Here is a 99,121-nt window from a genome sequence, read left to right as displayed (position 1 = left end):
CCTGCTCTGTTGATGATCGAGGTTGCTTACCGGAGCGGATCCATATATGCGCGCTCGGGCGTACGCATACTCATCAAGGCCCGGCACCCAAGGATGTGCCAACACCGAGGCCGAATATACGGACGCCGCCTGCTCTGTTGATTATCGAGGTTGCTTACCGGAGCGGATCCATATATGGCTTAGGCCGCCAGGCCGTAAGCCAACAGGGCACGGCTTCTGTGGCGCGTGCAAAAGACGCGGGTTGAATCGCTAACCCTTATTTGCGCTTTTAGCGTTCATTTGCGGACTTGCGCGCCGGCCGGAGCTCGCCAGCGTCAATAACTGCTCTTGAGCCCAATCACCGCGACCACGATTGCCAGCACGCACCCAAGCCGCGCCGGGCGGGCGGAATCGCCCCAGAACAGGATGCCCAGCAGGGTGCTGCCCACCGCGCCCACGCCGGTGAACACGCCGTAGGCCACGGCCATGGGGATGCTTTGCATGGCGTAATGCAGACAGGTCAGCCCCAGGCCGAAGCCGCCCACGCCCAGCACCAGACCGGAGAGATAGACGCGCCGGGTCAGGCGTTCGAAACCGGCCACGCCCACGATTTCAAAAGCCCCGGCACAGAGTAGGGCCAGCCAGCTCATGACGCGGTCTTCGCGGTCGATGTGGCGGTGAGCTTGAGCCCGCAGACCGCCGCCAGCAGCAGCGTCAGCCAGGCCAGTGCGGCCGGGTCGAAATGCATGCTAAAAGCGAAATGGTCGAGCAGGGCGGTGCCGGCCGTACCCAGGCCGACGAACAGGATATAGACCGTGGTCGCGGCCAGTCGGCGTGCGGCAACCAGCGCCAGGCCGAAACTTGCGATTACGCAAGCACCGGTCGCGAGCCAGTCGACCACGCTATCCGCGGCGTTGAGCCCGGAAATCCAGCCAACTTCCGCGGCGGCGGCCAGGATCAGCCAAATCAGATTCCACATCGTTCGCTCCTGCTAACTAACGGTCGTTAGTATAAGCGAGTGCAGTCGCACTGCAAGGCCGGTTCGGCGAGGCCGCCCGCGCTAGAATGGGCGCGATGAACGACGCTTCCGCATCGACCGCCGAACGTATCGAAACAGTCGCCCTCGCGCTGTTCGCACGCCAGGGCTATGAAGCCACCACCCTGGCGCAGATCGCCGACGGCGTGGGGATTCGCAAGCCCTCGCTCTACAACCATATCGCCAGCAAGGCGGCGCTGTTTCTCGATCTCGTCGCCCAGGTGGAGGCGGCTTTCTTCGTGGTTCAGGACGCAAGCCTCGCGCGGCATGCCCAAGCCGATGTGAAAACCCGGCTGCATGCGCTGGTCGAGGACTTGAGCGTGTTCATCTTCACCGAGTCCCAAGGCGCGTTCTACAAGCGCTGCCTGCTGTTTCCACCGGAGTCGCTCGCCGCGCAGATTCGTGACGTCAATGCCGCCAACGAACGCCGTATCGACAGCGCTCTGCGCGATCTCTACCTGCAGGGCCTGCGCGAAGGCTGTTGGCGAGACATTGGCGAGCGTGCCTTTCTCGACGCCTTCTATTGCTTGATGGACGGGCTCTACAGCCAGCGCTTCATCTACGACGAAAGCGAATATCGGCGCCGCCTGGGGTCGAGCTGGGGCGTGTTCTGGGCCGGACTCGTCCACGCACAGGGCTGAAGCACGGTTGGGTCGGGGTTTACTCGCGTGATATAAATGTAATGTTATTTCATTTTATTTTTGGCTGGGGATGTCATGCGGGGGAACTATCAATACGGGCCGGTCGCGGTACAGCGGCCGTGGCGGCGTTCGGCTGTGTGTCTGGCGCTGCTGTGCGTGCCGGCGTCGGCCTGGGCGGCCGGTAACGATGTCGATACGCTGGCCTTGCCGGGCCAGGGCGCCGAGCAGCAGGAACTGGGCCCGATTTCGGTGACGGGCGCGCCGCTGCCGGGCAGTCCGTTGTCGCAGGCAGCGGATGTCGATGTGGTCGAATCCGACGCTATCGAAGCCAAGGGCGCGAGCAATCTGGGCGAAGCGGTCGAGGATCTGGCCGGCGTGGATTCGATCAGCACCGGCAACAGTGTCGGCAAGCCGGTCATTCGCGGCCTCTCGGGCGAGCGCATCAAGATCCTGTCCGATGGTGTGGGCGTGGATCATCAGCAGTTCGGCGTACGCCATATGCCGACCACCGACACCTTTCTGGTCGATCGGGTGGAAGTCGTACGCGGGGCCTCGAGCGTGCTGTACGGCTCAAGTGCGCTGGGCGGGGCGATCAACCTGCTACCGCCGGAAATCGACTGGGATACGCCGATCGAAGGCGAGGCGCTCACCCGTTATTCGACCAATAACGACCAGTGGGATACCGGCATCAAGGCCACCGGCGGCAATGGCCGTTTCGGTTATGCCGCGGGCCTGATCCGGCGCAGCGCGGGCGATATCGAAACGCCCGACGAGTCGACCTATTTCCCGCCGCCGCCGGCCGAGCGCTACCGCGACGCGCCGGCCTATACCGGCAAGCTCGGTTATACCGATTTCGATCAGGTCAATGGCGATTTCGCGCTGGGCTATCGCGACGACGACGGCGGCGAGTGGACTGCGCGCTACAGCCGCTTCAACGACGAACACAACTTCCTGTTGCCGCCGCCGGCCGGCACGCGCCCGCCGTCCGAGGGCGAAGAGGGCATCGGCCAGTACATCGACAACGAACAGGTCGAGCTGGCCGGTAACAAGCAGGCTGGTGGCATCACCTGGAAGCCGAAACTGGTGTGGCAGAACAACCGGCGTCGCTCCAATGCGGCCGGTACGGCGCGTGCGGCCGGTTTCGATAACGCCATCGATATCGAATTCGATCAGTACACCGCGCGTCTGGAAGGGCAGCACGGGCCCGTGCTCGGCCTGGACGGCGGCACCGTGGGTATCGAATATGTCACCAAGGATCAGGTCTCGCGCGGCACCACCCAGCTCTCGCCGGGCGGTACGGTCGACGACGCCGCCATCTTCGCCTTTGAGGAAAAAGGCATTGGCGATCTGCTGCTCCAGGCCGGGCTGCGCTACGACCATCATGAAGTCGAGGGCAAGGCCTCGAAGACGGCCAATCCCTCGCAGAGCGTGATCGACGCGGAAAAACAGACCTATGACGTGATCACCGGTTCGCTCGGAGGCATTTATAGCCTGACCAGGCAGCTGTCGGTGGCAGCCAATGTGGGTCGCGGCTTTCGCGCGCCGAGCCTGTTCGAGTTGTATGTCGCCGGCCAGCACGGCGGCGTGGCGGCCTTTCAGCAGGGCAATGCCGATCTCGACGAGGAAACCTCGCTGAATACCGATCTGTCGCTACGCTGGGCCTCGGATACGCTACGGGCCAAGGCCACGGTGTATCGCAATGCCATCGACGACTACATCTTTTTGCAGGACACCGGGCGTGCGGTCAACGGCCTGCCCGTGCTCGAAAACGCCCAGGCGGATGCCGTGCTTACCGGCGCCGAGCTGTCGATCGAAAAAGACGTCAACACGTGGATGACACTCAGTCTGGCGGCGGAAACCGTCCACGGCGAACGTCGCGACAATGACGACGAACTGCCGTTGCTGCCGGCCGACAACGTGCGCGTGGGCGCCCAGTTCAAGCCGGCCAGCGAGGGCTGGCTGCGCGATCCGCGGGCATCGGTGAGCGTGCGTTACTACGCCTCGAAGGATGCCGCCCCGGGCGAACCGTTTGCCCAGTTCGACAACGCGCCGTTCGGCTCGGCGTCGACCGACGATTACTATCTCGTCGATCTCGGCGCCGGCTTTTCGCCGCAAATCGGTGGCCAGACGGTGCATCTGGATATGGCCATCCACAATCTGCTGGACGAGGACTATCGCGGCTTTCTGGATACCTATAAGGGCTATGCGCTGTCGCCGGGCCGCGATGTGCGCCTGACCGCGCGCCTGCCGTTCTAGGTGTGATGGGTATCGAAACGCGGTCCGGCATGCGGCGGGTGCGCCCATCGAGCGAGGCCGGCCCGCGCAATCGCGGGCGCGGTCGTAACCCGCGATGACGCGATCGGTGGCGGATGTTCCGGTCGATCGGCTAGGGCGCAGCGCGGGCTATACGATCGCGGCGGTGTTTATCGTCGCGGTCGGCTTTGGGGCGCTGACCGGCTATACGAAGGTCGCTTCGATCGCACTGATTGCCTGCGTGGCCATGCTCGCCGGCGGCGTGCTCGGCTATCGGGCGCAGGGTGCGAGTGTATTCTGGCAAGCCCTGGACGGCGTGGCCGGCGGGGCGATGATCGCGGCGGCCTGTATTCTGCTTTTGCCCAAGGCCGTTTCCCTGGATGCGGGGATGGCGGGCGTGGGCGTGTCGTTCGGCCTGTTGTTCGGTCTGGCCCTGCATCGCGCCTGTCGATTCCAGGCCTGGCGCCCGGGGGCGCTGGGCGAATCCAGCCTGCTGGCGCTGACCGTGCATTCGGCCGGCGCAGGCGTGGTGATCGGCATGCTGTATGCGCAGACGCCGAGCCTTGGGTTGTGGGTAGGCAGTGTCATCGTGGCCCACAAGTTTCCGGCCGGCTATGCGGTGGCACGGCGGCTGCGCGCCAACGACGGCGCGCTGGCCGGGATCATGCTGCCCGCCTGTGCGGTGGGCATCGTCGCCGTACTCGTGGCCGTGGCTACCGGCGTACTGCCGCCCTCGGTCGGCGTGGGCGCGCTCGCTCAGGGCCTGGCTGCCGGAATCTTTCTGCACGTGGGGCTGGAATGTGTCGCCCTTGAAGGCCCGGCCTCCGCTCGTCCGGACACGCCGGGCTGGCATATCTGGCTACCGGTCGCGCTCGGTATTCTTTTGATGCTCGGCGTGAAACTCGTTATGGCTTGAGTGCGAGTGCGCGAGGCCTCCCGAACTTGACAGCTTCTCTATTATTCTAATAGTTATGTTATAACGTTAAAATTTATGACAGAAGATGAACTTCGGGCCATGCCCGACAGCCAGTACATGAGTCCGGATCAGCTCGCGTTCTTTCGAGAACGATTGTTGCGGCTGCGCGAAGAAGTGCTCGTACGCGAACGTGATATTCGCGTACGGCTCAATGAAAACCTCACGTTCGCAGATCCGGGCGACCGCGCCCTGGCCGAAGAGGCGCGCTGGCTCGACCTACGCCTGCGGGATCGCGAAGCCCGGCTGCGCAACAAGATCGACGCCGCGCTAAAGCTGATTCGCGACGGCGATTACGGCTGGTGCGAGGTCTCGGGCGAGCCGATCGGCATCGAGCGCCTGCTGGCGCGGCCGACCGCGACCACCTGTGCCGACATCAAGACCGATGCCGAATTACGTGAGCGCGCCTTTCGCGCGGCTCGCTGACTTTGAATTTCATTTCCAGAGGATTGGATATGCGTGACACACGCCTGCCGGTCACCGTGCTTTCGGGCTTTCTCGGCGCGGGCAAGACCACCGTACTCAACCACGTACTCGCCAACCGCGACGGTCTGCGCGTGGCGGTCATCGTCAACGACATGAGCGAGATCAATATCGACGCCGCCCGTATTCGCGATAGCGGCGCGCTGTCGCGCGTCGACGAGAAGCTGGTCGAATTTTCCAACGGCTGCATCTGCTGCACGCTGCGCGACGATCTGCTCGCCGAGGTCACGCGGCTGGCACGCGAACAGCGCTTCGACTATCTGCTGATCGAATCCACCGGTATCTCCGAGCCCATGCCGGTCGCGGCCACGTTCGCGGTACGCGACGAAGACGGTTTTTCGCTGGCCGACGTCGCGCGTCTGGATACCATGGCCACCGTGGTCGATGCCGCAGCGCTGCTGGCCGATTATGAAAGCGCGGACTTCATCGCCGATCGCGGCGAGTCGCTGGGCGAAGAAGACGAGCGCAGCGTGGTCGATCTACTCGTCGACCAGATCGAGTTTGCCGACGTCATCGTGCTCAACAAGATCGACCTGGCCACGCCGGAACAAAGCCGTGCGGCGCGCGGCGTGATTGCTGCGCTCAACCCGGCCGCCCAGGTGATCGAGGCCGAACACGGCCGCATCGCCACGGGCGATATCGTCGGCACCGGGCGTTTCGATTTCGACCGCGCGGCGATGTCGGCGGGCTGGGTACGCGAACTCCAGGGCGTGCATACACCCGAAACCGAGGAATACGGCATCAGCAGCTTCGTCTATCGGCGCCGCCAGCCGTTTCACCCCCAGCGTCTGCTCGAACTGTTCCATTCGGACTGGCCCGGCGTACTGCGCAGCAAGGGGTGGTTCTGGCTGGCCACGCGGCCCGATTTCGTCGGCGAAATGGCCCAGGCCGGCGGCGCGCTCACCCATCAGGCGATCGGCCTGTGGTGGGCCAGCGAACGCGCCGGGCAAGCGCCCGAAGATCCGGAGGCACGGGCAACGCTCACGGCAATGTGGGACCCGCTCTACGGCGACCGGCGCCAGGAGATCGTCATCATCGGCATGGGCATGGACGAAGCGGCGCTGATCGAGCGTCTGGATGCCTGTCTGCTCACCGAGGCCGAATGCATGGGCGGGCCCGAGATGTGGCGCGAGTTCGACGATCCGTTCCCGCGCTGGCAGCTCGCGGCGCATTAGTCGAAGCCAACAACCGTTCGTCCGTCTGCCCCGGCGCTCGTTTGCTCGCGACGCCGGGGCCTTTTTATCGCGCTGGTCATCCGCCATCGAAACAGCGGACGTGGTCAGGGGTTCTAACGCCGTTCCTGAGCATTTATGAAACTCAGCTGGCTGTTTTCAAGCAGGCAGGTTGTCCGCAAATGAACGCGAAGGAACGCGAATAGGGCGAAAGACAGATCGATCGAGGCCGGGGATTGCTTCCCGGCGCCTGCTTGATTTCTTGGATAGCCAGGACGCCATTAGGCTATGCCGTACTGTCCAGCGCGGCCAGAATGCCCGCCAGCGATTCGCGCGGAATATCGCGGGTAATGAAGACCAGCCGCGAGCGTCGGTCTTCGTCCGGCCAGGCGTCGAGCCACGTCATGGGGTGAAAGATATGCTGCACCCCGTGGATGACGGCGGGTCGGGCTTCGCCGGCAATATGGATCAGGCCCTTGATACGCAGCATGCGCTCGCCCATGAGCGACACCATCAGCTGCAGCCATACCTCGAGACGATCGGCGTCGATGGGCGTATCGAAAGTAAAGCAGTGCGCACGCACGCGATCGTCGTGGCGATTCGGATCGTTGCCGACCGACGTTGGCGCAAGCGTGGGCGCCGGGGTCGCCACGGCCGCGCCCAGGCGCAGGCCGGTAGTAGCCGGCTGGGGTGTCTTTGCGGCCGGGGCGTTGCCCAGCCAGCGTTCGATATCGGCCCCGTGTGCGCTTTGCGGATCGATGCCGAGATCGGTTAGCGCGCTGGCATCGACATGGCCGTGGGTCGCCGTGATCTGGCGTGCGCCGTTGTTGAGCGCGCCGAGACGTGCGCGCAGGTTGGCCAGCGTCGCGGTATCCGCGAGATCGGCTTTGGTCAGTAGCAGCAGGTCGGCAATGGCGGCCTGTTTCATCGCCTCGTCGTGCGCATCGAGGCTGGCCTGCCCGTGGACGGCGTCCACACAGGTCACGACCCCATCCAGCCGGTAGGCGCGGGCGATACGGGCGTCGGTCATCAGGGTATGCAGAATCGGCGCCGGGTCGGCCAGGCCGGTGGTTTCGATCACCAGCCGGTCGAAATAGCGTTCGCCGTCGCGGGCGAAGCGCCAAGTGGCATCCCGCAGGGTACGTACGAGATCGCCGCGTACCGTGCAGCACAGGCAGCCGCTGTCGAGTGCGACGAGTTCGCTTTCGTGGCTGGCACTGAACAACTGATGGTCCAGGCCGATTTCGCCGAATTCGTTAATGACCACCAGGGTGCGGTTCATGCCGGGTTGGCGTACCAGCTGGTTGAGCAGGGTGGTCTTGCCGCTGCCCAAAAAGCCGGTCAGCAGGGTGATGGGAATGGGCGTGTCGGCGGATGCGGGCATTAGCGGTTGAAGGGGTGGGGTGTTTCGGCGCTCGGGCCTGTCAGCGTGCCGGATCGGTGGCGTTCAGCTCGGCGGCCGCGCGTTCGAACCAGCCGATGACGGCACGATGGTGGGCCGCGCCATAGACTTCGATGAATCGCCGGGTAGCGTAATCCGCGTCATCGCGCAGCGCGTGCAGCCGTTGTCCGATATAGGCCGGGGTCAATGCTATACCGCAGTCGACCGTGATGCAGTGACGCCACTGTTCGTAGCGGCGGGGGACGACGTCGTTATGCGCTGTCATGGCGACCTCTTGCAGCAGTTTTGGGATCGGACTGGTCGAAAGCCCGCCGCATGAGCCATGCGGCGGGCCGGTTTGCGACGTGTCGTATCAGGCGGGTTCGACGACCGCGTTTCGGGATGTGACCAGTTCGCCCGGCAGATCCGGGGTGAGGGTCTCGTCGCGATAGTGAATCACCGAACGAATGGCCTGGCCGCTGCGTAACAGTTCGAATGCCGTGTTGAGCTGCTCGTGGTCCATGTTGTGGGTGATGTATGGATCCACGTCGATGGTGCCGTTGAGCCATTCATCGACCATGCCGGGCAGCTCCGAGCGACCCAGCACGCCGCCGAAGGCGGAGCCACGCCATACCCGGCCGGTGACCAGTTGGAACGGCCGGGTCGATATTTCTTCGCCGGCCCCGGCCACGCCGATGATGATGCTTTCGCCCCAGCCCTTGTGGCAGCACTCCAGGGCCGCGCGCATCAATTCCACGCTGCCGACACATTCGAAGGAGAAATCCACGCCGCCGTTGGTCATGTCGATGATGACTTCGTGCAGCGGCTCGGAATAATCACGCGGATTGATGCACTCGGTCGCACCCAGTGATTCGGCCAAGGCGAACTTGTTGGGGTTGATATCGATGCCGATGATGCGGCTCGCACCCTGGAGAACTGCGCCCTGAATCACGGCCATGCCGACCGCGCCCAGGCCGAATACGGCGACCGTGTCCCCCGGCTGGACCTTGGCCGTATTACGTACCGCGCCCACGCCCGTGGGCACGGCACAGCCCATGACACAGGCCTTGGACAACGGCGCGGCCGGGTCGATCTTGGCGACGGCGATCTCGGGCAGCACGGTGTATTCGGCAAACGTCGATGTGCCCATATAGTGGTGCAGCATCTGCCCGCGGTAGGAAAAGCGGCTGCTGCCGTCGGGCATCAGCCCCTGGCCCTGGGTCTTGCGGATGGTCTGGCACAAATTGGTCTTGCCCGACTTGATATAGGGGCAGTTCGGGTCCTCCGGCTGGTAGAGCGGGATCACCACGTCGCCTTCCTTGACCGAGGTTACGCCCTTGCCGACATCTTCGACGATGCCGCAGCCTTCATGGCCGAGAATGCAGGGGAAATTACCCTCGGGGTCGCGCCCCGAAAGGGTGAACATATCGGTATGACACAGGCTGGTGGTGACGATACGCACCAGGACTTCGCCCGCCTTGGGGCCTTGCAGATCGACTTCTTCGATCTCGAGCGGGGTGTTGGGTGCCCAGGCGATGGCAGCACGCGTTTTCATTTGCAAACCCTTGGGTTCTGTTAAGGACGTTATAACATATCAATTTTGTCAAGCATGCCGACCGGTCCGGCTTCGAAAGGATCGGTGCTGGCAAGCGCCGCCGGGCGGTGACCCGCGCCCGGCGATGTCGACCGGTGCTAGCGGTTGACGACCCGGGCGTCGGTCAGGCGATAGAGCAGGCCGTCGTCGGTCTGAGTTTCGGCCTGGAGCGTGCCTTCTACGACCACCGGCTCCCAGGTCATCTCCATGGCGCGCTGGGTATGGACATCCACCACGGTGGCCGGGCCGCCCGGCATATGGAAGAAGCACACCGGCGGATTGGCCGAGAGGATGAATCGGGTCTGGGTCGTGGACATCTGCATGGGCAGCATATAGCCGACCAGGCGCACGCTCTGGCCGAAGCGCTCTTTCAGTGCCGCCGGGTAGGTCGCGGATACGCGAAACTGTTCGTCATAGTCGATCTGGGCCTGCATCAGCGCCGCCCAGCCCAGCACGTTATCGCTGTCGTCGATGCCTTCCAGAGCGCTGGCATAGTCGTCCACCGCATCGGGTTCGCGCACGTCGAGGCCGATCTGGGTAGAAACCGAGCCGGCCGACACCGTGAGCGTATCGCGCCCCAGCGAACGGGCCACCAGGGCCAGATCGGTATAGCCGCCGTCGCGGGTCACCGGCTCGGGGCCGACGAGTGCGTTGTCGCGGGTAGAGCTCAAGCTGATGGGGACATCGTCCAGCAGCTCGCCGTCGGCGTCGCGGACCTCGGCGGCCAGGTAGACAATGTCGTTCTTTATAGCCGGAATCACGGGCGCGCCGTCGCTTGGTGCGAGCTGTTCGTAGATCAGGTCGATGGACGCGGGCTCATTCGCCCAGGCCGAGCTGGCCAACAGCGCGACCGCCAGGCCCAGCAGCAGGCTGCGCCAGTGCGCACGCCGATTCATTCGCCGGCCAGCGTACGGGCGATATCCACCCGATAGGCCTGGATCGCCGGCAGGAGTGCGGCCAGCAGGCCTACGACCACGGCCATGACCAGAAGGCCCCATTCCGCGGGCTGCCAGGCCCAGCCGGTCAGATGAAACAGTTGTGCGTCTTCCAGCCATAACCCCAGTCCCTCGGTCACCAGATGCCCGATCAGCAAGCCCAGTGTGACACCGCCCAGCGCGAGCATCTGGCCTTCGAGCAGGATATGGCGCAGAAGTTGCGCGCGGGAAGCGCCCAGCGAGCGCATCATGGCCAGGTCCACGCGCCGTGCGCGCAGGGCGTTGTAAAGCGCGACGAATACGCTCAGCGCGGCGGCTACGATCATCAGCCCGGCAAAGGCGGCGAGCGTGTCCAAGCCGAAGCCGATCAGCCCCAGCAGGCGGGTGATTTCCGCGACCGGCGCGGCCGCCTGCAGGCTGGAGACACGGTTGATCAGCCGTGGCAGCGTCAGGCCCGCCAGCGGCGAGTCGGAAATCAGCAGCAGCGCGGTGATCTGACGGCCCGTGGCTGGAAAGTCCGGGTCCAGGATCGACGGCAGGGGCGCCTGCTCGGCGGCTGCTTGCCGCTCGTGATTATCGTGATTGTCTTGATAGGGGGCGCCCGGCTGTTCGGCGTGCCCGTGGGTATGCGCTTCGTCGTGCTCGTGCTCATCGGCGGCGTGAGTGTCTTCTTGCGCATGATCGTGGTCATGACCCAGGCCGCCATGCAGTGCCCAGACGCTGCGTACATCGGTGAGCGCCAGCCGGTCGATCACGCTGCGCGTGGGTGCAAGCACCCCGACCACGCGATAGCGGGAATCCTCGTGGGTATGGCCGCGGGCGGCAAAGCCGTGCACGCCGGCAAAGGTGTCGCCCACCGACAGGCCCGTGGCAGCCGCGACCTGCGCACCCAGCACGGCTTGCATGGGCGCGCGCCAGCCGTGGCCGTCCTCGATCTCGGCATCGTAGAGCGGCAGGAAGTCGTTGCTCGTGCCCACGATACGAAAACCCTGCACGCTGTCGCCGAGCGCGACCGGGATCGCGTGGTCGACCAGCCGGTGGCGAGACCAGCGCCGGGCCTCGGCGAGATCGATATTCCCGGTGGGTGCATCGATATGGTAGATGCTCGACAGAATCAGCTGCAGCGGCGAGCCCTTGGCGCCCACCACGAGATTGATCCCGCCCGCATCGCGGACCAGATTGTCCTTGAGCTGGGTGGATGCCAGCAGCAGCACCACGATGATGGCACTGCCGAGCGCGAGCAGGAACACGTTCAACGCCGCCGTGAGTTTCTGATGGCGCAGATAGGCCAGGCTCAGCCGCCATAGATTCATGCGCTGCGTCCGTCTTGGCCCAGCGTGAGCCGGCGCTCGAAGCGATCGGCCAGACGACGATCGTGGGTGGTCACCACCAGCGCCGCACCCGCGGCTCGGGCCCGCTCGATCAACAGCGTGGCTACACGCTCGGCGTTGGCGTCGTCCAGGCTGGAGGTGGGCTCGTCGGCCAGAATCAGCCGCGGCTCGTTGACCAGCGCACGGGCCAGTGCCACGCGCTGGCGCTGCCCCTGGCTGAGCTGGGCCGGGTAGCTGGCCTTGAAGGCGACCAGGCCGACACGCTCGAGCGTTTCATCGATGCGGGCCGCGTCCGGCGCGAGGCCGGCGAGATAGCGCGCCAGGGCCAGATTGTCGGCCACCGAAAGCGCGGCGATCAGGTGCAGGCTTTGATAGACCAGCCCGATATGGCGGCCGCGAAAACGATCGCGGGCGGCTTCGCCCATTGTCGAAAGCGACTGTCCGCAGACATGGATTTCGCCACGCGTCGGCGTGAGTACGCCCGCTAGTAGATGCAACAGTGTGGACTTGCCGCTGCCAGAGGGGCCGAGAATCGCCAGCTGTTCGCCGGCGGCCACATCCAGATGCGCAAGGCGTACAACGGGCACGTCGGTATAGCGGTGCTCCAGATCGCGAATACAGAGCATGAATCAACAGGCAGGACAGGGACGCTATAACGTTACATTTTTTAAGCCAGGATGTCTGCTGATTTCGGTATCCCGCGCCCAAAAAAACCCGGACGCGCCGGCGTCCGGGCATGCGAGGCGGTTACAAGCCCTGCGGATCGACGGCTTAGTTGACGACTTCGATCGGGCCGTGATCGTCGCAGTGATCGCCGTGCGGGTGGTGCAGGTGGCCGTCGACGAGGTAGTCGATATGGTCGCCATGCGGAACCGCCTCGTGGCCGCAGCCGGGGCCATGCGTGTGCGAGGCGTCATGGCCGGCGCAGTCGTGGGCCGGGGTGCACTGGTCAGGGTTCTTGTCCGACACCTCGATCACGTGTTCGTCCACGTGATCACCGTGGGGGTGGTGCAGGTGGCCGTCATGCAGATAGTCCACATGGTCGCCGTGGCGCACGCCGGTGTGCTCGCACTCCGGGCCATGGGTATGCGGATGGGGCTGGTGATGGTCGTGATTGCATTCGGTCATGCTGAACTCCTGGAGTGAATGATTCGAGGCTGCGTTCGCGCATCAGCGCGAGACGGTGTCCTCGGCTGAGTGTTCGAGGGCCGTGATGACGATCTGCAGTACGTGATCGTCGGTGAGTCGGTAATACATATGCTTGGCCTCACGCCGGCGGCTGACCAGGCGTGCGCCAAGCAGCAGCTTGAGTCGCGCCGATACGGTCGTGACCTTCTGGTCTTCCAGCGCGGCCAGCTCGGTAACGCACGTCTCGCCGTCGGCCAGCCGTGCCAGCAGGCGCAGGCGATCGGGGTCGGCGAGTGCCTTGAACATCTCCGCGGCTAGCGACAGGTCAGCGTCCGCCGGTAGTCGCGGCGGCTTTGGATCGGTCGAGTGTTCACATGGGCTGTGCGCTGAAGGCATCGTTTATTCTGTCATTCCATGAAATGAAAGAATGATAGATCCAGCTTGCGCCATGTGCAAGCGCTTCCGATATTCCAGCTGGCTATTCCCCACCCGCGGTGAATAGCCTGCCGGCGCGGCACTCGCCGCATTGCGCTGCGGCGTATCGCGCCGACCGATGCCGCGTGTTCGCAGGGCGCGTTCTACTTGGGCTGAGCTGGCGTTCCGGCCGGGGATGGAGGTTGACCGGCGTCGGCATTGCTATCGAAAGCGCTCAAAAATCGGTCGTAGAAGGTATCCATCCGCCAGACCGGTGTATTGGCATCCGGTGTCATGCCGTGTTTCCAGCCCCAACCCTCGACTGCCTCAAGCACTGCAGGATCCGCCGATACGATATGCATCGGGACGTCGCGTGAGGCGTTGTTGCCGGTGATGATCGGCGCCGGCTGATGATCGCCCAGAATCACCAGCACCAGATTGTCGTCGGCGCGTTCGGCAATGAACGAGGCCAGCGTTGCCAGCGAATAATCGATGGCCTTGCGGTATTGCGTGCGCACCCGGTCGGCGTCTTTCCATACTTCCACCGGCGGATCGCCCGCGCGTGCGTAGTCGTTGAAAACCGCGCCGTTGCCGATACGCGACCACTCCATTAGTGGTGGAATTGGCACCCAGGGCGCATGGCTGGAAATCAGTGCGGCTTCGATCATCACCGGCTGTGTGCCGGCCGGATCGAGTTCGGCGCGCTGCAACGCGGCCAAGGTGTATTGGTCGGGCATAGTCACCCAGTTGAACGGCTCGCCTTCATAGCCCAGATCGTCGCTGGCATAGACGCGGTCGTAGCTGAACCAGGCGGACTCCGGCCAGGCACGGGTAATGGCGGGCATGACCGCGACCGTGCGCCAGCCGGCCTGACGAAAGCGTCGGTTCAGCGAGATGCGATCGCTGGCGATCAGCGCCTCGTAGCGCGGCTGGCTGTCGATCCAGAGACCGGACAACAGCGTGGCATGGGCCAGCCAGCTCTGGCCCCCGACCGTCGGCGAGGTGAGCCAGCCGCTGCGTGCGCGAAATCCGGCGGCGGCAATGGTGTGTTCGAAGGCGCGCAGCCGCGGGCCGATGGTCTCGGCATAGAGTGCGCGCTCGAAGACCGTACGCCCGTAGGACTCCACGAAAACGAACAATACGTTTTTGCCGGCGAGCCGGGCGAGGTCGGTACCGGCGTCTACTGCTGGCGTTTGCAGGCTGCGCTGGAACGCCCGGCGCTCGGTGCGACGCGCAAGGTACTGATGCGCATGCAGGGCGATGCGCTCGTAAACCGGGGCAGCGGTTTGCGAACGCGTCAGGCTGACTGTCAGTGGCGCAATCAGCAATGCCGCGACGAGCGCTGCGTAGCGCAGGCGGTGCGGCCCGGCTGTACGCGTCCAGACCGCGAGGCCGCGAAACAGCAGGTAGAGCAGCAGGCCGATAACAACGATTGCCGCAACGAGCGCCACCACGGCCAGCCCGTAACCCACGACATGGGCGAACACATTCCAGCCGAAGACGGGCAGGCGGTAATCGCGGGCCAGCTCGAACGAACGACCGAAGGCAAGCCCGGTGCCCCAGTCCGCGGCCGTGAGCGCCAGTAACAGGCCATACCCCAGAACGACGAGCACGCGCAGCCCCCGTTCGGCACGGCGCGGCACACATAGCATGGCGGCCAGTACCAGCGCCGGCTCGATGGGCATGCAGGTAACGCTGCCACCCGGGCGCAGCGGCAGGGCGGCCAGCGCATAAAGCAGCAGTGGCGCGACCAGTACGCGGACGGCGGTGGTCAAACGAGAAACAGGCAAAACGATACGTCCCGGTTAATGGCAGTCACTGGACGGTTGCGAGCTTACCCGGGCGGGTAGCTGGTGCGGGGTGATTTCGACAACGGTGCGGTCGCGGCGCGATGCGGTGGTGGCTAAGGCCGGCAACCCGCACTCTCGGCGTGGCCATTGGACAAAGGTCGAATGGGCCAGGGTTTGGCCGGTGCTGCAATGTGCAACTACAACAACGAGCGGTTCGGCCTGTACAAAGCGCAGCGACGAAGCCTATAAAACGAGGAGAGGACCATGACGATATGGCGAAACGCCCTGTTGGGCGTAGCGGCGGCGGGCCTGCTCACGGTCGGTACGGCCCAGGCGGCCGGCAACGACGACGGCCAGGTAACCATCGGCGTGCTCGGCGATATGTCCGGCGTCTATGCCGATGGTTTCAGCGGGCCCGGTGCGACCGCTGCGGTGAAGATGGCGGTCAAGGATTTTGGCGGTAGTGTGCTCGGCAAGGATATCGAGGTGATCTCGGCCGATCATCAGAACAAGGCCGATATCGCCTCGTCCACCGCCCGCGAATGGATCGATCGCGACAAGGTCGATGTCATCATGGATCTGACCAACAGCGCGGTCGGTCTGGCCGTACAGCAGCTGGCCTCGAACAAGGGCATCATCACCATCAATACCGGCAGTGCCACCTCGGCGCTGACCAACGATGCCTGTACGGCCTACGGTATCCATTACGGGTACGATACCCACGCGCTGCCGGTAGGTACGGCCACGGCCATCGTCAAGAACGGCGGCAAGAAATGGTTCTTCATTACCGCCGACTATGCCTTCGGCCAGGCCCTGGAAAGCAATACCTCGGATGTAGTCAAGGAACTGGGTGGCAGCGTCGTCGGTTCGGTACGCGCGCCGCTGAACACCAATGACTTTTCTTCGTATCTGTTGCAGGCCCAGAGCTCCGGCGCGGATGTGATCGGTCTGGCCAATGCCGGCACCGATACCATTAACGCGGTCAAGCAGGCCAACGAGTTCGGCATCGTCTCGCGTGGCCAGTCGCTGGCCGGCATGCTCGTACTCATCAGCGACGTGAAAAGCCTGGGCCTGGATACGGCCAAGGGCCTGCAGTTCACCAGCGGCTGGTACTGGGATCACGACGAAGACTCGCGGCAATGGGCGAAACGCTATCTGGCCAGCGGTGGCACCACGCCTACCTTCCCGCACGCGGCATTGTATTCGGCGACTACGGCCTATCTGAATGCGGTCAAGGCAGCCGGCACGGATGAAAGCGATGCGGTGCGCTCCGCCATCGGCAACAAGCCGATCGACGATTTCTTTGCTCAGGGCGGCACCATCCGCGATGACGGTCTGCTCGAGCACGATATGTATCTGCTCAAGGTCAAAGGGCCCGATGCGTCGAAAGGCGAATGGGATGTCGCCACCGTCGAGCGTACGATTCCAGGAGATCAGGCCTATCCGTCGCTGGCCGAATCGGGTTGCGCGCGCCTGAAGTAGTTCAAGACGGTTGTTGTGCGTAGGCACCGGTACGCGCTTTGTGTGCGTGCCGGTGTTTTTTTTAAAAGTCGGCGCTTAGCCGGCCTGATGCTCGCGCCGATAGTCGCGCGGCGGCACGCCCATGACCTTCTTGAACAGCCGCGAAAAATAATAGGGGTCGTCATAGCCCAGATCGCTGGCGATCTCGCCGACGTTCCAGTCGGTGATATCGAGCAGATAACAGGCCCGGCTGATCTTGAGCCGCTGAAAAGCCTGCATGGGCGTCTGGCCGGTCTGGCGGCGGTATTCGCGGATGAAGTGATAGCGCGAGATCGTGCTGGTCGCGGCTACCAATTCGTCGAGATCGATGCGTTCGTGCAGATGCGCCTGCAACCAGGCCTGGACGCGGTCGATATCCAGCGCCGCGCCGCGATCGCGGTGCTGGTGATGGACCAGCGCCATGAACGACAGAATGCTCTGCAGCAGATTCGCCGCATAGACGAAGTGCTGGCTCTTGAAGCGATCCGCCACGGTCAGCAGCAGGTTCAGATCCTCGGTCAGGCGTGGGTGCAGGCCCACCGGCACCACGAAGTCATCGTGCCCGGCCGCGATCTCGTCGAAGAAACGCGCGACCGCATGGCCGCCCAGATGCGCCCAGTAGATCGACCACGGCTCGTGACGGTCGGCGCAATAACTATGGCGCTCGCCTTCGCGCAGCAGCAGCACGTCGCCGGCCTGTACCGCCTGGCGCCGGCCCTCGCGCCGGGCCACCCCGGCGCCGGACAGGCAATAGATCAGCAGATGATCGCGCGGATTGCGGCGGCCCATGCGATGGCCCGCCGCCCTCGGGTAGTACCCCACGCCATGCGGCAGGCAGTCGCGACACAGCGGGTTGGCGGCCATTTCGTCAACGAGTTTCTGCGGCAGGATCACGCGCCGTCCGGTTTCCGGCAGCGGCCAGCGCGAGGTCTCGATACCGGCATACGCAGGTGTGCGGGGCGCTAAGTTCACGACATGAATTTCGCGTGGGTGTGGCGAATTTGCGTTAGACGACACTTGATCATGCACGAAGCAATTTTGTCCAGCCGGTGGCAATTAAGACTATTTCAGACGCCGGATCGGCGTGATCTGATTGGCAATAAGTTATAAACGCGGCACAAAAAACAAAGCAGGGCCGCGATGAAACAGCAGGCAGTGCAGGGCTGTTTCGATATCGAACAAAAAAACGGCAGCGTGTCCCGCATAACGAACGCTGACCGCCCAATACAACGCCACGGAGGAGATCCAATGCGTACCGCCTGCCTCATTCAGCGCTCGAGTGCTAAGCACGTGTCGGCGTACGCCGACGCTCATGCCGTCGCCTCAACAAACCGTCGTTTTCTCGCCGCGTCGAACACCCTCGGTTAGCGTCGACGGCGGCACAAAGCCGGTGCGTTTTGCCACCGTGTTTCTTTCATGACCTTTTCAACGGCCGGCTCGACCCCTGCGCTGCAGGCTCAGCGGTTCGACGCGAATACGGCCAACCCGTGATCCCATCAGGAACAAGCCCATGTCTTCATCCCGTATCGACACGATTCGACAGAGCCAGAAAGTCCCGCTGTTCATCGACGGCGAATTCGTCGACAGCGCCACTTCGGAGTGGATCGAGCTCAATAACCCGGCCACCCAGGAAGTGATCGCCCAGGTGCCGGTCGCTACCGACGAGGAAATGCAGCGGGCGGTCGAATCTGCCAAGGCGGCCTTCAAGAGCTGGCGCGATGTGCCCACCGTCGAGCGCGTGCGTTATCTGTTCAAGTATCAGACCCTGCTCAAGGAACGCCAGGAAGACATTGCCAAAGTGCTGGCCGAAGAAACCGGCAAAACCTTTGCCGACGCCATGGGCGATGTCTGGCGCGGGATCGAGGTCGTCGAACACGGCTGCGGCATGACCACGCACATGATGGGCGAAACCGCCGAGAACGTGGCCCGCAATATCGATACGCACAGCTATGTGCACCCGATCGGCGTGTGTGCGGGCATCACGCCCTTCAATTTCCCGGCCATGATCCCGCTATGGATGTATCCGTTGGCGGTGGCCTGCGGCAACAGCTTCATCCTCAAGCCCTCGGAGCAGGACCCGCTCACCCCGGTCATGCTCACCGAGCTGTTCGCCGAAGCCGGTTTCCCCAAGGGGCTGTTGCAGCTCATTCACGGCGACAAGCGGCAGGTGGACGCCATTCTCGATCACCCCGATGTAAAGGCGGTGTCGTTCGTGGGCTCGGTACCGGTAGCCGAGCACGTCTACAGAAAAGGTACGCACAACCTCAAGCGTGTACAGGCCATGGCCGGGGCCAAGAATCACATGATCGTCATGCCCGATGCCGACAAGGATCAGGTCGTGTCTTCACTGGTGGGTTCGTCCTGCGGTGCCGCCGGGCAGCGTTGTATGGCCATTTCCGTGGCCGTGCTCGTGGGCGAATCGACCCGTGACTGGGTCGAGGACATCAAGAATGCGCTCGCCGATATTCGTCCCGGCGCGCCGGGCGATGAGGGCGCGGCCTACGGCCCACTTATCAATAAAAAATCGCGCGATCGCGTACGGGATTTGATCAAGGGCGCGGCGGCCGAAGGCGCCGATGTACTGCTCGACGGATCGAATTGCACTGTCGACGGCTATCCCGACGGCAACTGGATCGGCCCCACGCTGTTCGACAACGTCACCACCGATATGAAGATCTACCAGGAAGAGATCTTCGGCCCGGCCCTGTGCGTCATGCATGTCGACACGCTCGAAGAAGCAATCGAACTGGTCAACGCGAACCCCTACGGCAACGGCACGTCGATTTTCACCAAGTCCGGCGCGGCCGCGCGCAAGTACCAGCACGAAACGGAAGTCGGCCAGGTCGGTATCAATCTGCCGATCCCCGTACCGGCGCCGTTCTTCTCCTTTACCGGCTCGAAGAACTCCTTCTTCGGCGATCTGCATGCCTATGGCAAGCAGGCGGTGCGTTTCTATACCGAAACCAAGACCGTGATCTCGCGCTGGCCCGAGGACGATGTGCCCACGGGCCCGAATATGACCATCAGCATGCGGTAAGGGGCGGCCATGGATTTCGAACTCAACGATACCCAGACCGCGTTGCGCGAGGCCGCCGAGGATTTCGCCCGCTCGGCACTCGCGCCCAACGCCGCGCAATGGGACGCCGAGGCCTATTTCCCGCGCGAGGTGATCGCCCAGGCGGGCGAGCTGGGCTTTTGTGGTTTGTATACGCCCGAGGATCAGGGCGGGCTGGGGTTGGCGCGGCTCGATAGCGCCATGATCTTCGAAGCCCTGTCGGCCGGCTGTACCTCGACGGCGGCCTATATCAGCATCCACAACATGGCGACCTGGATGGTTGCGACGTTCGGGGGCGACACCGTGCGCGAGCAGTGGTGTGGCGAACTCACGGCCGGCGAGAAGCTGGCCTCCTATTGCCTGACCGAACCCGGGGCGGGCTCGGACGCGGCCTCGCTCAAGAGCAAGGCCGCGCGCGACGGCGACGACTATGTGCTCAACGGCAGCAAGTGCTTCATTTCCGGCGCGGGCGATACCGATTTGCTGGTGGTGATGGCGCGTACCGGCCAGGCCGGCGCGGGTGGTATCAGTGCATTTGCCGTGCCGGCGGATGCGCCGGGCATCAGCTACGGGCGCAAGGAACCCAAGATGGGCTGGAACAGCCAGGCTACGCGCACCATCACCTTCGAGGATGTGCGCGTGCCGGCGGCCAATCGGCTGGGCGAAGAGGGCCAGGGTTTTTCGATTGCCATGAAAGGCCTCGATGGCGGGCGGATCAATATCGCCTCCTGTTCGCTGGGCACGGCCCAGGCCGCGCTCGATGCGGCGCGCCGCTACATGAGCGAACGCCAGCAGTTCGGGCGCAAGCTGGCGGAATTTCAGGCCCTGCAATTCAAGCTGGCCGATATGGCGACCGAACTGGTCGCGTCGCGCCAGATGGTCTGGCTGGCGGCCAGCCGACTCGATGCCGGACATGGCGAGGCCACGGCGTTTTGTGCCATGGCCAAGCGCTTCGCGACCGACCGCTGTTTCGATATCTGCAACACCGCGCTGCAGATTCACGGCGGCTATGGCTATATCCGCGAGTATCCGCTGGAACGCCATGTGCGCGACGTACGCGTACACCAGATTCTGGAAGGCACCAACGAAATCATGCGTTTGATCATCGCGCGTCGTGTACTGGCCGATCACGACGGGGACAGTCTGCGGTGAGCGACGGCCTGCCGAGGCTCGAACGCCGGGCGCGCGTGGCGATACTCACGTTCGACAATCCGCCGGCGCATGTCTTCACGGCCGCGATTCTGCGTGAACTGGCTGCGCAACTGGATACGCTTGAGGCCGAGCCCGCGATCGATACGCTCGTGATTACCGGCACCGGCGATCGGTTCTTCTGTGCCGGTGACGATCTCAACATGTATGTCGGCATCAGCCCGGCCGCGGCCCGCGAACTCACGCGCCTGCTCGCGGCGGTGGTGACCCGGCTGCACGATTTTTCCGGGCTCACGGTCGCTGCGATCAATGGCTGGTGTCTGGGTGCCGGGCTGGAATGCGCGCTGGCCTGCGATATTCGCATCGCAGAACGCCATGCCCGTTTGGGCTTGCCGGAAGGCCGGGTCGGGCTGCTGCCCTGTGGCGGCGGCACGGCCACGCTGGCGCGCCAGATCGGCCGCGGCTGGGCCAAGCGGCTGATTCTGTGCGGCGAAACCGTGGACGTAGAAACCGCCGAGCGTATCGGGCTGATCGAACAGTCCGTGGCCTGCGGCGAGAGCCTGCCGGCCGCATTGGCGCTCGCCGAACAGGCCGCCCGCCAGAGCCCGACCGCGCTTGTGGCCAGCAAGCGCCTGATCGACGCCAGTCAGGGTGCGGCGCTGACCACGGCGTTGACGAGCGAGCGGGCGGCTTTTGGCACGCTGTTCGAAACCGCCGACGCCGCCGAAGGTGTCGCCGCCTTTCTGGGCAAACGCGAGCCCGTATGGACACACGACAGGAGCCGCAATCGATGAGCGAAGCAACGACCGACAGTAGCGTGGTCTTCGAGGAACGTAGTACGGCCAAAGGCTATTGCGTGGCCTTTGCCCAGCTCAATGCACCCCGTGCGCTGAACTCGCTGTCGCGCACGATGATCGACCGCCTGCAGGCACAGCTCGACGCCTGGGCCGAGCGCGACGATATCGTGTGTGTCGTGCTCCACGGTGCCGGCGAAAAAGCCTTCTGTGCCGGTGGTGACGTCATCGGGTTGTACAAGGCGATGACCGCGACCGGCGATGCCCCCAGCGCCGATGCCGAAGCTTTCTTCGCCCACGAATATCGGCTCGATCATCGTATTCATCGCTATCCCAAACCGGTGTTGTGTTGGGCAACCGGCACGGTCATGGGCGGCGGTCTGGGTGTGATGGCCGGGGCCAGCCATCGTGTGGTCACCGAGTGCAGCAAGATTGCCATGCCTGAAGTCACCATCGGGCTGTTTCCCGATGTGGGCGCGAGCTGGTTTCTGGGGCGCATGCCCCAACGCATTGGCCTGTTTCTGGGGCTGACGACCACGCCCATGCAGCCGGGCGATGCGCTCTGGCTGGGCCTGGGCGACTATCGCATCGACTCGGGCCAGCGCGAGGCGGTGTTCGCTGCGCTTACGCAGCTCGACTGGCAGGGCGAGCGCGAGGCGGACGACACGGTACTCGCGCGTGGTCTGCGCGAATTCGAGGACATCGCCGAAAGCGACAACGCTCGGCGCGAATCCATGCTCTTCGCTAATCAACAGACTATCGCACGGCTGACCGATACGCACAGCGTGGCGGCGTTCACCCAACGCTTGACCGCGCAGGCCGAAGCCGACGACTGGTTCGCCTACGGCGCCAAGGCCATTGCGGGCGCATCGCCGTTATCGCTGGCGGTGGTGCATCGACAGCTCGGCCGCGATCCGAAACTGTCGATCGAACAGGTGTTTCAGCGCGAACTGGCCATGGCCATTGCCTGTACCCGCCGGCCCGATTTCGCCGAGGGCATTCGCGCACTGCTGGTCGACAAGGACAAGAACCCGCAGTGGTCGCCGACCACGCTGGATGCGGTGACGCCCGAACAGATCGCGGCCCATTTCACGCTGCCCGACGATTACGCGCAGCACCCGCTGGCCGATCTTTGATTGGCCGTACGCGGCCGCGCGCGAAACCGATAAACAAGTACGACAAGGAGGAGAGAATGGCCAATAAAATCGCTTTCATCGGCCTCGGCAACATGGGCGCGCCGATGGCCGCCAACCTGATCAAGGCCGGCTATGCGCTGACGGTGTTCGATCTGGTCGAACAGGCCATGGCCGATGCCGTGGCACTGGGCGCCGAGCGCGCCGAGAGTGCAGCCGCCGCAGCGGAGCACGCCGATATCGTCATCTCCATGCTGCCCGCGGGCAAGCACGTCGCCACGCTCTATCAGGGCGAAAACGGCCTGCTGAATGCTGTCGCCGCCGGCACGCTACTGGTCGACTGCTCCACCATCGATGCCGAAACCGCGCGCCAGGTGGCCGCGGCCGCGGGCGAACGCGGGCTGTCCATGCTCGATGCGCCGGTCTCCGGCGGCGTGAACGGGGCCAAGGCGGGCGGGCTGACGTTCATGGTCGGCGGCGAGGCCGAGGCGGTCGAACAGGCGCGTCCGCTGTTCGACGTCATGGGCAAGACCTATTTCCATGCCGGGCCGGCCGGCGCGGGCCAGGTCGCCAAAATGTGCAACAACATGCTGTTGGGCATTCTCATGACCGGCACCTCGGAGGCCATCAATCTGGCCGTGGCCAACGGCCTCGACCCGAGCGTGGTGTCCGACATCATGAAAAACGCCTCCGGCGGCAACTGGGCGCTCAACGTCTACAACCCCTATCCGGGCGTGATGGACAACGCCCCGGCCTCGAACGGCTACAAGCCCGGCTTCGGGGTCGATCTCATGCTCAAGGATCTGGGGCTGGCGATGGATTCCAGTCTGAAGAAAGGCGTGGCCACGCCACTGGGCTCGATGGCCCGCAATCTGTATTCGGTGCACAGCCAGGCCGGCCACGGGGGCGACGATTTCTCGAGCATTCTCAATCTGTTGAAAGGCTATTCCAACGACAACGCAAACGGCTGAATACGAAGCCGCTACGATTAAAACCATAACGACGGCGGGCGTAAAATGGACCCGCCGAACGCGATAAAAGGAGAGGGCGATGCATTCGGCAGACGCATTCAAGGCCGCGCGCCAACAGCTGTTGGACCTGCGCGAGGACTATGCCCGGGCCTACGAGGCTTTCAAGTGGCCACAGCTCGACGAGTTCAACTGGGCACTGGACTGGTTCGACGACTATGCGCACGGCAACGACAAGATCGCCCTGTGGCTCGTCGATGCCGATGGCAGCGAACAGCGCTACAGCTTCGACGCCATGCGCCAACGCTCCAACCAGGTCGCCAACTTCCTGCGCGACCACGGGCTCGGGCGCGGCGATACGTTGCTGGTGATGCTCGATAACGTGGTCGAGCTGTGGGAGACGATGCTGGCGGCGATCAAGCTTGGTGCGGTGGTGATTCCGGCTACCACGCTACTGTCGCAGAAGGACCTGGGCGATCGCCTCGGGCGCGGCGGTGTGAGTCATATCCTGGCCGCCGAAGAACATATCGCCAAGTTCGAAGGCGTGGCCGATGGTTTGACCTGTATCGTCGCCGGCGAACCCGCCGGACAATGGATCGGCTATGAAGCGGCCTACGAATGCGCCACCGCGTTCGAGCCCGTGGGCACCACCCATGCCACCGACCCGATGCTGCTGTATTTCACCTCCGGCACCACGTCCAAGCCCAAGCTGGTGCTGCATACGCACCAGAGCTATCCGGTGGGCTCGTTATCGACCATGTACTGGCTCGGCCTGCAGCCGGACGATATCCATTTCAATATCAGCTCACCCGGCTGGGCCAAGCATGCCTGGTCGAACCTGTTCGCGCCCTGGGATGCCGGTTGCACGGTATTCGTCTATCGCAGCGCGCGGTTCTCGGCCCCGGATGCATTGCAGGTCATCGCCGACAAGGGCGTGACCAGCCTGTGTGCGCCGCCGACCGTCTGGCGCCTGCTCATCCAGGAAGATCTGTCTGCCTACGATATGAAGCTCAAAAGCCTCGTCGGCGCCGGCGAGCCGCTCAATCCGGAAGTCATTGCCCGGGTGGAACGCCTCTGGGGCCTCAAGATTCGCGATGGCTACGGCCAGGCCGAAACCACTGCCCAGATCGGCAACCCGCCCGGTCAGCCGATGAAATCCGGCTCGATGGGTCGGCCGCTGCCGGGATATAAAATCGCGCTGCTCAATGCCTTCGACGAAGAGGGGCACGAAGGCGAAATCGCCATCGACGTACGTACCGATCGCCCGCTCGGGCTCATGCAGGAATACCGCGACGACCCGGAGCGCATGGCCAAGGCCCTGCATGACGGCTATTACCGTACCGGCGATGTCGCCAGCCGCGACGAAGACGGCTACTACTGGTATGTCGGCCGTGCCGATGACGTGTTCAAGTCGTCGGACTATCGCGTATCGCCGTTCGAGTTGGAGTCCATCCTCATCGAACACGAATCCGTGGCCGAGGCGGCCGTGGTGCCGGCGCCGGACGATATGCGCCTGAATATACCCAAGGCGTATGTGGTGCTGCGGCGGGGCCACGAACCCGGCCGCGACGCTGCCAAAGCGTTGTTTGCCTTCAGCCGCGAGCGTATGCCCGCCTATATGCGTATCCGCGAACTGGAATTCGCCGAATTGCCCAAGACCATTTCGGGCAAGATCCGGCGGGTGGAATTGCGGGCGCATGCGGCTGCGGATGAGAAAGGCGAGTTTGCCTATAGCGAAGCGGATTTTCCCGAGCTCAAGGGTTAGCGCACGAGTTGTCGGGGACTCATGCGTGTGTCGAGGCCTGGGTTTCAAGCCGCGAGTTTTTCCGGCACCCATGAGTTCGCGGACCTTTGGTTTCGCGCTGATACGCGGGTTGCGCGTCGGCGCTGCGCGCCGAACCACTGCCAGAGCGATAATCAGTTCTCGGGCCGAAGGCATGCGGCCAGAACTCGGACCGCTTTGGCAGTCCTCAAACAGCCTGAACGCACCAGCGCAATGCGCCGGACACCCTTCTGCCTGTGCTTCCCGTTCGCTTCACATGGGTGCTAGTACAGGCGGCTAACCCGCACCACGGCGTCCAACCAACTATGCGCTTGAGACTGCGGCTGTGGCTACGTTCTTGTCGGCTTACGCTTCGCTAAGCCGACCTACGCGACTTCGGGCGGGCCTTCGAAAGCGCTGCGGCCGCGGTCATTGGCGTGCCCCGAGCCTCGGCGCTACCACCACCATGAAGTCGTCGCGCGATGCAGCACATGCCATACGGCGCCGAGAAAGCGCGTGAAGCGACGCGGAAAGAGAAAAGCAAAGCAGGCCAGGAACACAATGGCTGCGACGAGCCATCCCGTGCCGACGGATGCCTCATGGAATGGAAAGGGGTGGAAAGCCAGATGCTGGTTGAGCGCGAACCAGATCAAGGCCGCGGTCGGTATGCTAAGGAATCTCTGCACAACCTGTCGCGGTCGCGCCGGCGTGCTTTGCGCGTGTCTGGCAAGGAGAGGTAGGCGTAGCGTGCTGGTTGCACGGTGCGCCTGCCTCGACGCCGACCAGGCGCGCGCAAAGCCCCGGCCCCGAAGGGGTTCGGCCTCAAATGCGCTGCGACTGCGTTGCCGAGCTTGACCTGCCAATAAGGCAGGCGCTGCGCTCGGACGCCTTGCCGCAACGCATTTGAGGACTCGAACGCGAACCGCGAGAGGTTGCGCAGAGATTCCTTAAAGAACAGACTGGCGGCAGCGCCAGCCAGCCGCTCGCCCCAGCTATCGCTGTCCTGTCTTACGCGGCGTCGTTGCATGGGCTCGACGTTAACGCGTGCAAGTTTGCGCTGCTAGCTGGACTTAGTCTTGACCAGCCGCGCCAGTTCGCCAACGAAGCCGCGCCTGAACAGCAGTACGCACACCACGAAGATGCCGCCGATGGCGACCTGTACCCAGGAGCCGAAGGAGGCGAGTTCGTCCTGTAGCGTGATTACGGCTGCGGCACCGGCGATGGGGCCGAACAACGTGCCCATGCCGCCGAGCAGGGTCATGAGCACCACTTCGCCCGACATCTGCCAGTGCACGTCGGTGAGCGATGCGAACTGGAAGATCACGGCTTTGGTGGCGCCGGCCGTACCCGCCAGAGTAGCCGATAGCGTAAAGGCGATCAGCTTGAAGCGTTCCACGTTATAGCCCAGCGAGCGGGCCCGCGGTTCGTTTTCGCGGATCGCGGTGAGGATCTGGCCGAAGGGCGAGTGAATGGTGCGATAGATGATCAGAAAACCGATCATGAAAATCGCGAACACGAAGTAATACATCGTGATCGGGTCGTTGAGGTCGAGCACGCCCAGCAGTGTGCCGCGCGGAATCCCCTGCAGTCCGTTCTCGCCGCCGGTAAACGGCAGCTTGAGCGCGAGAAAGAAGATGATCTGCGCCAGGGCGAGCGTGATCATGGCGAAATAGATGCCCTGGCGTCGGATCGCCAGTGCGCCGAAGATCGCGCCCAGCACCAGGGCGAACAGCGTGCCGGTAAGAATGCCGGGCAGCGGGCCGAAGCCCCAGGCGGTGATCACGTGCCCGGTGATATACGCCGCCCCGCCAAAGAATGCGGCATGGCCGAACGACAGCAGGCCGACATAGCCCAGCAGCAGATTGAAGGCGCAGGCGAACAACGCGAAGCACAACAGCTTCATGGCGAATACGGGGTAGGTCAGCCACGGCGCGGCCAGGCCCAGCACGATCAGCAATACCCAGAAGACCTTGTTCATCCTTCCGCCTTCCCGAACAGGCCCGCCGGGCGGATCAGCAATACCACGACCATGATGAAAAAGATCACGGTATTGGCCGCTGGCGGGTAGAGCGCCTGGGTGAGCCCCTGCACCAGGCCGAGCGTGAGCCCGGTGACGATGGCGCCCAGAATCGAGCCCATGCCGCCGATGACCACGACCGCGAACACGGTGATGATCAGATCTGCGCCCATGAGCGGGCTCACCGAATAGATGGGTGCGGCCAGCACGCCGGCCAGCGCAGCCAGGGCCACGCCGAAGCCGAAGGTGAGCGTGACCATCAGCGGTACGTTGATGCCGAAGGCTTCAACCAGCTTCGGATTTTCCTGACCGGCGCGTAGCACGGCGCCGAGGCTGGTGCGCTCGATCATGTACCAGGTGGCAAAACACACCACCACCGACAGCACGATGGCGAACAGCCGGTACTTGGGGAAATACATGAAGCCGAGATTGACGATGCCGCGCAGCGATTCCGGCGTGGCCGGATAGGCGGTGCCGGAGATATTGAAATAGTTCGACAGCAGGCCTTGCAGCACCAGAGCCACACCAAAGGTCAGCAACAGGCCGTAGATATGATCGAACTTGTATAGCCGGCGCAGCATGAAGCGTTCCATGAGCATGCCGAAACAGGCGACCACGAGCGGTGCGACGATCAACGCCCACCAGAAGCTGAGCTGGAAATCCGGATAGCCCAGCCACGGCCCGATATAGGAATAGCCGATCAGCGCCACGAACGCGCCCAGCATGTAGAGTGCGCCGTGGGCGAAGTTGATGACGTTGAGCAGCCCGAAGATGATCGCCAGCCCCAGGCTGAGCATGGCGTAGAACACGCCCTGGCTTAAGCCGAGCATGGTCTGCGCCAGAATGGCGTCGATATTCATCGTGACCGATCCTTGAACCGTACCGGCTTACTGCTTGACCAGTGGGCAGCTGCTTTCGGAAACCGGGATATAGGCCTTGTCGGCCGGGATCGTGCTCACGATATCCAGCAGGTCCCAATCGCTTTTCGACTCGGACGGCGTTTTCACCTTGGCCAGATACATGTCGTGCGACATCAGGCCGTTGGCTTCGATCTTGCCGTTCTTCACGAAGAAATCGTTGAGTTCCATATTGCCGAGTTCGGCGCGAACCGCGTCGGCGTCATCGGTGCCGGCGGCCTTGATCGCTTCCAGATAATGCATCGTGGCCGAATACACGCCGGCCTGCACCATGGTCGGCATCGCCCCGTGTTTATCGAAGAAACGCTGCGACCATTCACGGCTTTCGTCGTTGCGGTCCCAGTAGAAGGCGGTGGTGAACTGCAGCCCCTTGGCGGTATCCAGGCCCAGCGCTTTCACGTCGGTAAGAAATACCAGCATCCCGGCCATCTTCTGGCCACGGGCGACGATGCCGAATTCGTTGGCCTGCTTGATCGAATTGACCGTATCGCCACCGGCATTGGCCAGGCCGATCACATCCGCGCCGGAACTGCTGGCCTGCAACAGGTACGACGAGAAATCGTTGGTGCTCAGCGGCGCGTTGACGCTGCCCACCACTTCGCCGCCCAGTTCCTTGACCACGCGCGCGGTGTTGTCCTGGAGCGAATGGCCGAAAGCATAGTCGGCGGTGATGAAGAACCACTTCTTGCCGCCGTTTTTCACCATGGCGGTTGCCGTGCCGACCGGCAGGGCATAGGTGTCGTAAACGTAATGGATGCCGTAGGGCGAACACTGGCTTTCGGTGAGCTCGACCGTGCCCGCCCCGGTATTGATGGCGATGGTCTTCTTGTCGGAGGCCAGGCCTTGCACCGCCAGGCCGACCGCCGAGTTGTCCATGCCCACGAGCATGTCGACATGGTCGCGATCGATCCAGCGGCGGGCGATCGACGAGGCCACGTCGGCCTTGAGCTGATGATCGGCCGAAACCAGCTCGATATCCTCGCCCAGCACCTTGCCGCCGAAATCGTCGATGGCCATCTGCGCGGCGATCACCGCGCCCGGGCCTTCAATGGCCTTGTAGACGCCGGACATGTCGCTAAGCACGCCGATCTTCACGCTGCCATTCGACAAGCCCTCGGCTGCGAATGCCGTGCTCGATGTCAAAGCGGCCAGGCCCGCGGCGCATATCGCCCCGATGATGGTCTTGTTCATGTTGTCTCCCTCCGGTCGCACCGGTTTTTATGATTCAAACGCTCAGGAATTCGTTGATGCGCGCTTTCTTGGCCTCGGCCTCGTGGCCTTCGACCACCTCGGCGACTTCGCCGTGTTCGATGATGTAATGTCGATCCGCCAAGGGTGCTGCGAAATGAAAGTTCTGCTCGACCAGCACGATGGTCAGCCCGCGTTGCTTCATCTGGCGGATGGTGTTGCCCAGCGCTTCGACGATCACCGGCGCCAGACCTTCAGTGATTTCATCGAGCAGCAGCAGCCGTGCGCCGGTACGCAGTACCCGCGCCATCGCCAGCATCTGTTGCTCGCCGCCGGACAGCTGGGTGCCCATGCTGCGTCGGCGCTCGGCCAGGTTCGGAAACATGTCGTAGATCTCGGCCACGCTCATGCCGCCGTCGCCGAGTTTCGGCGGCAGGGCCAGGTTTTCCTCCACGTTCAGGCGCGCGAAGATGCCGCGTTCTTCCGGGCAATAACCGAGCATGCCCAGACGCGCGATTTTATGCGTGGGCTGTTTGATCACCTCGGTACCGTTGACCGTGATCGAGCCCGTGCGCTTGTCGACCAGCCCGAGGATGGATTTCAGCGTGGTCGTGCGCCCGGCACCGTTGCGCCCGAGCAGGGTGACCACCTCGCCTTCGTTCACGCGCAGGTTCACCCCATGCAGAATGTGCGATTCGCCATACCAGGCGTTGAGATCGTCGATGCGCAGCAGCTCAGTCATGAGCCACCTCGGCGCTGCCCATATAGGCTTCCATCACCGAGGGATTCTTCGATACCTCGGCATACGGGCCTTCGGCCAGGATCTCGCCGCGGTTGAGCACGGTGATCCGGTCGGCCAGCGTCGATACCACCTTCAGGTTGTGCTCCACCATCAGAATGGTGCGATCGGCGGCCACCTGACGGATGAGCGCGGTGACCTTGCCCACGTCCTCGGCGCTCATGCCCTGGGTGGGCTCGTCGAGCAGCATCAGTTTGGGGTCGAGGGCCAGGGTGGTGGCGATCTCCAGCGCGCGCTTGCGGCCGTAGGCCAGTTCCACGGCCGTGGTGTCGGCGAATTCGGCCAGGCCCACTTCATCGAGCAGGGCCATCGCACGATCGTTGGTGCTGTCCAGCACCTTGTGCGAGCGCCAGAAGTGATACGACAGCCCCAGATGGCGCTGTAGGGCGACACGCACGTTATCGAGCACGCTCAGATGGGGAAAAATCGCCGAGATCTGAAACGAACGCACCATGCCGCGATGGGCGATAGTGGTGGGTTTGGTGCGGGTGATATCCACGCCGTCGTAGACGATCGAGCCAGCACTGGGCGCGATAAATCGCGTGAGCAGATTGAACACCGTGGTCTTGCCGGCGCCATTGGGCCCGATCAACGCATGAATGCTGCCGCGCTCGACGTCCAGGTCGATCCCGGAAACCGCCGTGAAGCCGGCAAAGGTCTTGCTCAGACCCCGCGTTTGCAGAATTGCGTCAGCCATGCGCAGCCGTGGCGCAGGGCGTATCCGCGGCGATGGTCGTCGGCCGTCGCGTCATAACCCGTTGTCCCGCGATGAATAGAAACGAACCTGACAGTCAAGTCAGCTCTCGTTGGACTCTACTCACGCGCCCGGCGGCGAGTTATTCGACGTTAGTCGCTTCGACCTAGGTCGAAAGCCGAATCAAGCGTTGCCGGCAGCCGGCTCGCGCTGCGCGCAGGCCGCGCAGGTACCGCCGATTTCGATGGTTTCGTGATCGATGGTAAAGCCGGCGCGCCGGGCTTCGCGCGCCAGCGCATCGTCCACGGCCGGGCTCGGGATCTCGGCCACGCGCTCGCAGGCGCGACAGATCAGGAATTTCGGATGCGCTTCGCCGTGGCCGGCGTCGCAGCCGATGAAGGCATTGAGCGACTCGATCTTGTGAATCAGTCCGGCATCGAGCAGGAAATCCAGCGCCCGATAGACCGTGGGCGGCGCGGCATTGCCACGCTCGGCGTTGATCGTGTTGAGAAGATCGTAGGCCTTGGTGGGGCGATGGTTATCCCAGATCAGCTCGAGCACGCGCCGGCGAATCGCAGTCAGACGCAGGCCTTTCTGCTGGCACAGCGTCTCCGCGCGGGCCAGCGCATCGTGAATACAGGCGCCGTGATCGTGGCCGCCGGCATCGAATACGGAGTTCTGAGCATCAATCATGACAACGAGAGTGCGCTTTCAGCGTGTAAAAGGCCAGCCAGCAACGCGGCCCGAGGCGCGCGTTGTACGTGTCAGACACTCGACACGGGCGCGCGTTCATGGCGATGGTCGTGACTGTTGCGGGTCAGCCGGTAATTCTGGATATGCGCGGCCGCCAGCAGCAAGCCACCGGCCACGGTTACGCCGCGTTCGATGATTTCCGCGCCCAGGGCATGCGCGCCGAAGGCGGCCAGTACCAGTAGAAGAATGCCGGCCAGCCCCAGCGTGGGCAGGGCGATATGGCGGTGGCGCCAATAGCCCATGCCCAGCGCGAATGTCGTGGTCGGCACGACCACCAGCAGAATGAGCTGATGAAAGGTTGCGTGCGACACAAACGAAAAACCGAATACCGGAAACAGCGCGATCAACAACGGAAACGCCAGGCAGTGCACCAGGCATATCCCCGAAAGGATCACTGCGACCTTGTCGAATTTGCCGGTAAAATCGGAAGACGAGCCTCGGCTCACGGCGATGCCCTGATGAAAGAAGATTCAATCGTTAGTATATAACATTTTAAATGGAGCAAGCGATGGCACGAGCATTGATCGGCGCGCGCGTACGGCGCGGCGTTGGAATCGCGCTGATGGGGGCGTTGGCATGGCCGCTGGCGGCCTGCAGCACATCCGAAGCCCCGGATTGCGGATCGCTTCGCGTCGAGCAGCCCTGGGTACGGGCTGCGCCGGCCGGCGCCGATGTCATGGGCGCCTATTTCACCCTGGCCAACGACGGCGAAGACAAGGTGGTGGTCAATGGCGTGAGCAGTACCCAGTTCGATCGCGCCGAAATGCACGAAACCGTGGTCAACGACAATGGTCAGGCCAGCATGCAGCCGATCGAAAAAGTCGTGGTCGGCCCGGGTGAAGAGGTCGTGTTCGAATCCGGCGGCCGTCATGTGATGCTGTTTTCACCCAGCCAGCCGTATGCGGCCGGCGATCAGGTCGAACTGATTCTGGCCTGCGGCAGCGAAAACGCCGAATTGCCGGTGGCCGCGACCGTGCGTGCCGATGGGCCGGGCACGAATGCGGGCCATTCGGGGCATTCGGGTCACGACATGAGCGATATGGATCACGCGGATATGGATCACGGTCAGAAGGCTGACGAGGCAGATCTGCCTGCCGATGCCGATAACACCGGCAATGCCAACGAGGATTCGGCCAGCGCCGAATAGCAGCGGTCATGCGTTTTACCAAGATGCACGGGCTGGGCAACGATTTCGTCGTGCTCGATGCCACCCGCGAGCCAATCGCCCTGGACGCAGCCCGCGCCCGCGCGATTGCCGATCGGCATTTTGGTGTCGGCTGCGATCAGATTCTCATCGTCGATCCGCCGCGCCGCGATAACGCCGATTTCGGCTATCGCATCCTCAACTCTGACGGCAGCGAATCCGGCCAGTGCGGCAACGGCGCGCGCTGTTTCGCCCGCTATGTGCGCGAACAGGGGCTGACCGACAAGGATCGGGTGGTGGTCGACGTACGCGATGGGCAGATGGTGCTGGAAAGCCTGGGCGATCATCACTATCGCGTGGCCCTGGGTGTGCCCGTGTTCGACGCGGCCGATATCCCGCTGCGCGGTTTCGATACCGCCGATGAATACCGCCTCGACGAAGTTGCCGGTCGTACGCTGCGGTTTGCCGCGCTGGCTATCGGCAACCCGCACGCGGTTTTGCGCGTAGAGGATATTGATCGTGCGGATGTGGCCGTCGTCGGCCCCGCGCTGGAAAGCCACCCGGCTTTCCCCGAGCGGGTGAATGTCGGCTTCATGCAGGTGCTCACGCCGGATCAAATCCGCCTGCGCGTGTACGAACGCGGCGCGGGCGAGACGCTGGCCTGTGGTAGTGGCGCGGCGGCGGCAGCGGTTAGCGGTATACGTGCCGGCGTGCTGGATTCGCATGTGGCAGTCGAGTTGCCCGGCGGCACGGCCCATGTGGACTGGGCCGGGCATGGCAAGCAGGTATATTTGAGTGGGCCGGCCGAGCGCGTATTCGACGGCGAACTGGTATTGTCGAATACCAGCGAATAATGCGGATCGCGCCTTGTGTGGCGCGGTTCGTGCGTTATACGGCGGTGGGTGGGTCTTCACCTCTTTAAAAGAGATGCTCCGACATGAACGAAGCCAAAAAACAAAATCCAGCGCCGGCATTGGACGAAGCCGAAGTCGCCGCCTATCTGCAGGCGCATCCCGATCTGGTCAGCCGCTATCCGGCGGTGCTGGAAGCGTTGGACGTGCCGCATGACAGCGGCAACGCGGTATCGCTGATCGAACGCCAGGTCGCCGGCCTGCGCACGACCAACCGCCAGTTACAGGCGCGCTTCAACGAGCTGGTGGAAACCGCGCGTGACAACGAACAGCGCGTGGTTCAGCTCAATCGTCTGGCCAAGGTTCTGGTCAGCGTACAAAGCGCTGCCGAGCTGGTGCCGGAACTGGCGTATTGCCTGCAACAGCATATGGATGTCGACCATATCTATGTGGGGCTGTCAGGCACGGCCGGCGAGGTCGAAGCCCTGGCCAACGGCGAAATCCATGCGATTGTCGACGACACCCCGGCCGGCAAGGCGCTGACCAATGTCTATCGTCGTGGCAAACCGATTTGCGGGCCGTTGTCGGAAGAACAATCGGAAGCCCTGTTCGCCACCCGCAGCAACGATGTGCCGGCGCTGGCGAGTGCAGCGATGATTCCGCTGGGCGCGCGCGGTGTGCACGGTGCGCTGGTGCTGGCCAGCCGCAAGGGCGATCGCTTCGTACCGGATATGGGCACGCTGTTTCTGGAACTCATGGGCGAGCTGGTCACGGCCGCCCTGCAACGCCTGCTCGGCCGCGACGCGTTGCCGTAGCCATGCTCCGGCTGCACGGCACCTCGTGAGCGCGCTGGCCGACCGGGTCGATGCCTTTCTGGCCCATCTGACGCACGAACGCCGCGTGTCGGCCCATACCCAGGCTGGCTATGCGCGCGATCTGACGCGCGCGGCCGACTGGCTGGAAGAACGCGGCATCGCCGACTGGGCGCGCGTGACCACGGCCGACCTGCGCGAATTCGTGGCCGCGCGCCATCGCGCCGGGCTCAAGCCGGCCAGCCTTGCTCGGCTGGTGTCGGCGTTGCGCAGTTTCTATGTCTGGCAGATGCGCGAAGGCCTGGCCGCGCGCAATCCGGCGGTCGATGTGCGGGCGCCCAAGCGCGCCGCCCGGCTGCCGGAAACCGTCGACGTGGACGATCTCGCGGCCCTGCTCGACGCCACGCCGCAAGACGATCTGGAAATCCGCGATCACGCCCTGCTGGAGCTGTTCTATTCCGCGGGCGTGCGTCTGTCCGAAGCCGTGGGCCTGGATATCAACGATATCGACCTGGCGGGCGGCGAAGCACGCGTTCTCGGCAAGGGCTCGCGCCAGCGTAGCGTGCCGATCGGCTCACGTGCGATCGCGGCCCTTCGAAACTGGCTCAAGGTGCGCCCGCAGATGGCGTCGGCCAACGAAGCTGCGTTGTTCGTCTCCCAGCGCGGTACGCGTCTGTCGCGCTCGAGCGTGGCTGCGCGCATGCAGCGCTGGGCTGTGCAACACGGCCTACCCGTGCATCTGCACCCGCACAAGCTGCGTCATTCCTTTGCCACCCATCTGCTCGAATCCAGCGCCGATCTGCGCGCGGTACAGGAGCTGCTCGGCCACGCCAATATCGGTACCACACAGATCTATACCCATCTGGATTTCGCCCACCTGGCCAAGGTCTACGATGCTGCGCATCCGCGGGCCGGCCAGCGTAGCGAAACCGGCGAAAGCTAGCGTTGGCGATATCGGGCGCAAGCGCGCGCAGCCGCGGTTTGACGTCAAGCTGAACGGCGACCGAACAGCCGCAGAAAACGGTTGCTTGAATCGTGTTGTGCATGGCCCCAACTCGAACCAGACCGACGTCAATGAAGGTCGAAGGAGCACCTCTTGAAACAATTCGACGGCACAACAATTCTTGCCGTGCGCCACAACGGCAAGGTGGCCCTGGCCGGCGACGGCCAGGTTTCCATGGGCGACACCATGTTCAAGGGCAATGCGCGCAAGGTGCGCCGGCTCTATAACGACAAGGTGCTCGCCGGCTTTGCAGGCGGCACGGCCGATGCCTTCACGCTGTTCGAGCGTTTCGAAGGCAAGCTGCAGGAACATGGCGGCCAGCTGGTAAAAGCCGCGGTCGAAATGGCCAAGGACTGGCGCACCGATCGCGCCCTGCGGCGTCTGGAAGCGCTGTTGCTGGTGGCCGATGAAACCGCCACGCTGATGATTTCCGGCAATGGCGACGTCATGGAGCCGGAATTCGCCTGCATGGCGATCGGCTCCGGCGGCTCCTATGCCCAGGCGGCCGGGCGCGCGCTGGTGGAAAACACCGATATGGATGCCCCCACCATCGCCGAAAAGGCCATGCATATCGCAGCCGACACCTGCATCTATACCAATCACCACATCACCGTCGAGGTGCTGGACAATGTCTGATACAGCCTCCGAGACCATGGCCGACGACAGCCGCGAACAAACCGCCGTGCTGCCGCGCCACGAAATGACGCCGCGCGAGATCGTGGCCGAACTCGACCGCCACATCATCGGCCAGGGCGAAGCCAAGCGCTCGGTCGCCATCGCGCTGCGCAACCGCTGGCGGCGCATGCAGTTGGATGAATCCATCCGCGGCGAAATCACGCCCAAGAACATCCTCATGATCGGCCCCACGGGTGTGGGCAAGACCGAAATCGCCCGGCGCCTGGCCAAGCTCGCCAATGCGCCGTTCACCAAGATCGAGGCGACCAAGTTCACGGAAGTGGGCTATGTCGGCAAGGAAGTCGATTCCATCATCCGCGATCTGGTGGAAGTGGCCATCAAGATGACCCGCGAAGCCGCCAAGAAGGCGGTGCGCATCAAGGCCGAGGACGCCGCCGAGGAACGCATTCTCGACGCGCTGCTGCCCAAGCCCACTACCTGGGACGAAGCCGGCGAATCCGACCAGAAGGCGGTCGAATCCAGCGCCACCCGGCAGGTGTTTCGCAAGCGCCTGCGTGAAGGCAAGCTCGACGACAAGGAAATCGAGCTGGAGCTGCAGCAGGGCGGCCAGAGCTTCGAGATCATGGCGCCCCCGGGCATGGAGGAGATGACCAACCAGCTCCAGTCCATGTTCCAGAACATGAAGGGCGACAAGACCAAGCGCAAGAAGATCAAGATCGGCGATGCCTATCGCCAGATCGTGGATGAAGAAGCCGCCAAACTCGTCGACGAAGAGCAGATCAAGACCCAGGCCATCGACCAGGTGGAAAACTCGGGCATCGTCTTCATCGACGAGATCGACAAGGTCTGCAAACGCTCCGACGCCGGCGGCGGCTCGGGCGGCGATGTCTCCCGCGAAGGCGTACAGCGCGACCTGCTGCCGCTGGTGGAAGGCTCGACCGTGTCCACGAAGTACGGCATGGTCAAGACCGACCATATCCTGTTCATCGCCTCGGGCGCCTTCCATGTGGCCAAGCCCTCGGACCTGATTCCCGAGCTGCAGGGCCGTCTGCCCATCCGGGTCGAACTCGACGCGCTCAAGGCCGAAGACTTCGTGCGCATCCTTACCGAGCCGCACTGCTCGCTCACCGAACAGTACGGCGCGTTGATGAACACCGAAGGCGTGACCATCGAGTTCACCGACGACGGCGTGCACCGGATCGCCGAAATGGCCTTCAAGGTCAACGAAGGCACGGAAAACATCGGCGCCCGTCGCCTGCATACCGTCATGGAACGGCTGATGGAGGAAATCTCCTTCGAAGGCCCGGACAAGGCCGGTGAAACGCTCAAGGTCGATGCCGAGTACGTCGACTCCAAGCTCAAGGATCTGGCCGCAGACGAAGATCTGTCGCGCTATATTCTGTAGCGGACAGGCTGGCCATCAGACACAATCCGTGTCTGCGAAGCCGGGGCGGGTTTATCCTGTCCCGGCTTTTTTGTTCGTTCGTGAAAAGGATCGTCCGCAAATGAACGCAAATGAGACAGCCAGCGCGGACTCTTGCGGGAGCGACAGCGTCGTCCATTCAACCGCTGCTTGAAATTGGATTAAATGGCGTAGATTCGCGGATAGCGCAGACGAAGGCGCGCCAGCCGCGGTGCGCCGCCGAACGAGATGATGCTGTCACGACGTCTCCCATTCGCGTTAATTTGCGTTCATTCGCGGACCGCCCAAAGAACGCGCCCGAAAGCTTCAACGAAACGAAGGTGACCCATGGACGCCCCGACAGACATTACCCTGCACCAGAAATCCAAGGTGCTCGAAGTCGAATACCCCGACGGCGCCAACTACAAGCTGCCGCTGGAATACCTGCGCGTGTACTCGCCGTCTGCCGAAGTCCGCGGCCACGGCGGCCCCATGCAGCTGGTCACCGGCAAGCGAGACGTGGGCGTGACCTCCATAGAGCCGGTCGGCAACTACGCCATTCAGCTCAACTTCGACGACGGCCACAACACCGGCATTTTCTCCTGGCAAACACTGCGCGAGCTGGGCGACCAGTACGAAGACAACTGGAACGACTACCTCAAGCGCCTGGAAGACGCCGAAGCTTCAAGGGATAAGCTCTGGCACTAGGGCGTTTGGCCCGGCGTTCTAAGAAACGTCTTTACTGCTCGAGCTCGTAATCAGCTTCGGTAGCGCCGGGCATGTCGTCTGTTAGAAATCCCTTGCGGCGAAACAGTGACCGTTCTCGCGGTTCACCATCCGACTTCTAGTTGTGCGGTCAGTAGGCTACCTTGGAAAGCTCCGCGCATAGTCAGGCATAAGCGGTTCACCCACCCGTTTCACGGCCTAGGTTTGCTGCCGGTATGTTCCGACGAAGGAGTCGGCACCAAGATTAGCTAGGGGTGACGGTCGTACGCATAGCGGGCAAGCTGGAAGGGGGGGGGGGTGAAGGCCGTTTGGGCTCGCGAAAGGCCTTTCCGGGGGGTAACCTAAATGGATATCTGAGGTTGAAAGTACCCTCGTAACTCAGTATCGGCTCTCGCTTGGAAGAACTAACCACAGTCTTATGAGCAAATCTGACTCCCATCGCAGCAGCAGGTTAAGTGAAATAGCTTTTTGGGCAGCTCCAGCTCAAGATTCGCCTCAGCGCCCCTACTTTGAAAGACAACTTGAGCGACTGAACAGGGACCCGGCTCACAAGAAAAAGATCAAGAAGCGATTTGAGAAAGCTATCGCTTTATTTGAACTTCAGCAGAGTACCGGTGCCGGGCTGCTAATGGATAGTCTTCTTCGTGAGTATCATGGTGAATACAATTCTAGGGTGCTGCGGTATTCCCTTCGAGATATGCCTGGATCATTTAACGTATTAGAGGCATTTAATAGATTTATACCATCTTTATCCGTATTTAAAATTCTTGAAGAAAAAGATCATATATTTAATTTCGATGATTTTTTAGACTTCGTTACTAAAGAGTCATTTGAATCTAAATGCTCTAATATAAAATCGTCGACAGAAGAGGGTGTCATCTATTCTTATAACGCCCTCGGTGACCCTTGCGAGAATAAGTTTTCATCTAGGTCGGGCAAAGATTATTCTATTATGGGCGCGTCTTTAGTCAGGTACGGTGATGAAATCAGCATAATGATGCTGGCCGGCCAACATTGTGATCTAGCCGCAGAAAGCAGTCGCTTGCGAGAGTTATCGGCCTCGGAAAGAACTTTTTCTCACAGAGCTCATATAATACCAAATCAAGACCTTAAGGTTAGAGCTGAGCCTGTCAGCGAAGAGGTGCAGTTATGGAGGACTATCTTTCTTACGCGGTTTGATTTGTCTACCGCCACAGTCGATGCTCGATATGTTTATCAAGATGCTGGACGGTCATATATTGGTATTACCGACGATGCCGATTGCTATACAAGCTTAAATGGAGAGTTCATCTCGCCGGAGCTTGAGCGTCAATTTGAACGCTCCACTGAGCGTTTGATTGAATTCAGTCCTCTTCTCGAGGTGAGTAAGATACTTCTATATTTGCCGGATTTTTTTTCGGCCCATGACGATGATATATGTCTTGAGCGTCATAAAACAAAATTCGGTGAAAATAGAAATAAGTCAAGTTTTCGAAAGGTCGAAAAATTGTGTTCTCCGCAATTCAAAATAGTAGCCCGCTCAGTTGCCACGATAGCTCTTGACAAGGTATTTCCTCCTAGGTCGCGTTCAATCGCTACGCCGGGATTAGTGCTGCAGAAATCGGGCTATTGGAAAAAACTAGGTATCCATGAAGTTGGCCGGGATAAGGGCGGAAGACCAATACACGGGCGTACATGGGTGGAAAAGGTGTTGAGCTGGGTAGCTGAACCGAGTGGTGGTGTAACGGTAACTCGTAGTGAAGAATTAGCCACTGTTGGTGATGATCCAGGAATCATATATGTGATGAGGTCGGCCGCACACGCGAAGAATATCTTCAAGGTCGGGCTAACTCGACGCAATTCGGAAAAACGTTCATCTGAGTTGTCTAGAACGACGAGTTCACCAGATGTATTCTTGGTGGTGGAGGAGTGGAACGTGCCGGATTGCGCATTAGCCGAATCGCTGTGTCACCAAGAACTTGAGCAGTACCGTATTAACCCAAGGCGCGAGTTTTTTCAGGCGCCTTACAGCACGATATCAATGGTCATTAACAGAATAGTCGGACGTCTAGCAGGCGCTTGATAGAACTTAGCTAGCCTCTCACCGAGAATTGCCCGGTCTGGGGCATCTAAGACTACGAGTTTTAAATTAATTAGCGCAGGTGGGGCGCTTGAATTCCACGTGATATCGCGCTGGCACAAAGCGGTCGTCACCCATCGCGCAGCCACCCTGCGGCGATAGGTTTCGCGGACTTCAATACCGAAGCCATGGCAATATTCTACCCGCCAACCCGATAACCGTTGATTGAAAGGATCGATATGAACGCGCGCGTCACTGTTCAGGGTGAGCGGCAGATCACGGCGAATGAACAGGCATATGCGAAGCAGGTATTGGTGCTCAAAAATCTCCAGCTTCGTGCTTATGTTCTGATTGGCGGCTTTCTCCTGGGCCTGGGGTGTCTACTGATCGCGGCGCTACCGTTCGGGCTGAGTCGCGGAGCAATTCTGGCCATATTGTTTGTGGGCATACCGACCGTTGGTCTGACTCTTTACGCCGGCCGCGGGATTGGTAATCAGGGGCTTCGCAAGCGTGCGGTCCTGGGCAATACGGTGTGCACGGTGAAAGGTCCCGTCACCTACATCACGCATCGCGTCAAGAATTCACGAGCAGAAGAGTTCTTCGTCGGAGACGTCACGCTCTGGTTGCCGCCTTTCACGTCGTTGCTTTCTTTTGTGGCGACCGAGAAAAACGGGTATCGCGAAACCGAGTTGGACGTCATTTTTATCGAAACCCGCTCGAAGCAGAAAGCGGGCGGCGAAAGTGTTGACACGAACAAGGAAGCGGTCGTTCTTTATCTCGCCGATTATATTGATATCGATACCGTGTTTAATCGGCATGGTCGGTACTACTTGATTCGCGAGAGCATAAGCATGTTCGCGGGTACGATTAGCTGCATTGTCATCGGGGCGTTGGGGTATCTATATTTTTTCCCGACCGACAAATGGCTGCAAACGGGTTTCATGGTCCTGTTCCTGGCGATACTCGCCGATTTCGCGATCGTCGCGCTGGGCTGTTACCTCATCAACAAGCTCTACTTGGCCGTGCGTAAGCGACTGGACCCGAACTTCAGGCCCAGCAGCTACGGTGAACGGCTCGCTGGCAAAGCGTAGGCCTTGTTTTCAACGACGCAGGGGCGGGTTGATTGCTGCAAAGCGTGATGAGCTATTTGCCCGTCGCCTGGATAACGCGCCGCCTATCGATGGCGCTTGCTAAGCTTCGGCGATGACGAACAGGTCTACCGCAAGCGCGCCGGCATTCGGGCTTCGCCGGCTCGACGATCACCTGTTGGCGCCCAAGGCATGGCGCGGGTTGTCGGGCGTGGCGCGATTTGTGGTCGAGTTCGTCTATTTCGGCGTCAAGGAAGCGCGTGCCTGTCTATTCGCGGGCCTGTTCTTCGCGGCAATATTCCTGGTGCCGCGGGCTGGTGTGCTCGGTCTACCGCGCTACGATCTGCTGCTATTGATCGCGCTGGCGATTCAGGCCTGGATGCTCTGGGCGCGCCTCGAAACCTGGGACGAATTCAAGGCGATCTTGTTGTTTCACGTACTCGGCTTCGCGCTGGAGGCGTTCAAAACGTCCGAAAGCATCGGCTCCTGGGCCTATCCGGATTTTGGCTATAGCAAGCTGCTCGGCGTGCCGCTGTTTTCCGGTTTCATGTACGCGGCGGTCGGCAGCTACATCATTCAGGCGTGGCGCTTGCTGGAATTACGGGTGGTGCATCATCCGCCGTACTGGATGGCGGCGCTGATCGCACTGGCGATCTATGCCAACTTCTTTACCCACCATTTCATTGGCGATTACCGCTGGTATATCGCCGCCTGTGCGCTGGGTTTGTACGCCCGCGCTGTGGTGATATTTCGGCCGTTTGATCGCGAACGGCGCATGCCGTTGCTAGTGGCCTTCGTATTGATCGGCTTTTTCGTCTGGCTGGCGGAAAATATCAGCACGCTGTTCAGCGTGTGGCAGTACCCCGATCAGCTCGGCGCCTGGTCGGTCGTGCATATCGGCAAATGGAGTTCCTGGTCTTTGCTGATCGTGATGACATTCACGATCGTGGCCAACCTGAAGCACGTCAAAGCGCGTATCTACATACCCGAATAGCGCCCCGCCGCGTCTGTCAAAAGTCAGCTGACCCCGAAGCGGCCGACGCTGAGCGCTCTCGGCGGCGCAATACGGGTAAGCGAAAACGAAAATCTGGGCGTATGGGGGGGCTTCGATACGCTGCGTTTCGATAACAACAACATTGAGAGGAGCGGTCCATGGCCGAACAGCCGGTCGAGATCATCTGGCAGCCGAGCGATGCGCGCATTCAGGCCAGTCGTCTGTACGACTACATGCAGTGGCTGGCGCGCGAGCGCGGTCTGACGTTCGACGACTATGAAAGCCTGTGGCAATGGTCGGTGGACCATCTCGAGGATTTCTGGGCCTCGATCTGGTCGTATTTCGACGTACGCCAGCATGCCCCGTATACGCGGGTGCTCGACCAGTCGGTGATGCCGGGCGCGCGCTGGTTTGACGGGGCGCAGCTGAATTTCGCCGAGCAGGCATTTCGTTTTCATCGCGACGGCGAGGCCGCGCAACGCCCGGCGATCATGTCGCGTTCGGAGCTGCGCGGGCTCGAGACGATGTCGTGGGCCGAACTCGAGCGCCAGGTGGCCTCGTTTGCCCATGCACTTCGCGACATGGGCGTGGTGTCGGGGGATCGGGTGGTGTCCTATCTGCCGAATTTGCCGGAGGCGATCGTGGCCTTTCTGGCCTGTGCGAGCCTGGGCGCGATCTGGTCGAGCTGCTCGCCGGATATGGGCAGCAACAGCGTGCTCGACCGATTCCGTCAGATCGAGCCGAAAGTGCTTATCGCGGTCGACGGCTATCGCTACGGCGGTCGCGATCACGACCGCCGGACCGTCGTGGCCGAACTGCGCGCGTCGCTGCCCACGCTCGAACAGCTGATTATCCAGCCCTATCTCGACCCCGAGGCTCGCTTCGAGAATGCCCACGACTGGCATGCGCTGGTCGCCCACGATGTCGCGCTGAGCTTTACGCCGGTGGCTTTCGATCATCCGTTGTGGGTGGTCTATTCCTCGGGCACGACCGGCATGCCCAAGCCCATCGTGCATGGTCATGGCGGGGCGCTGCTGGAAACCCTCAAGGGCCATGCGCTCCAGCTTGATCTGGGCGAGCACGATCGCTTCATGTGGTTTTCTACCACCGGCTGGATCATGTGGAACTCGCAGATCGGCGGGCTGCTGGTGGGGGCGACGGTATGTATCTACGACGGCAACCCTGGCTATCCGGATCTGGCGACGCTCTGGCGTTTTGCCGAAGAAACGCAGATGACCTTTTTCGGCGCCGGGGCGGCCTATTTCACCGGCTGTCGCAAGGCCGGCCTCGTGCCGCGCGAATGCGTGGATCTGCACCATTTGCGGAGCGTCGGGTCCACCGGATCGCCCCTGCCGGCCGATGCCTATCGCTGGATCATGGACGCCGTGGGCGATGTCATGATCGCGGCCATTAGTGGCGGCACCGATATCGCGGCGGCGTTTGTCGGCAGTTGTCCGATCAAGCCGGTGGTGGTCGGCGAAATGCAGGCCCGTGGGCTTGGCATTGCTGTCTATGCCTTCGACGATGACGGCCAGGCGCTCGACGATGCCGTGGGCGAGCTGGTGGTGACTCAGCCCATGCCCTCGATGCCGCTGTATTTCTGGAACGATACCGACGGCAGCCGCCTACATGGCAGCTATTTCGATACCTATCCCGGCATCTGGCGCCACGGCGACTGGATACGCATCACGCCCCGTGGCGGGGCAGTGATCTACGGCCGCTCGGATACCACCATCAACCGCCACGGTGTCCGCATGGGCTCGGGCGAGATCTATGCGGTGGTGGAAGGGCAGTTCGATGCGATAAGCGACAGCCTGATCGTGGATCTCGAATATCTCGGCCGTGCCTCCTGGCTTGCCCTGTTCGTGGTGATGGCCGAGGGCGTATCGCTGGACGACACGTTGCGCGCCGAGATTCGGGATGCCATCCGCCGCCAGCTGTCACCACGTCACACGCCGGACGAGATCGTGGCGGTCGAGGCCGTGCCGCGCACGCTCACCGGCAAGAAGATGGAACTGCCGATCAAGAAGCTGCTGCTCGGCATGGATGAAGAAAACGCCGTGAGCCGCGACGCCATGGCCAACCCCGACAGCCTGGCGTTTTTCAGAAACTACCGGCCCGCGGTCGCGTAGTGATCCACGCCCCGGACAGTGTTCGGGGCGACTGCCTGATGGCGTTGCGTGCTTTAAGGTAAGCGTCTTATAGCGCTTTTTTGGTCAGTTCGAAGATGCCGCAGCCGTAGTGGCAACCGAAATTCGACTCGACCGCTGCGTGATCGTCCAGCGACTGGAAGGGGTGAAAATCACCCGCGTCGTCCACGAACGAAAAGCTCTGGATATCGTATGTAGGCGTCAGCCATTCCAGCAGATAATTCAGCGAAAACACCCGATGCGCGTTGAACTCGACGCGCTGCGGGCCGATGGGCGTCGACAGGTAGAGCGTACCGCCGGTGCGTAGCAGCCGCGTGAGGTTGCGAAGGCCCGCGCAGTGGCCGTCGTATTGAATACGGTCGCCGTAGCGCCCGAGGCCGAAATGCTCGATGGCATGCAGACAGGACAGCGAATCCGTGCAGCCGACAAAGTGCTCCGGCAGGTCGTGCGCCAAATCGATCTGCTGAAACCGGATGTTGTGGGTGTTCGCGATCAACGGCCGAATGTCGAAGACCTCCACCGGCCGAAAGGCCGCTACGTGGGCGACGAAGCCGTCGATTCTCGAGCCTACGTCGACATGCCGTTCGGGCGCGGCATGAAAGATGCGGTTGGCAACGAAAATATCCTGGTGGAAGTAGTGCCCTTGCGCGGTGCCGCTGGCGGCATCCTTCTCATTCAGGATCGCGAACGTCGGCCCCATGGCGAAGTCGCCGCCGTCGGCCGGCATCTGGGACAGGAATTCCCGGCGGTCGCGGTGAAAATCCAGCTGGCGCGTGACCTGGCGTTTGAGGTTTTTTCTAAGCGTTCTGACGACGTTATTCTTCTTCATGGCAGGGGCGTACGAAAGCCAGTGAACAAGATACAGCCTAACTGCTGTTACAAGGCAGGCGCCGCGCGCCGATCGGGTCGATGGTTGCCCAGTGCTATGGCGCCTGCAGACAGCGGTCTGGCCGGGATACGATGTCTTCATCGACCATCGCGCTTGCCGTGTTCATGAAAGCCATTATTCCTGAAGGATTCGGGCCGAGCGTGCGCCCGACCCTGGGCGAGCGCAAACGGCCGGTGCCGGGCAAGCACGATGTGCTGGTGAAGGTGCATGCCGCATCGGTCAACCCGAAAGACTGGAAGCTCAATCTGACCCTGGCGCGCGCCGCGCCGCCGCTGGGCCGGCGTCTGATCCCGCCATTATTCGGCGACGATCTGGCCGGCGAGATCGTCCAGCTGGGCGCGGGCGTCGAGGGCTTCGAGGTCGGTGATCGGGTCTATGGCATGGATATGCGCCTGCGCACCGCCACCCTGGCCGAATATGCCGTGATCGATACGCGGCGCATCGCGTTGATGCCGGCAAATACCGGTTTCATCGAGGCCGCGGCCGTGCCATTGGCCGGCCAGACCGCATTGCAGGGGCTGCGCAAGGGTCAGGCCGGGCCCGGGCGGTCGGTGCTGATCATTGGGGCGTCGGGCGGTGTGGGCAGTTATGCCGTTCAGATCGCCCGCCAACTGGGCTGTCATGTCACCGGCGTGTGCAGCACGCGCAATATCGAGCTCGTGCAATCACTCGGCGCCGATGCGGTCATCGACTATACCGCGGGCGATTATCGCCAGCCCGCACCCGGCCAGCGGCGAGCGTTCGATCTGGTATTCGATGTCACCGCGTACGAAACGCCGGCCAGCTGCGGCGCATTACTGGCGCCAGCGGGCTATTTCATCTCCACTATGGGCCATGCGCGGCCCGCATTGCGCACGTTGCTTTCGCGCCGGCGCAACGCCTCGCTGCTGCGTGTCGAGTCCTGGACGGCGGACCTTCAAACCATCGGCGAGTGGATGACCGCCGGCGCGGTGCGGTCGGTCATCGACAGCAGGTTTACGCTCGCCGAGGCGCAGCAGGCCTACGAGCGCAGCCGCAGTGGCCGCGCCCGTGGCAAGATCGTGATCGCGGTGACGCCCGGCTGAGCTGCGATTACCCGTTAATGCGCGGTCTGTTTGGCGTAGACGGATTCCGCCGCTTCCACGATTTCATCCAGTTCGGCGAGCAGGTGGGCGTTGTTCTGCTGCCAGGGATGGAAGCTGTATTTGAAGTAGGCAAAGTAGTGCGGCAGGGCCTTGCGCAGCGCGCCGGGGCCGCCGAACAGGTAGTTGGCGAGCTTGAGGTGGCCGCGCCAGCCGGCCTTGCGGCAGGCCGGATCGGCAGCGGCCAGGGCGCGGTAGGTCATGAACACGCGGGGCCAGAAGTTGGTGGTGGTCAACAGCATGTAGCTGGCGCGCATGGCATAGGCCTTGGGCCCGCGGCCTACGCATTTTTCGTAGACATCGAAGGCCACGGCCTTGTGTTCGACTTCCTCGAGCGCATGCCAGCGCCACATACGTTCGTAGTGGGGCTCGGAGCCGGCAATGAGATCCGGGTTGCGGAGCAGGACGTCGCCCAGCAGCGCCGTGTAGTGCTCCAGGCCGATGGTCATCAACAGCGGTACGACACGCGGCGCGCGTTCTTTGATTTCGTCGAGCTTTGCCTTGACCCGGCCTTCGATCTCGCCTGCGGGCAGACCGGCAGCATCCATGACCCGGTTGTATTCGGTGTGCTCGCGGCTATGCATGGCTTCCTGGCCGATGAAGGCCGTGGCCGCCTTGCGCAGATCCGGGTCGGGGATGTCGTCGCGATAGGCGCGCACGGCATCGATGAACAGCCGCTCGCCGGCCGGGAAGAACAGCGACATGGCGTTCATGAACTGGGTGACGTTGGGCCCGGCCTTGTGCCAGTCGCAGACCCGGTCGGCCGGCGGAAGAAAATGCAGGTCGCGGCGTTCCGGCATGACCGGTCCGCTGTAGCCCGAGCCGTGAATATTGACTTGCGCTTGCCGATCGCTCATGACAAATCTCCTGCACCTGTGGCGCGTCGTATCGATCGTTTATCGGGTTGGCCGTATGGGAAAACGTGTATCGTCGGGCGATACGTTCTACCATGTAGCCAATTGGATACTCAATGTATCCAGCTGGATACTTGTTCGTCAAACCCTGTTATGACATCGCAACGCCTGATCTCTGCCGATACGCCGCGCGGTAAACGCCGACTCATCGAAGCCGCGGCCCGGCTGGCCATGCGCAAGGGCAGCACGCGCAGCCTCGTTCTGCGCGAAGTCGCGCGCGAGGCCGGGCTGAATCACAACACCTTCTATCGCCATTTCGACGATGTGCCGGGCATGATGCTGGCAATCGTGGACGACTTTGTCGGCGAGCTGCGCCAGGGCCTGCGGCGTGAGCTCATGCGTGTGCCCGCGGGTGAAGTGCCCTCGCCGTGGGTTGTCGGCTGGTTCTTCGATTTCGCGCTCGAGCACGATGCGGTGTTCACCGTGGCCTTTCGCGAGCGCTACGGCCCGCCGGGGCCGCTGCGTAAGCGGGTCGTCGATACCATGGCCGCGATCCGCGAGGACATGATCGTCGATTTTCAGACGCTCGGCTGGCTCGTCGAAGCGGATATCGACGACGACCTGCGTGCGCTCATCGACATCATGGTCAACGAGGTCTTTTGCATGGGCCTGGACCTGATCGACGACCCCAACCGTCGCGAGCGCATGCTCAAAACCGCGTCCGGGCTGTTTTCGCTGGTGATCGCACGGTTGGGTCACGCGCCTTGAATAGCGCCGCCGGGGCCGGCGGTGGTCGTGCGGTCTGTCCAGGGTTGCGAACGTCTACATTCGTTTGTGGTCAAGTAACTGCGTCGTCAACGATTGCTGCGCTGCAGCGCGTTTGGCTGTCGCGCCTATCGCTTGAGCACCGAGGTCCGCGCCTGTCGCATGATTATTCCGACCGTTCCGGGGTTCCGGCATATTCTGACCGGGATATGGTGGCCGTTGTTGTGGATGTTCGTCTGGGACGTATTGATTACGCTGCTGTATTTCGCCCAGCCCGAGCGCTACCAGGATTTTCAGTCCAGCGCCTTGTCGCGAACCACGCTCACGCTGTTTGGCACGGGCATCGTGTTGTTTCTCGGTTTTCGGTCGAATTCGGCCTACGCACGTTGGTGGGAGGGCCGCGTGCTGTGGGGTCTGATGATCAACGCCTCGCGCAATATCACCCGTTGTGCGCTGGCATTCATCGACAGCGCCGACGCCCGTGCCCGCGAACTGCGTGAAGCGATCGTGACCAACCAGGTGGCCTATGTGCATGTTCTGCGCTGCCAGCTACGCGGTACCGATCGCGCGGTACCGGCGTATCGCATACTCGATGCGAAAGACGCCGAGCGCATGCTGGAGATGAGTAACGCCGCCAACGCCCTGCTCAACGAAAACGCCCGCCTGGCGGGCCAGGCGCGGGCGGAGGGCTATATCGACACCATCCAGCAGTCGCGCCTGGAGGCCGTGAATATAGATATCGCCAATGCCCAGGGCGGCATGGAGCGAATCAAGAATACGCCGTTGCCCATGCAGTATCGGTTGTTTCCGCAGATGTTCGTGCGGCTGTTTTGTATCCTGCTGCCGATCGGCATTGCGCCGTATCTGGGAATCTTTACGCCCATCGGCTCGTCGCTGGTGGCGTTGATGTTTCTGGCCGCGCTGCATATTGGCGATGAACTGGTCGATCCGTTTGCCAACAACGCCCACGATCTGCCGTTAGAGGCCATGTGTACGACCATCGAGATCGATTTGATGGAATCGATTGGCCGACCGGCACCACCCGCGGTCGAACCGGTCAACGGGGTGCTGTGGTAGCCCGTCCGGCGGGCCGGCGAGCGGGCCCATCAATTCGCCGCGGCTGTGGCCGATAAATCGTGCGACGGCGCCGCCCGGATACCCGGCCCGGTATCGCGTGACCCATGTTTCGCGTTGGCCGGCTGACCCGTGGCCGGGCCGACTGCATAACTCAACAACGGCAGGCGAGCGCCTGCATACGCGATGCTGACACGCTGGGCCAAACGCTGCTGGGCACTGGGCGCGCCGGATTCCCCGCCGGCGCTGCGACGCCGCGTGATGCTCGTCAATCAGCTCGCCGCGTTGGGTTTTGTGACCACCGTGCCGTATCAGCTGTTCTACGGGCTGACGTCGTTGTCGTACTACGCGCCCGTGTTCGCCAGCAATATCGTGATCATGGCCGGCTATGCCTGGACGCTCTGGGCGAATTATTGCCGTCGGCACGATTCCGCCCGCGATTTCGTGGTCACCGTGGCCATGCTCCATCTGGTGATGGTGACCTGGTATGTCGGCCGCGATCTGGGCGTGCATCTGTTCTATTTCACGATCGTGAGTATTCTGCCGCTGCTGTTCGAGCGCGCACACACCCGAACGCTCGCCGCGCTGGCACTGATCAACGTCACGCTTTTCTGGCTATGCGATCGCAACTTCGGGTTTGCCGAAGCGCGCCTGGTCGTACCCGATGCGGTACTAACGGTAGCCTTCGGTTTCAGCGCGGTGGCTGCCGTCGCACTCATAAGCGCGTTCATGACGCTGTTTCGCTATCAAATCCGTTTCGCGGAAAAGAAGCTGACCGATTCCAATCTGGAACTGGCCCGCCTGAGTGCGACCGATGCCCTCACCCAACTGCCCAATCGGCGCGCGGTGGACGCGTTTCTGGCCAGCTGGAAGAAAAAGGCCGACGCCGTGGTCGGCGTCGTGCTCTGCGATATCGACTACTTCAAGCTTTACAACGACCACTACGGACATTTGCGTGGCGACGAAGCCCTGGCGTCGATCGGTGCCGCACTGCGGTCGGTCACGCGTCGCGATTTCGATCTGGTTGCACGCTTTGGCGGCGAGGAGTTCATCATCCTGTTGCCCCAGGCCGACCGAGCCTACATCCGCGACACGGTCGAGCGCCTGCGCGCGGCCGTTCAGGCGTTGGCGATTCCGCATGGCTACCGGCCGGATGGGCTGGCCGTGGTCACGGTGAGTATCGGCTATAGCCAGTTCGAAAGCGCCAGCAACGAGGCCGAACCATGCCTGGCCTCGCCAATCGATGCCGCCGACAAGGCGCTCTATCGGGCCAAGGATGAAGGCCGCAACACGGCCACCAGCGGGTTTCTGCAGGCTTGAATCTGGCCAGGGCGCGCGGTCCGGCGCAGCGCTAAGCGGGATCGGCCGACAGGCGGCCCTCGTATTGCGCGCATCAGGCCGGCGGGATGGTCAGCAAGCGTGCGGTAGATGAAAGCGCCCAGCCCGGGTTTGCCGATCGCGTGGCTGCGTATCCCCGTCACAGTCGCAACGGCCTCAGCCTCGGTTCAAATGATTGGTCGCGGACCCGGGCGCGCCGGCATGGTGCATAGAAAAAAGCGCAGCCCGAACTTGGTCGGGCTGCGCTGTGTTTTATCAAAGGCGGTGTCGGATCACGCCATGGCGAGCTGAGCTGCCGCGGCGCCGGACGCACTGTGCTGCGATGGGACAGGCGCTGCCTGCTCGGGCGTTGCGCCAGCCTCGCCAGCGTCGACGGTAAACTGGCCGACTTCGCGCGCCATTTCCATGGCCTGCGCGTCGAGCGACTTGCTTGCTGCGGCCACCTGCTCGACCAGGGCCGAGTTTTGCTGTGTCACCGACTCCAGCTGTGCGATCGCCTGATTGATCTGCTCGATCCCCTGCGACTGTTCGTTCGTCGCGCCGGAAATATCGGTGACAAGACCGGTGACCTCGCGGATGCGCTCCGCGATCGCAGTCAGCGTGCTGTGGGTTTCGCCCACCAGTTTGTTACCGGTATCGATGGTTGCGACATTGCGCTCGATCAACTGGCGTATGCGTTTGGCTTCGCTGGCGCTACGGCTGGCCAGCTGGCGCACTTCCGAGGCGACCACCGCAAAGCCGCGCCCATGCTCGCCGGCACGTGCGGCTTCCACCGAAGCATTCAGCGCCAGCAGGTTGGTCTGGAAGGCGATGCCGTCGATCGCTTCGATAATATCGGTGACTTCCTCGTTGGCATTATGAATATCGCCCATTGCCTGACGCGCATCGTCGGCGATCGACCGCGCCTGGCGGGCCTGCTCGGACATGTCATCCGACAGCTGCTGGGCGCGGCCGGCGTTTTCGGCGGTATGACGTACCGTCGAGGTGATTTCTTCCAGGCTGGCGGCCGTTTCCTCGATCGATGCAGACTGCTGCTCGGTACGTTGTGCCAGGTCCTGATTGCCCTGCGAGATCTCGCCGCTGGCCACTTCCACCGACTGAGCGCTGCGCTGGATATTTCTGACCAGCTGGGCCGTGCTTTCGGTGGCCTGATTGAAGGCCACGTAAAGCTGCGACAGTTCGTCGGTGCCGGGTACCGCCAGGCGTTGACTCAGATCGCCATTGCGATGGGTGATGTCATGCAGCGCCTGTTTGAGCGGGCGTACGATCGCACGCACGATGGCCACGGTGAGTGCCAGCGTCAGCAGCGCCGCGATGACCGCGATGGCGATATAAACCCACAGATCGCGGCGTGCCTCGCTGCGCAGTGCCTGGGCAGTGGTCATGATTTCGGCGGTAACCGCGTCTTCCACGTTCTTGAGCCGGCCGATCTTGACCGTCTGCCATGCGAACCATTGCTGCGGGTCGACGCCGAAACCGCCCTGGGCGGCGCGTTCGATGGCCAGATCCCGCAGGTCGTTCAAACGCTCGATTTCCGGCCCGGAAACAGCCTGCTCGTACTGTTGCCGCATGGTGGGTGAAGCAAGCGTCTTGAAACCTTTAAGAAATGCCGCTTCGGCACCGATCAACTCCAGGAATCGGCGATACAGGGCAGGCGACATCCGGTCGGCTGCAAACGCGTTGGCCAGCAGGGCGCGCTCTATACCGGCCAGATCCTTGGCTTCCAGCAGCTTGTAGTAGGCCGATATAGGCCGCGCCACATGCGCTTCGCTTGTGATATGGCTGAGTTTTCCGGCCACGCCCATGAGCGCCCCGTTGGTGCCGGTGTAGTAGGCAAGCGCGTCGCCAAGGGAGATCGAGAGTGCATCCACCCGATTGCGCATGGCGGACGTCTCATCCAGGCGCTGGCGGGCGGTATCGATCTGGGCGCGCAGGTCGCTGCCGAGTGCGCTGTCATCGAGCGTGGCGAGCTGGTCGATGAACAAATCGGCCGCGCTATCGGTGGCCGGGCGTTGTTCGCGCAGCTTGTCGCCAAAGGTCTGGCCCTGGCTGCCCAGAAAACCGGCGGTCATGCCGCGCTCGAGCTGTAGTTGGTGAACCAGGTTGCCGGCCTGCTGAGCCACGGCGGTCAATGATTGCAGGCGGTCCATGTCACCCACCATCTGCTGGCGTTGCACGATCCCGGTGATCGCGAAGTAAAGCATGGCCAGCGTGGGCAGAGTCAGTGCCAGCATGAACTTGCGACTGATCCCGATACGATGCAGCAGATGTGTCATGTTTGGTGAAAGAGCTGGGGACGCGTGACGAGCGAGCACGGGCATATCTCGCCAGTTGCCGTTGATGCCAAAGGTGCGTTCATCCAAGGCTTCTATCGGCAGCAGTCGGAGGGGGTTTAATCCGGCACGCTTTGCCGCGCCCTTTGGGCTGTGACGCCTTGCCGCGACTTGCCCAGCGTTTTTACGAGGCAACGCGTGGTAAGTGCCTGCCTGCGCGGACGCCGGCGCATGGTGATGGCCCGGCCGGCGCGGTGCATGACTGCGGCAGGTGAGCGTGGCGAGCGGGCAGTCGCGAGCCCGTGGCGCCAACCGCGCCCCCAGCCAATGACTGGCGGCGGTGCGATCAGGGGCGCCTAGCCCGGATCGCGCTCGAATTCACTCGCCGCGTTCATGATGTCGTCGAAATCGTCCTGTTGCTCGGCGGCGCGATCGGCCATGGCATCGAGATCGTCGGTGGCCGGCACGTCCGTGCGTGGCGGCGCCGGCGGAGCGTTGTCGAATGTCGATGCGCCGTCATCTGCAGCGCGCGGTGGTTTAGCCGGCGTCTTGGTGTTTTTGCTCGCGGCGGGCTTGGCGGCGGTATCCGGTTTGGCCGACTTCTGGTTCTCGCTGGCCGTCGCGCAGATACACACCTGGCCGTCGGTCCACACGACCTGGGTGATCTCGGCGCGCCATTGCTTGTTGGCGCGGGTGACGATCTGCACGCTATCGCCGACCTGAACGGGCTCCTGGGTCTTGCAGCCCCAGTCGCCGTTGCGCAGTTTGCAGGGGCTGGCTTCGATCAGATCGTTTTCACTCATGGCGGCGTTTTGCGTATTGGCAGGTTGTCAGGTGAGTCGTGCGCGCAACGCTATGGGGTTTGGCGCGTGATTTCCAGTCTTGCGCTGGAGCGGCCAGCGCCTGTATTCAAGTGCGCGCGCTCGAGTCGCGATCCGCACGGCGCAGCCCGTCGATGAGCACATCGATCATCGGTGCGACACGTTGCTGCCAGTCCGGCTCGGTCTGGATCAGGCACATGCCGACCACGGCATGCAGCAGATCGCGTGCGCCCAGCGCATCCCGTAGCTGATCGTGGGCGATACAGCGTGCAAGCAGGCCGTCGAGCGCCTCGACCAACCGTGCCGAGGTGGCCTGCGATACGGCCGATTTGGTTTCGGCCGAGATCGCCAGCGCCGCGATCATGCCGGTCTTGGTCGCCACCAGCGCGACCAGCGCCTGCAGCCAGTCGCGCAGGGCGGCGGCCGGATCGGGCGCGTCGGCAAGCGCGGCGGCGCGGGCCGCGAGTTGATCGACCTCGCTTTCGTAGACTGCGGTATACAGCGTTTCCCGCGCCGGGAAATGCCGGTACAGCGTGCCGATGCCCACGCCGGCCTCGCGCGCGATCCCTTGCAGACTGGCGTTCGCGCCTTCGGCGGCGAATACGGTACGTGCGGCCGCCAGCAGCCGTTGGCGATTGCGGCGGGCATCGACGCGTTGGGCGCGCGGGCGCGTTGTTCTGTTCACCTCGTTACTGGCCATGGTCAACGTATCTTTACAAAGCGGAGGATGCCTCCGTATATTGCCTTGACGCCCTGAACGCACGCGGTTCGCGTGTCACGGCCCCGTTCCTGCTGCTCATTTTACCGGAGGCTGCGCATGTCGCTGTCCATTCAAATCACTCTCAACGGCGAACGGCGCAATATCGCGCTGGACGATCCGCGTATCACGCTGCTGGATCTGCTGCGCGAGCGCCTGATGCTGACCGGCACCAAGAAAGGCTGCGATCGTGGCCAATGCGGGGCCTGTACCGTGCTCGTCGAGGGGCGGCGCGTGAATGCCTGTCTGACACTGGCCGCCAGTCTGGAAGGCGCGCGCATCGAAACCATCGAAGGCGTGGCCACTGGCGCGGCGCTGCACCCGGTGCAGCAGGCGTTCATCGATCACGACGCCTTTCAGTGCGGTTTCTGTACGCCCGGTCAGATCATGAGTGCGATTGGCCTGCTGCGCGAAGCGCGCGTACACGGGGACCCGGAACGGGTACGCGAACAGATGAGCGGCAACCTGTGTCGCTGTGGTGCCTATGCCGGCATCGTCGAGGCAGTGCTCGATGCCGAGCGCCTCACGGCACGCGAGACGGAACGAGGTGTGGCATGAATCATTTTGACTATGTCCGCCCGGCCACCATCGAAGAAGCCGTCGCCGCGGCCAGCGAGCCGGGTGCCGCCTATCTGGCTGGCGGTACCAACCTGCTCGATCTGATGAAAGGCGGGGCGGTCACGCCGTCGCGGCTGGTCGATATCACCCATTTGCCTGAACTCAACACGATCGAAGGCGACGACAGCGGCGGCGCGCGTATCGGCGCGCTGGTGCGAAACGCCGACCTGGCCTACGACGACAATTTTGCGCACGACTTCCCGGCCGTGGCCGAGGCGCTGCTGGCCGGCGCCTCACCGCAGCTACGCAATGCCGCCACGGTGGGCGGCAATCTGTTGCAGCGCACGCGCTGTGCCTATTTCTACGATCCGGCCAGTGCCTGCAACAAGCGCGTGCCCGGCGCCGGATGCGATGCACGTGGCGGGTTGAACCACAACCATGCCGTGTTCGGCTTCAGCGATGCCTGTATCGCCACGCATCCTTCCGATTTCTGTGTGGCGCTGGCCGCGCTGGATGCGGTCGTCGAGATCGCCGGGCGTGACGGCGTACGCGAGGTCGCGCTGACGGACTTTCATCAACTGCCGGGGGACACGCCGCACGAAGAGACGGTGCTGGCGCCGGGTGAGCTGATCGTCGGCGTGCGCCTTTCGGGCGAGGCGGCTGCGTTCGCCTGGCATTCGCGCTATCTCAAGGTACGCGAGCGCACGTCCTATGCCTTTGCGCTGGTCTCGGCTGCCGCCGCGCTCAAGATCGACGACGACGGCACGATTACGGATGCCCGCATCGCGCTCGGCAGCGTGGCCGCCAAGCCGTGGCGCGCACACGAAGCCGAAGCGGGCCTGATCGGCACGAGCGCTGGTATCGAGGCCTTCGCTGCGGCCGGCCGGGCAGCGCTGGCTGGTGCCGCGCCGTCCGGCGACAACGCCTACAAGATCCAGCTCGGCCAGAACGTGGTGGCCCGCGTGCTCGCGCGTGCGGCTGCCGGTACACCGCGCGAGTTGCCGGCACTGCCCGCCGCGCCTTTTGCCACCGAAGTCGGAGAGCTCGCCCATGTCTGATTTCGCCCCCATTACCGCGCCCGCGCGTCAGCGCCAGCAGGCGAGCATCGGCCAGCCGGTCAAGCGCCGCGACGGCGTGGCCAAGGTCACCGGCAGTGCCACCTATGCGGCCGACAATCATCCGCAAGCCATGCTGCATGCCGTCATGGCGGTGGCCACCATCGCCAATGGTCGTGTCGTCGCGCTGGATGTCGACGCCGCGAAGGCACACCCCGGTGTGGTCGAGGTGATGACGCCTGCAAACCGGCCGCCGCTGGCCAAGAACCCCGACGATCGTGACACCCCGTTCATGTTCCGGCTCGACGTGCTGCAGAACGATCGCGTGCGCTATGCCAACCAGCCGATCGCGGTGGTCATCGCCGACACATTCGAAGCCGCGACCGAGGGCGCGGCCCTGCTCGCGCCCCAGTACGAAATCGAGCCGGCCCAGCTCGACATGCATGCTGATAGCGAGGCGTTCGTGCCCCAGGCCGTCGGCCCCGGCGCGCCGGCCGAAAGCCATGTCGGCGATATCGATGTGGGGCTGGCCGGCGCCACCCGGCGGGTCGAGGCGACCTACGACACGCCCGCGCAGTACCACAACCCGATGGAGCCGCATGCCATCGTCGCGACTTGGGACGGCGACAAGCTCACGGTGGATACGCCCAGCCAGGCGATGACGATCGCGCGCGGGCGTCTCGCCGGGCTGTTCGGTATCGATGCCGACGATGTGTTCATCCGCAGCCCCTATCTGGGCGGCGGTTTCGGCTGCAAGGGCGCACTGATGAGCCCGCAGGTCCTGGGAATCCTGGCGGCGAAGCTGGTCGGGCGACCGGTCAAGCTGGTGCCGACGCGGGCGCAGATGTACGGCCCGCTCGGCCATCGCGCGCCCACCAGCCAGACGCTGCGTCTGGGCATGGATGACGCCGGCAAGCTCACCGCGTTGGCGCACCACGCACGCACCACGTCATCCGTGTTCGACGAGTTCTTCGAGCCGTCCGCGAATATCTCGCATACGCTCTATGCCAGCCCGGCGATCTCGACCACGCACGATGCGGTGCGCGTGCATACCGGCACGCCCATGTTCATGCGCGGCCCCGGCGAGGCCAGTGGCTCCATCGCGCTGGAATCGGCGATCGACGAGGCTGCCCATGCCTGTGGCATGGACCCGCTGGCATTCCGGTTGGCCAACTATGCCGACGTCGAGCCGATCTCCGGCAAGCCGTTTTCGTCCAAGCGTCTGTACGACTGCTATGCGCAGGGCGCCCAGCGCTTCGGCTGGGCCAAACGCGTGCTCGCCCCGCGTTCGATGCGCGACGACAACGGTCTGCTCGTCGGCTGGGGCCTGGGTACGGCCACGTTCCCGGTGATCATGTTCGAGGCCGAGACACGAGCGATAATCCGGGCCGACGGCACCGGCGTCATGGAAACCGGCGCCCAGGACATGGGGCAGGGTGCCTGGACCGCACTCGCCCAGATCGCAGCCGACAGCCTCAAGCTCGAACTCGATCAGACCGTGTTTCGGGCCGGCACCTCCGATTTGCCCGATGGCGGCGTGGCCGGCGGCTCCGGGCATACCGCGACCGTGGGTAACGCCATCGATGCGGCGGGTCGCGATGCCATCGCCCGGCTCATCGAGATGGCCATCGCCGATGTCGAGTCACCCCTGCACGGCGTGGCCGCCGATCAAGTCGAGGCGCGCTGGGGCCGGCTTCAGGCCGGCGATGATGCAGCCCGTAGCGAAAGCTATGCCGATATCCTGCGCCGCGCCGGCCTGCGCGAACTCGTCGGCCACGGCCGCGGGCGTGCGGATGCGGATGTCGGCGAGCGCTATGCCATGCATGCCCACGGCGCGGTGTTCGCCGAGGTCAAGGTCGATCCGGATCTGGGCCAGATGCGCGTCACGCGCATGGTCGGCGCGTTCGCGGCCGGGCGGGTGATCAACCCGCGCATGGTCGAAAGCCAGTTCTTCGGCGGCATGATCTGGGGCCTGGGCTTCGCGCTGCACGAAAAAGCCGACACCGACGCCCGCACGGGCCGGATCATGAACGCCGATCTGGGCGAATATCACGTGCCGGTCAATGCCGATGTGGCGAATATCGAAGCGCTGATCGTCAACGAAGACGACCCCCACGTGAATGTGCTCGGTATCAAGGGCGTGGGCGAGATCGGCGTGACCGGCAGCGCCGGCGCGATCGCCAACGCCATCTGGCATGCCACCGGCAAGCGTATTCGGCGTTTCCCGATCCGGGTAGCCGATATGTTCGCCGACGGCGCGACGGTGGGTTGAACGCCGCCGCGCCGGTTCGATGAGAAGGCCGGCATCCATCACGTGGGTGCCGGCCTTGGCTATCTGTCGACGACGGTAAGGCGACGCCTTTCGAGACGGCTTCAGTCGCTGCAGTTGGGCTCGGCAGCCTCACCGGCGAATCGGGCCGCAATCCAGGCACGCGCATCCTCGAACGAGGCCTCGACCGTGCCGCGATGGCCCTCCGGCGGCGTATCCGCGTTCTCGATCGTGTAGCTGCGATAGTCGACCGGCGCGCCCAGGTTGCAGGCCTTGGCGACCGCCTGATCGGTATACACCTTGGGCACGATGCGATCGTTGGTGGCCTGTAGTACCAGCAACGGCACGCTGGGGTAGACATGTTCGCTGCCGCCGAAGACATCGAGCACATCGTAGAGCGGCTGATAGTTCGCGTCGGCTTTCAGGAACTGCGCGGTGGTGAGATCACCCAGCGCATCGGGTTTGCGCAGACCGTTGAGGCAGCGCTCTCCGGCCAGCTTCAACACCGCCTGGCCGGCGTCCGTGGTCAGTGCCTGTGGGTTCACGGTGTCGGCAGAGGCCGCCGCGCCTTCCAGCACCAGGGGCAGAAACGGCGAGGCCGGCTGGTCTGCGTGGGCCTGGAAATACTGGATGATGGCTTCCAGATGCGAGGCCGGCGCGAGCGCCACCGCGCCGACGAGATGCAGTTCCGGTGCATAGGCTTCGCCGCGCCCGGCCGTGAACCACGCCGCTTGGCCACCCTGCGAATGGCCCATGACCAGCCAGTTCGTGCTCAGGTCGTCGCTGAGTGCGCGGGCGGCGCGCACGATATCCACCGCGTTGCGTGCTTCGGATTCGCCGTTCAGATACGGATGCGGCCCCGGCGTGCCCGAACCCTGGTAGTCGGTCTTGACCACCGCATAGCCCAGCTGCACCCAACGATCGAGCGTTTTGTTGATGCGATCCACATAGTCCTTGTCGCGATAGCCGACATCGTTGAGCGACGGCGCACAGACATCGGCCGTGCCGGTCGTGCCGTGCGTCCAGCTGATCACCGGCCAGCCGCCCGCCGGCGCTTCGCCGCGCGGAATGGCGACTGTGCCCGACACCGCGATCGGGTCGCCGTTGATATCGGTGGAGCGATAGAGCACCAGATGGTTGCTGGCGGCGTGGGGCAACGCGGCATCGTTGGTGAGTGCGCGCGAACGAATCACGTCGCCGGCCTGGGCGCCCGGCAGGGGCGAGGGTGGTGTATAGAACTCCGATACCACCGCTCCGGGCGCCGTATCGGCCGGGGCCGCCAGGGCGGTCTGTGCGATGGCCACGGTCGTACTCACGGCAGCCAGTGCCGCAAGCCATGTCGTAGTTAATGAACTGCCTCGTCGAACCATTGCTGTCTCCTCGTTATCGGCGCTGCGCGCACGCTTGTTGGTTATGAGCGGAGCAAACTTTACCCGAGCGCCGACGCCGAGGTGCAGCCGGTGCGGCAGGCGCGCACAGGATTACGATCGGCAATGGCCGATACGCACGCGGCGCAGGCGCGATCCCAGGCGTTTGCGCGTCATCGCGCGTGGCTCGTGTGCCAGGCCAGTCCGTTCAGAGCGGCTGGCTTTGCAGGCTAGCGAGCCCAGGAGCGGTTGTGCAGATATGTTCTAGCCGGCGCGCTGCGTTTCCAGCACCGACACATAGTTGGCCACGGCCGCGCCGCCCATGTTGAAGATCAGCCCCAGCTCGGCGTCGGGCAGTTGCAGTTCGCCGGCCTGGCCGGTGAGCTGACGATAGGCGATCGCATGCATGGATACGCCGGTGGCGCCCACCGGGTGACCCTTGGCCTTCAAGCCGCCGGACAGATTGACCGGCAGGCGGCCGTCGCGATAGACGCTGCCGTCTTCGAGCGCGCGTGCGCCCTGTCCCTTGGGCGCGAGGCCCATGGCTTCGTAGGTGAGCAGTTCGGCAATGGTGAAACAGTCGTGGACTTCGGCGAAGTCGATATCGTCGAGACGCACGCCGGCCTGTTCGAGGGCCTTGGCGAAGGCACGCTCGGGGCCTTCGAAGGACACGAAATCGCGCCGGCCCATGGGCAGGAAGTCGTTGACGTGAACGGCAGAGCGAAAACGCGCGCCGTGTTCGAAGTTGGCGGCGTTGTCGGCCGCAGTGAGCACGATCGCGGCGGCGCCGTCGGTGACCAGCGAGCAGTCGGTCAGGCGCAGCGGCGGGGCGATTTCCGGATTCTTGTCGCTGACCTGGCTGCAGGCCTCGAACGAGAATGCCTTTTGCATCTGCGCGAGCGGATTGCGTAGCGCGTTTTCGTGATTCTTAACCGCGATATGCGCCATGGCATCGAGCGGGCTGCCATAGCGCTCGTTGTATTGCTGTGCGGCCACGCCGAAGACCTGTGGGAAACTCAGTTGCTTCTCGGCTTCGTCGTTCTGATAACCGGCGCCGGCAAGTGCTGTGGTCACATCCGCTGTCTTGCGATGGGTCATCTTCTCGGCGCCGACCACCAGTACGGTCTTCGCCTGGCCGGCGAGAATGGCGTTCATGCCGGCATGAATGGCCGCGGAACCCGAGGCACAGGCGTTTTCGGCCCGCATGGCCGGTTTGAAGCGCCATTCGGGATAGGCCTGATGGATTAACGACGAGGCAAAACCGTCGGTCACGAGGCCCGAGTTGAAATGGCCGAGATAGAGCGCGTCGATCTGGTCGGGTGCGAGGCCGGATTCTTCCACCGCTTCACGTACGGCCGCCACGATCAGCGCTTCGAGGTTGTCTTCCAGGCGGCCGAATTTCATATGACCGCTGCCCACGATCGCCACTGTCTTGTCCATGTGCGCTCTCTTGGCTTGAAGGGTTGAACGCCGATGTCTGGCGTGTATCGAGTGCGCTCCGTTGTACGAGCGCGGGGCGCTTTACGCAAGCGTTGTGCGTTCGTCTGGTCGCGCCATCCTTTTCGATAAGCTCTTGGCCCCTGTCGAACAATGGACATCTGTCATGACCACGCGCCGTCGTTTGCTCAAACAGTGTGCTTCAGGGGCGGCGTTGTCCGCACTCGGCCTGTCGAAGCTGTTGGCCGCGCCGACTGGCGATTTCGATGCGGCGATACGTGCGCTGGAACAGCGCCACGGCGGGCGTTTGGGCGTGGCCGTGCGCGATACCGCGAATGGCCGTGAGGCCGCGCATCGCGGCGACGAACGCTTTCTGATGTGCAGCACGTTCAAGGTACTGGCTGCCGCCATGATCCTGGCCCGCGTGGACGCCGGCGAAGAATCGCTCGACCGGCACATCGCTTACGGCAGCGACGATCTGGTGACCTATTCGCCGGAAACCGAAAAGCATGTCGGCACCGGCATGACGCTCGGCGCAATCTGCCGTGCCGCGATTACCTTGAGCGACAACACCGCGGGCAATCTCATGCTCGACAGCATCGATGGCCCGGCCGCACTCACGGCCTTTCTGCGCTCGATTGGCGACGAAGTGACCCGTTTGGATCGCTATGAAACCGCGCTCAACGACTACACGCCGGGCAACGATCACGACAGCACCACGCCGCGCGCGATGCTGGCTTCGATGCAGCGGCTGCTGCTGGGGGATCGGTTGAGTCGAGGCGCACGCGAGCAACTCGCGGCGTGGATGCAGGCCAACGAAACCGGCGATGCGCGCCTGCGTGCCGGGCTGCCTGGCCGCTGGTCCGTGGGCGACAAGACCGGTTCCGGCGACAACAACACGGCCAACGATATCGCCATCGTCTGGCCTGATGGCGGTGCGCCGTTGCTCATCGCGACTTATTACACCGGCTCGCAGGCCTCGAATACCCAACGCGATCGCGTATTGGCTGATGTGGGTGCCACAGTCGCGCAATGGCACGCGCAGCCCGACCGATGACACACGTTTTGTAAACCCAGTATTTTAAATTCGAACCGTGGATAATCACGGTTTTCCGGGGTGCGGTGTCGCGCCCTTGCCCGCGAGTTGCCAATGAACGATCAGCCGACCAACGATTCCCCGTGGCATCTGCTGCGGCGGGTGATGCCGATCGCACTCGTGGCGGTGGTGGTGGCCTTGCTGGTGTTCGAGGCCGGTCATATCGATCTGCATGCGATCCAGAAACAGCTGGCCGCGATCGCACCGCCCTGGCTGGCGGCGCTGGCGTTGGGCGGTCTGGCCGCGGTGGCGGCGGCGGCGACGTATGACGTGATCGCGGCGCGGGTGATCGGCTATGCCCGAACGCCGCTGGCGGGGCTGCGGGTCGGCATGCTGGCCACGGGTATCAACAACGTCGTGAGCCTGTCGGGGCTGACCGGTTCGAGTCTGCGCGTGTTGCTGGTGACCGGCGACGGCGTGAGTTCAGCCGCGGCCTTGCGCTATGCCGGCATGGTCGCGACCGCCTCGCCGCTGGGGCTGTCCGTGCTCGCCTGGATCACGCTCATCGTGCGCCCGGCGATTCTCGCGGCCACGCCGGTACCGGAATGGCTGATGCTGGTCGCCCTCGCTGTGATCGCGCTGTATCTGCCGCTCTATCTGACCTTGGCGATGACGTCGCTGTTGCGCATTGGCCGGCTGGCGGCGGTGGAACGGCTGAGCGCGATGCAGGCCGGTGCCTTCGTGGCTGCTTCGGTGCTGGAATGGCTGCTGGCGGCCGCGGTGCTCTGGGGCGCATTGTGGGTTCTGGCCGTGCCGCCACCGCTGGCGGCGGTGCTGGCCGCCTTCGTGCTGGCGGCCACGCTGGGCATGCTGAGTTTTCTGCCCGGCGGTTTTGGCGTGTTCGATGCCACGCTCGCCGGGCTGCTGGTAGCCCACGGCACCGATACCGAGACTGCGGTGGCCGCGCTCGTGCTCTATCGCGTGGCCTATTTTCTCGTGCCGTTGCTCGCCGCACTTTTCCTGGGCGCCAATGTGCTGGCCAGCTCCCGGCTGGCGGCAAACCTGCGGCGTCATCCGATCGTGTCGATTCTTGCCTGGCCGGTCGCCCGGGCAGTGGATCTGGGCATTCGTCTGCTTTCGGGGCTGACCGCGGCGGCCGGTATTCTGCTGCTGGCCGGGGCCGCGTTTCCGAATCTGCTATCGCATAACCGCCTGCTGTCGCAGTGGCTGCCGCTGGCCGCGATCGAGGCCAGCCACCTGGCCAGCGTGGCCATCGGCCTGAGCCTGATTGTGGCCGCGCGCGGCCTGTCGCTGCGCCTGCGGCGTGCGTTGTGGCTGGCGGTGGGTTTGTTGATCGCCGGTGCGGTGTTCGGGCTCACCCGTGGGCTCGACTGGGGCACGAGTCTGTTGTTGGCGGTGATCGCGGTGTTGCTCTATGTCAGCCGCGGCTCGTTCGAACGCCAGGGCAGTCTGTCGCGCCAGATCGGCGCCTGGCCGTGGACGCTCGCGCTGGTGCTGGCCCTGGTCGGCTACCTGGTACTGGGGCAGTCTTTCTATAACGGCGGTTCGCTCAACCCGCTGGTCTTCGGTATCGATGTGCATTCGACGCGGTTTCTGCGCGGTGCCGTCGTCGGCCTGATCAGCGTGATCGTGCTCGCTATCTGGACCTGGCCACGCTGGGCCGCGCCCACGCTGGAGCTGCCCAGCGCCGGCGAGCTCGACGAGCTGGCCGAATGGCTCGAGGCCCACGGCTCGAACGGCTATTCGCATCTCATGCTGCTGGGCGACAAGAGCATTCGCTACAGCGGTGATGAGCGCAGCGCCATGATTGGCTATGCCAGCGTGCGTAACCGGCTGGTGGCCTTGTCGGACCCGGCCGGCGACGCGGCTGCGCGACGCGCCGCGATCGTGGATTTCCGGCGCCTGGCCGATGCTCAGCACTGTACGCCGGTGTTCTATCAGGTGGGCCCGGACGATCTGTCGGCCTATCTCGACAACGGTTTCGCCTTGTTCAAGCTCGGCGAGATCGCGCGTGTGAACCTGCTGGAATTCTCCATGCAGGGCAAACGCAATAGCGACAAGCGCGGCGCGCTCAACCGGGCCGAACGGCTGGGTCTGCGTTTCGAGATCGTCGAGCCGCCATTCGACGATGCATTTCTCGACGCGCTGGCCGGGGTGTCCGACGACTGGCTGGGTGAAAAACCGGCCGAAAAGACCTTTTCGCTGGGCTGTTTCGATCGCGATTATCTGCAGCGTGCGCCGATCGCCATCGTGCGCGACAGTGACGACCGGCTGATCGCCTTTGCCAGCATCCTGCCCAGCTATGGCCATCGCGAGGAATATTCCATCGACCTGATGCGCCATCTCGGCAATGCCCCCGGCGGCACCATGGATTTTCTGTTCGTGCGCCTCATGCAAAGCGCGCAGGCCGACGGCTATCGCTGGTTTTCGCTGGGTATGGCGCCGCTGGCCGGGGTGGGCGATACGCCCTGGGCGCGGCCGGCCGAGCAGCTCGCCCGGCTGGCCTTCGAGCATGGCAATCGCTTTTACAACTACAAGGGCCTGAAAGCGTTCAAGGACAAGTGGCACCCCGAGTGGCAGTCGATGTATCTGGCCTATCCGCCGGACACGCGCCTGTCGACGCTACAGCTGGATATCGCCGCGCTCATCGCCGGCGGTTACCGGCGGATTCTCGGTCACGGCTGAGGCGCTCGCGTGTCGCGGCCGGGCGTCGCGTCAGCGCGGTATTCGCGGCCGCTGTGCAGGTCGATGTAGTAGGTGATGACGGTGTCGTTTTCCGGCCGGCGGACCCGGCCATCGTCGTCGATCGAGATATAGCGCGGCGGCGTGATGCGTGCGCCGGTGTGGGTGTTGAACAGCCCGTAGCGCGTGCAGCAGTCGGTGTTGGTTGGGTCGGTGGGGGCGATGTCCTGGGCATAGGCGGCCACGCCGGGTATCAGCGGGTCGTCGTGCAGACGCACATCCGCCGAGCGCACGACCCAGCGCGCTTGCTGGATATCGTAGAGGCCACTGCGCCCCTCGGCGTCGATGCCGCCATACAGGTGGTCGCCGAACGACCGGCGGGCGACCTCCTGCATGGGCAGTTCGCTGAAGTGCAGATCGGCGTCGAGCACGCCAAACGGCTTGGCATACCGAAACAGAATGTTGCCCGTGTCGGCGATGCTGTAGAGCCCGGGGCGGGGCTGCCAGTCCGGTGCCCAGTGCCCGTCGCTGTCGAAAAAGAAGACGTAGGGTTCGCTCGGTTGTGCGTCGCCGCGCTCGATGCGTAGCACCAGTACAAACCAGGGGCTGTTCGGCAGCGCCTGCAACAGGGGCGCGAACTGGGTCGTGTTGAGCGTATCGGCCGGCATGCGCTGGCCGTCCGCGAACACGAAATCGGCCAGCGTGGTGGGCAGGGGTTTGTCGAGGTCGGGCAGTAGATAGAAACGCCCGTTTTCGTCCTCGAACGTATGTTCGCGCACCAGCGTGAGTGATTGTCCGTGGGCGTCTTCGAGCACGGCGCGACGGCGTTCGGTATAACGATGATCGTTCACGGGCCGGCCCGTGGCATCGACGCGGCGATCGGTATCGGCTTCGGCCCGTTGCAGGAAACTGCCGTCGGCTAGCCGCGTGCGAATACCCTCGGCGATCCGCTCGAAGCGGGCCGTGTCAGCGTGGGTCGCGTAGAGCGTTTCGTCGATGAGCACCGCGCCGTCCGGCCAGTGGCCGATCCACAGATCCTCCGGGCGTTGGCGCTCGGGCTGCCAGCCGTCGCGCCAGTAGCCATCACCGGTGATGCCGCGATCGGCTCGGTCGCGGCGCACGAGTGTCTCGCCGGTCGCCGGATTGATGACCCGCCAGACCGCACGCGGGACATAGGTCACCAGCCACGGCCCGGAATTCGAAGTGCTGATGATGTTGTAATCGGGCAGCACTCGCCAGTCCCAGAAACGCCACCAGGCGTTGTATTCGGTCTTGGTGACCACGAGCGCGGGCGTGCCCGTATCGATGAGGTCGAGCACGGCATGGTCGCGGGCGAGCACGTTGCGACCGTTGGCATCCACCAGGCCCCATTGGCCATCGGCGTTGGCGACCGGCGCATAGCCATGCACACCGGGCCGGGCATCGGCAAAGCGCGGCGCGACGAGCTGGCGCTGGGTGTCGGCGGTGACGAAACCGAATGTCCCGGCGTCGCTACGCCAGGGCATCATCGTGACATCCGACGGCGCGCTCACATCAGCGTTACAGCCAGTCAGTGCGATGGCCACCAGCACGGTCAGCGCCAGCCAGAGCGCGGTGCCGGCCCGCCGGCGCTTGCGATCGGGCGATGGCGTAGCGGCGATCATGGCGTTTGTTCCACGGGCGTTTCGCGCTGGCCGAACAGCCGGCCGCAGCCACCGCCCGCGATCAGGGCGATGGGCAGAAAGAGCACTGCGTTCAACTCGCTGATATCGGTTTTCCACAATGCCGTAGCGCCGATCTGCACGAGCCAGCCAAGCGTGCCGGCGAGCGCGCCGAGCCCCCAGCGGCTGTTATGCCCTGTGGCGTACGTCAGCCAGCCGAACACCGCCCCCGCGATGGCCGCGGCAGGGCCGGCAAAGGCGTAGGCGAAGATCGAGAAGAACAGCCAGCTGCCGATCACCTCGTCGGCACGAATCGATACATCCAGGCTCGACAGCAGCAGCATCGGCAGTATGAACAGCGCGGTGCCGATGGGCGGGCCGGCGAGTGCGAAGCGCCAGGTCGCCGCCCAGATGCGTCGGCAGGCGGGCGCAATACGCGTGGGCGCTACAGGCGGTTTTTTTGTGTCGGGCGGGGTTGGTGCGGTCATGGCGCCACGCATATTGCCGCGTCCGAGCGGCCGGCGCTACGCCGACAGATACAATCGGGAAAAAAGCGAGTGTATGATTGCCCGCGTTCCCGGCGTGCAAATGCCGCTTTCAGGTCAATGGGTTAGTCAATGACATCGGTTTGGGTACGGGGCGTCTCTGCGGCGTGTGTCGTGGTTTCGGTGCTGTTGACCGGCTGTAGCCAGCCCGGCGGCACGGCCGTGCTCGAGTTCGGCGAGCACGATCCGCTCAACGGCGGTATGCGCGCCCTTTCCGATACCCTGCGCGCCTCGCTGGAGGACCAATTCGGCGAGTTCGGTCGCCTGCGTATCGAGTCGATGGAGCCGGTCGAAATACCCCATGAAAGCGAGTCCAACCCGGGGACGACGTTCTATAGCCATCGTTACCGTCTGCGGCTGACGTTCGTTGATGACCTCGACGACAGCCAGCGCCAGGCCATACGCGCGATTTTCGACGGGCTGCACGACGCACGCGAAAACTGGCCGCGTGGCATCACGGTGGACGGCCAAACCAGTGACGTGGCACTCGGCGAACGCGGCGCCTCGCTGATTTTTTTCAAGGAATACCGGTACGGCATCGAGATTCCGGCTGCCGATAATCCGACGCATTGCACGGTCTGGCTCGAACTCGAGCCGCCGCTGCCGATCGATATCGACACCTTTGCGTCCGCGGCTGCAAAGAATGCAATCGATTTCGCGTATGCCCCGTTGCAACAGGCCTTTGCATCGGATCATTTCGCGGTGGCCGGTCCCGGCGATCCCGGCGTCGACGACGCGTCCCCGCTACAAGAGGTGCGGCTGGACTTCGGCGTCGTCGGCGACGCCATCGACATGGGCGCGGGCCGTGCCGGCATGGCATCGAGCGGTAGCCAGCAAGCCTGTAACCAACGTGTCGCCGAGGCTGGCCGTCCGTTTTCCTTCACGACCGGCTGGACGTTCGACCGCGTCGTCGATGCCGAGCTGACTTTTCCGGAAAACGGCTGACGCCTCGCCCGCCCGCCAGCGCTCAGCCGCGCGGCGGCCAGTTCTTGAACTGCTTGGGCCGCGGCGGCGCGTAGGTGCGGCTTTTGGAGGTGGTCAGGCCCTGGCGAACCAGGCCTTCGGCCAGGCACACCGCGGCCGCCACGCCGTCGATCACCGGCACGCCGGTACGCTCGATCACCCGCTGGGTGAGCCCCGACATGCCGCCACAACCCAGACAGATCGCTTCGGCCCGATCCTCTTCCAGGGCGATCTCGTTGCTGGGGCCGATTTAAATGCCGACCGACTTGATGCTCCTGATAACGAACCGGCGCGTTGCCGTACGGCTGGGTCGCTATCGCAGCGCTCTTCACGCCAAAATTAGTGAAGCAAACGCCCATCGGTAATAACCGTATCCATTGAGCGGCCTTGCATCGGGCGCCGCCTGCAGCGAATGGCGGATAACGGCCTGCCTTCCTTCGCCAAGCGTTTTATGGAATGTTGCGGCTACGGCTTTGTGGGCGCGCCTGCGCTCAAAGCCGGCCCGCGGTAGGTTGCCGCGTGAGACGAGGGGGACCATGAACTATCGACTGCTTACTGCGCTGGCGTTACTCGCCGGCGCCACCACGGCTGCGCAGGCCGATCCTACAAGCGCGCTCGGCCGCACAGTCGGCAGCTTCGGCAATGGCCTCGGCCAGGCCGCCATGCAGCCGCTAATCAACAGCCAGCCGCAGTGGATCACCATCGCCCCGCGTTCCAAGGAAGAATGTTTCGCCGAATCCAATGGCGTGATCAACGCTACGTTTGTGCGGTGTCGGCGTGGGCGGCAGGAGTTGACGCGGTTCGATGCCGCGGGGAATCGGGTGGTGTTGAGCGAGCTAGGGATTCCGGAGTGATAGGCGGTGGATTGACGCAAAATGCAAGACCTGACCCCGGCTTCGCATTTAACGAAACGCGAAATTCGCATAACACCGGTAACTGGGTGGTTAGCGTGGCGCTATGCGAATTTCCGGCTAAGTGCTATGTCTAGCATCATCCGTATACTTAGCGTTATGCAGAAGAAATTTGACCCTAAAAGGAAAACTCGTGACTTTTAAACAGCTTCTTTCCGAGCATTTCAATAAGTTTTCCGCATCGCCCTTCCTGTTTGTAGGGTCTGGCATGTCGCGGCGCTATATGGCGGCGGAAAATTGGGAGGATCTTTTAAAAAGATTTTGCGATCTAATTGGTGAAAACTACACAAAAATCAGATCCCAAGCTGATGGGGACTTGAAAAAAATAGCGAGTGTTCTAGCCAGATCATATAGTGAGAAATGGTGGGATAGTGAGATTAAAGGAAAAAAAGACGTCCACTATGCTGAACACCTTTTGAAATCAGACTCCCCTTTGAAAATAGAAATTTCCGATTACCTAAAAGAAATTCATGAGAATGTAAACGAAGAATATCGAGAGGAAATCGAATACCTAAGGTCCAGTAAAATTGATGGTGTTATCACTACAAACTGGGATCTTTTTTTGGAAACTATTTTCGATGATTTTTCAGTATTCATCGGGCAGGAAGGATTGTTTGCAAGTAGAAATTATGGAATTGCCGAGATATATAAGATCCACGGTAGCTGCAAGGATCCAAACAGTCTAATACTGACCCACGAGGACTATGAAAAGTTCAGAAAAAAGAATCCATATTTGTCATCTAAGTTGCTTACCATATTTGTTGAGCATCCCATTATATTTCTCGGATATTCTCTGACAGATCCGCATATCTTGGAAATTCTAGAAGAGATTGTTGAGTGCATACCGGAAAATAAAATGGATGCCCTCAAAGAGAATATCATCTTTACTGAATGGGCTCCTGAATTGGAGAAGCCAACGCTGACTGAGTCAGTATTGCTAAAAACTCTGCCAGTTAAACTTATCAGGGCTTCTTCTTATCGAGATATATTCGAAGTCTTGTCTGAGGTTAAGCGAAGGATACCAGCTCATATATTTCGACAGATAAAAGATGAGCTATATGAGCTAATAATTACCAACGACCCCAAAGGGAAGTTGTATGTTAAGGAGGCTGATGAAGTAGGAGCTTTGGAGGGGCAGCAAGAGTTTGTGGTTGGATACGGCGCAATAAGCAAGATAAAAAAGTCCGAGGAAATGGCAAGGCAAGGGCTTATTGGTTTATCAAGAGAAGATATTGTACGAGATGTAGTTTTCGATAATGGCGGATACGATGCGGCGTCAATCGTCTTCGATGTTTTCCCAAAACTTATCAAAGGCCAGGTAAATATTCCTATATTTAAGTATCTTAATGCTTCTGGTTTAGTTAGTGAGGATGGCAGTGTAGATGAAAGTGGTCTCTGTGATTCATTAGTGGCTAGGATAAGAAATAACGTCGAACACTATCGGCCCAGTGGCGGCGAGGAAAGGCGGGCGAATACGGTCCCTCAAGTCAACGAAGGCATCGAGCAGCTTTATAATGCTGTGGATTTTAACCTTTTTTTGCGTATGGCGGTGTTCGTGCCGCCGGAAAATTTAAACTTGGATGCTCTTGAAAAGATTCTTAAAAAGCATGCAGATGATGATTTTTCATCGGGCGAAAAAAGCCAATTTATTAAGATCGTATGCGTCTATGATTTGATTAAATATTCACGCAGGTATGACCGTGCATAACCAATGAATCAAGCCGACCAATTTTTCGCTGCCGCTCCAAATTAGTGATCTGGGGACAGTATATGGAACTCGATTTTCGAGAAGATCCGGCCGCTGCTTACCAAGTATCAATCATTGGCCGGCGTTTGCCGGCGATGGGCTCCAGCCCGCCGGGCGGGGTGGCGCGCAGGCCGCGCAGAATCCAGTCGCGGGAGTCCGCCGGGTCGATGACCGCGTCGATCTCCAGGGCGGCGGCCATGCTCAGCGCCTCGCCGCGCTCGTAGAGCTTGTCCACCAGTTTCTTGAACAGGGCCTCCCGGGCTTCCGGGGTTTCCTGGGCATCCAGCTCCTTCTTGTAGGCCAGGTTCACCGCCCCTTCCAGGCCCATGCCACCAAACTCACCGCTGGGCCAGGAGGCGCAGAACATGGGCGCGTGGAAGGAGCCGCCGGTCATGCCCTGGGCGCCCAGCCCGTAGCCCTTGCGGGTGACCAGGGAAAGCAGCGGCACGGTGAGGCTGGCGGCGGTGACGAACAGGCGGCAGGTGCGGCGCACCATGGCGGTCTCTTCCTCGGACGGACCGACCATGAAGCCCGGGGTGTCGCACAGGCTGACCAGGGGAATGCCGAAGGCATCGCAAAGCTGCATGAAGCGGGACGCCTTGTCGGCGCCGGCGGCGTCGATGGCACCGCCCAGCACCTTGGGATCGTTGGCGATCAGCCCCAGGGGCCGGCCCTCGATGCGCACCAGGGCGGTGATCATGCCGGGCGCGAAATCCCGGCGCAGTTCCACGGTGGAATCGGTATCCACCAGCACGCGGATAAGATCGCGCATGTCGTAGGCGTGCAGCCGGTTCTCCGGCACCGAGCGGCGCAGCCAGCGCTGGTCTTCACAGGTCCAGTCGGTGACCGTGCCCTGGAAGTAACCCATCAGTTTTTTCGCCAGGGCAGCGCCTTCCGGTTCGTCTTTCACCACGCAGTCGATCACGCCATTGGCGCGCTGTACGGATACCGGCCCCACTTCCTCCGGTTTGAACACGCCCAGGCCACCGCCTTCGATCATCGCCGGGCCGGCCATGCCGATGCAGGCGTTCTCGGTGGCGATCAGGATGTCGCTGGTGCCCGCCAGCACCGCGTTGCCGGCGAAGCAGCGGCCGGACACTACGGCGATGCGCGGCACCAGCCCGCTGAGCCGGGCGTATTGCAGAAAGCTGGGGCCGTCCAGGCCGGCCACCTTAGTGGCGTTGTCGGTGTCGCCGGGGCGGCCACCGCCACCCTCGGCGAAGAAGATCACCGGTAGCTTCTGCTGCTCCGCCACCTGCAGAATGCGGTCGGTCTTCTTGTGGTTCATGGTGCCCTGGGTGCCGGCCAGCACGGTGTAGTCGTAGGCCAGCACCGCGCAGCGGCTTTTCGTCTCATCGAACAGGTCACCGTTGACCGCGCCGATGCCGGTGATCATGCCGTCCGCCGGGGTATTGGTGATCAGGTCGTCCACCTCGCGGCGGGCGCGCTGGGCGGCGAAAGTGAAGGCGCCGTATTCGATAAAGCTGCCCTCATCGACCACCGCCGCCACGTTTTCCCGGGCGGTGCGCTGGCCGGTCTTGCGCCGTTTCGCCACCGCGTCCGGGCGGTTCTCGTCGCGCAACAGGGCTTCCCGGGCCTGTAGCTTGGCCAGGTCCGGGCGAATGTGGTCCAGGTCGATCTCTTCTTCTTCGGCATCGGCGCCCACCGCCACCTCGCCGGGCTCGATAAACAGCAGCGGATCATTGGCGGCCACCGCGTCACCCACCGCGAAGGTGATCCGGCGCACGGTACCGCTGGTGGTCGCTTCCACCCGGTGCTGCATCTTCATGGCTTCCACGAAGGCCACCGGCTGGCCTTCGCGGACGCTGTCGCCCTCGGCCACCAGCCATTCCACCACCACCCCCTGCATCGGCGTGGCCACGGCTTCGGTGCCCGGCGGCGCCTGGACCGAAGGCCCCTGGGTTTCCTGTTCGCCACCGGCCTCGCCAAAGTGCAAGGACGGATGCTCACCGCCGTTCACCAGCTCCGCCATGTGGTCGTCCACGAAGCGGGTGTACACCCTGTTGTCCACCACCTCATCCCGTTGCAGCAGGTTCTGCAGGAAGCCGATGTTGGTGTCCACCCCCTCGATACGGAACTGGCACATAGCCCGGTAGGCACGGCGCACGGCGGTGGCGTAGTCGCCGCGCCCGTGCACGATCAGCTTGGCCAGCAGGGAGTCGTAATGGGGGCTGGTGCGATAACCCCGATAGCCGAAGGTATCCACGCGGACGCCGGGGCCGGAAGGCGGCTCGAAGGTGGCCAGGGTGCCGCCGGCGGGGCGTGCTTCGCCGCTGGCGTCCATGGTTTCCATATTGATGCGCAGTTGCAGGGCGAAGCCGGAGGGCGCCGGCACGGCATCGCGGCTCAGACCCAAGTCCGCCAGCGAAGCGCCGCCGGCGATCTTCAGTTGGGTCTGCACCAGATCCACGCCGGTGACTTCCTCGGTGACGGTGTGCTCCACCTGCAGGCGCGGGTTGGCCTCGATAAAGGCGAACCGGCTTTCGTCCGCGTCCACCAGGAATTCAAAGGTGCCCAGGCCCCGGTAGCCGACCCGGGCCGCCAGCCGCAGGGCCGCTTCCAGCAGCTTTTCCCGGGTGGTCTCGGACAGGGTCGGCGCCGGTGCGATCTCCACCAGCTTCTGGTTACGGCGCTGCAGGCTGCATTCGCGCTCCCACAGGTGCACCGGCGTGTCACCGCCATCACCCACCACCTGCACTTCGATGTGCCGCGCGCGTTCGATAAACCGTTCCACGTAGAGAGCACCGTTGCCGAACGCGGCTTGTGCCTCGGCTTCACAGCGCTTGAACGCCTCGGCCAGGTCATCGCCGGGCCCGACGATGCGCATGCCCCGACCGCCGCCACCGGCGATGGCCTTGACGATCACCGTGGCGTCTTCGCCGAGACCCTCACGGAACACTTGCGCCTGCTCCAAAATGGTGTCAGCCCCGGTGCCGGGCACCACCGGCACCTGGCATTCCTCCGCCAGCACCCGGGCCCGGGCCTTGTCACCAAGCAGGGCCAGCACCTCCGGAGTGGGCCCCACGAAGGTAAGCCCGGCCTGCTGGCAGCGCTCGGCGAACTCACGGCTTTCACTGAGGAAACCGTAGCCCGGGTGCACCACGTCACAGCCGGTCTCCAGCGCCACTTTCACCAACTGCTCGCCGTCCAGGTAGGCGGCGGCGCCCCGTCCCGCCAGGGCCACCGCCTGATCGGCCACGCGGGTGTGCAGGGCGCGTTCATCGTCGGCGGGGTGGACCGCCACGGTGGCGATGTTCAGGTCGGCGGCGGCGCGGGCAATGCGCACGGCGATTTCGCCACGGTTGGCGATCAGCAGTTTAGGGGGCATGGCGGTGGTCCCTTTCTTATTGATGGCCGGCAAGATAGCGAGATACTGACTTGCACGTCAATTAGTATTGACTCGGGTTTTATTTACTTGCAGATTAGTCAGCATTGACTTTCAAACTGCCCTGTACAGGAGGCCGGCGTGGCCCGACCGGAAAAGAAATCGCAGCTTGGTCAGCCGCCCATGAAGGACCAGATCAAGACCGCCGCCCGGGCGCTGTTCATCCAGCGCGGGCTCAGCGATGTGAGCTACGGCGACATCGCCGAAGTGGTCAACACCACCCGCGCCAACCTGCATTACCACTTTGGCAACAAGGCGGCGCTGATCGAGGCGGTGTTCGAGGAAACCTTCGATGACCTGGAGCAGCAGTTCCAGCACACCTGGGCGCAGCCAGGGCTGACCCTGGCGGAACGCATCGGCCTGGTGGCCGCGGATTGCGAACACCGCTTTTACGAGTTCAATGACAATGAGAAGGGGCGAAACCCCTGGAGCCTGTCGGCGCGGGCGCGCTTCGAGCGGCACCTGATCCCGGAGCGAATCCAGGAAGGCATTTCGGAGATGTCACGGCACTTCGAGGACTACGTGTCCCATTCTGTGAAGCTGGCCATTGGCAGCGGTGAGCTGCGCCCGGATACGCCGGTACGCCAGGTGGTGATGCTGATCACGCCGCTCTGGTATTTCGGCTCCCTGCTCACCCAGCACAGCGGCCTGAACAAACTGCTCGACCATTACCAGGCGGTGATCGACACCGTCACCGCCGCTTACGGCAACCCATAACAATAATTTCCTTCGGTCCCTGAAGAGGCCGACCGTGGATGTGCTCGAACGGAGATAAATCATGGTGCACGAGCAAGACCGGCCAGATCGGTACCGGGAGAGTGCCGCCGGGCAGCCCCTGCTATCGGTGAACAATCTGAACATCGCCTTCGCCCACGGCGACGGCGAGACCGCCATTACCCGCGATGTGTCGTTTACCGTGGGCCACGGCGAACGGGTCGGGGTGGTGGGCGAAAGCGGCTGCGGCAAGACCGTTACCGGGCTCGCCCTGCTGGGCCTGCTACCGAAACGCGCCGCCCGGGTGCGCGGCGAAATCCTGTTCCAGGGCCGCGACCTGTTGAAGATGCCGGCCCGCGAGTTGCGCCGCCTGCGCGGTCGTGACATCAGCATGATCTTCCAGGAGCCGATGAGCGCCCTGGATCCGGTATTCACCGTCGGCGAACAGCTCACCGAAACCTTGCGCGCCCACGAAAAGGTAAGCCGCCGCGAAGCCCGCGAGCGGGCCGTAGCCGCGCTGGAGGATGTGGGTATTCCGTCGCCGCAACTGCGGCTGGACGATTACCCCTATCAGTTCTCCGGCGGCATGCGGCAACGGGTGATGATCGCCATGGCACTGATCTGTCGCCCCAAGCTGGTAATCGCCGACGAACCCACCACCGCCCTGGACGTCACCGTGCAGGCGCAGATCATCGACCTGCTACGGGAACTGAGCGACACCACCGGCGCCGCGCTGCTGTTCATTACCCACGACCTGGGCGTGGTGGCGGAAACCTGTTCGCGGCTGCTTACCATGTACGCCGGCGAGGTGGTGGAAAGCGCGCCGGTCGACGCCGTGCTGCGCCGCCCGGCGCATCCCTATTCCTCCGGGCTGTTGCGCTCCCTGCCGGGGCTGTGCGAGCGGGGCGGCCGGCTGCCGTCCATTCCCGGGCGCGTGCCGGCGCCGGGGCAGATGCCCGCGGGCTGTCGCTTCCAGGCCCGTTGCCCCCATGCTGCCGACGGCTGTGAGCAGAGCCAATCGCTGCGTGAGCTGGACACCGAACGCCTGGCGCGCTGCTGGCGCGGCGCCGAACTCACCCTGCCCGGAGCGGTGACGCCATGAACGCACGACTGACGCCCCAGGCCGCCACCGGGGCCGGCGTGCGCGCCGACCGGGTGCGCGTGCACTTCCCCACCCGCGCCGGCACGGTCAGGGCCGTGGAGGATGTGAGCTTCGACATCCGCGCCGGCGAAACCTTCGGTCTGATCGGCGAATCCGGCTCCGGCAAGACCACCCTGGGCCGGGCTCTCGCGGGCCTGCAGCCACTCAGCGGCGGGCGCCTGTTCTACGACGACCGGGAGCCGGCGGCGCTGAACCGGGCCGAGCGCCGGCGGCAGCGGCGCGATCACCAGATCATCTTCCAGGACCCCCATGCCGCCCTGAACCCACGCATGACCATTGCCCAATCGGTGATGGAGCCGCTGGATATTCTGGGCGATGGGGACCGCGCCGGGCGCCGCCGGGTGGCCGGCGAGGCCCTGGAACGGGTGGGCCTGGCGCCGGAGATCGGCCGCCGCTACCCCCATGAGCTGTCCGGCGGTCAGAAGCAGCGGGTCAATATTGCCCGCACCCTGACCCTGCGGCCGCGCTTCATCGTTTGCGACGAGGTCGTAGCGGCCCTGGACGTCTCCATTCGCGGCGACGTTCTCAATCTGTTCGCCGACCTGCAGGACGAGTTCGGCATCACCTATGCCTTTATCACCCACGACATCTCGGTGGTGTCCCATGTCAGCGACCGGGTGGGCGTGCTCTACCTGGGCCGGATGATGGAGCAGGGGCGCACGGAGGCAGTCTGCGAACAGCCCCTGCACCCCTATACCCAGGCGCTGCTGTCGGCGGAGCCGTTGCCGCTGCCCAGCGACCAGCGCGACCACCGCCGCCGCATCCGTTTGCAGGGCGAAATCCCCAGCCCGCTGAATCCGCCGTCGGGCTGCCCGTTCCGCACCCGCTGCCCGCGCGCCGAAACGCGCTGTGCCGAGCAGGTGCCGGCATGGCGTGAGGTGGCACCGGACCACCACGTGGCCTGCCATTTCGCCGGCCCCGCCTGACCGCCTGAGTGACCGGTTTTTTCCGAACAAAACAACAAAACTCGAGGAGAGCCCTATGAACATGAAGTCAGAGCCCAAGCAACCCCGGCACACGGGCGACGATACCCTTGATGTGGGTGGCCACGCAGTCTCCCGTCGTGCCTTTCTCGGTTACCTGTCCGGTGCCCTGGTGGTGGGCGCCCTGGGCGCGCCGGCAAAACTGTGGGCGCGGGGTGGCGCCGTGCTGCGGGTGGGCGCCAACTCCAATCCGTCCAGCCTGGACCCGGCCACCGGCGGCTCCGGCTCGGATCATGTGTTTCTGTTCCCGATCTACGACACCCTGGTGACCTGGGACTTCGACAGCCTCAAGGCGCAGCCGGGTCTGGCGGAACGCTGGGAGTTCACCGATTCGAAAACCCTGGTGCTGCATCTGCGCCAGGGCGTCACCTTCCATGACGGCGCGTCGTTCAACGCCGAGGCGGTGAAGACCAACCTGGATCGCAGCCGCACCGCCGAGTTTTCCAATATCCGCTCGGATCTGGGATCGGTGGATCAGGTCACCGTGAACGGCGAGCACACCGTTACCCTGCATCTGAAAAACCCGGACACCGCGCTGCCGCTGATCCTCTCCGACCGGGCCGGCATGATGGTGTCGCCCAAGGCCCTGCAGGCCAACGGCAACCGGGTGGATCGCACCCCGGTGGGCACCGGCTTCATGAAATTCGAGAAGTGGAACGACGGCAGCGAAATCAGCGTGACCGCGTTCGACAATTACCACGGCACCGATAAGCCGAGTCTGGCCGGCATTACCTTCTCGATCATCACTGACAGCGCCACCCGCCTGCGCGCGGTGATGTCCGGCCAGGCGGATCTGGCCTACCACCTGGACGGCCGCCAGAAACCGCTGGTGGAAAAAATGCCCACCCTGCATGGCGTGATCGGCTCCACGGTGTACTGCTATCAGCTCTATCTGAACATGTCCCGGGACACCCTGGCGGACCGCCGCGTGCGCCAGGCGTTGAACTACGCCGTGGACCGGGATGCCTTTATTCGCGGCGCCATGGCCGGCTCCGGTGAAGCCGCCTATATGAATCTGCCCAAGTCCCACTGGGCCTACGACGCGCAAACCGCCGAGCTGTATCCCCACGATCCGGACAAGGCCCGGGCGTTGCTCAAGGAAGCCGGCTACGCCGATGGTGTGACCCTGGACATGCGCGGCTACAACGACCAGTCCTCGGTGCAGATGCAGGAGCTGCTGCTGGCGCAGTTCGCACGTGCCAACATCAAGGGCCGCTTTCGCACCGGCACCATCGCCGACATGTCGGCGGAATACTTCGCCAAGAAGCAGGGCGATCTGCTGCTGTCGGCCTGGACCGGCCGGCCGGACCCGAGTCTCAGTTATTCGCTGATGTACAACCAGGAGTCCTACTTCAACGCCGGCGACAAGGCGCCGCCGGAAGGCTTCGCCGAGGCGCTGCTGGCGTCGCGCAGCAGCGATGACCTGGCCACCCGCAAGGAGGCCCTGGCCAAGGTGCAGCGGCTGGTCATGGAAGACGCCCTGGTGGTGCCGCTGGCGTTCCGGGAGAGCATCGTCGCCACCAACGACAAGGTGCAAAACCTGCGCAACAACCTGCTCGGCAAGCCCAAATTCAACAGCGTTTCGCTGAAGGGCTGACCCCGTGGCCAACCGCGTCAAACAGCGCATGGTGGCGGCACGCCTGCTGCAGTCCCTGCCGATTCTGGTGCTGGCCACCTTTATCGTGTTCTGCCTGATGCAGCTGATCCCTGGCGACGTGGCCGTGACTCTGGCCGGCGAAAACGCCTCCATGGAGCGCATCGAACAGATCCGTGAAGCCTACGGCCTGAACCAGCCGTTCCTGGTGCAGTACGGCCAGTGGCTGGGCCACGCCGCCCAGGGCGAACTGGGCGTTTCGCTGCTGTCCGGTGAACCGGTGGCGCAAACCGTCGTGCGCACCTTCCCCAACACCTTGCTGATCGCGGTGTACGCGGTGCTGCTGTCGGTGCTGGTGGGCGTGCCGTTGGGCATTGTCGCCGCCACCCGCGCCGGTTCGCCCCTGGACAGCACCATCATGGGCGCCGCCTCCCTGGGCGTGGCGGTGCCCAATTTCTGGTTCGGCATGATCCTGGTGTTGTTCCTGGCCCTGGGGCTGCAGTGGTTTCCGGCCACCGGCTTCGTGTCGCCCACGGAGGACTTCAGCGGCGCGCTCTGGTACGCCACCCTGCCGGCGCTGGCGCTGTGCACCAACGGCATCGCCGAAGTAGCCCGGCAGCTGCGCGGTTCCCTGGTGGAGATTCAGTCCTCCCAGCATGTCCGCACGCTGCACGCCAAGGGCCTGAGTCCAGCGCGCATTCTCTGGAAACACGGCCTCAAGAACGTGAGCGTCAATCTGCTCACCGTGATCGGCCTGCTGTTTAACAAGATTCTCGCCGCCACCGTGGTGGTGGAAGCGGTGTTCGCCATTCCCGGCATCGGCAGTTCCATCGTCAACGCGGTGCTGCAAGGGGACTTCCCGGTGGTGCAGGGCGCCGTGCTCGCCATGGTGGTGACGGTGATTCTGGTGAATCTGTGCACCGACCTGGCCTGCACCGTGCTCGACCCGAGGATTCACGCATGAACGCCATCGTTTCTTCCGCCCGTGCCGGCCACCACCATGAACCGGACCTGGCCCGGCGGGTGCTCGGCTGGCTGCGCGGCGATCCCCGTGCCGCTTTGAGTTTGCTGGTGCTGGTGCTGATTCTCGGCACCGCCCTTCTCGCCCCCTGGGTGGCGCCCTACGACCCGGCCCAGCAGGATCTGGAGCACATGCTGGAAGGGCCGTCGGCGGCCCACTGGCTGGGCACCGACGACCTGGGCCGCGATGTGCTCAGCCGGCTGATTCACGGTGGCGCCAATTCCCTGTACGCGGCCCTGCTGGCGGTGGCGGTGGCGTTGTTGATCGGCATTCCGCTTGGGTTGACCGCCGGCTTCGTGGGCGGCTGGACCGACGTGGCCATCAGCCGCCTGATCGATACCTTTCTGTCGTTCCCGGCGATCATTCTGGCGGTGGCGGTGACCGGCGCCATGGGCATCGGCCTGACCAACGCCATGTTTTCCGTGGGGCTGGTGTTCGCGCCGCAGATCGCGCGGCTGATCCGCGCCCGTACGCTGGTGGTGCGTCAGGAGCTGTATGTGGACGCGGCGCGCTGCTTCGGCGCCTCGCCGTTGCGGCTGCTGGGGCGCCATGTGCTGCCCAATGCGATCCAGCCGGTGATCGTGCAGAGCACCCTGCTGCTGGCGGTGGCGTTGTTGGCCGAGGCCAGTCTCAGCTTTCTGGGGCTGGGGGTGCAGCCGCCGGATGTGAGCTGGGGCGCCATGATCGCGCGGGGTTATCTGTATATGTCGCTGGTGCCGGAGCAGATGTATGCGCCGGGGCTGATCATCATGATCACGGCGGTGGCGTTCAATGCGTTGGGGGAATCCCTGCGTACAGCTTTGGACCCGACGGCGCGCGGACATGGTTGATTTCGCGTTTGGGCTGGGAAGTGGTTCTGGACTCTCCAGCGAGGCGTGCCAAGGATTTTAAGAATCAAGGAGAACAAAGATGTCCACCGTTTCTGCGACCGGTTTTGAGCCGGTGCCGGTACCCGGTTCCGTCTGGGCCGGGGAGAGCGTTTCCTATCTGCGTGGTGAGAAGCCGCTGCACGAATATCTGTTCCAGCACGCCGAGGAGGTGCCGGATCGGGTCGCCTATATTTACTACGGCACCGAGATCACCTGGGGCCAGGTCGGCGACGCGGTGCGGCGGCTGGCGGCGCATCTGCGCGAGAACGGCGTGGGCGCCGGCGACCGGGTGGCGTTGTTCATGCAGAACTGCCCGCAGTACATCTTTGCCCACTACGCGGTGCAGGCCCTGGGGGCCATGGTCACGCCGGTGAACCCGCAGTACAAAGCCGCCGAGGTGGCCTACCAGTTGAGCAACGCGGAGACCAAGGCGCTGGTGGTGGCGCGGGATCTGTATTCGATCGTCGCCGAGGTGCGCGACCAGGTGCCAACGCTGGCCACGGTGGTGAGCACCGCCTACGGCGACTATCTGCCGGAGCAACCCACGCTGACCGTGCCGAAGGAGTTGCTGGGCGAGCCGTCCACGGCGCCGGCGGACACCGACGATCTGCAGGCGATTCTGAGTCACACCGCGCCGTTGCAGCGCTTCGAACCGGTGGATCTCTGGAACGGCGTGGGGCTGATGACCTTCACCTCCGGCACCACCGGCCGGCCCAAGGGCGCCATGCTCAGCTACGGCTCCAGCCTGTTCAAGATGGCAGTGTCGTTCACCGCCAATCGCATGAGCGAGGACACCGTGAGCCTGGGCATCGCGCCGCTGTGTCATATCGCCGGCATGAACTTCGGCGTTTACCAGCCGGTGTATGTCCGCCAGACCCTGGTGATCCTGGCGCGCTTCGATCCGGCCACCACCGTGGATGCCATCGAGCGCTACCGGGTACGCAACTGGTATAGCATCGCGCCCATGCTGCGCGCTATCCTTGACCTGCCCGGCGTGGCGCAACGGGATCTGACCTCGCTGACCAACAACCCCTGCACCAGTTTCGGCATTCCGCTCACCGAGAAACTGGCCGATGAATGGAAGGCGCTGACCGGCTGCCAGACCCACGAGGCGGCCTACGGCCTGAGCGAAACCCATACCTCCGACACCTTCATGCCCAAGGATCGAATCAAGTGGGGCAGTTGCGGCGTGCCCATGGCGGAAAACGAAATCCGCATCGTCGATACCGAAACCGGCGCCGAATGCGCGCCCGGGCAAAGCGGCGAAATCGTGGTGCGCAATAAAGCGGTGTTCAAGGGCTACTGGAAACGTGACGAGGCCACCGCCCAAACCCTGCGCGACGGCGCCGTGTACACCGGCGATGTGGGCTACCTGGACGCGGAGGGCTACCTGTTCTTCACCGGTCGTATCAAGGAAATGATCAAGTGTTCCGGCTACAGCGTGTTCCCGGAGGACGTGGAGGCGTTGATGCTGGACCACCCAGCCATCGCCCAGTCCGCCGCCATCGGCATACCGGACGATCAGCGCGGCGAGACGGTGAAGCTGTTTGTGGTGCTCAAGCCCGAGTACCAGGGCAAGGTCAGCGAGCGTGAACTGATCGACTGGGCCAAGGCGCACATGGCGGCCTACAAGTACCCGCGTCAGATCGCCCTGATCGATAAGCTGCCGGCCACGCCGGCGGGCAAGGTCTTGCGCCGGTTGTTGAAGGACGATTGAAGCGCTGGGAAGAGCGCCCGTTCGACCGTCCCGGGCAAGTCTGCGATTCAAGCCCCGGCGATAACGCGCGCCCGGCTGTTGCGGTATTCAGGCAATGGCTGATGGGTGAGTGGTAACGAACCGGCGGCCGGGTGAGGGCTGAATTGTATGCACGCGCGCCCATGCCGGCGCTCGAGGGTATGAGAAAACCACAAGACTGGCCCCGGCCGGTTCGGCGGGCCGCTTGCCTGCGCGTCGCCGCTGCGGCCTTTGGCCCTGCGAATACGTTCGGCGTCAGTGCGACTGTTCGAGCAGGGCGTTGCGGCGCAGGTGGTGATAGAGCATGTCCACGAAAGCCTGCAGGCCCGCGCTGTCGCTGGCCTCGACGCGGATTACGCCGATATCCATACCGGGCACCTCGGCATCCAGCGTACGCCGCGACAGATGTTCGCCATCCAGCGTCCAGGGCCGAAAGATCAGATCCGACAGGATGGTAATGCCCACATTGCGCCCGACCATGCTGCGCACGGCCTCGATCGAATGGCTCTGGAATACGATCTCGGGCAGCACCGGGCTGTCGCGCCAGTAGCGTTTCCAGGTGGCCACGTGTTCGTCCATTTCCAGCAGCACGAACGGGTAGGCGGCCACGTCGTGCAGCGTGATCCGTTCCTTTTTCAATAAGGCATGGCCGGGGCTCAGCCAGAGCCGGCGCGGTGAAGAGAACAGCACATCGCAGCGTAGGGCCGGGTCGGGCGCGATGTTATCGGTGACCATCACGCCGAGGTCGAGTTCGCCGTTTTTCACGCGACGCTGCATGCCGGCGATATCGTCTTCGATATAAGTGACCGACAGTCCCGGCAGCATGGTCTGTTGCCAGCGCAGCAGGCGTGGCAGCAGATAGGCCGAGATCGTTTCGGTCACGCCCACCCGCAGGTGCCCGGTTAGGTTTTCCGGTTCGTCGTCGAGGTTCAGCCGTGCCTCTTCGACGGTTTGCAGGATGCGCGTGGCGTACTGCTGCAGACGTCGGCCGCTGTCGGTTGGCGTGAGTCCACGGGCATGGCGAATGAACAGCTGCTTGTCGACATCCTCTTCCAGGCGCTGCAGTGATGCCGACATCGACGGCTGAGAGATATGGCAGCGCTGGGCCGCCTCGGACAGCGAGCCGGTATCGACCACCGCAAGAAAATGCCGCAACTGCTGGAGCTTCATATATAGGTTTTATCTATATCTTGATCTCGAAAATACATATTAGATTGTTTTCAGCGCGCGCCGGTAGGGTTTCTACAGGCTCGAATACAGGGAATACCGTCGGTGAAGCGCCGTTTACCAGGCTATTGCACGCTGTGCCGCTCGCGTTGCGGCACGCTCAACACCGTCGAAAACGATCGACTGGTGGCAGTCACGGCCGACCCCGATCACCCCACCGGCCAGGCGACCTGTGCCAAGGGCCGTGCCGCCCCGGAGCTGGTTCACAGCCGCGAGCGTATTCTCTACCCGCTCAAGCGCAGCCAGCCCAAGGGCGCGGCCGATCCCGGCTGGCAGCGCATCAGCTGGGATGAGGCGCTAACCGAAATCGCCGACAAGCTGGCTGTTTACCGAGATCGCCACGGCGCTGAAAGCGTGGCCTTTTCGGTGACTACGCCCAGCGGTACGCCCATGTCGGACAGTATCGACTGGGTCGAACGCTTCATCCGCCGCTACGGCAGCCCGAACACCATCTATGCCACCGAGCTGTGCAACTGGCACAAGGACGTGGCCCACGAATTCACTTTCGGCTGCGGCATGCCCACAGCCGACTATGGCGCCGCGCGGCTGAATATTCTCTGGGGGCACAACCCGTCCAGCGTGTGGCTGGCGCAGGCCTCGCGGTTGGCCGAACAACAGCACGCGCACGCGCCGCGCGCATTGCTGATGATCGACCCGCGCGCCACGCCCCATGCCCGCGATGCCGATTTGTGGCTGCAGATCCGGCCCGGCACGGACGATGCCCTGGCCCTGGGCCTGGCCCGACTATTGCTCACCGGTGAGCGTATCGATACCGATTTCGTGCGTCGCTGGAGCAATGCGGCCCTGCTCGTCGACGAGGCGAGCGGCCGGTTTCTACGCGCGGATCAGGTCGTCGCGGGCGCAGCCGGTTTCTTGGCCTGGTCACAGGCGGCACAGGCGGCGGTGTGTGTGGACACCCATCTGCCGCCGGACGCCGATGCCGCAGCCGATTGGGCGCTCGCCGGGCGTTGTGACGTGACCCTGGCCGATGGTCGCGCGGTCCAGGCGCGGCCGGCGTTTGCCCACTATCGCGAAGCCTGCGCGGCATGGACGCTGACGCGGACCGCCGATACCACCGGCCTGGCCCCGGGCGATATCGTGCGCGCTGCGCAGATGATCGCCGCGGCCGGTTCGGCCGTGAGCTACCACGGCTGGACCGGCATTGGTCAGCACGCCAATGCCACCCAGACCGAACGCGCCATCGCCACCCTCTATGCCCTGACCGGCAGTTTCGATCGGGCCGGCGGCAATCGGATTTACGGGCCATTGCCGCTTGCCACCATCAACGATATTTCCCTGCTCGAACCCGGCCAACGTGCCAAGGCGCTGGGCCTGGCCGAGCGCCCGCTGGGCCCGCCGGCCTCTGGCTGGGTGACGGCGGGCGATGTGTACGAGGCCGTGCTTGATACAACGCCCTATGCCGTACGGGCCCTGTTCGGCTTCGGCGGCAATTTTCTGGTGTCCCAGCCGGATCCGCAGCGCGGCGCGGCTGCACTCGAAGCGCTGGAATTTCATGTGCATTGCGATCTGTTTCATACGCCGACCAATGCCTTCGCCGACATTCTGCTGCCCATCAACACCCCCTGGGAACGCGAAGGCCTGCGTCCCGGCTTCGAGATCGACGCCCGTGCGGCCGGGCATATCCAGCTGCGCCCGCGCATGGTCGCGGCCCGGGGCGAATCGCGTGCCGACTACGATGTAGCCATGGATCTGGCCTGCCGGCTGGGCATGGCCGATGACTTCTTCGGCGGCGATATCGAGGCCGGCTGGAATCACATGCTCGCGCCGCTGGGCCTCGACGTGGCCACGCTGCGGGCCGAGCCGGCCGGACGGGCCGTGCCGGTCGATAGCCGCGAGCGCAAGTACGCATGCCGGCTGGATGATGGCGCGGTCGCAGGTTTTGCCACGCCCACGCGGCGCGTCGAATTCTATTGCGAACGCCTGCACGTCCATGGCTATGCGCCGGTACCGCGGGCACGCGCACCAAGCGCGCCGAATGCCCGTCTGCCGCTACGCCTGACCACCGCCAAGGATGGCTATTACTGTCATTCCCAGCACCGCAATATCAGTTCGCTACGTCGGCGCTCGCCCGATCCACGGGTCGCGTTATCGGAAGCGGCCGCCTGCGAGCGCGCTATCGTCGATGGGCAATGGGTCGCCCTCGACGGGCCGCTGGGGCCGATACGCCTGCGCGCCCGGGTCGATAGCACGTTGGCCGATGATGTGGTGGTGGCCGACTACGGCTGGTGGCAGGGCTGTGCCGATCTTGGCCTGCCCGGCGCGCCGATCGGCGGCGCCGAGAGTTTCAATCTCAACGCCATTCTGGATGCCGACGCGCGCGATCCGATCAGCGGCGCGATCGCCCTGCGTAGTGCTTGCTGCGACGTACGCGCGCTGGCCAACGACCCGGTATGGGCCGGTTTTCGCGAGTTGCGCGTTACCGCCATCGAGCGCGAAGGCCAGGCCGTAGCCAGCGTCTACCTTCACGCCATCGATGGCATGCCGTTGCCCGCTTTTCGCCCGGGCCAGCATTTGCCGTTGTCGTTCACCCTTGCCGACGGGCGCGAGGCACGGCGTTTCTATTCCTTATCGAACGCCGCGGTGGAAACGCCGGCGCGTTATCGCATTAGCGTTAAACGTCTGGCGCAAACGCCGCAGGCGCCGGCCGGAACGGTATCCAGCCATATCAACGAGGCGTTGCGCGAAGGCGATATCGTGCGTGCGCGTATGCCGGCGGGGCGGTTTACGCTGCCCACCCGTCACGCGGCGCCCATCGTGCTCATTGCTGGCGGGATTGGCATCACGCCGTTTCTGTCGCTGCTGGAAACGCTGGCCGCGACGCGCGGCGAGGGCATGCCGGAAATTCATCTGCTGTATGCCAATCGCAACAGCGCGACCCATGCCTTTGCGCAACGCCTTGAGCAACTCGAGTGCGAACTGGCGCGATTGCAGGTCGTGAATATCTATAGCGAAGCCCTGGCCACCGATATGCGCGGGCGCGACTACGACGCCGATGGCTATATCGACGACCGCTTCATTGACGAAGACTGGATCGCACGCCGGGCGCGCTTCTATCTGTGCGGGCCGGCGCCGATGATGCGCCAGCTGCGCGAACGCCTGGCCGCGCGTGGCGTGTTCGATTTCGAGATTTTCTCCGAAGCGTTCACTTCGCCCGCCCCGATCGAGCGCGCCGGGCTGAGCGCCCAGACCGTCACGCTCACACGCTCGGGCCGGTCGTTTACCTGGCGGCCCGATCAGCCCTCGATTCTCAGCAGCGCGGAAGCCGCGGGCATCGAACTGCCCAGCGGTTGCCGGGCCGGCCAGTGCGAAAGCTGTGCGCTGCCGCTCGTGGCCGGGCGCGTGCAGACGGCGGTGGCGACCGACGCCCTGGGCGACGATCTGTGCCTGACCTGCCAGGCCGTGCCGCTCACGCCCGTGGAGCTGGACGCATGAACGCGGCCTGTGTGCCGGCGCCGCCCGCGAGATCTGTTTTATTTATTGCGATTGGAACGCCCCGATGTTGACCCTGGATGCCCGAACCGCCCGCCGCAATCTGCCTTTCGATCGTCTGGTGCCGGCGCTGCGCGATGCCTTTATTGCCGGCTGCGAGGCGCCCGAGCGCCATCACCACCACGGTGTCGGTAATGCCGACGACAGCACGCTGCTGCTCATGCCGGCGTGGTCCGAGCGTTATATGGGCATCAAGGTGGTGAGCGTGTTTCCCGGCAACGGCCGGCGCGGCATGCCCGGTCTGCATGCCAGCTATCTGCTGTGCGATGCCGATACCGGCAAGCATCTCGCGCTGATCGACGGCGACCAGATTACCGCCCGGCGCACTGCCGCGGCCTCCGCGCTGGGCGCCTCGTATCTCGCCCGGGGCGATGCCAGCGAGCTGCTCGTGCTGGGCGCGGGGCGTATTGGTTCGCTCATGGCCCCGGCCTATGCCAGCGTACGGCCGATCCAGCGTGTGCGGGTATGGAACCCGACCACCGCGAATGCCGATCGGCTGGTACGCCAGCTCAACGACGACGGTTTCGACGCGCGTGTGGCCACCGATCTGGAAGCCGCGGTACGCACGGCGGACTGCGTGGTGGGGGCCACGCTGTCCACCGAGCCGCTTATTCGCGGCGCCTGGTTGCAGCCGGGCGTACATGTCGATCTCATTGGCAGCTTTTCGCCGGTCATGCGCGAAGCCGACGACGACGTATTCGCGCGGGGGCGCGTATTCGTCGACGTGTACGGCGCGCTGCATGAAAGTGGCGATCTGATCGAACCGCTACGCAGCGGCGCGCTCGCCGAGGCCGATATCCAGGCCGATCTGGCCGGCCTGTGCCGCAGCGACCATCCCGGACGCGAGCACCGCGACGACATCACCGTATTCAAGGCGGTGGGGACCGCGCTGGAAGACCTGGCCAGCGCCACACTCATCTATGAAGCGAGCCAGAGCTGATTTTCTATCGATAACGGGCCCAGCAGCCCGAAAAAGGGGGATTCCACCATGTTCAGTGCACTCACTCGCGGCTGTGTCCGCGTCTTCGACCGCTATCTGCCCGATCCACTGATCCTGGTGCTCATCATCACCCTGATCGTGTTCGCCGCCGGCATGATCTTCCAGGGCCACGGCCCGGTCGCCATGCTCGGATTCTGGCAGGACGGCTTCTGGAACCTGCTCAGCTTTGCCATGCAGATGGCGCTGATGCTGGTCACGGGCGTCACCGTCGCCAAGACGCCGCTGTTCATGCATCTGGTGGCGCGTATTGCCACGGTCGCGCGAACGCCGGTGCGTGCGGTGGTCATCGTGGCCTTCGTGTCGCTCGTGGTCACGTGGTTCAACTGGGGCATCGGCCTGGTCGTGGGGGCGATCCTGGCACGTGAACTCGCCCGCCGTGTCGAAGGCGTGGACTATCGTCTGCTGGTGGCCAGTGCCTATGCCGGCTTCATCATCTGGCATGCGGGGCTATCCGCCGCCGCACCGCTGGTGGTGGCCACGCCCGGGCACTTTCTGGAAGACAAGATCGGCCTGATCTCTACCAGCGAAACCCTGTTCAGCCCGCTCAATCTCATCATCTGTGCGGTCATCCTCGTGCTGCTGCCCGTGGTCTGCGGCTTCATGATGCGCGGCCTCAAGAACCCGGTCACGGTCAAGGCCGACCAGCTCACCGACGAGCCGACCGACGCGAAGCACGACGAAGAAACCCGCCCGGCCGAACGTCTGGAACAGTCCAAATGGTTGGCCTGGATCAGCGCCGCGCTCGGCTTCGCCGCGGTCATCGCCTATGCCGTGGGCGGTGGCGGCCTGAACCTGAATATCGTTATCTTCGTGCTCATCTTTCTGGGCCTGGCCCTGCACGGCAGCCCGAAACGCTTTCTGGAAACACTGGACGAAGCCGTACGCGGCGTGGCCGGCGTGCTCATCCAGTTCCCGTTCTATGCCGGCATCATGGGCATGATGAGCGCCTCCGGCCTGGCCGCCGAACTGGCCAACGGCTTCGTGAGCATTTCCTCGGCCGATACGCTACCGCTTGTCAGCTTCCTCTCCGCCGGTTTCATCAATATCTTCATTCCCTCCGGCGGCGGCCAATGGGCTGTGCAAGGGCCGATTCTCATCGAAGCGGCGCAATCGCTGAATGCCAATATCGGCAACGTGATCACCGGCTTTGCCTGGGGCGACGCCTGGACCAACATGATCCAGCCCTTCTGGGCGCTGCCCGCCCTCGCCATCGCCGGCCTCAAGGCCCGCGACATCATGGGCTTTTGTGTGGTCATCATGCTGGTTACCGGTGTCGCCATTGGCGCGTTGCTGCTGATCTAGACAAACCACCTGCGCGTCGCGCGCCGTTTGGCGCGGCGCCGCCGGCGGCACGCCGTAAAAACACGCCCGCCGTCCCCGTTGCGGTAACAAACGTAACCATTGGCCCGCATTGATTCGCCCCGAATCTGCGACCAATGACTAATCAAGGCCCGCTAACGCGGGTCTTTTCTTTGCGCGCGGTTTTATGGAATGTTCTCTACTCGGCCTCGCAGCTACGCCTGCGCCGGCCCAGCGCGCGGCACGCCGCGCGAGACGAGGGGAACATGAACTATCCAATCATCGCTGCGCTGGCGTTACTCGCCGGCGCCACCACGGTTGCACAAGCCGACCCCGCCAATGCGCTCGGCCGGGCGTTCGGCAGCTTCAGCAGCGGCGTCAGCCAGGCCGCCATGCAGCCGCTCATCAACAGCCAGCCGCAATGGATCACCATCGCGCCGCGTTCCAAGGAAGAATGCTTCGCCGAATCGAACGGTGTGATTAATGCCACCTTCGTGCGTTGCCGGCGTGGGCGTCAGGAGTTGACGCGGTTTGATGCGGCGGGGAATCGGGTGGTGTTGAGCGAGCGGGGGCTTCCGGAGTGGTAATTGCCGGGCGATGCGCTTTGGGTTTGTTGCGATAGCACAGAGAAGTACAGGGGCAAGGGGGAGTGATGAGGATCGTACGACTAGCAACGGCGCTATTTGGAACGCTAGCGCTTGTACTCAGCATGACCGGATGCGCGACGCTTTCCGGGCAAATGCAGCCGGTTACCACGCAGGTTGAGCTGCCGCGAGAAATCGAACGTGTCTATCTGCCGCCGTTTGATTATCCCGACGCATTTAGCTGCGTCAGCCGTAGCGGCATGATTCCGGTCGGTGGCGCGTATATCCCGACGCAAAACACCACCTGCTTCATGAATAGCGACGCTCGGACACTGCGCCAGTCGCTCATTTCGAGCCTTCAAGCGGATCCGCGTGTGGCGGTGATTGAGCAGATGCCTGCTAACGGCGATGGTGACGCTGCGTCGGCCACCCTAGAGGTCACTTTCAAGCAGCTGGGTTTAGCCAATACCTGGGACGGAGCGGCTTGCGAGATGGCCGGTACGGCCATCGTAAAGCGCAATGGCACAAGCCGACGCGAGGATTTCTCCATTCGCGAGCGTAGCCTGTTCGCGACCGTTACCGGTGCCAAGACAGAAGCCTATGCTGCGTTCTCAAAACAGATGACCGGCTTGATATCTGGCGATAGTGCGGCTGACAACGATTCAACAACCACGGATTAAGGGTTATGGACGCGTTTGCGGATCATCCATACTCACTTAATTCTTGTTCGGTCGATCCGTATTAGAGAGCGGTAGGCCGGGCTATGCAAAATGCAAGACACAACCCCGGCTCGCTTGACCCCGGCTCGCTGCGCCGTAGCGAATATATGCGCATAAACAGGTTGCTTACAGCGGGTTAATTCATGTTGGTCGCGCTGGGCAAACACACGACTACCCGTAACGCTGGCACGCACCGCGCAGCATGGCCTCAACGGATATCGAAAAATGATCACGAATATATGAGAATTCTCGTCGATTACGCGAATCTTCCACCTGCTTTAAAACAACCTGGAATTTGCCACGTTGTCGGAAAAATTCTCCAAGCGATAGACGCATCGAGCCTTACCGGAGCTCAAGGCGTAAATGTGAGACTGTACGGAGGTTGGTACGAAGGAGACGTGCTTTCTCGAGTCGCTCAAGACATTGCTAGTCAACTCGCCAAAGACTTTCCTAGGCCGTATCTGATACAGGACGAGAATGGAGTTAGGCGTATTCCGGTTGAAGTCGAACTTGCGCGCAGTATGATTATCGAGCCCAAAATTAATATGCTCCATACTTACCGACTACGTGGGTTCCCTGGGGGGTTAAAGTGTAGTCCGCCGCCCTACGAAGGTTGCGTTGCCGCGCACGCTTGTCCGCTCCAGCATTTACACGCGTTTTTGACCGACCGTCGCTGTCCCCACGTTGACTGTGAACTCCACCCTAAAAAAGTGCTTACGCGGGCGGAGCAGAAGCTAGTCGATACGATGTTAACCGCTGATCTAATTGACCTTGCCTCTAGCAATAGTGTGGTCGCTGTGGTCTCTTCAGACGACGATATGTGGCCAGGTATTCGCCTCTCGCTCGGTCGGGGAGCGAAGGTTCTCCATATTCACTCGAAACCTGGGCAAACGACGCCGCCTGAGTATCAAGTGGGTATCGGGAACAACTATGTTCAACTGAGGATTGCTCTATGAATGCAAAGGATTTCGCCAACGCCGTCTCGGCATTCGCAGATAGCTCGGTTGATGTCGATCTGCAGAAAGGCGAGCTCGTCGCGCAAATTCGTGATGAAATCGTCACAGCCCAAATAACGACTAATGAAGGCCAAATTCAAGTATCCGAAGACGGCGGCGAAAGTACGAGCGCTTATCGTTGGCTGACTAATCGTGTAGCCAGATTGCCACTCCTCGCAGATCGATTGCTCAGCGCAATACCTGAGGAGACGAATTTTGTCGATCCCGAGGGCTCGCTCTTGAGCCAAGATTTGGAAACCGCGCGGATCGATGAGACCGAGTCGAATAGAGCTTCAAACCAGATAATTGAATTCCTAGACCGCGGGCTCTTGGGAGTTTCAAAAGTCTTATATTTAACGTCTGATGCTGGTGAGGGAAAATCGACACTCATTAACCATATGGCTCGAGTTCAAGCCTCTCGATATAAGAAAGGGGAGGCCAATTGGCTTATAGTTCCGATCCATCTTGGTGGGCGCCCGTTCATGGCCCTTGACGATGTAGTAGCTGCCGATCTAACGAATAGATTCCGGTTCTTGATGTATTACGATGCGTTCACAGAACTTGTGAAGATGGACGCTATTGTTCCTGCGCTTGACGGGTTTGAGGAAGTCTTCCTGGAAACCGGGTCTGGTGAAGCAGTATCGGCCCTAGGCAATTTAATAAATAGGCTTCATGGTTCAGGGCGTGTTCTCATTGCAGCCAGACGGGCCTATTTCGAGGTTCGGAGCTTCGCGTCGCAAGCTCGTATGTTCGACTCGATTGGTGAAGATGCGGGGGCGGTGTTCGCAAGAGTCGCCTTGCGGCGATGGGACAAGGATAGGTTTCTGGCGTATGCAAGTAAAGCGGGGGTGCCGGACGAGAGGGAGCTTTACGATCTTGTCGAGAGAAGGTTGGGCGCGGACCATCCCTTGTTAACCAGGGCCGTGCTTGTCAAGAAGCTGGTGATCGAAGCGAAAGAGGGTGAACCAAATTCGTTGGTCGGTCGCTTAGGAACGAAGCCCGAAGATTATTTTTACGAATTTGTCGGCGCGATAATCGAACGAGAAGCTCATGCAAAATGGATTGATCGATCTGCCCGCGATACGGCTGCCTCGCCGTTGCTGTCAATACAAGAGCATCACGGCCTTCTAGCCTCCGTTGCGTTGGAGATGTGGAACACGCAATCTCACGCTTTAAGGTATGACTACTTAGATATGCTCGCGGATCTTTTCTGCACGGAACACAAAAAAGATGCTTCGACTACGCGACAAGTAAAAGAGAGGCTTCACCAGCATTCGTTGCTGACTACTGCGGAAGGATCTGCACGAAAACTCACATTTGACCATGAGGATTTTCGTGAATTTTACCTAGGGGAGGCGATGGGGCGGGAAATCGAAGGCTCCGGGATTACGTCTTTGAGCACACTTCTCGGCGTCGCGATGCTACCTGAACGCACATGTGATGCGGCGGTGGCGTTTTTAAAGCGCAAAGAGAAAGACTATCTAAAGTATGTAGATAAGCTATCTGAGATCGGTAAGTCGTCTCTTACTACGAGTTTTGAAAAGGAAAATGCCGGGGCTCTCGCGATTAGAATTCTCGATGGTTTGCAGTTAGATAGTTATTCTATTTCTGGCAACGCATTTCCAAATGGAGTAATGGCGAACAGGAAGCTAAAAGGCATAAACTTTTTTGAATGCAGCTTTAATAGCCAGGATTTTACGGGAGCCCGCATTTCGAGCTGCGTTTTCCATAGCTGTGACTTTGTGCGGCTAGATATACCCTCGACGAAGGTGGCATATGATAGTTCGATGCAAGATTGTCGCGTAGACGCTGTTTTTGAGCCTGATTCAGACGCAACGTTTTTCTCCCCTGGCGATATCCGTGGGAAGGTCGAAAAAATTGGTTTTAGTTTTAGCAATGTCTTGGACAAAGGCCAGTCGTGCCCTGAAGATGTTGAGCCGGATGAGCGGGTTGAAATAGCAATACAAGCGCTTCGAGCATTCATGCGGGCAACTCATCTAAACCAGTCTGTTTTTAAGCTTAGGCTTGGTCAGGCGTATGGTTTCTTTGAAAGTTCGGTGTTGCCGGCCTTGATCAAGCAAGGGGTGGTGAGGGAGATTGACTATCGCGGTTCTGGCGTACAAAGGCGATACAAACTTACCATTCCGATGAAGAATATAGAGCCGGCTATTAAGCACGGCGATGATTGGGATGAATTCATAAGGGTCTTAAATAATGGAGAATAGGGCGAGAGTGTATGAGGATCCGGGGACAGGGATTTAGGGACAGTATGAGATGTCCCGACTTTTTCGGACAGCCAGATCAGGGGTTAGTGGCTAGCTTACGTTCGTAGCTCTCCGGTGTTTGATAGTTCAGCGATTGGTGTAGTCGCTGTCGGTTATAAAAGACCTCGGGATCCGGTGACAGTATATTTAATTCGAGCATCGTGTTAGCGCGGTTTGCTCTGGTCGCGTATTCGATGGATTCAGATCTCGCTGTCCCCAGATCGCGCCAGGCCCTCGATAGCCGGCTTGGGCAGCCACGCGGGCGATCGGGTGCGGTGTACGGATTGCTCCCAAGCAGTCGTTATAATCGGCCGCCGATCCATAAAGCCGGCCCGCGGGGTTCTGCGCAGTGTCTGTTGCAGCCTGAGGCGGACTGGGATGCGCGATGACTCCTGCGTTTTTTGCATTGCTATTGGTGCTGGCTGTCAGCATTCCATGGTGGTTTCGCTACCAGCGCCACCGCCAAGTGTCGCGGCGGCTGGCCGCGCAGGATGAGGCCAATACGCTATCGCCGCGGGACCGGCTGGCCGTTGCCCTGGCGTATCCGCACGAGGTGCTGATCGATGGCCGCGTGCATGCCACGGAAGGCGAGTTCAGCGTCACGGCCGGTACGGGCTCCGACGGGCGAATCTACATCGGCGATCTATGGGTGCGCGTGCATGAAAGCCTGCTGGCGTCGATCGCGCCGCACTGCACCGCCCGCGTCGTACGTGCCTGGGACAAGTCGCTGGTGGTCGAGCTTAACGGCGTACCCGTGCTGCCCACGCTGGTGGCGGGCGATACGCTGCCGGAAAGCGACGCAGACCACTGCGTGCGACTGATGGGCGAATACCGTGAGAGCAGCGCCGATTTTCGCCTGCGTTTGAGCGACAGCGCTGTCGAAACCGGTGGCTTGCGGGTGATAAGCGCGAGCCTGATCGCTCTGGGCGCGGTGATCGTGATGCTGGCTGTGCCGAGTGTGCACCCGGTGTGGTTCGGGGCCGGCTGCCTGCCGCTCGTCTGGGGGTTGCTCGTCTATAGGCCCGGGTCGAGCGTGGGCATGTACAAGCAGGGCGAGCGCCTGTTTCGGGTGCGCGGCCGTGTGAGCGTGGCCGATTGTGAAGCGGATATACCGGGTAGCGAACGAATCGGCGAGCTAACCGGCGATGCGCAAGCGCGCATATCTCAGATGATGATTCACCAAGCGGCCACCGGGCCGGTGGTTAGCTCGGCCCAGCGGTGGCCGGTGGTGCTGATCGGCAATATCGTGTTTCGCTACCCCGAACACTGGCTCGAAACCCTGCGTGGGCGTACGCTGGTGGTCGCCGACGTTACGGTAACGCAGCAGGGGCGCGTGATCAGCCATGGGGCGTTGTCGCGCTACAACGAGCTGAAACGTTTTCCGCCCGTGGATTGGCGCTCGCATGCGTTGGTGGCCGGTTTAGCCATGGCGGCGATCGCTATCGCACTTGTCAGCGGCACGCGGGCCTACCGCATGCCCGTGGATCTTGCGACCAGTGCATCGGCGCTGGACTGGCTCGATCGGTTGCCGGCGACGCTGGCGTTTTATGGCCTGGCGGGGCTTGGCGTGTATCACGGTGTTTGTGCCGTGGTGCGGCTGTTGCGCGGGCGCAATCGCAGGGCGCGCCTCGCGCGCTGGTTGGATGCGCAATAATGCGCCGCGAACGCCGGTGGCCTGGTCGTGGCTGCGCACGAAACAGCGAGCCGCTTCGTCGCGTTAGCGCGGTGCTGGGCCACCGCGGCGAGTCTGATTAAGGGACAGTATACTTAACTCATGAACAAGCTAGCGGACTTTGCGCTAATCGCGCCGGGAAACTTGGATTAAGTATGCGGCCCAGCTGCGGGGCCTGGGCTTAAAGCGTAGCACCGCAAGTCGGTCACGCTTTGGCCTTGGCAAGGCTCCTCATACATTAAAAACCCCGCGGGAGAACCCGCGGGGCGTGCTAGGCGTCGAGCGGTGGCCCGGGGCCGCCAGTCTTCTCAGGAGGAGGAGTTGGCTTCGTCTGCGCGGGCGTCAGACGGCTCGGAAGAGTCGGACTGGTCCGAGCTTGCCGGCTCCGAATCGGTCTGTTCCGAATCGGCCTGTTCCGAATCGGCCTGTTCCGAGCCCGAAACGCTGTCGCTTCCATCCCCCGCTTGCGTGTTCGCGTCGTCGCGCGTGACGCGCCAGATGGCGTTTGTCAGGTCGTCGGCAACGAGGACTGCGCCATCCGGTGTGACAGTGACGCCGACGGGGCGGCCGCGGGTCTTGTTGTCTTCGGTGAGAAAGCCGGAAACGAAATCGACCGGGTCGCCCGCGGGTTGGCCGTCCTCGAACGGGATGAACACGACGCGGTAGCCGACGGGGTCGCCGCGGTTCCAGCTGCCGTGTTCGCCCACGAACACGCCGTTGGCGAACTCGCCGCCGACCTGCGCATTCGAGAAGTCGACACCCAGCGGTGCGTGGTGCGAGCCAAGGCTGTAATCGGGCGCGATGGCGGCTTTGACCTTGTCCGGGTTTTCGGGTTTGACGCGCGTGTCGACGTGTTGGCCCCAGTAGCTGTACGGCCAGCCGTAGAAGCCGCCTTCCTGCACGGTCGTGAGGTAATCGGGCACCAGATTCGGGCCGAGTTCGTCGCGCTCGTTGACCACGGCCCAGAGCTGGTTGCTATCCGGCTGGATGGCCAGATCGGTGGGGTTACGCAGACCCGTGGCGTAGGCGCGATGGGCACCGGTTTCGCGGTCGATCTCCCAGATTTCGGCGCGATCGACCTCGGCTTCCATACCGCGCTCGGTGATGTTGCTGTTGGAGCCGATACCCACATACAGATGCTCGCCATCCGCGCTGGCGGTCATCGCCTTGGTCCAGTGGTGATTGATCTCGGCCGGCAAGGACGTGATCAGTTCCGGCGCGCCGCTGGCCTCGAGCTGGCCCTCCTCGTAGTCGAAACGAACGAGCGCGTCCTGGTTGGCCACGTAGAGGTCGTTTCCGACCAGCGCGAGGCCATAGGGCGCATTGAGGTTGCGGGCGAACACGGTCTGTTTTTCGTAGGTACCGTCGCCGTCGGCGTCGCGCAGCAGGGTCAGCCGGTCGCCGCTGTCGACCGAGGTGGTGCCTTTGGATTTGATGATGCCGGCGATGAAGTCCTTCGGCCGCTTCTTGGGCGCTTTGCCGCCGCCCTTGCCCTCGGCGACCAGAATATCGCCATTGGGCAGCACGATCGTCTGGCGCGGAACCTTCAGATCGGTGGCGATGGCGGTGATCGTGTGGCCGTCCGGTACAGTCGGTTTTTCGTCGCCCCAGGGGGCCGGCTCCGGAATCGTCATGTTGGGCAGCAGGCCGCGCTGCGGTTCGGGCAGGTTCGGGTTGGGGCCGAACTGCTGGGCGGTGTCTGCGGCGTGCACGCTACCGGCGGCCAGTGCCACGGCCACCGCGGTGCTGTAGAGAATGGCTTGCGTTTTCATGAGCGGACTCCGCGACCGAGACGAGAAAAGCCGAGCAGCGTGGCGGCGCAGGAAAGCACGGCGACGGCGATCGAAAGCACGAAACCCGTGGGCATCATCGCCCAGGCATCGCGTGCATGGACCAGGGCGTTAATGAAGCCCAGAACCCAGGTCACCAGCAGTAACCCGAAATACAGAAGGTAGGTGCCGCGCTTGTCTGCGCGGAACAGGCCGATCAGCGCACACAGCATGGCGAAGCCGGTGAATACGAGCGCGCCGGCAATCAGCCAGGAGGCGAACGTGCTCCAGATAATGAGGTAGGACGTGGCGTAGCCGTAGTCGGCCAGCGCGGCGCCGAGAAAGAGCGGGAAGCTCCCGGACAGTAGCAGCGCATGAAGCGGATGAATGCCGCTTCGATACGGTTGGTGGGCCGTCGTCAAGACAGACTCCTGTGGGCGCAACCCAGAACGCGCTGCTGCGTCGGGTCTTGGTTACGCAAGTGGTTTCGGACCAGTGTATTAGGCGTGGCAAACCCCGCATAAAGTATTTCTATCTACGAGGGTGGCTGCGATCGCGATGCTGGGCGGCTTGGTGTAGGAACGGCACCAAGCCGTCGTCTGCCGTCCCTGCCGCGAAGCACCGGCTGGGAAATCCGAGCAGGCCGGGGACGCCTCAGTGCATTTAATTCAAGCGGCGGATTGACGCGCTTGGTACGGGGCGCGTTTTAGATGCGGCGTTACATAATACGGTGCCCAAATCGCGAGCCGACTTGCGCCCGGCGTCGCTAATACAAGGCTGAGTTGCCACGAAAAGGGGGATTTCGATGAGAATTGTATGGGTGGTAGTTGCGGCGCTCGTCATGACCGGTGCGCGAGCCTCGATTCCTTGCCGCAGAGCGCGGACGAGGCGGCGTTCGATGGCGAGCGTGGCAAGACGGGATGGTCCGAATACCAGAATGGTGATGTCTTTCAGGGCTATAACGGCGACCAGGTTTTCGAAGCCGCGAAAGTCGGGCTCAAGCAGACGGGGTTTGCGCTCAAGAAGGCGGATCGTTCGCGGGGTATGGTGTTGGGCGAACACGGTATTACCCCCTTCGACTGGAACGTCGTGGCTGGCGTCTATCTCAAGCAAGTGGGGGCTGATACTCGCGTTCACGTGGTCGCTGAAGGGTCGAAGGATGTCGGTTTCTTCGGCGACACGACATCGGCTGACTGGCCTCGCAATATCTTGAGGAATATGCGCGAGTATCTTTACGCGACGTATTGATCGCCAGGCTCGCGGCGGCATCTGTATATGAGCACGGGGTCCGAGGCGTCTGGCGCGCCGCTCCGGTCTGGGCATCCAGGCTCGCTCAGGTCGAATGGATAGGTCGATCCAGCAATTGGGCCGCCATCCGGCCTGCTTGCTGAATCGGCCCGGCGTGGCCTTCCCGCATGGCGGTGACGACAGCGCCGTCGAGTAGCAGCACCCACTGGCTTGCCTGTGTTTTGGCATCCGCGTGGCCGGCGGCGCGCAGTGATTTGGTGATCTGTTCGATCAGCGCGTGTTTGTGTGCGACGGCGATCTGGTGCCAGGGGCTGTTCCGGTCTGCGGCTTCCACCACCGCGTTGATGAATGCACAGCCACGAAAATCGTTCTCGGCGTAGCGCATGGCCATGGCGTCGAACAGCGCCAGCGGCTCGCCGTCGCAGGCCTCGAGGATGTCATCGAACATCTCTCGCCACGCGGCATCACGCCGGGCCAGTACGGCGGTAACCAACGCATCCTTGCTTTCGAAATGGCGATAGAA

General features: G+C 62.9%; 85 protein-coding genes and 1 pseudogene (1 of these 86 only partly in view). 50 read left to right on the top strand and 36 right to left on the bottom strand.

Going from position 1 to position 99,121, the window contains the following annotated elements; genetic code table 11:
• Positions 1-314: 314 nt before the first annotated feature.
• Together T5B8_RS07685 and T5B8_RS07680 are read right to left on the bottom strand one after the other, a co-directional pair.
• Positions 315-629 (bottom strand): DMT family transporter, encoded by a 315-nt coding sequence (locus tag T5B8_RS07685; protein ID WP_353177646.1) that lies wholly within the window; start codon positions 627-629, stop codon positions 315-317.
• Positions 626-958: an SMR family transporter gene (locus tag T5B8_RS07680; RefSeq protein WP_353177644.1), complete on the bottom strand. Its 333-nt coding sequence runs from the start codon at positions 956-958 to the stop codon at positions 626-628. Before T5B8_RS07680 ends, T5B8_RS07685 begins: the two co-directional genes overlap by 4 nt.
• A gap of 95 nt (positions 959-1,053) precedes the next feature.
• On the opposite strand from T5B8_RS07680, the gene T5B8_RS07675 reads away from it, so the two are divergent.
• The 5 genes from T5B8_RS07675 (at position 1,054) to zigA (ending at position 6,540) form a co-directional block, all read left to right on the top strand.
• Positions 1,054-1,656, top strand: coding sequence for a TetR/AcrR family transcriptional regulator (locus T5B8_RS07675; RefSeq protein WP_353177642.1), 603 nt, complete (start codon positions 1,054-1,056; stop codon positions 1,654-1,656).
• Between the two features lie 75 nt (positions 1,657-1,731).
• Positions 1,732-3,912 (top strand): TonB-dependent receptor plug domain-containing protein, encoded by a 2,181-nt coding sequence (locus tag T5B8_RS07670; protein WP_353177641.1) that lies wholly within the window; start codon positions 1,732-1,734, stop codon positions 3,910-3,912.
• A 106-nt stretch (positions 3,913-4,018) separates the two neighbouring features.
• Positions 4,019-4,825, top strand: a complete 807-nt coding sequence (locus T5B8_RS07665; RefSeq protein WP_353177639.1) for a ZIP family metal transporter — start codon at positions 4,019-4,021, stop codon at positions 4,823-4,825.
• 75 nt (positions 4,826-4,900) lie between these two features.
• Positions 4,901-5,308 (top strand): TraR/DksA C4-type zinc finger protein, encoded by a 408-nt coding sequence (locus tag T5B8_RS07660; RefSeq protein ID WP_353177637.1) that lies wholly within the window; start codon positions 4,901-4,903, stop codon positions 5,306-5,308.
• A 29-nt stretch (positions 5,309-5,337) separates the two neighbouring features.
• Positions 5,338-6,540, top strand: a complete 1,203-nt coding sequence (gene zigA / locus T5B8_RS07655) for a zinc metallochaperone GTPase ZigA (protein WP_353177635.1) — start codon at positions 5,338-5,340, stop codon at positions 6,538-6,540.
• A gap of 283 nt (positions 6,541-6,823) precedes the next feature.
• Here zigA and T5B8_RS07650 read toward each other — a convergent pair whose 3' ends face one another.
• From T5B8_RS07650 to T5B8_RS07610, 9 genes are all read right to left on the bottom strand, one after another.
• Complete coding sequence (locus tag T5B8_RS07650; protein WP_353177633.1) at positions 6,824-7,921, bottom strand: CobW family GTP-binding protein; 1,098 nt, start codon at positions 7,919-7,921, stop codon at positions 6,824-6,826.
• Between the two features lie 40 nt (positions 7,922-7,961).
• Positions 7,962-8,204 (bottom strand): hypothetical protein, encoded by a 243-nt coding sequence (locus tag T5B8_RS07645; protein ID WP_353177631.1) that lies wholly within the window; start codon positions 8,202-8,204, stop codon positions 7,962-7,964.
• 87 nt (positions 8,205-8,291) lie between these two features.
• The gene (locus T5B8_RS07640) at positions 8,292-9,473 is read right to left on the bottom strand and encodes an S-(hydroxymethyl)glutathione dehydrogenase/class III alcohol dehydrogenase (RefSeq protein WP_353177629.1); all 1,182 of its coding nucleotides are present in this window, start codon (positions 9,471-9,473) and stop codon (positions 8,292-8,294) included.
• A 137-nt stretch (positions 9,474-9,610) separates the two neighbouring features.
• A complete protein-coding gene (locus T5B8_RS07635; protein WP_353177627.1) occupies positions 9,611-10,408 on the bottom strand; it encodes a DUF3299 domain-containing protein in 798 nt (265 codons plus the stop codon).
• Complete coding sequence (locus T5B8_RS07630) at positions 10,405-11,760, bottom strand: ABC transporter permease (protein ID WP_353177625.1); 1,356 nt, start codon at positions 11,758-11,760, stop codon at positions 10,405-10,407. The genes T5B8_RS07635 and T5B8_RS07630 overlap by 4 nt, the downstream gene beginning before the upstream one ends.
• On the bottom strand, positions 11,757-12,404 hold the full coding sequence (locus T5B8_RS07625) for an ABC transporter ATP-binding protein (protein ID WP_353177623.1): 648 nt from the start codon (positions 12,402-12,404) through the stop codon (positions 11,757-11,759). The genes T5B8_RS07630 and T5B8_RS07625 overlap by 4 nt, the downstream gene beginning before the upstream one ends.
• 145 nt (positions 12,405-12,549) lie before the next feature.
• Positions 12,550-12,906, bottom strand: coding sequence for a hypothetical protein (locus T5B8_RS07620; protein ID WP_353177622.1), 357 nt, complete (start codon positions 12,904-12,906; stop codon positions 12,550-12,552).
• 42 nt (positions 12,907-12,948) lie between these two features.
• Entirely contained in the window at positions 12,949-13,212 is a 264-nt protein-coding gene (locus T5B8_RS07615) for an ArsR/SmtB family transcription factor (RefSeq protein WP_353177620.1), read from the bottom strand.
• Between the two features lie 272 nt (positions 13,213-13,484).
• Positions 13,485-15,095, bottom strand: a complete 1,611-nt coding sequence (locus tag T5B8_RS07610; RefSeq protein WP_006913882.1) for an alkaline phosphatase family protein — start codon at positions 15,093-15,095, stop codon at positions 13,485-13,487.
• Positions 15,096-15,374: 279 nt separating this feature from the next.
• Between T5B8_RS07610 and T5B8_RS07605 the strand changes: the two genes are divergently transcribed.
• A complete protein-coding gene (locus tag T5B8_RS07605; RefSeq protein ID WP_353177617.1) occupies positions 15,375-16,592 on the top strand; it encodes an ABC transporter substrate-binding protein in 1,218 nt (405 codons plus the stop codon).
• 75 nt (positions 16,593-16,667) lie between these two features.
• On the opposite strand, the gene T5B8_RS07600 is transcribed toward T5B8_RS07605, so the two are convergent.
• Together T5B8_RS07600 and T5B8_RS07595 are read right to left on the bottom strand one after the other, a co-directional pair.
• The gene (locus T5B8_RS07600; protein WP_353177615.1) at positions 16,668-17,582 is read right to left on the bottom strand and encodes an AraC family transcriptional regulator; all 915 of its coding nucleotides are present in this window, start codon (positions 17,580-17,582) and stop codon (positions 16,668-16,670) included.
• Between the two features lie 132 nt (positions 17,583-17,714).
• Positions 17,715-17,924 carry a hypothetical protein gene (locus T5B8_RS07595; RefSeq protein ID WP_353177613.1) on the bottom strand — a complete coding sequence of 70 codons (210 nt, stop codon included), beginning with the start codon at positions 17,922-17,924 and terminating at the stop codon, positions 17,715-17,717.
• A 196-nt stretch (positions 17,925-18,120) separates the two neighbouring features.
• Here T5B8_RS07595 and T5B8_RS07590 point away from each other — a divergent pair, with 196 nt between their 5' ends.
• The 6 genes from T5B8_RS07590 (at position 18,121) to T5B8_RS07565 (ending at position 25,474) form a co-directional block, all read left to right on the top strand.
• On the top strand, positions 18,121-19,647 hold the full coding sequence (locus T5B8_RS07590; RefSeq protein WP_353177611.1) for a CoA-acylating methylmalonate-semialdehyde dehydrogenase: 1,527 nt from the start codon (positions 18,121-18,123) through the stop codon (positions 19,645-19,647).
• 9 nt (positions 19,648-19,656) lie between these two features.
• Positions 19,657-20,817: an acyl-CoA dehydrogenase family protein gene (locus T5B8_RS07585; RefSeq protein ID WP_353177609.1), complete on the top strand. Its 1,161-nt coding sequence runs from the start codon at positions 19,657-19,659 to the stop codon at positions 20,815-20,817.
• Positions 20,814-21,608, top strand: coding sequence for an enoyl-CoA hydratase (locus T5B8_RS07580; RefSeq protein ID WP_353177607.1), 795 nt, complete (start codon positions 20,814-20,816; stop codon positions 21,606-21,608). Before T5B8_RS07585 ends, T5B8_RS07580 begins: the two co-directional genes overlap by 4 nt.
• The gene (locus T5B8_RS07575) at positions 21,605-22,744 is read left to right on the top strand and encodes an enoyl-CoA hydratase/isomerase family protein (RefSeq protein ID WP_353177605.1); all 1,140 of its coding nucleotides are present in this window, start codon (positions 21,605-21,607) and stop codon (positions 22,742-22,744) included. The genes T5B8_RS07580 and T5B8_RS07575 overlap by 4 nt, the downstream gene beginning before the upstream one ends.
• Before the next feature lie 56 nt (positions 22,745-22,800).
• Positions 22,801-23,712 (top strand): 3-hydroxyisobutyrate dehydrogenase, encoded by a 912-nt coding sequence (mmsB, locus tag T5B8_RS07570; protein ID WP_353177603.1) that lies wholly within the window; start codon positions 22,801-22,803, stop codon positions 23,710-23,712.
• A 79-nt stretch (positions 23,713-23,791) separates the two neighbouring features.
• Positions 23,792-25,474 carry an AMP-binding protein gene (locus tag T5B8_RS07565; protein ID WP_353177601.1) on the top strand — a complete coding sequence of 561 codons (1,683 nt, stop codon included), beginning with the start codon at positions 23,792-23,794 and terminating at the stop codon, positions 25,472-25,474.
• A gap of 452 nt (positions 25,475-25,926) precedes the next feature.
• On the opposite strand, the gene T5B8_RS07560 is transcribed toward T5B8_RS07565, so the two are convergent.
• The 8 genes from T5B8_RS07560 to T5B8_RS07525 form a co-directional block, all read right to left on the bottom strand.
• Positions 25,927-26,124, bottom strand: coding sequence for a hypothetical protein (locus tag T5B8_RS07560; RefSeq protein WP_353177599.1), 198 nt, complete (start codon positions 26,122-26,124; stop codon positions 25,927-25,929).
• 407 nt (positions 26,125-26,531) lie between these two features.
• Positions 26,532-27,449 carry a branched-chain amino acid ABC transporter permease gene (locus T5B8_RS07555; RefSeq protein ID WP_353177597.1) on the bottom strand — a complete coding sequence of 306 codons (918 nt, stop codon included), beginning with the start codon at positions 27,447-27,449 and terminating at the stop codon, positions 26,532-26,534.
• Complete coding sequence (locus T5B8_RS07550; protein WP_353177595.1) at positions 27,446-28,348, bottom strand: branched-chain amino acid ABC transporter permease; 903 nt, start codon at positions 28,346-28,348, stop codon at positions 27,446-27,448. Before T5B8_RS07550 ends, T5B8_RS07555 begins: the two co-directional genes overlap by 4 nt.
• Positions 28,349-28,375: 27 nt before the next feature.
• Positions 28,376-29,596: an ABC transporter substrate-binding protein gene (locus T5B8_RS07545; RefSeq protein ID WP_353177593.1), complete on the bottom strand. Its 1,221-nt coding sequence runs from the start codon at positions 29,594-29,596 to the stop codon at positions 28,376-28,378.
• A 34-nt stretch (positions 29,597-29,630) separates the two neighbouring features.
• Entirely contained in the window at positions 29,631-30,335 is a 705-nt protein-coding gene (locus T5B8_RS07540) for an ABC transporter ATP-binding protein (protein ID WP_353177591.1), read from the bottom strand.
• Positions 30,328-31,089: an ABC transporter ATP-binding protein gene (locus T5B8_RS07535; protein ID WP_502950754.1), complete on the bottom strand. Its 762-nt coding sequence runs from the start codon at positions 31,087-31,089 to the stop codon at positions 30,328-30,330. Before T5B8_RS07535 ends, T5B8_RS07540 begins: the two co-directional genes overlap by 8 nt.
• 180 nt (positions 31,090-31,269) lie before the next feature.
• Entirely contained in the window at positions 31,270-31,779 is a 510-nt protein-coding gene (locus T5B8_RS07530) for a Fur family transcriptional regulator (RefSeq protein WP_353177589.1), read from the bottom strand.
• Between the two features lie 71 nt (positions 31,780-31,850).
• Positions 31,851-32,285 (bottom strand): MerC domain-containing protein, encoded by a 435-nt coding sequence (locus tag T5B8_RS07525; protein ID WP_353177587.1) that lies wholly within the window; start codon positions 32,283-32,285, stop codon positions 31,851-31,853.
• Positions 32,286-32,347: 62 nt separating this feature from the next.
• On the opposite strand from T5B8_RS07525, the gene T5B8_RS07520 reads away from it, so the two are divergent.
• The 11 genes from T5B8_RS07520 (at position 32,348) to T5B8_RS07470 (ending at position 44,686) form a co-directional block, all read left to right on the top strand.
• The gene (locus T5B8_RS07520; RefSeq protein ID WP_353177585.1) at positions 32,348-32,986 is read left to right on the top strand and encodes a copper chaperone PCu(A)C; all 639 of its coding nucleotides are present in this window, start codon (positions 32,348-32,350) and stop codon (positions 32,984-32,986) included.
• A gap of 8 nt (positions 32,987-32,994) precedes the next feature.
• Positions 32,995-33,837 (top strand): diaminopimelate epimerase, encoded by an 843-nt coding sequence (dapF, locus tag T5B8_RS07515; RefSeq protein WP_353177583.1) that lies wholly within the window; start codon positions 32,995-32,997, stop codon positions 33,835-33,837.
• Positions 33,838-33,920: 83 nt separating this feature from the next.
• A complete protein-coding gene (locus T5B8_RS07510; protein ID WP_353177581.1) occupies positions 33,921-34,649 on the top strand; it encodes a DUF484 family protein in 729 nt (242 codons plus the stop codon).
• 25 nt (positions 34,650-34,674) lie between these two features.
• Positions 34,675-35,589, top strand: a complete 915-nt coding sequence (xerC, locus tag T5B8_RS07505) for a tyrosine recombinase XerC (RefSeq protein ID WP_353177579.1) — start codon at positions 34,675-34,677, stop codon at positions 35,587-35,589.
• A 153-nt stretch (positions 35,590-35,742) separates the two neighbouring features.
• On the top strand, positions 35,743-36,285 hold the full coding sequence (hslV, locus tag T5B8_RS07500; RefSeq protein WP_006913869.1) for an ATP-dependent protease subunit HslV: 543 nt from the start codon (positions 35,743-35,745) through the stop codon (positions 36,283-36,285).
• Positions 36,286-36,349: 64 nt separating this feature from the next.
• On the top strand, positions 36,350-37,690 hold the full coding sequence (gene hslU / locus T5B8_RS07495) for an ATP-dependent protease ATPase subunit HslU (protein WP_353177653.1): 1,341 nt from the start codon (positions 36,350-36,352) through the stop codon (positions 37,688-37,690).
• A gap of 345 nt (positions 37,691-38,035) precedes the next feature.
• Positions 38,036-38,395, top strand: coding sequence for a gamma-butyrobetaine hydroxylase family protein (locus T5B8_RS07490; protein WP_353177577.1), 360 nt, complete (start codon positions 38,036-38,038; stop codon positions 38,393-38,395).
• 436 nt (positions 38,396-38,831) lie between these two features.
• Positions 38,832-40,475 (top strand): GIY-YIG nuclease family protein, encoded by a 1,644-nt coding sequence (locus tag T5B8_RS07485; RefSeq protein ID WP_353177575.1) that lies wholly within the window; start codon positions 38,832-38,834, stop codon positions 40,473-40,475.
• Positions 40,476-40,711: 236 nt separating this feature from the next.
• On the top strand, positions 40,712-41,563 hold the full coding sequence (locus tag T5B8_RS07480) for a hypothetical protein (RefSeq protein WP_353177573.1): 852 nt from the start codon (positions 40,712-40,714) through the stop codon (positions 41,561-41,563).
• Positions 41,564-41,675: 112 nt separating this feature from the next.
• Positions 41,676-42,554 carry a DUF817 domain-containing protein gene (locus tag T5B8_RS07475; RefSeq protein WP_353177571.1) on the top strand — a complete coding sequence of 293 codons (879 nt, stop codon included), beginning with the start codon at positions 41,676-41,678 and terminating at the stop codon, positions 42,552-42,554.
• A 158-nt stretch (positions 42,555-42,712) separates the two neighbouring features.
• Entirely contained in the window at positions 42,713-44,686 is a 1,974-nt protein-coding gene (locus T5B8_RS07470) for an acetoacetate--CoA ligase (protein ID WP_353177569.1), read from the top strand.
• Between the two features lie 67 nt (positions 44,687-44,753).
• Here T5B8_RS07470 and T5B8_RS07465 read toward each other — a convergent pair whose 3' ends face one another.
• Positions 44,754-45,533, bottom strand: coding sequence for a DUF268 domain-containing protein (locus T5B8_RS07465; protein WP_353177568.1), 780 nt, complete (start codon positions 45,531-45,533; stop codon positions 44,754-44,756).
• Positions 45,534-45,664: 131 nt separating this feature from the next.
• Between T5B8_RS07465 and T5B8_RS07460 the strand changes: the two genes are divergently transcribed.
• Complete coding sequence (locus tag T5B8_RS07460; RefSeq protein ID WP_353177567.1) at positions 45,665-46,657, top strand: NAD(P)-dependent alcohol dehydrogenase; 993 nt, start codon at positions 45,665-45,667, stop codon at positions 46,655-46,657.
• Between the two features lie 14 nt (positions 46,658-46,671).
• Here the strand turns inward: T5B8_RS07460 and T5B8_RS07455 are convergent, their stop codons facing one another.
• Positions 46,672-47,571 carry a metal-dependent hydrolase gene (locus T5B8_RS07455; protein ID WP_353177565.1) on the bottom strand — a complete coding sequence of 300 codons (900 nt, stop codon included), beginning with the start codon at positions 47,569-47,571 and terminating at the stop codon, positions 46,672-46,674.
• Positions 47,572-47,721: 150 nt separating this feature from the next.
• Here T5B8_RS07455 and T5B8_RS07450 point away from each other — a divergent pair, with 150 nt between their 5' ends.
• The 3 genes from T5B8_RS07450 (at position 47,722) to T5B8_RS07440 (ending at position 50,727) form a co-directional block, all read left to right on the top strand.
• Entirely contained in the window at positions 47,722-48,336 is a 615-nt protein-coding gene (locus T5B8_RS07450) for a TetR family transcriptional regulator (protein ID WP_353177563.1), read from the top strand.
• Positions 48,337-48,495: 159 nt separating this feature from the next.
• Positions 48,496-49,410 carry a bestrophin family protein gene (locus T5B8_RS07445; protein WP_353177651.1) on the top strand — a complete coding sequence of 305 codons (915 nt, stop codon included), beginning with the start codon at positions 48,496-48,498 and terminating at the stop codon, positions 49,408-49,410.
• A 183-nt stretch (positions 49,411-49,593) separates the two neighbouring features.
• Positions 49,594-50,727, top strand: a complete 1,134-nt coding sequence (locus T5B8_RS07440) for a diguanylate cyclase (RefSeq protein ID WP_353177561.1) — start codon at positions 49,594-49,596, stop codon at positions 50,725-50,727.
• 290 nt (positions 50,728-51,017) lie between these two features.
• Here T5B8_RS07440 and T5B8_RS07435 read toward each other — a convergent pair whose 3' ends face one another.
• The 3 genes from T5B8_RS07435 to T5B8_RS07425 all read right to left on the bottom strand — a co-directional run bounded on the left by T5B8_RS07435 (position 51,018) and on the right by T5B8_RS07425 (position 54,539).
• Complete coding sequence (locus tag T5B8_RS07435) at positions 51,018-53,021, bottom strand: methyl-accepting chemotaxis protein (RefSeq protein ID WP_353177559.1); 2,004 nt, start codon at positions 53,019-53,021, stop codon at positions 51,018-51,020.
• Positions 53,022-53,374: 353 nt separating this feature from the next.
• Positions 53,375-53,821, bottom strand: a complete 447-nt coding sequence (locus T5B8_RS07430; RefSeq protein ID WP_353177558.1) for a hypothetical protein — start codon at positions 53,819-53,821, stop codon at positions 53,375-53,377.
• A 106-nt stretch (positions 53,822-53,927) separates the two neighbouring features.
• Positions 53,928-54,539 carry a TetR/AcrR family transcriptional regulator gene (locus T5B8_RS07425; protein ID WP_353177556.1) on the bottom strand — a complete coding sequence of 204 codons (612 nt, stop codon included), beginning with the start codon at positions 54,537-54,539 and terminating at the stop codon, positions 53,928-53,930.
• Between the two features lie 117 nt (positions 54,540-54,656).
• Here T5B8_RS07425 and T5B8_RS07420 point away from each other — a divergent pair, with 117 nt between their 5' ends.
• From T5B8_RS07420 to T5B8_RS07410, 3 genes are read left to right on the top strand one after another with little or no spacing between them, the layout of a single operon-like run.
• Positions 54,657-55,154, top strand: coding sequence for a (2Fe-2S)-binding protein (locus T5B8_RS07420; protein ID WP_353177554.1), 498 nt, complete (start codon positions 54,657-54,659; stop codon positions 55,152-55,154).
• Positions 55,151-56,212 carry an FAD binding domain-containing protein gene (locus tag T5B8_RS07415; protein WP_353177552.1) on the top strand — a complete coding sequence of 354 codons (1,062 nt, stop codon included), beginning with the start codon at positions 55,151-55,153 and terminating at the stop codon, positions 56,210-56,212. Before T5B8_RS07420 ends, T5B8_RS07415 begins: the two co-directional genes overlap by 4 nt.
• Positions 56,205-58,481, top strand: coding sequence for a xanthine dehydrogenase family protein molybdopterin-binding subunit (locus T5B8_RS07410; RefSeq protein WP_353177550.1), 2,277 nt, complete (start codon positions 56,205-56,207; stop codon positions 58,479-58,481). Before T5B8_RS07415 ends, T5B8_RS07410 begins: the two co-directional genes overlap by 8 nt.
• A gap of 101 nt (positions 58,482-58,582) precedes the next feature.
• Here the strand turns inward: T5B8_RS07410 and T5B8_RS07405 are convergent, their stop codons facing one another.
• Positions 58,583-59,848, bottom strand: a complete 1,266-nt coding sequence (locus T5B8_RS07405) for a lipase family protein (RefSeq protein WP_353177549.1) — start codon at positions 59,846-59,848, stop codon at positions 58,583-58,585.
• A gap of 261 nt (positions 59,849-60,109) precedes the next feature.
• Complete coding sequence (locus T5B8_RS07400; protein ID WP_353177547.1) at positions 60,110-61,285, bottom strand: acetyl-CoA acetyltransferase; 1,176 nt, start codon at positions 61,283-61,285, stop codon at positions 60,110-60,112.
• A 163-nt stretch (positions 61,286-61,448) separates the two neighbouring features.
• Here T5B8_RS07400 and bla point away from each other — a divergent pair, with 163 nt between their 5' ends.
• Together bla and mprF are read left to right on the top strand one after the other, a co-directional pair.
• On the top strand, positions 61,449-62,339 hold the full coding sequence (gene bla, locus T5B8_RS07395) for a class A beta-lactamase (protein WP_353177545.1): 891 nt from the start codon (positions 61,449-61,451) through the stop codon (positions 62,337-62,339).
• Positions 62,340-62,432: 93 nt separating this feature from the next.
• Complete coding sequence (mprF, locus tag T5B8_RS07390; protein WP_353177543.1) at positions 62,433-65,024, top strand: bifunctional lysylphosphatidylglycerol flippase/synthetase MprF; 2,592 nt, start codon at positions 62,433-62,435, stop codon at positions 65,022-65,024.
• On the opposite strand, the gene T5B8_RS07385 is transcribed toward mprF, so the two are convergent.
• Together T5B8_RS07385 and T5B8_RS07380 are read right to left on the bottom strand one after the other, a co-directional pair.
• A complete protein-coding gene (locus tag T5B8_RS07385) occupies positions 65,015-66,664 on the bottom strand; it encodes a hypothetical protein (RefSeq protein WP_353177541.1) in 1,650 nt (549 codons plus the stop codon). The two genes, mprF and T5B8_RS07385, sit on opposite strands and share 10 nt — an antisense overlap.
• A complete protein-coding gene (locus T5B8_RS07380; protein WP_353177539.1) occupies positions 66,661-67,149 on the bottom strand; it encodes a hypothetical protein in 489 nt (162 codons plus the stop codon). Before T5B8_RS07380 ends, T5B8_RS07385 begins: the two co-directional genes overlap by 4 nt.
• A gap of 129 nt (positions 67,150-67,278) precedes the next feature.
• Between T5B8_RS07380 and T5B8_RS07375 the strand changes: the two genes are divergently transcribed.
• A complete protein-coding gene (locus T5B8_RS07375; protein WP_353177538.1) occupies positions 67,279-68,151 on the top strand; it encodes a hypothetical protein in 873 nt (290 codons plus the stop codon).
• Between the two features lie 22 nt (positions 68,152-68,173).
• On the opposite strand, the pseudogene T5B8_RS07370 reads toward T5B8_RS07375, so the two are convergent.
• Positions 68,174-68,398 (bottom strand): annotated as a pseudogene (locus T5B8_RS07370) (aspartate/glutamate racemase family protein); the annotation flags it as partial.
• A gap of 307 nt (positions 68,399-68,705) precedes the next feature.
• Here T5B8_RS07370 and T5B8_RS07365 point away from each other — a divergent pair.
• Together T5B8_RS07365 and T5B8_RS07360 are read left to right on the top strand one after the other, a co-directional pair.
• Positions 68,706-69,023 carry a hypothetical protein gene (locus T5B8_RS07365; RefSeq protein WP_353177536.1) on the top strand — a complete coding sequence of 106 codons (318 nt, stop codon included), beginning with the start codon at positions 68,706-68,708 and terminating at the stop codon, positions 69,021-69,023.
• Positions 69,024-69,213: 190 nt separating this feature from the next.
• Positions 69,214-70,788 (top strand): SIR2 family protein, encoded by a 1,575-nt coding sequence (locus tag T5B8_RS07360; RefSeq protein WP_353177534.1) that lies wholly within the window; start codon positions 69,214-69,216, stop codon positions 70,786-70,788.
• 97 nt (positions 70,789-70,885) lie between these two features.
• Here T5B8_RS07360 and T5B8_RS07355 read toward each other — a convergent pair whose 3' ends face one another.
• Positions 70,886-74,176, bottom strand: a complete 3,291-nt coding sequence (locus T5B8_RS07355; RefSeq protein WP_353177532.1) for a carboxyl transferase domain-containing protein — start codon at positions 74,174-74,176, stop codon at positions 70,886-70,888.
• A 138-nt stretch (positions 74,177-74,314) separates the two neighbouring features.
• Here T5B8_RS07355 and T5B8_RS07350 point away from each other — a divergent pair, with 138 nt between their 5' ends.
• From T5B8_RS07350 to T5B8_RS07320, 7 genes are all read left to right on the top strand, one after another.
• On the top strand, positions 74,315-74,950 hold the full coding sequence (locus T5B8_RS07350) for a TetR/AcrR family transcriptional regulator (protein ID WP_353177530.1): 636 nt from the start codon (positions 74,315-74,317) through the stop codon (positions 74,948-74,950).
• Positions 74,951-75,011: 61 nt separating this feature from the next.
• Positions 75,012-76,049, top strand: coding sequence for an ABC transporter ATP-binding protein (locus T5B8_RS07345; protein ID WP_353177528.1), 1,038 nt, complete (start codon positions 75,012-75,014; stop codon positions 76,047-76,049).
• Positions 76,046-77,035, top strand: coding sequence for an ABC transporter ATP-binding protein (locus T5B8_RS07340; protein ID WP_353177526.1), 990 nt, complete (start codon positions 76,046-76,048; stop codon positions 77,033-77,035). Before T5B8_RS07345 ends, T5B8_RS07340 begins: the two co-directional genes overlap by 4 nt.
• A 55-nt stretch (positions 77,036-77,090) precedes the next feature.
• The gene (locus T5B8_RS07335) at positions 77,091-78,689 is read left to right on the top strand and encodes an ABC transporter substrate-binding protein (protein WP_353177524.1); all 1,599 of its coding nucleotides are present in this window, start codon (positions 77,091-77,093) and stop codon (positions 78,687-78,689) included.
• Between the two features lie 4 nt (positions 78,690-78,693).
• On the top strand, positions 78,694-79,650 hold the full coding sequence (locus T5B8_RS07330) for an ABC transporter permease (RefSeq protein ID WP_353177522.1): 957 nt from the start codon (positions 78,694-78,696) through the stop codon (positions 79,648-79,650).
• Complete coding sequence (locus T5B8_RS07325) at positions 79,647-80,537, top strand: ABC transporter permease (protein WP_353177520.1); 891 nt, start codon at positions 79,647-79,649, stop codon at positions 80,535-80,537. Before T5B8_RS07330 ends, T5B8_RS07325 begins: the two co-directional genes overlap by 4 nt.
• A gap of 79 nt (positions 80,538-80,616) precedes the next feature.
• Positions 80,617-82,293, top strand: coding sequence for an AMP-binding protein (locus T5B8_RS07320; RefSeq protein WP_353177519.1), 1,677 nt, complete (start codon positions 80,617-80,619; stop codon positions 82,291-82,293).
• Positions 82,294-82,566: 273 nt separating this feature from the next.
• Here T5B8_RS07320 and T5B8_RS07315 read toward each other — a convergent pair whose 3' ends face one another.
• The gene (locus T5B8_RS07315) at positions 82,567-83,481 is read right to left on the bottom strand and encodes a LysR family transcriptional regulator (protein WP_353177517.1); all 915 of its coding nucleotides are present in this window, start codon (positions 83,479-83,481) and stop codon (positions 82,567-82,569) included.
• A gap of 102 nt (positions 83,482-83,583) precedes the next feature.
• Between T5B8_RS07315 and T5B8_RS07310 the strand changes: the two genes are divergently transcribed.
• The 7 genes from T5B8_RS07310 to T5B8_RS07280 all read left to right on the top strand — a co-directional run bounded on the left by T5B8_RS07310 (position 83,584) and on the right by T5B8_RS07280 (position 95,563).
• Positions 83,584-86,991, top strand: a complete 3,408-nt coding sequence (locus tag T5B8_RS07310; protein WP_353177515.1) for a molybdopterin-dependent oxidoreductase — start codon at positions 83,584-83,586, stop codon at positions 86,989-86,991.
• Positions 86,992-87,055: 64 nt separating this feature from the next.
• Positions 87,056-87,988: a bifunctional Delta(1)-pyrroline-2-carboxylate/Delta(1)-piperideine-2-carboxylate reductase gene (gene lhpI / locus T5B8_RS07305; protein ID WP_353177513.1), complete on the top strand. Its 933-nt coding sequence runs from the start codon at positions 87,056-87,058 to the stop codon at positions 87,986-87,988.
• Positions 87,989-88,036: 48 nt separating this feature from the next.
• Complete coding sequence (locus T5B8_RS07300; protein ID WP_353177511.1) at positions 88,037-89,350, top strand: short-chain fatty acid transporter; 1,314 nt, start codon at positions 88,037-88,039, stop codon at positions 89,348-89,350.
• A gap of 263 nt (positions 89,351-89,613) precedes the next feature.
• Positions 89,614-89,934 carry a hypothetical protein gene (locus T5B8_RS07295; RefSeq protein ID WP_353177509.1) on the top strand — a complete coding sequence of 107 codons (321 nt, stop codon included), beginning with the start codon at positions 89,614-89,616 and terminating at the stop codon, positions 89,932-89,934.
• Between the two features lie 65 nt (positions 89,935-89,999).
• On the top strand, positions 90,000-90,611 hold the full coding sequence (locus T5B8_RS07290; RefSeq protein ID WP_353177508.1) for a hypothetical protein: 612 nt from the start codon (positions 90,000-90,002) through the stop codon (positions 90,609-90,611).
• Positions 90,612-91,602: 991 nt separating this feature from the next.
• Complete coding sequence (locus T5B8_RS07285) at positions 91,603-93,870, top strand: NACHT domain-containing protein (RefSeq protein WP_353177506.1); 2,268 nt, start codon at positions 91,603-91,605, stop codon at positions 93,868-93,870.
• Between the two features lie 424 nt (positions 93,871-94,294).
• Positions 94,295-95,563, top strand: coding sequence for a hypothetical protein (locus T5B8_RS07280; protein ID WP_353177504.1), 1,269 nt, complete (start codon positions 94,295-94,297; stop codon positions 95,561-95,563).
• Positions 95,564-95,889: 326 nt separating this feature from the next.
• On the opposite strand, the gene T5B8_RS07275 is transcribed toward T5B8_RS07280, so the two are convergent.
• Positions 95,890-97,353 (bottom strand): PQQ-dependent sugar dehydrogenase, encoded by a 1,464-nt coding sequence (locus T5B8_RS07275; RefSeq protein ID WP_353177503.1) that lies wholly within the window; start codon positions 97,351-97,353, stop codon positions 95,890-95,892.
• On the bottom strand, positions 97,350-97,772 hold the full coding sequence (locus T5B8_RS07270; RefSeq protein ID WP_353177502.1) for a DUF2231 domain-containing protein: 423 nt from the start codon (positions 97,770-97,772) through the stop codon (positions 97,350-97,352). The genes T5B8_RS07275 and T5B8_RS07270 overlap by 4 nt, the downstream gene beginning before the upstream one ends.
• 445 nt (positions 97,773-98,217) lie before the next feature.
• On the opposite strand from T5B8_RS07270, the gene T5B8_RS07265 reads away from it, so the two are divergent.
• Positions 98,218-98,598 carry a hypothetical protein gene (locus T5B8_RS07265; protein ID WP_353177500.1) on the top strand — a complete coding sequence of 127 codons (381 nt, stop codon included), beginning with the start codon at positions 98,218-98,220 and terminating at the stop codon, positions 98,596-98,598.
• A gap of 85 nt (positions 98,599-98,683) precedes the next feature.
• On the opposite strand, the gene T5B8_RS07260 is transcribed toward T5B8_RS07265, so the two are convergent.
• A protein-coding gene (locus T5B8_RS07260; protein WP_353177499.1) for a TetR/AcrR family transcriptional regulator crosses the window boundary here: on the bottom strand, positions 98,684-99,121 show its 3' portion. Its footprint extends 120 nt past the window's final position; the window shows 438 of its 558 coding nt (coding positions 121-558); its start codon lies off the right edge, out of view — the gene reads right to left on this strand; it ends in the stop codon at positions 98,684-98,686.

The organism is Salinisphaera sp. T5B8, from assembly GCF_040361255.1.
GTDB lineage: Bacteria > Pseudomonadota > Gammaproteobacteria > Nevskiales > Salinisphaeraceae > Salinisphaera.
Note: the sequence above shows the minus strand (reverse complement) of the source record. Positions and strands in the feature narration are given on the sequence as shown.

Bases quoted from the DNA above. Each gene is read 5' to 3' on its own strand.
- T5B8_RS07685 (WP_353177646.1), bottom strand. From the start codon at position 629: ATGAGCTGGCTGGCCCTACTCTGTGCCGGGGCTTTTGAAATCGTGGGC.
- T5B8_RS07680 (WP_353177644.1), bottom strand. From the start codon at position 958: ATGTGGAATCTGATTTGGCTGATCCTGGCCGCCGCCGCGGAAGTTGGC.
- T5B8_RS07675 (WP_353177642.1), top strand. From the start codon at position 1,054: ATGAACGACGCTTCCGCATCGACCGCCGAACGTATCGAAACAGTCGCC.
- T5B8_RS07670 (WP_353177641.1), top strand. From the start codon at position 1,732: ATGCGGGGGAACTATCAATACGGGCCGGTCGCGGTACAGCGGCCGTGG.
- T5B8_RS07660 (WP_353177637.1), top strand. From the start codon at position 4,901: ATGACAGAAGATGAACTTCGGGCCATGCCCGACAGCCAGTACATGAGT.
- zigA (WP_353177635.1), top strand. From the start codon at position 5,338: ATGCGTGACACACGCCTGCCGGTCACCGTGCTTTCGGGCTTTCTCGGC.
- T5B8_RS07650 (WP_353177633.1), bottom strand. From the start codon at position 7,921: ATGCCCGCATCCGCCGACACGCCCATTCCCATCACCCTGCTGACCGGC.
- T5B8_RS07645 (WP_353177631.1), bottom strand. From the start codon at position 8,204: ATGACAGCGCATAACGACGTCGTCCCCCGCCGCTACGAACAGTGGCGT.
- T5B8_RS07640 (WP_353177629.1), bottom strand. From the start codon at position 9,473: ATGAAAACGCGTGCTGCCATCGCCTGGGCACCCAACACCCCGCTCGAG.
- T5B8_RS07635 (WP_353177627.1), bottom strand. From the start codon at position 10,408: ATGAATCGGCGTGCGCACTGGCGCAGCCTGCTGCTGGGCCTGGCGGTC.
- T5B8_RS07630 (WP_353177625.1), bottom strand. From the start codon at position 11,760: ATGAATCTATGGCGGCTGAGCCTGGCCTATCTGCGCCATCAGAAACTC.
- T5B8_RS07625 (WP_353177623.1), bottom strand. From the start codon at position 12,404: ATGCTCTGTATTCGCGATCTGGAGCACCGCTATACCGACGTGCCCGTT.
- T5B8_RS07620 (WP_353177622.1), bottom strand. From the start codon at position 12,906: ATGACCGAATGCAATCACGACCATCACCAGCCCCATCCGCATACCCAT.
- T5B8_RS07615 (WP_353177620.1), bottom strand. From the start codon at position 13,212: ATGTTCAAGGCACTCGCCGACCCCGATCGCCTGCGCCTGCTGGCACGG.
- T5B8_RS07605 (WP_353177617.1), top strand. From the start codon at position 15,375: ATGACGATATGGCGAAACGCCCTGTTGGGCGTAGCGGCGGCGGGCCTG.
- T5B8_RS07595 (WP_353177613.1), bottom strand. From the start codon at position 17,924: ATGAGCGTCGGCGTACGCCGACACGTGCTTAGCACTCGAGCGCTGAAT.
- T5B8_RS07590 (WP_353177611.1), top strand. From the start codon at position 18,121: ATGTCTTCATCCCGTATCGACACGATTCGACAGAGCCAGAAAGTCCCG.
- T5B8_RS07585 (WP_353177609.1), top strand. From the start codon at position 19,657: ATGGATTTCGAACTCAACGATACCCAGACCGCGTTGCGCGAGGCCGCC.
- T5B8_RS07575 (WP_353177605.1), top strand. From the start codon at position 21,605: ATGAGCGAAGCAACGACCGACAGTAGCGTGGTCTTCGAGGAACGTAGT.
- mmsB (WP_353177603.1), top strand. From the start codon at position 22,801: ATGGCCAATAAAATCGCTTTCATCGGCCTCGGCAACATGGGCGCGCCG.
- T5B8_RS07565 (WP_353177601.1), top strand. From the start codon at position 23,792: ATGCATTCGGCAGACGCATTCAAGGCCGCGCGCCAACAGCTGTTGGAC.
- T5B8_RS07555 (WP_353177597.1), bottom strand. From the start codon at position 27,449: ATGAACAAGGTCTTCTGGGTATTGCTGATCGTGCTGGGCCTGGCCGCG.
- T5B8_RS07550 (WP_353177595.1), bottom strand. From the start codon at position 28,348: ATGAATATCGACGCCATTCTGGCGCAGACCATGCTCGGCTTAAGCCAG.
- T5B8_RS07545 (WP_353177593.1), bottom strand. From the start codon at position 29,596: ATGAACAAGACCATCATCGGGGCGATATGCGCCGCGGGCCTGGCCGCT.
- T5B8_RS07540 (WP_353177591.1), bottom strand. From the start codon at position 30,335: ATGACTGAGCTGCTGCGCATCGACGATCTCAACGCCTGGTATGGCGAA.
- T5B8_RS07535 (WP_502950754.1), bottom strand. From the start codon at position 31,089: ATGGCTGACGCAATTCTGCAAACGCGGGGTCTGAGCAAGACCTTTGCC.
- T5B8_RS07530 (WP_353177589.1), bottom strand. From the start codon at position 31,779: ATGATTGATGCTCAGAACTCCGTATTCGATGCCGGCGGCCACGATCAC.
- T5B8_RS07520 (WP_353177585.1), top strand. From the start codon at position 32,348: ATGGCACGAGCATTGATCGGCGCGCGCGTACGGCGCGGCGTTGGAATC.
- dapF (WP_353177583.1), top strand. From the start codon at position 32,995: ATGCGTTTTACCAAGATGCACGGGCTGGGCAACGATTTCGTCGTGCTC.
- T5B8_RS07510 (WP_353177581.1), top strand. From the start codon at position 33,921: ATGAACGAAGCCAAAAAACAAAATCCAGCGCCGGCATTGGACGAAGCC.
- hslU (WP_353177653.1), top strand. From the start codon at position 36,350: ATGACGCCGCGCGAGATCGTGGCCGAACTCGACCGCCACATCATCGGC.
- T5B8_RS07490 (WP_353177577.1), top strand. From the start codon at position 38,036: ATGGACGCCCCGACAGACATTACCCTGCACCAGAAATCCAAGGTGCTC.
- T5B8_RS07485 (WP_353177575.1), top strand. From the start codon at position 38,832: ATGAGCAAATCTGACTCCCATCGCAGCAGCAGGTTAAGTGAAATAGCT.
- T5B8_RS07480 (WP_353177573.1), top strand. From the start codon at position 40,712: ATGAACGCGCGCGTCACTGTTCAGGGTGAGCGGCAGATCACGGCGAAT.
- T5B8_RS07475 (WP_353177571.1), top strand. From the start codon at position 41,676: ATGACGAACAGGTCTACCGCAAGCGCGCCGGCATTCGGGCTTCGCCGG.
- T5B8_RS07470 (WP_353177569.1), top strand. From the start codon at position 42,713: ATGGCCGAACAGCCGGTCGAGATCATCTGGCAGCCGAGCGATGCGCGC.
- T5B8_RS07465 (WP_353177568.1), bottom strand. From the start codon at position 45,533: ATGAAGAAGAATAACGTCGTCAGAACGCTTAGAAAAAACCTCAAACGC.
- T5B8_RS07460 (WP_353177567.1), top strand. From the start codon at position 45,665: ATGTCTTCATCGACCATCGCGCTTGCCGTGTTCATGAAAGCCATTATT.
- T5B8_RS07455 (WP_353177565.1), bottom strand. From the start codon at position 47,571: ATGAGCGATCGGCAAGCGCAAGTCAATATTCACGGCTCGGGCTACAGC.
- T5B8_RS07450 (WP_353177563.1), top strand. From the start codon at position 47,722: ATGACATCGCAACGCCTGATCTCTGCCGATACGCCGCGCGGTAAACGC.
- T5B8_RS07445 (WP_353177651.1), top strand. From the start codon at position 48,496: ATGATTATTCCGACCGTTCCGGGGTTCCGGCATATTCTGACCGGGATA.
- T5B8_RS07440 (WP_353177561.1), top strand. From the start codon at position 49,594: ATGCTGACACGCTGGGCCAAACGCTGCTGGGCACTGGGCGCGCCGGAT.
- T5B8_RS07435 (WP_353177559.1), bottom strand. From the start codon at position 53,021: ATGACACATCTGCTGCATCGTATCGGGATCAGTCGCAAGTTCATGCTG.
- T5B8_RS07430 (WP_353177558.1), bottom strand. From the start codon at position 53,821: ATGAGTGAAAACGATCTGATCGAAGCCAGCCCCTGCAAACTGCGCAAC.
- T5B8_RS07425 (WP_353177556.1), bottom strand. From the start codon at position 54,539: ATGGCCAGTAACGAGGTGAACAGAACAACGCGCCCGCGCGCCCAACGC.
- T5B8_RS07420 (WP_353177554.1), top strand. From the start codon at position 54,657: ATGTCGCTGTCCATTCAAATCACTCTCAACGGCGAACGGCGCAATATC.
- T5B8_RS07415 (WP_353177552.1), top strand. From the start codon at position 55,151: ATGAATCATTTTGACTATGTCCGCCCGGCCACCATCGAAGAAGCCGTC.
- T5B8_RS07410 (WP_353177550.1), top strand. From the start codon at position 56,205: ATGTCTGATTTCGCCCCCATTACCGCGCCCGCGCGTCAGCGCCAGCAG.
- T5B8_RS07405 (WP_353177549.1), bottom strand. From the start codon at position 59,848: ATGGTTCGACGAGGCAGTTCATTAACTACGACATGGCTTGCGGCACTG.
- T5B8_RS07400 (WP_353177547.1), bottom strand. From the start codon at position 61,285: ATGGACAAGACAGTGGCGATCGTGGGCAGCGGTCATATGAAATTCGGC.
- bla (WP_353177545.1), top strand. From the start codon at position 61,449: ATGACCACGCGCCGTCGTTTGCTCAAACAGTGTGCTTCAGGGGCGGCG.
- mprF (WP_353177543.1), top strand. From the start codon at position 62,433: ATGAACGATCAGCCGACCAACGATTCCCCGTGGCATCTGCTGCGGCGG.
- T5B8_RS07385 (WP_353177541.1), bottom strand. From the start codon at position 66,664: ATGATCGCCGCTACGCCATCGCCCGATCGCAAGCGCCGGCGGGCCGGC.
- T5B8_RS07380 (WP_353177539.1), bottom strand. From the start codon at position 67,149: ATGACCGCACCAACCCCGCCCGACACAAAAAAACCGCCTGTAGCGCCC.
- T5B8_RS07375 (WP_353177538.1), top strand. From the start codon at position 67,279: ATGACATCGGTTTGGGTACGGGGCGTCTCTGCGGCGTGTGTCGTGGTT.
- T5B8_RS07365 (WP_353177536.1), top strand. From the start codon at position 68,706: ATGAACTATCGACTGCTTACTGCGCTGGCGTTACTCGCCGGCGCCACC.
- T5B8_RS07355 (WP_353177532.1), bottom strand. From the start codon at position 74,176: ATGCCCCCTAAACTGCTGATCGCCAACCGTGGCGAAATCGCCGTGCGC.
- T5B8_RS07345 (WP_353177528.1), top strand. From the start codon at position 75,012: ATGGTGCACGAGCAAGACCGGCCAGATCGGTACCGGGAGAGTGCCGCC.
- T5B8_RS07340 (WP_353177526.1), top strand. From the start codon at position 76,046: ATGAACGCACGACTGACGCCCCAGGCCGCCACCGGGGCCGGCGTGCGC.
- T5B8_RS07335 (WP_353177524.1), top strand. From the start codon at position 77,091: ATGAACATGAAGTCAGAGCCCAAGCAACCCCGGCACACGGGCGACGAT.
- T5B8_RS07325 (WP_353177520.1), top strand. From the start codon at position 79,647: ATGAACGCCATCGTTTCTTCCGCCCGTGCCGGCCACCACCATGAACCG.
- T5B8_RS07320 (WP_353177519.1), top strand. From the start codon at position 80,617: ATGTCCACCGTTTCTGCGACCGGTTTTGAGCCGGTGCCGGTACCCGGT.
- T5B8_RS07315 (WP_353177517.1), bottom strand. From the start codon at position 83,481: ATGAAGCTCCAGCAGTTGCGGCATTTTCTTGCGGTGGTCGATACCGGC.
- lhpI (WP_353177513.1), top strand. From the start codon at position 87,056: ATGTTGACCCTGGATGCCCGAACCGCCCGCCGCAATCTGCCTTTCGAT.
- T5B8_RS07300 (WP_353177511.1), top strand. From the start codon at position 88,037: ATGTTCAGTGCACTCACTCGCGGCTGTGTCCGCGTCTTCGACCGCTAT.
- T5B8_RS07295 (WP_353177509.1), top strand. From the start codon at position 89,614: ATGAACTATCCAATCATCGCTGCGCTGGCGTTACTCGCCGGCGCCACC.
- T5B8_RS07290 (WP_353177508.1), top strand. From the start codon at position 90,000: ATGAGGATCGTACGACTAGCAACGGCGCTATTTGGAACGCTAGCGCTT.
- T5B8_RS07285 (WP_353177506.1), top strand. From the start codon at position 91,603: ATGAATGCAAAGGATTTCGCCAACGCCGTCTCGGCATTCGCAGATAGC.
- T5B8_RS07280 (WP_353177504.1), top strand. From the start codon at position 94,295: ATGACTCCTGCGTTTTTTGCATTGCTATTGGTGCTGGCTGTCAGCATT.
- T5B8_RS07275 (WP_353177503.1), bottom strand. From the start codon at position 97,353: ATGAAAACGCAAGCCATTCTCTACAGCACCGCGGTGGCCGTGGCACTG.